The 114,586-nt window shown below is 72.0% G+C and carries 104 protein-coding genes and 2 riboswitches (2 of these 106 running past the window's edge); of the genes, 47 read left to right on the top strand and 57 right to left on the bottom strand.

Features of this window, described 5'->3' with window-relative positions:
- The 7 genes from murD to rsmH form a co-directional block, all read right to left on the bottom strand.
- Nucleotides 1-529, bottom strand: the start of a protein-coding gene (gene murD, locus N7925_RS27835; protein WP_265602152.1) for a UDP-N-acetylmuramoyl-L-alanine--D-glutamate ligase. It extends 917 nt beyond the left edge of the window; only the first 529 of its 1,446 coding nucleotides appear in the window; the start codon lies at nt 527-529; its stop codon lies off the left edge, out of view.
- Nucleotides 511-1,581 carry a phospho-N-acetylmuramoyl-pentapeptide-transferase gene (gene mraY, locus N7925_RS27830; protein WP_265602151.1) on the bottom strand — a complete coding sequence of 357 codons (1,071 nt, stop codon included), beginning with the start codon at nt 1,579-1,581 and terminating at the stop codon, nt 511-513. The genes murD and mraY overlap by 19 nt, the downstream gene beginning before the upstream one ends.
- The gene (locus tag N7925_RS27825) at nt 1,578-2,999 is read right to left on the bottom strand and encodes a UDP-N-acetylmuramoyl-tripeptide--D-alanyl-D-alanine ligase (RefSeq protein ID WP_265602150.1); all 1,422 of its coding nucleotides are present in this window, start codon (nt 2,997-2,999) and stop codon (nt 1,578-1,580) included. Before N7925_RS27825 ends, mraY begins: the two co-directional genes overlap by 4 nt.
- A 4-nt stretch (nt 3,000-3,003) precedes the next feature.
- A complete protein-coding gene (locus N7925_RS27820; protein WP_443032249.1) occupies nt 3,004-4,722 on the bottom strand; it encodes a UDP-N-acetylmuramoyl-L-alanyl-D-glutamate--2,6-diaminopimelate ligase in 1,719 nt (572 codons plus the stop codon).
- A 40-nt stretch (nt 4,723-4,762) separates the two neighbouring features.
- Nucleotides 4,763-6,751 (bottom strand): peptidoglycan D,D-transpeptidase FtsI family protein, encoded by a 1,989-nt coding sequence (locus N7925_RS27815; RefSeq protein WP_274345510.1) that lies wholly within the window; start codon nt 6,749-6,751, stop codon nt 4,763-4,765.
- 4 nt (nt 6,752-6,755) lie between these two features.
- Entirely contained in the window at nt 6,756-7,319 is a 564-nt protein-coding gene (locus tag N7925_RS27810) for an FtsB family cell division protein (RefSeq protein ID WP_274345509.1), read from the bottom strand.
- A 61-nt stretch (nt 7,320-7,380) separates the two neighbouring features.
- Entirely contained in the window at nt 7,381-8,346 is a 966-nt protein-coding gene (rsmH, locus tag N7925_RS27805; RefSeq protein WP_274345508.1) for a 16S rRNA (cytosine(1402)-N(4))-methyltransferase RsmH, read from the bottom strand.
- Between the two features lie 428 nt (nt 8,347-8,774).
- On the opposite strand from rsmH, the gene N7925_RS27800 reads away from it, so the two are divergent.
- The 4 genes from N7925_RS27800 (at nt 8,775) to N7925_RS27785 (ending at nt 14,425) form a co-directional block, all read left to right on the top strand.
- Nucleotides 8,775-9,338 carry a beta-class carbonic anhydrase gene (locus N7925_RS27800; RefSeq protein ID WP_265602145.1) on the top strand — a complete coding sequence of 188 codons (564 nt, stop codon included), beginning with the start codon at nt 8,775-8,777 and terminating at the stop codon, nt 9,336-9,338.
- Nucleotides 9,339-9,588: 250 nt separating this feature from the next.
- Nucleotides 9,589-10,641: an AAA family ATPase gene (locus N7925_RS27795; protein WP_265602144.1), complete on the top strand. Its 1,053-nt coding sequence runs from the start codon at nt 9,589-9,591 to the stop codon at nt 10,639-10,641.
- Nucleotides 10,641-12,008, top strand: a complete 1,368-nt coding sequence (locus N7925_RS27790) for a DUF58 domain-containing protein (protein ID WP_265602143.1) — start codon at nt 10,641-10,643, stop codon at nt 12,006-12,008. The genes N7925_RS27795 and N7925_RS27790 overlap by 1 nt, the downstream gene beginning before the upstream one ends.
- Nucleotides 12,005-14,425: a transglutaminase TgpA family protein gene (locus tag N7925_RS27785; RefSeq protein ID WP_274345507.1), complete on the top strand. Its 2,421-nt coding sequence runs from the start codon at nt 12,005-12,007 to the stop codon at nt 14,423-14,425. The genes N7925_RS27790 and N7925_RS27785 overlap by 4 nt, the downstream gene beginning before the upstream one ends.
- 281 nt (nt 14,426-14,706) lie before the next feature.
- On the opposite strand, the gene N7925_RS27780 is transcribed toward N7925_RS27785, so the two are convergent.
- From N7925_RS27780 to N7925_RS27770, 3 genes are all read right to left on the bottom strand, one after another.
- Nucleotides 14,707-15,111, bottom strand: coding sequence for a DUF3040 domain-containing protein (locus N7925_RS27780; RefSeq protein ID WP_265602141.1), 405 nt, complete (start codon nt 15,109-15,111; stop codon nt 14,707-14,709).
- Between the two features lie 247 nt (nt 15,112-15,358).
- On the bottom strand, nt 15,359-16,117 hold the full coding sequence (locus N7925_RS27775; RefSeq protein WP_265602140.1) for a methyltransferase: 759 nt from the start codon (nt 16,115-16,117) through the stop codon (nt 15,359-15,361).
- A gap of 165 nt (nt 16,118-16,282) precedes the next feature.
- Nucleotides 16,283-16,810, bottom strand: coding sequence for an SAV_6107 family HEPN domain-containing protein (locus tag N7925_RS27770; RefSeq protein WP_274345506.1), 528 nt, complete (start codon nt 16,808-16,810; stop codon nt 16,283-16,285).
- A 167-nt stretch (nt 16,811-16,977) separates the two neighbouring features.
- Here N7925_RS27770 and N7925_RS27765 point away from each other — a divergent pair, with 167 nt between their 5' ends.
- From N7925_RS27765 to N7925_RS27745, 5 genes are all read left to right on the top strand, one after another.
- Nucleotides 16,978-17,715 carry an ATP-binding cassette domain-containing protein gene (locus N7925_RS27765; RefSeq protein WP_265602138.1) on the top strand — a complete coding sequence of 246 codons (738 nt, stop codon included), beginning with the start codon at nt 16,978-16,980 and terminating at the stop codon, nt 17,713-17,715.
- Complete coding sequence (locus N7925_RS27760) at nt 17,708-19,795, top strand: YhgE/Pip domain-containing protein (RefSeq protein WP_274345505.1); 2,088 nt, start codon at nt 17,708-17,710, stop codon at nt 19,793-19,795. The genes N7925_RS27765 and N7925_RS27760 overlap by 8 nt, the downstream gene beginning before the upstream one ends.
- A 53-nt stretch (nt 19,796-19,848) precedes the next feature.
- Nucleotides 19,849-20,460, top strand: a complete 612-nt coding sequence (locus N7925_RS27755) for a TetR/AcrR family transcriptional regulator (RefSeq protein ID WP_018957465.1) — start codon at nt 19,849-19,851, stop codon at nt 20,458-20,460.
- A 440-nt stretch (nt 20,461-20,900) separates the two neighbouring features.
- Nucleotides 20,901-21,497: a DUF4126 domain-containing protein gene (locus tag N7925_RS27750; protein WP_274345504.1), complete on the top strand. Its 597-nt coding sequence runs from the start codon at nt 20,901-20,903 to the stop codon at nt 21,495-21,497.
- Nucleotides 21,498-21,715: 218 nt separating this feature from the next.
- Nucleotides 21,716-23,227, top strand: coding sequence for a phytoene desaturase family protein (locus N7925_RS27745; protein WP_274345503.1), 1,512 nt, complete (start codon nt 21,716-21,718; stop codon nt 23,225-23,227).
- Between the two features lie 86 nt (nt 23,228-23,313).
- On the opposite strand, the gene N7925_RS27740 is transcribed toward N7925_RS27745, so the two are convergent.
- From N7925_RS27740 to N7925_RS27715, 6 genes are all read right to left on the bottom strand, one after another.
- The gene (locus tag N7925_RS27740; protein WP_274345502.1) at nt 23,314-24,210 is read right to left on the bottom strand and encodes a hypothetical protein; all 897 of its coding nucleotides are present in this window, start codon (nt 24,208-24,210) and stop codon (nt 23,314-23,316) included.
- Nucleotides 24,211-24,259: 49 nt separating this feature from the next.
- Entirely contained in the window at nt 24,260-25,177 is a 918-nt protein-coding gene (gene metF / locus N7925_RS27735; RefSeq protein WP_265602133.1) for a methylenetetrahydrofolate reductase [NAD(P)H], read from the bottom strand.
- Between the two features lie 196 nt (nt 25,178-25,373).
- Nucleotides 25,374-26,024, bottom strand: a complete 651-nt coding sequence (gene thiE / locus N7925_RS27730) for a thiamine phosphate synthase (protein WP_274345501.1) — start codon at nt 26,022-26,024, stop codon at nt 25,374-25,376.
- A gap of 83 nt (nt 26,025-26,107) precedes the next feature.
- Nucleotides 26,108-26,473 carry an Rv2175c family DNA-binding protein gene (locus N7925_RS27725; protein ID WP_265602131.1) on the bottom strand — a complete coding sequence of 122 codons (366 nt, stop codon included), beginning with the start codon at nt 26,471-26,473 and terminating at the stop codon, nt 26,108-26,110.
- An 80-nt stretch (nt 26,474-26,553) separates the two neighbouring features.
- A complete protein-coding gene (locus tag N7925_RS27720) occupies nt 26,554-27,795 on the bottom strand; it encodes an NAD(P)/FAD-dependent oxidoreductase (RefSeq protein ID WP_274345500.1) in 1,242 nt (413 codons plus the stop codon).
- A 64-nt stretch (nt 27,796-27,859) separates the two neighbouring features.
- A complete protein-coding gene (locus N7925_RS27715; protein WP_274345499.1) occupies nt 27,860-28,201 on the bottom strand; it encodes a hypothetical protein in 342 nt (113 codons plus the stop codon).
- Nucleotides 28,202-28,252: 51 nt separating this feature from the next.
- Nucleotides 28,253-28,365: riboswitch (TPP riboswitch) on the top strand.
- Between N7925_RS27715 and thiO the strand changes: the two genes are divergently transcribed.
- From thiO to N7925_RS27690, 5 genes are all read left to right on the top strand, one after another.
- Nucleotides 28,363-29,583: a glycine oxidase ThiO gene (gene thiO / locus N7925_RS27710; protein WP_265602128.1), complete on the top strand. Its 1,221-nt coding sequence runs from the start codon at nt 28,363-28,365 to the stop codon at nt 29,581-29,583. Its footprint overlaps the riboswitch before it by 3 nt.
- Nucleotides 29,580-29,819 (top strand): sulfur carrier protein ThiS, encoded by a 240-nt coding sequence (gene thiS / locus N7925_RS27705; RefSeq protein WP_274345498.1) that lies wholly within the window; start codon nt 29,580-29,582, stop codon nt 29,817-29,819. Before thiO ends, thiS begins: the two co-directional genes overlap by 4 nt.
- Before the next feature lie 2 nt (nt 29,820-29,821).
- The gene (locus N7925_RS27700; protein ID WP_265602126.1) at nt 29,822-30,616 is read left to right on the top strand and encodes a thiazole synthase; all 795 of its coding nucleotides are present in this window, start codon (nt 29,822-29,824) and stop codon (nt 30,614-30,616) included.
- 134 nt (nt 30,617-30,750) lie between these two features.
- Entirely contained in the window at nt 30,751-32,682 is a 1,932-nt protein-coding gene (pknB, locus tag N7925_RS27695) for a Stk1 family PASTA domain-containing Ser/Thr kinase (protein WP_274345497.1), read from the top strand.
- Nucleotides 32,683-32,688: 6 nt separating this feature from the next.
- Complete coding sequence (locus tag N7925_RS27690; protein WP_265602125.1) at nt 32,689-33,585, top strand: deoxyribonuclease IV; 897 nt, start codon at nt 32,689-32,691, stop codon at nt 33,583-33,585.
- Here the strand turns inward: N7925_RS27690 and N7925_RS27685 are convergent.
- Nucleotides 33,552-34,184 carry a sulfite oxidase-like oxidoreductase gene (locus tag N7925_RS27685; RefSeq protein WP_274345496.1) on the bottom strand — a complete coding sequence of 211 codons (633 nt, stop codon included), beginning with the start codon at nt 34,182-34,184 and terminating at the stop codon, nt 33,552-33,554. The genes N7925_RS27690 and N7925_RS27685 overlap by 34 nt on opposite strands.
- Before the next feature lie 158 nt (nt 34,185-34,342).
- On the opposite strand from N7925_RS27685, the gene bfr reads away from it, so the two are divergent.
- A complete protein-coding gene (bfr, locus tag N7925_RS27680; protein ID WP_215104479.1) occupies nt 34,343-34,822 on the top strand; it encodes a bacterioferritin in 480 nt (159 codons plus the stop codon).
- 47 nt (nt 34,823-34,869) lie between these two features.
- On the opposite strand, the gene N7925_RS27675 is transcribed toward bfr, so the two are convergent.
- On the bottom strand, nt 34,870-35,175 hold the full coding sequence (locus N7925_RS27675) for a (2Fe-2S)-binding protein (protein ID WP_274345495.1): 306 nt from the start codon (nt 35,173-35,175) through the stop codon (nt 34,870-34,872).
- Nucleotides 35,176-35,351: 176 nt separating this feature from the next.
- Nucleotides 35,352-36,698 carry a class II 3-deoxy-7-phosphoheptulonate synthase gene (locus N7925_RS27670; RefSeq protein ID WP_265602123.1) on the bottom strand — a complete coding sequence of 449 codons (1,347 nt, stop codon included), beginning with the start codon at nt 36,696-36,698 and terminating at the stop codon, nt 35,352-35,354.
- Between the two features lie 103 nt (nt 36,699-36,801).
- Here N7925_RS27670 and N7925_RS36240 point away from each other — a divergent pair, with 103 nt between their 5' ends.
- The gene (locus N7925_RS36240) at nt 36,802-36,870 is read left to right on the top strand and encodes a trp operon leader peptide (protein WP_443032357.1); all 69 of its coding nucleotides are present in this window, start codon (nt 36,802-36,804) and stop codon (nt 36,868-36,870) included.
- Between the two features lie 124 nt (nt 36,871-36,994).
- The gene (locus tag N7925_RS27665; protein WP_274345494.1) at nt 36,995-38,893 is read left to right on the top strand and encodes an anthranilate synthase family protein; all 1,899 of its coding nucleotides are present in this window, start codon (nt 36,995-36,997) and stop codon (nt 38,891-38,893) included.
- Between the two features lie 15 nt (nt 38,894-38,908).
- Here the strand turns inward: N7925_RS27665 and N7925_RS27660 are convergent, their stop codons facing one another.
- From N7925_RS27660 to N7925_RS27645, 4 genes are all read right to left on the bottom strand, one after another.
- Nucleotides 38,909-39,904: a 2-hydroxyacid dehydrogenase gene (locus N7925_RS27660; RefSeq protein ID WP_274345493.1), complete on the bottom strand. Its 996-nt coding sequence runs from the start codon at nt 39,902-39,904 to the stop codon at nt 38,909-38,911.
- Between the two features lie 106 nt (nt 39,905-40,010).
- On the bottom strand, nt 40,011-40,655 hold the full coding sequence (locus tag N7925_RS27655) for a response regulator (protein ID WP_265604029.1): 645 nt from the start codon (nt 40,653-40,655) through the stop codon (nt 40,011-40,013).
- Nucleotides 40,656-40,738: 83 nt separating this feature from the next.
- Nucleotides 40,739-41,986 (bottom strand): MacS family sensor histidine kinase, encoded by a 1,248-nt coding sequence (gene macS / locus N7925_RS27650; RefSeq protein WP_265602120.1) that lies wholly within the window; start codon nt 41,984-41,986, stop codon nt 40,739-40,741.
- 33 nt (nt 41,987-42,019) lie between these two features.
- Nucleotides 42,020-42,814 (bottom strand): lysophospholipid acyltransferase family protein, encoded by a 795-nt coding sequence (locus N7925_RS27645; protein ID WP_274345492.1) that lies wholly within the window; start codon nt 42,812-42,814, stop codon nt 42,020-42,022.
- A 221-nt stretch (nt 42,815-43,035) separates the two neighbouring features.
- Between N7925_RS27645 and N7925_RS27640 the strand changes: the two genes are divergently transcribed.
- Both N7925_RS27640 and N7925_RS27635 read left to right on the top strand, forming a co-directional pair.
- Nucleotides 43,036-43,815: an alpha/beta hydrolase gene (locus N7925_RS27640; protein WP_274345491.1), complete on the top strand. Its 780-nt coding sequence runs from the start codon at nt 43,036-43,038 to the stop codon at nt 43,813-43,815.
- Nucleotides 43,808-44,503: a hypothetical protein gene (locus N7925_RS27635; RefSeq protein ID WP_265602117.1), complete on the top strand. Its 696-nt coding sequence runs from the start codon at nt 43,808-43,810 to the stop codon at nt 44,501-44,503. Before N7925_RS27640 ends, N7925_RS27635 begins: the two co-directional genes overlap by 8 nt.
- Nucleotides 44,504-44,509: 6 nt before the next feature.
- Here the strand turns inward: N7925_RS27635 and N7925_RS27630 are convergent, their stop codons facing one another.
- The 6 genes from N7925_RS27630 to N7925_RS27605 form a co-directional block, all read right to left on the bottom strand.
- Nucleotides 44,510-45,262 (bottom strand): endonuclease/exonuclease/phosphatase family protein, encoded by a 753-nt coding sequence (locus N7925_RS27630; RefSeq protein WP_274345490.1) that lies wholly within the window; start codon nt 45,260-45,262, stop codon nt 44,510-44,512.
- A 79-nt stretch (nt 45,263-45,341) separates the two neighbouring features.
- Nucleotides 45,342-46,283, bottom strand: a complete 942-nt coding sequence (locus tag N7925_RS27625) for an ROK family glucokinase (protein ID WP_018957442.1) — start codon at nt 46,281-46,283, stop codon at nt 45,342-45,344.
- Nucleotides 46,284-46,424: 141 nt separating this feature from the next.
- The gene (locus tag N7925_RS27620) at nt 46,425-46,904 is read right to left on the bottom strand and encodes a DUF5304 domain-containing protein (protein WP_265602115.1); all 480 of its coding nucleotides are present in this window, start codon (nt 46,902-46,904) and stop codon (nt 46,425-46,427) included.
- A gap of 83 nt (nt 46,905-46,987) precedes the next feature.
- The gene (locus tag N7925_RS27615) at nt 46,988-48,175 is read right to left on the bottom strand and encodes an ArsA family ATPase (protein ID WP_265602114.1); all 1,188 of its coding nucleotides are present in this window, start codon (nt 48,173-48,175) and stop codon (nt 46,988-46,990) included.
- A 5-nt stretch (nt 48,176-48,180) separates the two neighbouring features.
- Entirely contained in the window at nt 48,181-48,630 is a 450-nt protein-coding gene (locus tag N7925_RS27610) for an SRPBCC family protein (protein ID WP_018957439.1), read from the bottom strand.
- A 109-nt stretch (nt 48,631-48,739) separates the two neighbouring features.
- Entirely contained in the window at nt 48,740-49,546 is an 807-nt protein-coding gene (locus N7925_RS27605) for a metallophosphoesterase family protein (protein ID WP_265602113.1), read from the bottom strand.
- Between the two features lie 277 nt (nt 49,547-49,823).
- Between N7925_RS27605 and N7925_RS27600 the strand changes: the two genes are divergently transcribed.
- Nucleotides 49,824-51,620, top strand: a complete 1,797-nt coding sequence (locus tag N7925_RS27600; RefSeq protein ID WP_265602112.1) for an AMP-dependent synthetase/ligase — start codon at nt 49,824-49,826, stop codon at nt 51,618-51,620.
- A gap of 87 nt (nt 51,621-51,707) precedes the next feature.
- Here the strand turns inward: N7925_RS27600 and N7925_RS27595 are convergent, their stop codons facing one another.
- Nucleotides 51,708-52,850 (bottom strand): glycosyltransferase family 4 protein, encoded by a 1,143-nt coding sequence (locus N7925_RS27595; protein WP_265602111.1) that lies wholly within the window; start codon nt 52,848-52,850, stop codon nt 51,708-51,710.
- Between the two features lie 124 nt (nt 52,851-52,974).
- Between N7925_RS27595 and N7925_RS27590 the strand changes: the two genes are divergently transcribed.
- Complete coding sequence (locus N7925_RS27590; protein ID WP_274346567.1) at nt 52,975-54,222, top strand: glycosyltransferase family 87 protein; 1,248 nt, start codon at nt 52,975-52,977, stop codon at nt 54,220-54,222.
- Here the strand turns inward: N7925_RS27590 and N7925_RS27585 are convergent.
- From N7925_RS27585 to N7925_RS27565, 5 genes are all read right to left on the bottom strand, one after another.
- Nucleotides 54,198-55,454, bottom strand: a complete 1,257-nt coding sequence (locus N7925_RS27585) for a hypothetical protein (RefSeq protein WP_274345489.1) — start codon at nt 55,452-55,454, stop codon at nt 54,198-54,200. The two genes, N7925_RS27590 and N7925_RS27585, sit on opposite strands and share 25 nt — an antisense overlap.
- 34 nt (nt 55,455-55,488) lie before the next feature.
- The gene (locus N7925_RS27580) at nt 55,489-56,517 is read right to left on the bottom strand and encodes a C40 family peptidase (RefSeq protein ID WP_265602109.1); all 1,029 of its coding nucleotides are present in this window, start codon (nt 56,515-56,517) and stop codon (nt 55,489-55,491) included.
- 254 nt (nt 56,518-56,771) lie between these two features.
- Complete coding sequence (locus N7925_RS27575) at nt 56,772-57,797, bottom strand: C40 family peptidase (protein ID WP_265602108.1); 1,026 nt, start codon at nt 57,795-57,797, stop codon at nt 56,772-56,774.
- A gap of 292 nt (nt 57,798-58,089) precedes the next feature.
- Nucleotides 58,090-59,451 carry an NYN domain-containing protein gene (locus tag N7925_RS27570; RefSeq protein ID WP_265602107.1) on the bottom strand — a complete coding sequence of 454 codons (1,362 nt, stop codon included), beginning with the start codon at nt 59,449-59,451 and terminating at the stop codon, nt 58,090-58,092.
- A gap of 39 nt (nt 59,452-59,490) precedes the next feature.
- On the bottom strand, nt 59,491-59,733 hold the full coding sequence (locus N7925_RS27565; protein WP_003969643.1) for a hypothetical protein: 243 nt from the start codon (nt 59,731-59,733) through the stop codon (nt 59,491-59,493).
- A gap of 193 nt (nt 59,734-59,926) precedes the next feature.
- Here N7925_RS27565 and N7925_RS27560 point away from each other — a divergent pair, with 193 nt between their 5' ends.
- Both N7925_RS27560 and N7925_RS27555 read left to right on the top strand, forming a co-directional pair.
- Nucleotides 59,927-60,676: a rhomboid family intramembrane serine protease gene (locus tag N7925_RS27560; RefSeq protein WP_265602106.1), complete on the top strand. Its 750-nt coding sequence runs from the start codon at nt 59,927-59,929 to the stop codon at nt 60,674-60,676.
- The gene (locus N7925_RS27555) at nt 60,673-60,954 is read left to right on the top strand and encodes an Lrp/AsnC family transcriptional regulator (RefSeq protein WP_003969641.1); all 282 of its coding nucleotides are present in this window, start codon (nt 60,673-60,675) and stop codon (nt 60,952-60,954) included. Before N7925_RS27560 ends, N7925_RS27555 begins: the two co-directional genes overlap by 4 nt.
- 62 nt (nt 60,955-61,016) lie before the next feature.
- On the opposite strand, the gene N7925_RS27550 is transcribed toward N7925_RS27555, so the two are convergent.
- The 6 genes from N7925_RS27550 to ctaE all read right to left on the bottom strand — a co-directional run bounded on the left by N7925_RS27550 (nt 61,017) and on the right by ctaE (nt 68,175).
- Nucleotides 61,017-62,405, bottom strand: a complete 1,389-nt coding sequence (locus N7925_RS27550) for an aminotransferase class V-fold PLP-dependent enzyme (protein WP_265602105.1) — start codon at nt 62,403-62,405, stop codon at nt 61,017-61,019.
- Between the two features lie 177 nt (nt 62,406-62,582).
- A riboswitch (SAM riboswitch) is annotated at nt 62,583-62,700 on the bottom strand.
- 106 nt (nt 62,701-62,806) lie between these two features.
- A complete protein-coding gene (trpD, locus tag N7925_RS27545; protein ID WP_265602104.1) occupies nt 62,807-63,871 on the bottom strand; it encodes an anthranilate phosphoribosyltransferase in 1,065 nt (354 codons plus the stop codon).
- A 123-nt stretch (nt 63,872-63,994) separates the two neighbouring features.
- Nucleotides 63,995-65,644 carry a cytochrome bc1 complex cytochrome b subunit gene (gene qcrB / locus N7925_RS27540; protein WP_265602103.1) on the bottom strand — a complete coding sequence of 550 codons (1,650 nt, stop codon included), beginning with the start codon at nt 65,642-65,644 and terminating at the stop codon, nt 63,995-63,997.
- On the bottom strand, nt 65,641-66,693 hold the full coding sequence (gene qcrA / locus N7925_RS27535) for a cytochrome bc1 complex Rieske iron-sulfur subunit (protein WP_274345488.1): 1,053 nt from the start codon (nt 66,691-66,693) through the stop codon (nt 65,641-65,643). The genes qcrB and qcrA overlap by 4 nt, the downstream gene beginning before the upstream one ends.
- Nucleotides 66,690-67,499, bottom strand: a complete 810-nt coding sequence (gene qcrC / locus N7925_RS27530) for a cytochrome bc1 complex diheme cytochrome c subunit (protein ID WP_265602102.1) — start codon at nt 67,497-67,499, stop codon at nt 66,690-66,692. The genes qcrA and qcrC overlap by 4 nt, the downstream gene beginning before the upstream one ends.
- 55 nt (nt 67,500-67,554) lie before the next feature.
- Complete coding sequence (gene ctaE, locus N7925_RS27525; RefSeq protein WP_265602101.1) at nt 67,555-68,175, bottom strand: aa3-type cytochrome oxidase subunit III; 621 nt, start codon at nt 68,173-68,175, stop codon at nt 67,555-67,557.
- 199 nt (nt 68,176-68,374) lie between these two features.
- Here ctaE and N7925_RS27520 point away from each other — a divergent pair, with 199 nt between their 5' ends.
- The gene (locus N7925_RS27520; RefSeq protein WP_265602100.1) at nt 68,375-68,776 is read left to right on the top strand and encodes a hypothetical protein; all 402 of its coding nucleotides are present in this window, start codon (nt 68,375-68,377) and stop codon (nt 68,774-68,776) included.
- 59 nt (nt 68,777-68,835) lie between these two features.
- Here N7925_RS27520 and N7925_RS27515 read toward each other — a convergent pair whose 3' ends face one another.
- The 4 genes from N7925_RS27515 to ctaC all read right to left on the bottom strand — a co-directional run bounded on the left by N7925_RS27515 (nt 68,836) and on the right by ctaC (nt 73,327).
- Nucleotides 68,836-70,089, bottom strand: a complete 1,254-nt coding sequence (locus N7925_RS27515) for a L,D-transpeptidase (protein ID WP_265602099.1) — start codon at nt 70,087-70,089, stop codon at nt 68,836-68,838.
- A 141-nt stretch (nt 70,090-70,230) separates the two neighbouring features.
- Nucleotides 70,231-70,629, bottom strand: a complete 399-nt coding sequence (locus tag N7925_RS27510; protein ID WP_265602098.1) for a cytochrome c oxidase subunit 4 — start codon at nt 70,627-70,629, stop codon at nt 70,231-70,233.
- Nucleotides 70,626-72,362 (bottom strand): aa3-type cytochrome oxidase subunit I, encoded by a 1,737-nt coding sequence (ctaD, locus tag N7925_RS27505; protein WP_265602097.1) that lies wholly within the window; start codon nt 72,360-72,362, stop codon nt 70,626-70,628. Before ctaD ends, N7925_RS27510 begins: the two co-directional genes overlap by 4 nt.
- Nucleotides 72,359-73,327 carry an aa3-type cytochrome oxidase subunit II gene (gene ctaC / locus N7925_RS27500; protein WP_265602096.1) on the bottom strand — a complete coding sequence of 323 codons (969 nt, stop codon included), beginning with the start codon at nt 73,325-73,327 and terminating at the stop codon, nt 72,359-72,361. The genes ctaD and ctaC overlap by 4 nt, the downstream gene beginning before the upstream one ends.
- Nucleotides 73,328-73,600: 273 nt before the next feature.
- Here ctaC and N7925_RS27495 point away from each other — a divergent pair, with 273 nt between their 5' ends.
- Entirely contained in the window at nt 73,601-74,983 is a 1,383-nt protein-coding gene (locus tag N7925_RS27495; protein ID WP_274345487.1) for a cysteine desulfurase/sulfurtransferase TusA family protein, read from the top strand.
- On the opposite strand, the gene N7925_RS27490 is transcribed toward N7925_RS27495, so the two are convergent.
- A complete protein-coding gene (locus N7925_RS27490) occupies nt 74,984-75,958 on the bottom strand; it encodes a carbohydrate kinase family protein (RefSeq protein ID WP_265602095.1) in 975 nt (324 codons plus the stop codon).
- Nucleotides 75,959-76,116: 158 nt separating this feature from the next.
- Here N7925_RS27490 and N7925_RS27485 point away from each other — a divergent pair, with 158 nt between their 5' ends.
- Nucleotides 76,117-76,314: a hypothetical protein gene (locus N7925_RS27485; protein ID WP_274345486.1), complete on the top strand. Its 198-nt coding sequence runs from the start codon at nt 76,117-76,119 to the stop codon at nt 76,312-76,314.
- Between the two features lie 166 nt (nt 76,315-76,480).
- Complete coding sequence (locus N7925_RS27480; protein WP_274345485.1) at nt 76,481-77,920, top strand: hypothetical protein; 1,440 nt, start codon at nt 76,481-76,483, stop codon at nt 77,918-77,920.
- Nucleotides 77,921-78,015: 95 nt separating this feature from the next.
- Here N7925_RS27480 and N7925_RS27475 read toward each other — a convergent pair whose 3' ends face one another.
- A complete protein-coding gene (locus N7925_RS27475; protein ID WP_007451212.1) occupies nt 78,016-78,372 on the bottom strand; it encodes a HesB/IscA family protein in 357 nt (118 codons plus the stop codon).
- Between the two features lie 265 nt (nt 78,373-78,637).
- Between N7925_RS27475 and nadA the strand changes: the two genes are divergently transcribed.
- Both nadA and N7925_RS27465 read left to right on the top strand, forming a co-directional pair.
- On the top strand, nt 78,638-79,825 hold the full coding sequence (gene nadA, locus N7925_RS27470; RefSeq protein ID WP_274345484.1) for a quinolinate synthase NadA: 1,188 nt from the start codon (nt 78,638-78,640) through the stop codon (nt 79,823-79,825).
- A gap of 300 nt (nt 79,826-80,125) precedes the next feature.
- On the top strand, nt 80,126-82,366 hold the full coding sequence (locus tag N7925_RS27465) for a tetratricopeptide repeat protein (protein ID WP_274346566.1): 2,241 nt from the start codon (nt 80,126-80,128) through the stop codon (nt 82,364-82,366).
- A 109-nt stretch (nt 82,367-82,475) separates the two neighbouring features.
- Here N7925_RS27465 and N7925_RS27460 read toward each other — a convergent pair whose 3' ends face one another.
- Nucleotides 82,476-82,817 carry a hypothetical protein gene (locus tag N7925_RS27460; RefSeq protein ID WP_416222939.1) on the bottom strand — a complete coding sequence of 114 codons (342 nt, stop codon included), beginning with the start codon at nt 82,815-82,817 and terminating at the stop codon, nt 82,476-82,478.
- 107 nt (nt 82,818-82,924) lie between these two features.
- On the opposite strand from N7925_RS27460, the gene N7925_RS27455 reads away from it, so the two are divergent.
- Together N7925_RS27455 and N7925_RS27450 are read left to right on the top strand one after the other, a co-directional pair.
- A complete protein-coding gene (locus N7925_RS27455; RefSeq protein WP_274345483.1) occupies nt 82,925-83,752 on the top strand; it encodes a helix-turn-helix domain-containing protein in 828 nt (275 codons plus the stop codon).
- Nucleotides 83,749-83,943: a DUF397 domain-containing protein gene (locus N7925_RS27450; RefSeq protein ID WP_274345482.1), complete on the top strand. Its 195-nt coding sequence runs from the start codon at nt 83,749-83,751 to the stop codon at nt 83,941-83,943. Before N7925_RS27455 ends, N7925_RS27450 begins: the two co-directional genes overlap by 4 nt.
- A 61-nt stretch (nt 83,944-84,004) precedes the next feature.
- Here N7925_RS27450 and N7925_RS27445 read toward each other — a convergent pair whose 3' ends face one another.
- The 5 genes from N7925_RS27445 to N7925_RS27425 form a co-directional block, all read right to left on the bottom strand.
- Complete coding sequence (locus N7925_RS27445) at nt 84,005-87,154, bottom strand: efflux RND transporter permease subunit (RefSeq protein ID WP_274345481.1); 3,150 nt, start codon at nt 87,152-87,154, stop codon at nt 84,005-84,007.
- Between the two features lie 186 nt (nt 87,155-87,340).
- Nucleotides 87,341-88,075: a response regulator gene (locus tag N7925_RS27440; RefSeq protein ID WP_274345480.1), complete on the bottom strand. Its 735-nt coding sequence runs from the start codon at nt 88,073-88,075 to the stop codon at nt 87,341-87,343.
- Nucleotides 88,072-89,355 (bottom strand): sensor histidine kinase, encoded by a 1,284-nt coding sequence (locus N7925_RS27435; RefSeq protein ID WP_274345479.1) that lies wholly within the window; start codon nt 89,353-89,355, stop codon nt 88,072-88,074. The genes N7925_RS27440 and N7925_RS27435 overlap by 4 nt, the downstream gene beginning before the upstream one ends.
- Before the next feature lie 166 nt (nt 89,356-89,521).
- A complete protein-coding gene (pspAA, locus tag N7925_RS27430) occupies nt 89,522-89,800 on the bottom strand; it encodes a PspA-associated protein PspAA (protein WP_265602086.1) in 279 nt (92 codons plus the stop codon).
- Nucleotides 89,801-89,809: 9 nt separating this feature from the next.
- Entirely contained in the window at nt 89,810-90,595 is a 786-nt protein-coding gene (locus N7925_RS27425) for a PspA/IM30 family protein (protein ID WP_265602085.1), read from the bottom strand.
- A 319-nt stretch (nt 90,596-90,914) separates the two neighbouring features.
- Here N7925_RS27425 and N7925_RS27420 point away from each other — a divergent pair, with 319 nt between their 5' ends.
- From N7925_RS27420 to N7925_RS27410, 3 genes are all read left to right on the top strand, one after another.
- Nucleotides 90,915-91,514: a DUF3043 domain-containing protein gene (locus N7925_RS27420; RefSeq protein WP_026290538.1), complete on the top strand. Its 600-nt coding sequence runs from the start codon at nt 90,915-90,917 to the stop codon at nt 91,512-91,514.
- Nucleotides 91,515-91,612: 98 nt separating this feature from the next.
- On the top strand, nt 91,613-92,305 hold the full coding sequence (locus N7925_RS27415) for a class I SAM-dependent methyltransferase (protein WP_331618210.1): 693 nt from the start codon (nt 91,613-91,615) through the stop codon (nt 92,303-92,305).
- A gap of 76 nt (nt 92,306-92,381) precedes the next feature.
- Nucleotides 92,382-93,470 carry a S1C family serine protease gene (locus N7925_RS27410; RefSeq protein WP_274345478.1) on the top strand — a complete coding sequence of 363 codons (1,089 nt, stop codon included), beginning with the start codon at nt 92,382-92,384 and terminating at the stop codon, nt 93,468-93,470.
- A 74-nt stretch (nt 93,471-93,544) separates the two neighbouring features.
- Here N7925_RS27410 and N7925_RS27405 read toward each other — a convergent pair whose 3' ends face one another.
- Nucleotides 93,545-93,754, bottom strand: coding sequence for a hypothetical protein (locus tag N7925_RS27405; protein ID WP_265602083.1), 210 nt, complete (start codon nt 93,752-93,754; stop codon nt 93,545-93,547).
- A gap of 78 nt (nt 93,755-93,832) precedes the next feature.
- Here N7925_RS27405 and N7925_RS27400 point away from each other — a divergent pair, with 78 nt between their 5' ends.
- Together N7925_RS27400 and cobT are read left to right on the top strand one after the other, a co-directional pair.
- Nucleotides 93,833-95,035: a bifunctional adenosylcobinamide kinase/adenosylcobinamide-phosphate guanylyltransferase gene (locus N7925_RS27400; protein WP_274345477.1), complete on the top strand. Its 1,203-nt coding sequence runs from the start codon at nt 93,833-93,835 to the stop codon at nt 95,033-95,035.
- Nucleotides 95,036-95,230: 195 nt separating this feature from the next.
- The gene (cobT, locus tag N7925_RS27395; protein ID WP_274345476.1) at nt 95,231-96,358 is read left to right on the top strand and encodes a nicotinate-nucleotide--dimethylbenzimidazole phosphoribosyltransferase; all 1,128 of its coding nucleotides are present in this window, start codon (nt 95,231-95,233) and stop codon (nt 96,356-96,358) included.
- A 21-nt stretch (nt 96,359-96,379) separates the two neighbouring features.
- Here cobT and N7925_RS27390 read toward each other — a convergent pair whose 3' ends face one another.
- The gene (locus tag N7925_RS27390) at nt 96,380-97,141 is read right to left on the bottom strand and encodes a hypothetical protein (protein ID WP_265602080.1); all 762 of its coding nucleotides are present in this window, start codon (nt 97,139-97,141) and stop codon (nt 96,380-96,382) included.
- A gap of 88 nt (nt 97,142-97,229) precedes the next feature.
- On the opposite strand from N7925_RS27390, the gene N7925_RS27385 reads away from it, so the two are divergent.
- From N7925_RS27385 to N7925_RS27350, 8 genes are all read left to right on the top strand, one after another.
- Entirely contained in the window at nt 97,230-98,012 is a 783-nt protein-coding gene (locus N7925_RS27385; RefSeq protein ID WP_265602079.1) for an adenosylcobinamide-GDP ribazoletransferase, read from the top strand.
- 212 nt (nt 98,013-98,224) lie between these two features.
- Entirely contained in the window at nt 98,225-99,772 is a 1,548-nt protein-coding gene (locus tag N7925_RS27380) for a leucyl aminopeptidase (protein ID WP_265602078.1), read from the top strand.
- Between the two features lie 369 nt (nt 99,773-100,141).
- Nucleotides 100,142-101,530 carry a dihydrolipoyl dehydrogenase gene (gene lpdA, locus N7925_RS27375; RefSeq protein WP_007451187.1) on the top strand — a complete coding sequence of 463 codons (1,389 nt, stop codon included), beginning with the start codon at nt 100,142-100,144 and terminating at the stop codon, nt 101,528-101,530.
- A 62-nt stretch (nt 101,531-101,592) separates the two neighbouring features.
- On the top strand, nt 101,593-103,452 hold the full coding sequence (gene sucB / locus N7925_RS27370) for a 2-oxoglutarate dehydrogenase, E2 component, dihydrolipoamide succinyltransferase (RefSeq protein ID WP_274345475.1): 1,860 nt from the start codon (nt 101,593-101,595) through the stop codon (nt 103,450-103,452).
- 308 nt (nt 103,453-103,760) lie between these two features.
- Nucleotides 103,761-104,384 carry a GntR family transcriptional regulator gene (locus tag N7925_RS27365; protein ID WP_265602075.1) on the top strand — a complete coding sequence of 208 codons (624 nt, stop codon included), beginning with the start codon at nt 103,761-103,763 and terminating at the stop codon, nt 104,382-104,384.
- 310 nt (nt 104,385-104,694) lie between these two features.
- Nucleotides 104,695-107,367: a pyruvate dehydrogenase (acetyl-transferring), homodimeric type gene (gene aceE / locus N7925_RS27360; protein ID WP_274345474.1), complete on the top strand. Its 2,673-nt coding sequence runs from the start codon at nt 104,695-104,697 to the stop codon at nt 107,365-107,367.
- A gap of 109 nt (nt 107,368-107,476) precedes the next feature.
- Entirely contained in the window at nt 107,477-108,460 is a 984-nt protein-coding gene (locus N7925_RS27355) for a helix-turn-helix transcriptional regulator (protein ID WP_274345473.1), read from the top strand.
- Between the two features lie 62 nt (nt 108,461-108,522).
- A complete protein-coding gene (locus tag N7925_RS27350) occupies nt 108,523-109,044 on the top strand; it encodes a DUF4240 domain-containing protein (RefSeq protein WP_265602072.1) in 522 nt (173 codons plus the stop codon).
- Between the two features lie 21 nt (nt 109,045-109,065).
- Here the strand turns inward: N7925_RS27350 and N7925_RS27345 are convergent, their stop codons facing one another.
- Nucleotides 109,066-109,593, bottom strand: coding sequence for a GNAT family N-acetyltransferase (locus N7925_RS27345; RefSeq protein ID WP_274345472.1), 528 nt, complete (start codon nt 109,591-109,593; stop codon nt 109,066-109,068).
- A gap of 62 nt (nt 109,594-109,655) precedes the next feature.
- On the opposite strand from N7925_RS27345, the gene N7925_RS27340 reads away from it, so the two are divergent.
- Together N7925_RS27340 and N7925_RS27335 are read left to right on the top strand one after the other, a co-directional pair.
- A complete protein-coding gene (locus N7925_RS27340; protein ID WP_274345471.1) occupies nt 109,656-110,555 on the top strand; it encodes a TIGR01777 family oxidoreductase in 900 nt (299 codons plus the stop codon).
- 352 nt (nt 110,556-110,907) lie between these two features.
- Nucleotides 110,908-112,302 carry an FAD-dependent oxidoreductase gene (locus N7925_RS27335; RefSeq protein WP_274345470.1) on the top strand — a complete coding sequence of 465 codons (1,395 nt, stop codon included), beginning with the start codon at nt 110,908-110,910 and terminating at the stop codon, nt 112,300-112,302.
- Nucleotides 112,303-112,350: 48 nt separating this feature from the next.
- On the opposite strand, the gene N7925_RS27330 is transcribed toward N7925_RS27335, so the two are convergent.
- On the bottom strand, nt 112,351-113,964 hold the full coding sequence (locus N7925_RS27330) for a regulator (protein WP_274345469.1): 1,614 nt from the start codon (nt 113,962-113,964) through the stop codon (nt 112,351-112,353).
- A gap of 335 nt (nt 113,965-114,299) precedes the next feature.
- Between N7925_RS27330 and lipB the strand changes: the two genes are divergently transcribed.
- On the top strand, nt 114,300-114,586 hold the start of the coding sequence (lipB, locus tag N7925_RS27325; RefSeq protein WP_274345468.1) for a lipoyl(octanoyl) transferase LipB. Its footprint extends 547 nt past the window's final position; only the first 287 of its 834 coding nucleotides appear in the window; the start codon lies at nt 114,300-114,302; its stop codon lies off the right edge, out of view.

Below are 114,586 nucleotides of genomic sequence, written 5' to 3'. Positions count from 1 at the left end.
CGACGGCGAGGACGTCGTACTCGGTCTCGCCGAGCACCGCGTCCAGCAGCGATACGCCGATGTTGCCGACGGCCGCGGTGCGCAGGCCCGCGGCCTGAAGGATCGAGGCCAGCATCCGTACGGTCGTGGTCTTGCCGTTGGTGCCGGTGACCGCGAGCCAGGGGGCGGCCTCGCGGCCGTTGGTCCCGCGCAGTCGCCAGGCCAGTTCGACGTCGCCCCAGACCGGGACGCCCGCCTCGGCGGCAGCCAGGAAGAGCGGCTTGTCCGGCTGCCAGCCGGGGGCGGTGACGACGAGTTCCGTGGACGGCGGCAGGGTCGCGCCGTCACCGAGGCGCACGGTGATGCCGAGCGCCTCCAGTTCCGCCGCCTGCGCGCGGGCGCGCTCGTCGTCGCCGTCGTTGACGACGGTGACGAGCGCGCCGCGCTCGTGCAGGGCTCGGGCCGCGGGGATCCCGCTGACGCCCAGCCCGGCGACGGTGACGTGCTTGCCCTGCCAGTCCACGGTGCTGCTCACTTCTTGGCTGCCCATCCCGCGTAGAAGAGGCCGAGGCCGACGATCACGCACATGCCCTGGATGATCCAGAAGCGGACCACGACAAGGACTTCGGACCACCCCTTGAGTTCGAAGTGGTGCTGGAGCGGTGCCATCCGGAAGACCCGCTTGCCGGTCATCTTGAACGAGCCGACCTGGATGACCACGGACATGGTGATCATCACGAAGAGGCCACCGAGGATGGCGAGGAGGAACTCGGTGCGGGACAGGATCGCGAGACCCGCGAGGGCGCCGCCGAGGGCGAGCGAGCCGGTGTCGCCCATGAAGATCTTGGCGGGCGAGGTGTTCCACCAGAGGAAGCCGAAACAGGCGCCCATCAGGGCTGCGGCGACGACGGCGAGGTCGAGCGGGTCGCGTACCTCGAAACAGGCGCTCGGGTTGGTCAGCTTGTCCGCGTTGGCGCAGGACTCCTGGAACTGCCAGAGGCCGATGAAGGTGTAGGCGCCGAAGACCATGACGGAGGCGCCGGTGGCCAGACCGTCGAGGCCGTCGGTGAGGTTCACGCCGTTGGACATGGCGAGGATCATGAACAGTGCCCAGACGCAGAAGAGCACCGGGCCGATCGACCAGCCGAAGTCCTCCACGAACGAGAGCCGGTCGGAGGCCGGGGTGTTGCCCGCGGAGTTGGGGAACTGGAGCGAGAGCACCGCGAAGGCGATGCCGACGATCAGCTGTCCCGCCATCTTCGCCTTGGCCCGCAGACCGAGCGAACGCTGCTTGACGATCTTGATGTAGTCGTCGAGGAACCCGACGAGGCCCATTCCCGCCATGAGGAACAGCACGAGGACGCCGGAGTAGCGGATGTCCTCACCCGTGATGACCTTCGCGAGGAGGTACGCGATGATCGTCGCCGTGATGAAGGCGATGCCGCCCATCGTGGGCGTGCCCTGCTTGCTGCCGTGCGTGCGCGGGCCGTCGTCCCGGATGAACTGCCCGTATCCCTTGCGGGCCAGCAGCTTGATCAGCAGCGGAGTACCGACCAGGGTCAGAAAGAGCCCGATGGCCCCCGCGAAGAGGATCTGCCTCATCGGCCGGCGACCTCGCCCTCGGTCGAGTTCTCCAGCAGTGCCAGGGCGACCTTCTCCAGGCCGACCGACCGGGACGCCTTCACCAGCACGACGTCTCCCGGGCGCAGTTCACTGCGCAACAGGTCGACGGCCGCCTGTGCGTCGGACACGTGCACCGACTCCTCACCCCACGAACCCTCGTTATATGCGCCCAGTTGCAGCCAGGAGGCTTCTCTCCCCCCGACAGCGACGAGCTTGCTGACGTTGAGCCGGACGGCGAGCCGTCCGACCGCGTCGTGCTCGGCGAGCGACGCGTCACCGAGCTCGGCCATCTGACCGAGCACCGCCCAGGTGCGTCCCCCGTCGGCCCCTCGGGCCTGGCCCATGCCAGCCAGCGCACGCAGTGCGGCTCTCATGGATTCGGGGTTCGCGTTGTAGGCGTCGTTGACGACCGTCACACCGTCCGGACGCTCGGTGACCTCCATGCGCCAGCGGGAGAGGGTGCCCGCCTCCGAGAGCGCCTCGGCGATCTCGGTCACGGACATGCCCAACTCATGGGCGACGGCGGCCGCGGCGAGCGCGTTCGACACGTGGTGCTCACCGTACAGGCGCATGGTCACGTCGCTGCACCCGGTGGGTGTGTGGAGCTCGAAGGCGGGCCGCCCGTCGGGGGTCATCCTGACCTTCTCGCCCCGTACGTCCGCTTCCGGGGCTTCTCCGAAGAGCAGGACGCGGGCCTGGGTGCGCGAGGCCATGGCGCGGACGAGCGGGTCGTCCGCGTTGAGCACGGCGCAGCCGTCCTCGGGCAGGACCTCGACCAGCTCGCCCTTGGCCTGGGCGATGGCCTCCCGGCTGCCGAACTCGCCGAGGTGTGCGGAGCCGACGTTCAGGACGAGGCCGATGCGGGGCGGGGTGAGGTTGGCCAGATAGTGGATGTGGCCGACGCCGCGGGCCCCCATCTCCAGGACCAGGTGCTCGGTCTCGGCGGTGGCGGTCAGCGCCGTGACCGGCAGGCCGATCTCGTTGTTGAGGGAGCCGGGCGTCCAGACGGTCGGGCCCTTGCGCTGGAGGAGCTGCGCGATCAGGTCCTTGGTGGACGTCTTGCCGGCGGATCCGGTGAGTCCGACGACGGTGGTGCCGAGGCGTTCGACCACGGCACGGGCGAGGGCTCCGAGCGCGCCGACGACGTCGTCCACGACGATCGCCGGAACGCCGACGGGGCGGGCCGCCAGTACGGCCGCGGCACCCGCCTCGACGGCGCGCCGGGCGTAGTCGTGGCCGTCGACCCGTTCGCCGGCGAACGCGGCGAACAGGCTGCCTGGCGCGACCTCGCGGGAGTCGATGACGACGGGTCCGGTCACGGTGACTGCCGGATCCGGTATGTCGTACGGCTGCCCGCCGACGATTTCGGCGATCTCGGCGAGGGAAAGGGTGATCACTTGGTCATCCCTGACTGTTGTTCTCGAGGTGAGGGGCACGGCCCGCGGCGCCGGGGCGCGTCAGGGACCGCTCGATGGCTGCGTGCAGGACCTTGCGGTCGTCGAAGGCGCGTACCACCCCGTGGATGTCCTGGCCCTGTTCGTGCCCCTTGCCCGCGACGAGGACGGTGTCGCCCGCCTCCGCGCGGGCGACGGCGGCGGCGATGGCCGAGGTGCGGTCGGCGTCGACCAGCACGTCGCCGCGCTCGTGGACGGGGACTTCGGCGGCGCCCGAGAGCATGGCGGCGAGGATCGCGAGGGGGTCCTCGGAGCGGGGGTTGTCGGAGGTCAGCACGGCGGTGTCGGCGAGCCGGGCGGCTGCCGCCCCCATCGGGCCGCGCTTGGTGGTGTCGCGGTCGCCGCCGCAGCCGAGGACGATGTGCACCTTGCCCTCGGTGACCTTGCGCAGGGAGCGCAGTACGGACTCGACGGCGTCGGTCTTGTGCGCGTAGTCGACGACGGCGAGGTAGGGCTGTCCGGCGTCCACCCGCTCCAGCCGGCCGGGGACCCCGGGGACGGCCGCGATGCCGTCGGCGGCGGTCTGCGGGTCGACGCCCGCGACGGCCAGCGTGACGATCGCGGCGAGGGTGTTGGCGACGTTGAACGGGCCGGGCAGCGGGGCGCGGGCGGTGATCCGCTCGCCGCCCGGGCCGACGGCGGTGAAGGTGCTGTCCTGCGGTCCGACCTCGACCTCCTCGGCGTGCCAGTCGGCGTCCGGGTGGCCCTCGGCGGAGAAGCTGGTGACCGGCACCCCGGACTCGGTCAGGAGCCTGCGGCCGTACTCGTCGTCGAAGTTGACGACGCCGCGGTGGCTGCGTTCGGGGGTGAACAGCCGGGCCTTGGCCTGGAAGTAGTCCTCCATGCCGGAGTGGAACTCCATGTGCTCCGGGCTGAGGTTGTTGAAGACGGCGACGTCGAAGACGCAGCCGTCGACCCGGCCGAGCACCAGGGCGTGGCTGGAGACCTCCATCGCGACGGCCTCGACGCCGCGTTCACGCATGACGGCGAACAAGGCCTGGAGGTCGGTGGCTTCGGGGGTGGTGCGCTCGGACTTGATGCGCTCGTCGCCGATCCGCATCTCGACGGTGCCGATCAGCCCGGTGGGGCGCCCGGCGGCGCGCAGTCCGCCCTCGACGAGGTACGCGGTGGTGGTCTTGCCGGAGGTGCCGGTGATGCCGAGCTGGAGCAGGCCGATGCCGGGCCGCCCGTAGATGTCGGCGGCCAGCTCGCCCATGACGGCGCGCGGGTCCTCGGTGACCAGCACCGGCAGGCCGGTGGCCGCGGCGCGTTCGGCGCCTGCGGGGTCGGTGAGGACGGCGACGGCGCCGAGGCCGGCGGCCTGGGCCGCGAAGTCGGCGCCGTGGAAGCGGGCGCCGGGCAGGGCCGCGTACACGTCTCCGGGTCGCACGGCCCGCGAGTCGTGGGTGATGCCGGTGACCTCACCGGTCCCGGCCGCTTCGACGCCGAGCCGGTCTGCCAGCTCGCCGAGAGGGGTGGGCCGGAGCCGGTCCGGTCGGGGCGCTCCCGGGTAGGTCACAGGCGCGTCCTTCTGAGAGGTTTGGGACTGATCAGCGTGGGGCACGGCGGTGAGCGTACCGGGCCGGTGCGGCGTCTCGCGAAGCGAGGGACCCTGGTTCCGGCGGTTCTCGTTCCGGTTCCCGGGGTCGGGGGTGATGGTTGTCACTGAGGGTTCCCTTGGAGGAGATGCTCGCGCATCCCCGTGTTCACTCGCCGGGCTGGAAGGACACCGGCAGCCGGGGCGGCTCGCTGCCGGACGGTGGGGTCTGGAGCGTCTTGAGCGCGAACTCCATGACCTGCTTGTAGATCGGGCCGCAGATCTGGCCGCCGAAGTAGCTGCCCTTGGTGGGGTTCTGGATCGCGCAGTAGACGGTGACCTGCGGGTTGTCGGCGGGGGCGAAACCCGCGAACGAGGCGGTGTAGCCCTTGTAGACGCCGCGGACGGGATCGACGCGGTTGGCGGTGCCGGTCTTGCCCGCGACCCGGTAGCCGGGGATGGCGGCCTTGGTGCCGGTCCCTTCCCGGTCGTCGACGACGGACTCCAGCATCGTCGCCAGGGTCTTGGCGGTCTTCTCGCTGACCACCCGGTTCTCCTCGGGGGCCTCGGCGGCGGTGAAGCGCCCGTCGGAGCCCTTGGCGCCGCGGACGAGGGTGGGGGCGATCCGTACGCCGCCGTTGGCGATGGTGGAGTAGACCGAGGCGGCCTGGACGGCGTTGAGCGAGAGGCCCTGGCCGAAGGGGATCGTGTACTGCTGCGAGGTCGACCAGTCCTTGGGGTGGGCCAGCAGTCCCGGCGACTCCCCGGGGTAGCCGAGCCCGGTCTTGGAGCCCAGGCCGAACTTGCGCAGGTAGGAGTAGAGGACCTGGTTGGACTCCGCCTGGGTCTTGCCGAGCTGACCGGTCGCCAGGATGGTGCCGATGTTGCTGGACTTGGCGAGGACCCCGTTGAGCGTGAGGTACCAGGTGGGGTGGTCCACGTCGTCCTTGAAGAGCCGGTCGCCGCGGTGCAGCCGGTTGGGGACGGTGACGTGGGTGCCGGGTGTGGCGGCCTTCTCCTCCAGTACGGCGGCCATGGACATGACCTTGCTGGTGGAGCCGGGCTCGTACACGTCCTGGAGGGCGGCGTTGCCGAGAGAGGCCGAGGTCGCCTGGGAGAGGTCGTTGGGGTCGTAGCCGGGGGCGTTGGCCATGGCCAGCAGTTCGCCGGTCCGCGTGTTCTGCACGATGACGTAACCGCGGTCGGCCTTGGACTTCTCGACCTGGTCGCTGATGGCCTTCTGGGCGGCCCACTGGATGTCGCGGTCGATGGTCAGCTCGATGTCGGAGCCGGGCACGGCCGGGGTCTCGCTGCCGCCCGCGGTGGGGACCCGACGGCCGCCTGCCTGGGCGTAGCTGATCTTGCCGTCCTCGCCCGCGAGTTCCTTGTCGAGCTGCGATTCGAGGCCGCCGCCGCCCTTGCCGTCGGCGCTGACGAATCCCAGTATTCCGGCGGCGAGATCCCCGTTGGGGTAGACGCGCTTGGTGGTGGGCACCTGGAGGACGCCGGCCAGGACGTTGGCTCCCGGACCGCCCTTCAGCTTGTCCTCGTACGCCTTCTCGGCGAAGACGGACTTGAGGTCCTTGATCTGCTTCCAGACCTGGGGGGTCTGCCGGTGGGCGAGGACGGTGTAGCGGGACTTCGGCGCCGAGAGCTTCTTGACGAGCTCGTCGACGTCCTTGCCGAGGATCGGGGCGAGCAGGGCCGCCGCCTGCTGGGGCGCGTCGGGGGCCTTGCTGTCCTCGGGCGTGAACATCTTCGGGTCGGCCGTGATGTTGTGCGCGTCCACGCTGGTGGCGAGCGCGACGCCCTTGCGGTCGGTGATCTCGCCGCGCTCGGCGGCGACCGTGTACTCCAGGTAGCGGTTCTTCTCGGCCTTGGCCGCGTACGCGCTGGCATCGACGGCCTGGACCTGGAGCAGGCGGGCCACGAAGGCCAGCATGACCAGCGTCAGCCCGAGGCTGACGAGCCGCAGCCGGGGGCGGGGGCTGCCGAGGCGCAGGGAGCGCTGTGCGCCGGGGCGCGCGGTGGTGCGCCCCTGGGCGGAACGGGGGCGGCGGGCCGGTGGGCGCGCGCCGGAGCGGCCGGATCCTGATCCCCCGTTACGGGGGCGGCCCGGGCCGGGTACGCGGCGGCGCGGCGGTTCCTTGGGCGGCACTGCGTCACCTGCCGGGGCTCGTCGGGGGCGGGGTGCTCTCCGCCGCGGGGGTGGTTGCGGGGTCGGGCTCGGTAGCGGGGACGGATCCGGAGGGCGACGTGGCGCCGGAGGGCACGGCCGGGGCCCCGGCGACGGAGGTCCCGGCGCCGGTCGAGGCGCTGGGCCCCGGCGTGGGGCTGGGGCTCGGCGACGGCGGGGCGGTGGCCTCGGTGGGGTTGCCGCGGACCGTGCCGTCGGGGTTCAGGAAGGCGGGGCTGCCGCCGGGGACCATGCCCAGCTCCCGGGCCCGGCGTTCCAGGGCGTCGGGCTGGGAACGGCTGTCGACGTCGCGCTGGAGGGCCTGCTGCTCGTCGGTGAGCTCGGTCGTGTCCCGCTTCAGCTCGCTGAGCCTGAACGACCCTTCGTTGAGCGCGGAGTTCAGCAGGAGCAGGGTGATGAGCCCGCCGCCCAGGAGCAGGACGACCAGCAGCACGAAGGGGGTGCGCGCCGCAGTGCTGGGCCCGGTGGACGGCATCAGCCGGGCGAGCCGCGCGGCCCGCCCCTTCAGCGGTGCGGCCGGTTTGCTCACCGCGCGGCTCCCCTGTCACCCGGCGCCGGGCGGCCGCTTCGCGTCGGGCGACGCGGGGTGCTCATCGCTCCTCCGCGCGGATGCGCTGGGCGCCGCGCAGCCGGGCGGGAGCGGCGCGCCGGTTCTCGGCGACCTCCTCCTCGGTGGGCAGTTCGGCGCCCCGGGTGAGCTGCTTCAGCCGGGGCTGGTAGCGCTCGGGGACGACGGGCAGCCCGGGGGGCGCGGTGCTGGCGGCGCCGGCCGCGAAGACCTGCTTCACCAGCCTGTCCTCCAGCGAGTGGTAGGACAGCACGGCGATGCGGCCACCGACGTCGAGGCACTGGACGGCGGCCGGAATGGCCCGCTCCAGGACGCTCAGCTCGCCGTTGACCTCGATGCGCAGGGCCTGGAAGGTCCGCTTCGCGGGGTTGCCACCGGTCCGCTTGGCGGCCTGCGGCAGCGCGTCGCGGATCAGCTCGACGAGCCGGGCGCTGTTGCTGAACGGCTCCTTCTCGCGTTCGCGTACGACGGCGGAGACGATCCGCTTGGCCTGCTTCTCCTCGCCGTACTGGCGCAGGATGCGGACCAGCTCGCCGGGCGGATAGGTGTTGAGCACCTCGGCGGCGCCCATGCCGGTGCTCTGGTCCATCCGCATGTCGAGCGGGGCGTCCTGGGCGTACGCGAATCCGCGGTCGGCCTCGTCCAGTTGCATGGAGGAGACGCCGAGGTCGAACAGCACGCCCTGGACCTTCGGGATCCCGAGCCGCGCGAGGACCTCGGGGAGCTCGTCGTAGACCGCGTGGACGAGGGTGGCGCGGTCGCCGTAGGGGGCGAGCCGTTCACCGGAGAGGCGGAGCGCCTCCTTGTCGCGGTCCAGGGCGATCAGCCGGGCGGTGGGGAAGGAGGCGAGCAGCGCCTCGCTGTGACCGCCGAGGCCGAGGGTGCAGTCGACGACCACGGGCTCCGGGTGGGCCGGGTCCTGGAGAGCCGGGGCCAACAGGTCCAGACACCTCTGGAGCATCACGGGGACGTGTCGGGTCTGGCTCAAGGCGCCCTCTCAGGCTCTGTCCCGCGCGGCCGGCACGTACGTCCTGGTCCCCGCCCGCTCCGAAGGGGAGGTCCGCCGGCGCCGGGGAAGAGGCGTCGGCCGACCGAGAGCGGGAGAGGGCCGGGTCGCACGTACGCCGCACATCACGGGGGAAATACGGAATATGCAGGAGGTGCAGGGGGTGCGGTGGGGCAGTGGGTACGGGGGTGGTTGGTGACTTCGCGTTACTTTAGTCCACCCTGCCATTCGATCGATGCGCGATCAACGAACCGGGCAGCGAGTCGCGCCACCCGTCCGGATGCGGCGAACCCACCCGAACGGGTGCATCTCCGCGAGTCTTGTGGGTTAGCTCACAACAAGCCGAGTTGGCGTTTTTTGTCCGCTCTCACAGCACGCCCGGGCCAGGTGGGAAGGCTAACGTCGTATCCATGTCGACTTCTGCTCACTCTCCCGCCGAGTCCGTGTCGTCCACCGCCCCGGCGGTCCGCGAGGGGGGCCAGGTCACCGACCGGCTCGTCGCACTGAACGCCGGGTACGCGAAGGAGTTCCGCGATCCGGGCATGGACGCGCGCCCCGTCCTCCAGGTGGCCGTGGTCGCCTGCATGGACGCCCGTCTCGACCTGCACGCGGCGCTCGGTCTGGAGCTCGGCGACTGCCACACCATCCGTAACGCGGGCGGCGTGGTCACCGACGACGTGATCCGCTCGCTGACCATCAGCCAGCGGGCGCTCGGCACCCGCAGCGTGGTCCTCATCCACCACACCAACTGCGGCCTGGAGTCCCTCACCGAGGACTTCCGGCAGGAGCTGGAGCGCGAGGTGGGCCAGCGTCCGGTCTGGGCGGTCGAGGCCTACACGGACGCCGACCAGGACGTGCGCCAGTCGATGCAGCGGGTGCGCACCTCGCCGTTCCTGCTCCACACCGACGACGTGCGCGGGTTCGTCTTCGACGTGACCACCGGTCTGCTGCGCGAGATCCACTCCGTTTCCTGAACGCACTCACCTCGTTTCCCGGCCCTCCGCCGCACCTCACGCACGCATCACCGCGCCTGGCGGTGCCGAAATCGCGACAGACGCTGACATTTCACACCCACTTATCCACAGGCGAGTGACACGAAGCGGTAACGGCAACAAGAATGCGGATGTGACGTCCCCGGGTCTTCCGGCGGAGTGTCCGATTTTTCGGGGTGGGCCGCGCGGGTACGCGCGACGGCCCCTGCGCAAAAGGGCCGAGGAGGGCCGGGTGACGACCTATGACGATCGAGCGAGCCTCACGGATCTGACCACCACAGCAGAGCGGGTGCGCAGGTCGGTGGAGGGGGTGATCGAGGGCAAGCCCGAGGTCGTACGGCTATCGCTGACGGTGCTCCTCGCCGAGGGGCATCTCCTCATCGAGGACGTCCCCGGTGTCGGCAAGACCATGCTGGCCAAGGCGCTGGCGCGGTCCATCGACTGTTCGGTGCGACGGATCCAGTTCACACCGGATCTGCTGCCCTCGGACATCACCGGTGTGTCCATCTTCGACCAGCAGCGGCGGGACTTCGAGTTCAAGCCGGGCGCGATCTTCGCCCAGATCGTGATCGGCGACGAGATCAACCGCGCCTCGCCGAAGACGCAGTCGGCGCTGCTGGAGTCGATGGAGGAGCGCCAGGTCACCATCGACGGGCACTCCTACGAGCTGCCCGACCCGTTCATGGTGGTGGCCACCCAGAACCCGGTCGAGATGGAGGGCACCTACCCGCTGCCCGAGGCCCAGCGCGACCGCTTCATGGCCCGGGTCTCCATCGGCTACCCCAGCCCGGAGGCCGAGCTCCAGATGCTCGACGTCCACGGGGGCGTCTCTCCGCTGGACGACCTCCAGCCGGTGGCCCACGCCCACGACATCGTGAAGCTGATCGACGCCGTCCGTACGGTGCATGTCGCCGACGCCGTGCGGCGCTACGCCGTGGAGCTCGTCGGGGCCACCCGGAGCCACCCCGATCTCCGACTCGGCGCCTCCCCGCGCGCGACGCTGCACCTGCTGCGCGCCGCGAAGGCGTCCGCCGCGCTCAGCGGGCGCGACTACGCCCTGCCGGACGACGTGCAGGCGCTGGCCACTCCGGTGCTCGCGCACCGGCTGCTGCCCACCGCCCAGGCCCAGTTGAACCGCCGCACGGCGGAGCAGGTGGTCCTGGAGATCATCCAGCGCATCCCCGTGCCGACCTCGGCCGGTGGGACCGCGCCGCCCGCGCCGGTGGGGCAGGAGCCGGGCCGCCCGCTGTACCACCAGCAGCAGCCCGGGGCACGGCGGCTGTGATGGCGGCCGGCGAGCCCGGCGCCGTGGAGGACGGCGACAGGAAGGGCGGCCTCCGGGCGGCCCTGGGCGGACTGACCACCCGGGGACGCTCGTTCCTGGCCGCCGGTCTCGCCGCCGCCGTCTGCGCGTACGTCCTGGGCCAGGGCGATCTGCTGCGGGTCGGACTGCTGCTGGCCGTGCTGCCCCTGGTCTGCGTGACCGTGCTCTACCGCACCCGCTACCGGGTGACGGGCACCCGGCGGCTCTCACCGTCGCGCGTGCCCGCGGGCGCGGAGGCCCGGGTGCACCTGCGGATGGAGAACGTCTCCCGGCTGCCCACCGGACTGCTGATGCTCCAGGACCGTGTTCCGTACGTCCTCGGCCCGCGCCCCCGCTTCGTCCTGGACCGGGTGGAGGCGGGCGGCCGGCGTGAGGTGTCCTACCGGGTCCGCTCCGACCTGCGCGGACGCTATCCGCTGGGCCCGTTGCAGCTGCGGCTCAGCGACCCGTTCGGGATGTGCGAGCTGACCCGCTCCTTCAGCGCGTACGACACCCTCGTCGTCATCCCGCGCACGGTGCCGCTGCCCGTACTGCGGCTGGCGGGCGAGGCCTCCGGATACGGCGACGGTCGGCAGCGGTCCCTCGCGCTGGCCGGTGAGGACGACATCATTCCGCGCGGCTACCGGCACGGCGACGACCTGCGCCGGGTCCACTGGCGCTCCACCGCCCGCTACGGCGAGCTGATGGTGCGACGTGAGGAGCAACCGCAGCGGGCCAGGTGCACGGTCCTGCTGGACACCCGGGGGATCGGCTACCAGGGCGCCGGGCCCGACTCGGCCTTCGAATGGGCGGTCTCCGGGGCGGCCTCGGCGCTCGTGCACATGCTGGAGCGCGGCTTCGCCGTACGGCTGCTCACGGACGACGGGAACGCGGTGCCCGGCGAGGGGTCGGGCGGTTTCGCGGGCTCGACCCAGGAGTCCGCGGACTCGGCGGGCCTGATGCTCGACACGCTCGCGGTGGTCGGCCATTCCGACGGCGGGGGCCTCTCGCGCGCCCATGACGTGCTGCGCGGCGGCAACGAGGGACTGCTCATCGCCTTCTTCGGCGATCTGGACGAGGAACAGGCCGCGGTCGCGGCCCGGATGCGGCAGCGGGCCGGGGCGGGGGTCGCCTTCGTCCTCGACAGCGCCGCCTGGGCCGGCGACGAGGACGGCGCGGGGCGGGCCGAGGAGCGGCTGCGGCGGCTTCGCGAGTCGGGCTGGACGGCGGTGCCCGTGGAGCCGGGGGCCGAACTGCCCGCGCTGTGGCAGCTGGCGGGCGGGATGCGCACGGATTCGCCGTCGGCCACGAGCGGCGGCGCGACAGGTTTCACGGGGAGGTGGTCATGAGCGGGCGAGCCAGGCTGGCGCTGTGCGCCTACGCGGCGACGCTGCTGGCGGCGGGGGCGCTGATCCCGCTGGTGGAGGGGGTCGGCTGGCTGGTGCAGGCGGCGGTGCTGCTCGGCGTCCAGAGCGGGGTGGGCGCCCTCGCGCGCCGGGTGCCGCTGGCGAGGACACTGACCATCGGCGTCCAGACACTGGTCACCCTGCTGCTGCTGACGCTGGTGTTCGTCCGGGACCACGCCCTGTTCGGGGTGGTGCCGGGGCCGACGGCCCTCATGCGGCTCGGTGAGCTGCTGGTCGCGGGCGGGGAGGATGTCGGCACGTACGCCATCCCGGCCCCGATGACCGACGGCATCAAGCTGATGGTGGTCGGCGGGGTGGTCCTGATCGGTCTTGCCGTGGACGCCCTGGCGGTGACCTTCCGCAGCGCGGCCCCCGCCGGACTGCCCCTCCTCGCCCTGTATTCGGTCGCGGCCGGCCTCTCCGACGGCGGAGCGGGCTGGCTCTGGTTCCTGCTGGCCGCCTCCGGCTATCTGCTGCTCCTGCTGGCGGAGGGCCGGGACCGGCTCTCCCAATGGGGCCGCGTCTTCGGTGGCGCCACGCGGAATGCGGGCGGTCTGGCGGACGGGCTGGCCGGGGTGAGCGGCGGCTCCTCCCCCGTCCGGACCGGGCGGCGGATCGGCGTGTTCGCGCTCGGCATCGCCCTGGTGGCCCCCCTGGCCCTGCCCGCCCTGGACAGCGGCCTGCTGGGCGGCGACGGACCGGGGACCGGCAGGGGCAGCGGCGGCGGCACCATTTCCGCGGTGAATCCGCTGGTCTCGCTGCAGAACAACCTCAACCAGCCGGACAACCGGGAGGTGATGACGTACCGCAGCAACATCGAGGACCCGCAGAGTCTCTACCTCCGGATCCTGGCCCTGGACGAGTTCAACGGCAGCGAGTGGCGTTCCTCCACCCGCCGGCTGACGGACGTTCCCGACCGCCTCCCGCAGCCCACCGGTCTCGGCAGGGACGTCTCCGTCACCGAGGTCCGGACGAACATCTCCGCATCGCGCTCCTACCAGCAGACCTATCTGCCGCTCCCCTACCCGGCCAGCGAGGTCCGTGTCGGCGGCCGCTGGCGGTACGAGCCCGAGGGCCGCACCCTGGTCGGCGACGACGGGCAGACCACGCGCGGCTCGAGCTACGAGGTCGGCAGTCTGGTCGTCGAACCCACGGCGGACCAGCTCGCGGCCGCGGGTCCACCGCCACAGGAGCTGGTCCGCGAGTACACCCAGATCCCCGGCTCCCTGCCGAAGGTGGTCGCCGAGACCGCCGAGCAGGTCACCGAAGGCGCGTCCAACGCCTACGAGCGGGCCGTGAAGCTCCAGGACTGGTTCGCGTCCGACGGCGGCTTCACGTACGACACGACGGTCACCTCGGGGACGGGGTCGTCCGCCATCGCCCGGTTCCTCCGCGACAAGGAGGGCTTCTGCGTCCACTTCTCCTTCTCGATGGCCGCGATGGCGCGGACGCTGGGTATCCCGGCCCGGGTGGCGGTGGGCTTCACTCCGGGGACCGTGAAGGGGGACGGGGCGATGTCGGTCGGGCTGCGCGACGCGCACGCCTGGCCCGAGCTGTATTTCGAGGGGGTCGGCTGGACCCGGTTCGAGCCCACCCCGAGCCGGGGCAGCACGCCCTCGTGGACCCGTCCCGAGGTGCCCACGGACAGCGCGAGCGACGCCGCCGAGCCCTCCGCGGATACCTCCGACGAGCCGTCCGCGGCGCCCTCCGCCGAGGACAGCTGCCCGCCGCAGTTGCGTCAGGAAGGCGGGTGCGGTGCCTCGCAGGAGCCGGGCGCCGCGCTGCCGACCGACCGGGGCACTCCGCTCTGGAAGGTGCTGCTGGTGGTTCACGCGGCGGTCCTGCTCGTGGCGGCGCTGGCGTTGTCGCCGCTGCTGTGGCGGATCCGGACGCGGAACCGCCGGCTGGGCTCCGGGGGCCGCACGCCCGCGGACGCCGCCGCGCGCACGCTGGCTGCCTGGCGGGAGACCACCGACGCGGCCTGGGACCACGGCATCGCGCCGGACGGGTCGCTGACGCCACGGAAGGCGGCGGCCAGGATCGTGCGGCTGGGCCGCCTCGACACCACCGCGGCCGAGGCGGTGCACCGGATCGCGGGCTCGGTGGAGCAGGTGCTGTACGCCGCCGAACCGCGCCCCGCGTCGGGACTGACCGAGGACGTGCTGGCGGTACGGGCGGGTCTGCGGGCATCGGCCGACCGCTCCACCCGGCTGCGGGCAACGCTCCTGCCCCGATCGTCCGTCCGGGTGGTGTGGGCCCTCACCGAGCGCCGGGCTGCGCTCGGTGAGCGATGGGCGGGCCGCCCTGGTGCCGGTCGCTGGACGGCCCGGCTGCGCCGCCTCACACGTCAGCACGGCTGAGGCGGTCGGGGGCGAAGCACGACAGAGCCTCCGGTCCCGCCCCTGGGAGGGGTCGGGACCGGAGGCTCAGCGCTGTCGGGTCGGGGTCGGGCAACAGCGCCACTGCCGACGGCGCGGCCGGACTGCCGACGGCGCGGCCGGGCAAGGAGCACCGTGGGCGACGGCTCACATGGTGCCGTCGGGCGACGGCTGAGGGGCGGCCGCAGGAAATGCGGCCGCCCCTCACCCATCGGTGTCACGTGCCTTCGCCCGGTCCTGCGGAGAAGAGCAGGACCGGGCGTCTACTGGCCCTGTTCGTCGCGGCGGCGCTGCCACCGCTGCTCGATGCGGTTCATCATCGACCGGCGTTGTCTCGGTCGGCGGCCTGCGCCGCTGTCCTCGCTGCCTGCGGCAGCCGGCTGTTGTTCACCGGGCTTGGGCGCCTTGCGCCATCCGGTGACCGCGAGCACGGCGCAGCCGAGCATGACGAGGAACCCCACCACGCTGATCCAGATCTGTTGGGCGACCATTCCGGCCATGAGGAGCGCGATACCCACCAGGAAGCCAGCGACCGCCTGATAGACCCTTTTCCGGGTGTACGTACGCAGTCCGCTTCCCTCGAGCGCTGTCGCGAACTTGGGATCTTCGGCGTACAGCGCTCGCTCCATCTGCTCGAGCATGCGCTGCTCGTGCTCCGAGAGCGGCACGGGATCCTCCTCGTCGTCGGCCGCGGGGGCGACCGGTATGCGGCCCTTCCAGGATAGGCAGGGATTCGCCCCCGTGAAACCCGCCCTCTAGCGCTCAGCCAGTCCGGACCGCTATGTCGGCTCGGCTGTTGAGGCGTAGATTCCCCGACGACCGATCCGCCATGCCGGATGGTGTCACCCGATCATACGGGGCGTACGCCCGGTACGGGGGTCCTGAGTCCCACTCCGTCCGCGCTTGCGTTGCTGATCAGCGGCGCTTCTCCCCCAGAACGTGGAGCTGGGTGGCGACGGAATGGAACGCGGGCTGCTCGGCGACGGCCGCTTCGAGCTTGAGGAGCGCCTCCACGGCGCCGGGCTCGGTGTCCACCAGGACGCCCGGCACGAGGTCGGCGAAGACCCGGATCCCGTGCACCGCGGCGATCTCCAGACCTGCGGAGGAGACCAGGTCGGAGAGCTGCTCGGCGGTGAACCTGCGGGGCACCGGGTCTCCCTCGCCCCAACGGCCCGCCGGGTCGGTGAGCGCCTGCCGGGCCTCCGTGAAGTGTCCGGCGAGCGCGCGGGCCAGGACGGCTCCGCCCAGGCCGGCGGCCAGCAGGCTGAGCGCGCCGGAGGGCCGCAGCGCCTCGACCGCGTTGCGCACGCCCTCGGCGGGCTCGTCGACGTACTCCAGGACGCCGTGGCAGAGCACCGCGTCGAAGCCGTCGCGCTCCACGACGTCGAACAACCCGAGGATGTCGCCCTGGACTCCCCGGACCCGGTCGGCGACCCCGGCCTCGGCCGCGCGGCGCTCCAGCGCGAAGAGCGCGTTGGGGCTGGGGTCGACGACGGTGACCCGGTGGCCCAGCCGGGCCGCGGGCACGGCGAAGTTGCCGGTGCCGCCCCCGGTGTCCAGAACATCCAGGGCGTCCCGGCCGGCCGCCTCGGCCTGACGGTCCAGAGCGTCCTTGAGGACCTCCCAGACCACGGCGGTACGGAGGGAGGCGCGGGGGCGCGGCTGGTCCGACACGGCAGATGACTCCTCGGCAAACGTGCCGCCGGGGACGGCGGAGCGTGAACAGTGCTGGTGGTGAGGTGAGCGGTCACCACCTTATTGCCTCGCCCCGCCGTCCCGGGGCCCGGCGTCGGCCCGGCGCCGTCGTCCGGTGGGCGTCAATCCGGCGCGGGCCCCGGGTCACCCGCCGCCCGGATGCTCCGGGCGTGGTTGCGGAAGCACCGGCTGGAGGACCAGGAGCCGTTCCACCAGGCGCAGGAACATGGCCGCGTCGCGCAGCAGGTCGTCGGCGTCGCGCCGGCCGGCGGCTCCCGGCACGCCGGCCTCCGCACGGGCCCGGCGCAGGGCGCCCGAGGCGAAGAGGGCGCTCCATTCGGTCAGTTCCGGTGCTATCTCCGGGAGGACCTCCCAGGCACTGCGGATGCGTTCACGGCGGCGCTTGTTCGTCTCGGGGCGGCCTCGGGCGGCCAGCACGGCCGCCGCGGTGCGCAGAGCGGCGAGGTGCGCGGTGGCGTACCGCTCGTTCGGTTCGTGGAGCACGGCGGCCTCGTCGAGGCCGGAGCGGGCCTTGGCGAGCAGTTCGAGAGCGGCGGGCGGCGCCGTGCTGCGGCGCGGCACGGGGTGGACGTCGCCTGCCGGACCGGTCAGTGAGGGGGCAGGGCTGCCTGCGCGGCGCCGCGGGGCGGCGGCTGCGGACGAGCTGGCCATGACGAACCTCCTGTCGTCGTGTGACGGCTCCGTGGCCGTCTGTGTCCATGGTGGCGGGCCCCACTGACAATCGACCTCGCCGCACCCCTGACCTGCTGTTTTGCTCCGAGCGCGCGTTCGGACTACCTTTTTGCACTGACTGGTCAGTGCAAAAAAGGGGAGGGTCTATGGAGAGCCCGCACGGCGCGGCTGTCGCCGCCGAGGACTTCGGACTGGAAGGGCCGCGCGGCCGGGTCTTCCGGAACGTGACGTTCAGTGCCGAGCCAGGAACGCTGGTGGCCATCGAGGGACCGTCCGGATCGGGCCGCACCTGCCTGCTGCTCGCCCTGACCGGCCGGATGCGTCCCACCGGGGGCCGCGCCGAGACCGGCGGACTGCGACTGCCCGAGCAGGCCGCCGCCGTCCGCCGGATCGCCGCCCTCGGGCCGGTCCCGGGCGTCAGCGAGCTGGACCCCGCCTTCACCGTCGCCGAGCACCTGGCCGAACGCGCCCTCCTCCAGGGCCGCTACGGCGCCTCCCTGCGCGCCCTGCTGCGCCCGCGCGCCGAACGCCGGGCAGCGGCCCGGGCCCGGGTCGACGGGGCTCTTGAGGCCGCGGGCCTCGACCTCGCCACGCTGCCCAAGGCGGGGCGTACCTCCGTACGGGACTTGGAGCGCCTCGAGGCGCTGCGGCTGTCCGTCGCGCTGGCGCTGATCGGCGAGCCGCGGCTGCTCGCCGTCGACGACACCGACCTCAAGCTCCCGGACGCCGAACGCGACCGGGCCTGGGAGCTGCTGCGCGCCGTGGCCGACGCCGGGACGACCGTGCTCGCCGTGTGCAGCGAGGCCCCCGCGAACACCCAGGTCGTGCGCACCGCGCCCGTGACCGAGGAACCCACCACCGATGAGGAGACGGCCGATGCGTAGCCCGAAGCTGGCCGCGCTCGAGTTGAAGCGGTTCGGGAGGGGGAGGCTGCCGGCCGCCGCGCTGGTGGCCCTGCTGCTCCTGCCCCTGCTCTACGGCGCCCTGTACCTGTACTCCTTCTGGGACCCGTACGGAAAGCTCGACAAGCTGCCCGTCGCCCTGGTCAACGACGACAAGGGGGCCACCAGTGACGGGAAGCGCATCGCGGCCGGGGACGAGATCAGCGGGAAGCTGCTCGACTCCAAGGTGTTCGACTGGCACGAGGTGAGCCCCGCCGAGGCCGAGAAGGGCGTCGAGGAGGGTACGTACTACCTCTCGCTGACGATGCCGTCGGACTTCAGCAAGAAGATCGCCTCCAGCGGCGGGGAGTCCCCCGAGACCGGCGCGCTCCAGGTGCGGACGAACGACGCGAACAACTACATCGTCGGGCAGATCTCCAGGACGGTCTTCGGAGAGGTGCGCAACGCCGCGTCCACGAACGCCTCCCGAGGCTTCCTCGACCGCATCTTCATCAACTTCTCCGATCTGCACGACAAGACCGCCGAGGCGGCCAAGGGTGCCGACGACCTCAAGGGCGGCATCTCGAAGGCGAAGCAGGGTTCCAAGGACCTCGCGGACGGTCTCAAGGACTCCAAGGCGGGCAGCAAGAAGCTCTCCGACGGGATCGTCAAGCTGAACCAGGGCTCGCGGGATCTCGCCACGGGCTCCGCCCAGGTGGCCGGAGGCACCCAGGTCCTGGCCGACAAGGTCAACGGGATCGCCGATGACGTACGCCCTTTCTTCCAGGACAACGGGAAGTCCATCCGCGACACGGCCCGGCTGGTCGCCGACGCCTCCGGGGCCGTACGGCACAACCTCGACCTGCTGGTGAAGAACGCGCCCACCGCTGCCGCCGGCGCCGAGGAGGCGGCCGACGAGCTGACCGAGATCCACCGCACCCGGTGCGAGGAGGCCGAGGAGCCCGACACCGCGGTCTGCCCCCCGCTGGAGCGCGCGAAGGTCGCCGCCGTCGACGTCGCGAGGATCGCCGCCGATGTGAACGCCCTGGTCACCAACCAGAACGGCGACCTGAAGAAGCTGAGCACCCGGCTGACCGCCTTCCAGAAGCAGGCCGACGACCTCGCGAAGCGCGCGCCGACGCTGGACGACGACCTGGCGTCGGCCGTGGCCAAGGTCAATGAGCTGAACACCGGCGCCCAGAAGGTCGCCAAGGGGGCGCAGGCGCTGCACACCGGACTCGGCGGCGCGCAGACCGGCTCCAGCGATCTGGACACCGGCGTCGGCAAGCTGAAGACCGGCGCGGAGAACCTGGACGGCGGGCTCTTCCGGCTCGGCGACGGCTCGACCGAGCTGGCCCGGGGCCTCAACGACGGCGTCGGCAAGATCCCGGACTACGACAAGAAGGACCGCGACGCGCGGACCGACGTCATGGCGGACCCCGTCCAGCTGGCCTCCAAGTCGCTGCATGAGGCACCCAATTACGGCACCGGCTTCGCCCCGTACTTCATCCCGCTGTCCCTGTGGGTCGGCGCGATGGTGGCGTACATGCTGATCCAGCCGCTCAACAAGCGGGCGCTCGCCGCCGGGGCCTCCTCGTGGCGGATCGCGCTCGCCGGCTGGCTCCCGGTCGCCGCCATCGGCACGCTCCAGGTCGGCGCGCTGATGGCCGTCCTGCACTGGGGTCTCGGCCTCCAGATGACCCACGCCGCCGGAACGATCGGTTTCCTGGCCCTGGTGACCTGCTGCTTCGCCGCGATCGTGCAGTGGCTGAACGCCTGCTTCGGGGCGGCCGGGCGGATCCTGGTGCTGGTGGTGCTGATGCTCCAGCTGACCTCGGCCGGGGGCACCTACCCCGTCCAGACCAGCCCCGGCTTCTTCGGCGCGATCCACCCGTACCTCCCCATGACGTACGTCGTCGAGGGGCTGCGCAGGCTGATCACGGGCGGCCCGCTCGGCCCGGTGTGGCTGGGCTGCGCGGTGCTGGGGGCCTTCACCGTCGGCGCGCTGGCCCTCACCGCGTTCACCGCCCGCCGCAAGCAGGTGTGGAGCCTGAGCCGGCTGCACCCGGAGCTGAGCCTGTGAGCGCGCCGGGCTCCGCGCCTGCGGGCGCGGCGGGGCCTGAAAGAATCGCCCTCATGGAAAGCAGTGGCACCACGCGCCGCCAGGCCACCCGGCAGAGGCTCTACGAGGCGGCGGTGACGCTCATCGCCGAGAAGGGGTTCTCGGCGACCACCGTCGACGAGATCGCCGAGCGGGCCGGGGTCGCCAAGGGCACGGTCTATTACAACTTCAAGAGCAAGACCGAGCTGTTCGAGGAGCTGCTCCGGCACGGCGTGGGGCTGCTGACGGCCTCACTGCGGGCCGCCGCCGAGGAGTCCGAGGAGCGCGGGGGCACCCGGGTCGAGGCGCTGGACGCGATGATCCGGGCCGGGCTCGCCTTCATCGACCGCTACCCGGCCTTCACCCAGCTGTACGTGGCCGAGCTCTGGCGCACCAACCGCGCCTGGCAGTCCACGCTGCTGGTGGTACGTCAGGAGGCCGTCGCGGTCGTCGAGGACGTGCTGCGGGAGGCCGTGGACAGCGGTGAGCTGAGCGAGGAGATCGACATCCCGCTGACGGCCGCCGCGCTGGTCGGAATGGTGCTGGTGGCGGCGCTGGACTGGCAGGCGTTCCAGCCGGAGCGCTCGATCGACGAGGTCCACTCGGCGCTGTCCCTGCTGCTGCACGGACGGGTCAGCGGGCACTGAGCCCCGCCGGGCGCTGCGGCTCCGGGTCCGGGTCCGGGTCCGGGTCCGGGTCCGGGTCCGGGTCCGGGTCCGGGTCCGGGTCCGGGTCCGGAAAACGCACCGGGAAAGCCGAAGACGCCGGCCGCTGTGGTTCGCATCCCCCGCGAACCTCACCGGACCGGCGTCTTCCGTGCTTCCGGAAACCCGTTCCCCGTGACCCCGTATCCCCCGTGGTCCCCGGGCCTCCGTCGTGCACCCCCGTTGCGTCGGGGGAACCGCGCCGTTCCGCCGCCCCGTGCCGGCGGTCCTGGCGCAGCGCCCCTTCCGTGGTCATCACTCTGCCGTCCTCGCAGGTGGGGGCCTATCCGCGTAGCTACTCATCTCCGTCCCTGAGTACGCATACTCAGGGCCCTGCGCCGAACCCCGCCCGGGTCCCGCGCGGGGTCGTTACGATCGCCTGCGTGTCGGTCATACCTCTGGTGTTCACAAGCGGCTGGGCGAGCGGAATCAACGCGTACGCGGTGGTCCTGCTGCTCGGCCTGTTCGGCGCGACCGGCGTGTCCGACGAGGTGCCCGCCGCCCTGCAGCGCACCGACGTCCTGATCGTGGCCGGTGTGCTATTCCTCTGCGAGGCGGTGGCGGACAAGATCCCCTACGTGGACTCGGTCTGGGACACCGCGCACACCGTGATCCGGCCGGTGGCCGGGGCGGTCATCGCCGCGCTGCTGGCCGGAGAGAGCGGTTCACTCCCGGAGCTGGCCGCCGGTGCGATCGGCGGGTCCACGGCGCTGATGAGTCATCTGGTGAAGGCCGGCACGCGGATGGCCGTCAACACCTCCCCGGAGCCCTTCAGCAACATCGGGATGAGCATCGCCGAGGACCTCGGGGTCGCCGGAGTCATCACGTTCGCCCTGTTCAACCCGGTGGCGGCCGCCGTGATCGCGGCCGTGCTGCTGGTGCTCGGCATCGTCACCGTGCTCTTCCTCGCCTCGCGGATCCGCCGCTTCCTGCGCCGCCGGGCTCAGGGCCTGTCTGACAGCTCCCGTCGTAGTCCGTAGGACGGCCGCGCGGCGTCAGGGGCGTGCTCTCGGCGTGCCGGCCCCAGACCCTCGTACTGGACGTACTTGGGTCTGGGGCCGGCGCGGCGAGAGTGCGTGCATGGCGTCGTGAGGCAGGCGGGAGTTGTCAGACAGGCCCTGGCGCCGCGAGGAGAGACGGCCGGCCGGGCCCCGGCCTCCCGGCTGAGCTGTCGGCGCCGGTCGATAAAGTCACCGGCATGGCACGAATTGCGGTGATCGGCGCCGGGACGGGCGCGATGGCGGCGGCCGCCCGGCTGGCCGTGGCGGGCGAGACGGTGACGGTCTACGAGCGGTCCGCGAGCTACGGCGGCTCGGTCGGCCGCCATGAGCACGAGGGCTTCGTCTTCGACACCGGCCCGGGGCTGCTGCATCTCCCCGCCGTCCAGCGGGACCTCTTCGTGAAGACCGGCAAGGAGTCGCTGGAGCAGTCCGTGACCCTGACGCAGGTCGATCCGGCGAGCCGCCACCTCTTCGTGGACGGCACCGCCGTGTCCCTGCCCAACGCCTCCCGGGCCGGGGTGGCCACCGCCCTCGACGACGCCCTCGGTGCGGGTGCCGGGGCACGGTGGAGCGACTTCATGGACCGGGCCCGGGACGCCTGGGACCGGTCGCGGCGGCCGCTCCTGGAGGAGCCCCTGCGGGCGGATCACCAGGTGCTGGGGCGCGATCCCTATCCGGCGGTGCTCCAGCGCCGCTTGCTGCGCGGCTCCCGGCGGGCGGCCACGGTCGCGGAGATCGGCGCGTGGGAGCTGGCGGACGCCCGGCTCGCCGCCCTGCTCGACGGGTACGCGCTGTCCCACGGCCTCGACCCGCGCACCGCCCCCGCGAGCGCCGCGCTGCTGCCGTACATGGAGCAGACCTTCGGCAGCTGGTACGTGATGGGCGGGATGCGCGAGCTGGCGCGGGCGGTGTACGAGCGGTGCGTGGCCCGCAGGGTGCGGTTCGTCTTCGGCGCCGAGGTGGTCCGGGTCGTCGAGAAGGACGGCCGGGCGGCGGGTGTGGAGCTGGCGGACGGTGAGGTGGCCGAGGCGGACCGGGTGGTGCTCGGGGTCCGGCCGCGCCCGGGTCTGGTGCCCGGTCAGCGGAGCTGGGGCGCGGGCGATGTGACGGTCCGGCAGGGCTCCGGCGCGGGGGCGGCGGGCCGGTTCACCGTGCTGCTGTCGCTGCGCGGGGCCCGGGAGGCGGACGCGGTGCACCGGACGGTGGTGCATGGCGACGGGGCGGCGGAGCAGGAGGCGGTGTTCGGGGGCCGGGTCGCCGTCCACCCCACGGTGACGGTGCTGCGCCCCGACGATCCGGCGACCCGTCCGGACGCGGAGCACGAGGCGGTGACGCTCACCGCGACGGTGGCTCCGCAGGGGCCGGTCGACTGGCGGGACGCCGGGGTGCGGCAGCGGTTCGCCGATGTCCTGGTGGAGCGGGCGGCGGCGGCCGTCGACGGACTGCGGGAGCGGATCCTGCACACCGAGGTCCGCACGCCTGCGGAGACCGAGGACGGGACGGGGGCCGAGGGCGGTGCGGTGCCGCCGCCCGCGCTGGCCGGGGCCGGCGGAGCGTATCTGCACCCGGGCAACCTCACGCGGCTGCCGGGGCTGTATCTCGCCGGCGGCTGGTCGCACCCGGGCGGCGGGCTGGCGCACGCCGGGATGTCGGGGGCGCTGGTGGCCGGGCTCGTCGTGGAGGGCGACGGCTTCCGCGGCTCACGCTGAGGGCTTCCGCGGCTCACGCTGAGGGGGATGGGCTTGAACGTGTGCCGCTGCCGGGACAGGCCCTTCCCCCGGCAGCGGCGCGGCCCTCAGTAGCGGTACTGCTCGTTCTGGCCGGTGTCGTAGCCGTTGCCGTACGGAGCGGGTGTCGCGGGCTGCTCCGGCGGCATCGGGGGGTGCTGCTCGGTGTCGCGCTGCTGCGGGACCCAGACGCCGCCGGGCGGGGTGTCCGCGACGTGGCCCTGGGCGTAGGGGTCGGGGTAGCTCTGCTGCCCGCCCTGGCTGTCGTAGCCGTCGCCGCCATGGCCGTAGTCGTCGTGACCGCCGTAGGAGGGGGCTCCGTTGGTGGTGCCGATGTACGGGTCGGAGTAGGCGGCGTAGCTCTGGGGGTCGGTGCCGTAGTCGTAGGTCCCGGCGTAGGGGTCCTGGGCCGGGGGCTGTTCGTAGCCGGTGTACGGGTCGTACGCGGCGTACTGCGGCTGGGCCGAGGGGTCGGCCTCGTGGCCGTGGTCCTGGCGGGCGCGGGCGCTGCCGTTCGCGTCGTAGCCCGTGTTCCCGTACACGCCGTACTGGCCGGTGTCGTCGGGCAGGGGCTGCGGTTCGTAGACGGACTGGGCGGGCGGGGGCTGGTCGTACCCGGGTCCTGTGACCTCCAGGTCCGAGACCTCCAGCGTGGGTTCCTTCACGGCGGCTCCCTCGCCGCCGGCCCTGCGCCGACGGCTCTCCCCCGGACTGCCGCCTATGGCCCAGCCGGTGGAGAAGCCGCGCCGGAAGGACAGCGTCACAAAGGTCTGGCCGGTGGCGAAGGCGAGCGTCCCGACGACGATGACCGGGACGGACGCCAGCAGCACCCCGACCACCACGCCGAGGAAGCCGCCGAAGGCGAGGAGCCGCCAGCGCAGTCGTGCCTTGTACTGCAACAGCACCTCGCCGAGCAGCCACAGGGCCACCAGACCGAAAGCGATGTAGAGGACCGTCCAGCCCACGCCCGCCCCCTCCTTCGGCCGTAGCCGCGTCGGCGGCGGGTACGACCGGTCACGACTGCTTGTGCAGTCCGAGTTTTTCGTAGATTTCGAGCGTAGCCGTCGAGTTGTTGAGCGTGATGAAGTGCAGCCCGGGCACACCCTCGGACAGCAGCTTCGCGCAGAACTCCGTTGCGAACTCGATGCCAATGGAGCGTACAGCGGCTGGATCGTCCTTGGCCGCGAGGATGCGCTCTTTCAACGACGCGGGCACGGTCGCGTTGCTGAGCTGGGAGAACTTTTCCAGTTGCTTCACGCTGGTGAGGGGCATGACCTCGGGAATCACCGGCGTTTCGCAACCCGCGGCGACCACACGGTCACGCATCCGGAGATAGTCCTCCGGGCGGAAGAACATCTGGGTGATCGCATAATCCGCGCCCGCCCGGCACTTGTCCACGAAATGGCCGACGTCCGTCTCCCAGTCGGACGACCGGGGGTGCATTTCGGGGAATGCCGCCACGCCGACGCAGAAGTCGCCCGATTCCTTGATGAGACGGACCAGGTCGGCGGCGTACTTCACCCCCTGCGGGTGCTCGACCCACTCGCCCATCGGGTCGCCCGGCGGGTCGCCGCGGACCGCGAGGATGTTCCTGATGCCCGCGTCGGCGTACTGCCCGACCATGTTGCGCAGCTCGGCGACGGAGTGGTTCACCGCAGTGAGGTGGGCGACCGGGGTGAGGGTGGAGTCGGCGGCGATCTGCTGGGTGGCCCGGACCGTCCCGGCGCGGGTGGAACCGCCGGCTCCGTACGTCACGGAGACGAAGCTGGGACGGACCGCCTCGACGCGCCGGAGAGCGTTCCAGAGGTTCCGCTCACCCTTCTCCGTCTTGGGCGCCCAGAACTCGAAGGAGTACGACGTCTTGCCGGTCGCCAGCAGGTCACGCACGGTGAGTGCGTGATCCGTCCTGGTGGATGGTGTGCCAAGGGCCATAAGGGGAGGTTAACCAGGGGGTGGGCGCTCCCCCAACCGGACCAACCGACTTTGTCTCGTTTTGCCGGACTGTTGTCCATCCCTCGGACACGCGCCCGAGATGTTCCGCATCGGCGTGCAAGCCGACAGGTGAGTCGGTACGCGGGCCGACGTGCGGGCCTGCGCGACGGCCGCCCGCCGGTCGGCGCGCGGAGAGTCAGAGCGCCCGGGACCTGACGCGTCGGGCCAGGTCGGCGGTGGCGGCGGGGGGATCGTCGGCCTCGGTGATGGCCCGGACGACGACGACACGGCGGGCTCCGGCGTCCAGCACCTGGTCCAGATTGCCCGCGTCGATCCCGCCGATCGCGAACCAGGGCCGCGACCCGCCGAGGGAGGCGGTGTAGCGCACGAGGTCGAGGCCGGGGGCGTGGCGGCCGGGCTTGGTGGGGGTGGGCCAGCAGGGGCCGGTGCAGAAGTAGTCCACACCGTCCTGGGCGAGCGCCGCGTCGACCTCGGCCTCGGCGTGCGTGGAGCGGCCGATCAGCCGGTCGGCGCCGATGATCGCCCGGGCGGCGGGGACCGGGAGGTCTCCCTGGCCGAGGTGGAGGACGTCGGCGCCGATGGCGTGGGCGACGTCGGCGCGGTCGTTCACCGCGAGGAGCTTGCCGTGCCGGCGGCAGGCGTCGGCGAACACGGCGAGGTGCTCCAGCTCCTCCGCGGCCTCCATGCCCTTGTCCCGGAGCTGGACGATGTCGACGCCGGCGGCGAGCACTGCGTCCAGGAAGGCGGGGAGGTCACCCTGGAGCTTGCGGGCGTCCGTGCACAGGTAGAGCCGGGCATCGGACAGCTGCTCGCGAGGCGTGGACATGGGTGGACTCCCCCGTGGTCGTGACGGTGCACGGGCCGCGCCGGGCGGCCCGTGCACCGTTTTCCGTTTTCCGTCGTATCGGTTCAGACGGCGAGCGCCTGGGCGCGGCGCTTCACCTCCGTACCGCGATTCTCGCTCAGCGCCTGCGCGGGGGTGCCGGGCAGGGTCGGGTCGGGAGTGAAGAGCCACTCCAGCATCTCTTCGTCGGAATAGCCGTCGTCCCTCAGGAGGGTCAGGGTGCCGGAGAGCCCCTTGACCACCTTGTCGCCGTCGATGAAGGCGGCGGGCACCTGGAGCGCCCGGTTCTCACCACGGCGTACGGCGATGAGCTGGCCATCCCTGACCAGCTGCCGTACGCGCGTCACCTGGACATCGAACATTTCCGCGATGTCGGGAAGGTGGAGCCAGGCAGGGACGAGGGCATCGGTCTTTGCGTCAATCTCGGTCACAGGGACAAGCGTGCCATCCCGGACCGACAGCCGGTAGCCGAGCCGACCGTACGGGGGCGGCCCGGCGGGTCAGCGGTCCGTCACACGGCGGCGGACTTCAGCGGTACGGCGGGGTCGGCCACCTTCTCCGGGTCGAGGGCGGCCCCCGACTCGATGAGCCTGCGGCCCTGGGCGAGGTCGCGCGGGCGGCCCACGGCGAGCACGGCCACCAGCGCGCCCTCGCGCAGCCAGCACACCGACCAGGCGGCATCCGCCCCGTCGCCGCGCCACACCAGGGTGTCGGCGTCCGCGTGGTGTCCGGCGTACTGCACGAAGCGGCCGAACTGCTCGGACCAGAAGTACGGGACGGGGTCGTAGACGGGGAGCGGCTCCCCGTCCTGGGCCGCCATGATCGCGGCGGCCGCGGTGCGCGGGCCCTGGAGGGCGTTGTCCCAGTGGTGGACCAGCAGGCGTGTCCCGTAGCGGGTGGAGGGGAAGGAGGCGCAGTCCCCGACCGCGTACACATCGGGCAGCGAGGTGCGCAGCGCGCTGTCGGCGGTGACCGAGCCGTCCGGGCCGAGCGCGACCCCGGAGCCGGCGAGCCAGCGGGTGGCGGGGCGTGCGCCGATGCCGACGACCACGGCCCCGGCGGGCAGGACCCGGCCGTCGTCGAGGACGACGGCCCCCTCCTCGACGCGGTCGACCCGGGTTCCGGTGAGGAGTTCGGCGCCGCTGTCGGCGTACCAGGCGGTCATCGGGGCGGCCACCTCGGCGGGCAGGGTGCCCGCGAGCGGGCGGGCGGCGGCCTCGACGACGGTGACGGCGCAGCCGGCGGCGCGGGCGGCCGTGGCGAACTCCGCGCCGATCCAGCCCGCCCCGACGACGACCACCTCGTGCTGCCGGTCCAGGACGGGCCGCAGCCGGGCGGCGTCGTCGAGGGTGCGCAGCAGGTGGACACCGGGCACGCCCTCGGCGCCGGGCAGGGTCATGGGCTCCGCGCCGGTCGCGAGGACCAGGGCGTCGTAGCGCACCGGCCCGCCGGCGGTGTCCAGCACATGGTCGGCGGCGCGCAGGGCGGTGACGTCCAGGCCGAGGCGCAGGGTGATGTCCAACGCCTCGAAGTCGACGTCGAAGGCGGAGTCCTCGGCCTTGCCCAGCAGGACGGCCTTGGACAACGGCGGCCGGTCGTAGGGCTGGTGGGGTTCGGCGCCGATCAGGGTGAGGGGCCCGGTGAAGCCCGCCTCGCGCAGGGCCACGGCGCTCTGCACGCCCGCCATGCCCGCCCCGACGACCACGACGTGCCGTGCCTGCCGCGCCGCCCGCTGTTCCGTCTGCTCGCTCACTCGTCCACCTTAATCATCTGACGGCCCGTCAGGTAGGGGGGCGGGAAGGAACCCGGGAAGGAGCTCAGGAAGGAAGCTGTTCCACCACGCTGGTGCCGCTGCCCTCCTGCGACTCCCAGGCCCACCGCTCCTCCAGCCGCACCCGGCCGTCGGCGAGCTCGACGACCGTGGAGAGGCAGTGCCCGGACGAGGTCGTTCCGTCCTGCTTGAGCTGCACGTAGCGGAAGTCCAGCGCGTCCCCGTCGCGGGTGCCGACGAGATGGCCGCGCTCCACGTCGCCGCCCGCGTACTCGGCCCAGATCCGGCCGTCCAGTTCGTGGTACGTGAAGCGGGTGCGGGTGCCGACCTGGCCCGGGGCCTGGTCGGCGACGGGTGACAGGACGAGTCCGTCGAGCGAACGGGCCATGGCGGGCGCTCCTCTACTGGCCGGGGGCGGCGGGGTTTAGGGTGGCCAAGGTAGAACACTCGCGGGAGCCCGGACGCACCGGGCTGAGAGGGAGGCTGGCCGGCCTCCGACCGTACGAACCTGCTCCGGGTCATGCCGGCGAAGGGAGGGGCTGGACACCCATGCGCGTCTCGGAGAGAAGCTCCGGATCCGATGTCCTCGTCAAGAGGGGCTCGGGATCCGACGTCCTCGTCATCGGGGGCGGAATCATCGGCCTGGTCACGGCGTGGCGGGCCGCCCAGCGGGGGCTGGGCGTCACGGTCGCGGACCCGGAACCGGGCGGCGGCGCCGCCCAGGTCGCGGCGGGCATGCTGGCCGCCGTCACCGAACTGCACTACGGCGAGCAGATGCTGCTCGGGCTCAACCTCGCCTCCGCCGCCCGCTATCCGTCGTTCGTCGCCGAGCTGGAGGAGGCGAGCGGCCGGGACACCGGCTTCCGGACCTGCGGCACGCTCGCCGTCGCCCTGGACTCCGACGACCGGGCGCATCTGCGTGAACTGCACGCCCTCCAGGAGCGTTCGGGCCTGGAGTCGGTCTGGCTGAACGGCCGTGAGTGCCGCCGCCTGGAGCCGATGCTGGCCCCGGGCGTCCGCGGCGGCCTCCGGGTCGACGGCGACCACCAGGTGGATCCCCGTCGCCTCGCCGCGGCGCTGCTGACCGCGTGCGAACGGGCCGGGGTCGCGTTCCGCCGGACGACCGCCGAGCGGCTCACCCTGGCCGGGGGCCGGGCCGCCGGGGCGCTGCTCGGCGACGGTACGGAGTTCGCGGCCGATCAGGTCGTGCTCGCCGCGGGCAGTCTCAGCGGCCGGCTCGCCGGGCTCCCGCCGGAGCTCCTGCCGCCGGTCCGCCCGGTCAAGGGCCAGGTCCTCCGGCTCACCGTGCCCCGGGCGTACGCCCCCTTCCTCAGCCGCACCGTGCGCGCGGTGGTCCGGGGCGGGCACCTCTACCTCGTGCCGCGCGAGAACGGCGAGCTGGTCGTCGGCGCCACCAGCGAGGAGATGGGCTGGGACACCACGGTCACCGCCGGCGGGGTGTACGAGCTGCTGCGCGACGCCCACGAGCTGGTACCGGGCATCACCGAGCTGCCGCTCACCGAGACCCGGGCCGGTCTGCGTCCCGCCTCGCCCGACAACGCCCCGCTGCTCGGCCCGACCGCCCTGCCCGGTCTGCTGCTCGCCACCGGCCACCACCGCAACGGCGTCCTGCTGACACCCGTCACCGGGGACGCGATGGCCGACGTCCTGACCACCGGCGAACTGCCCGAGGCGGCCCGCCCCTTCACCCCCGGCCGTTTCGAACCCGCCGCCCTCGCCGCCCCCGCGATACAGGAGCAGCCCGTATGACCCAGCAGCACGCCGTACCGGAATCCGCCGCCACCGTCTCCGTCTCGGTGAACGGGGAAGCCCGCGCCGTTCCCGCCGGGACGGACCTGGACGGCCTCGTCGGCACGCTGACCCCGGCCCGCTCCGGGGTCGCCGCCGCCGTCAACGAGAGCGTCGTCCCACGCGGCCAGTGGGCCGCGACGACCCTCGGCGAGGGCGACCGCGTCGAGGTCCTGACCGCCGTACAGGGAGGCTGACCATGTCGGACGACGTCTTCACGCTGGGGGCCACCGTCTATCGCTCCCGGCTGATCATGGGCACCGGCGGGGCCCCGAGCCTGGAGGTGCTGGAGCGCTCGCTGATCGCCTCCGGCACCGAGCTGACCACGGTCGCGATGCGCCGGCTGGACCCGACCGTGCGGGGCTCGGTGCTCTCGGTGCTGGAGCGGCTCTCCATCCAGGTCCTGCCGAACACCGCCGGCTGCTTCACCGCGGGCGAGGCGGTGCTGACCGCCCGGCTGGCCAGGGAGGCGCTCGGCACCGACTGGGTGAAGCTGGAGGTGGTGGCCGACGAGCGGACCCTCCTGCCCGATCCGATCGAGCTGCTGGACGCGGCGGAGATCCTGGTCGACGACGGGTTCACCGTGCTGCCGTACACCAACGACGATCCGGTCCTGGCCCGGAAGCTGGAGGACGTGGGGTGCGCGGCGATCATGCCGCTCGGCTCCCCCATCGGCTCCGGGCTCGGCATCCGCAACCCGCACAACTTCGAGCTGATCGTCGAGCGGGCCGGGGTGCCGGTGATCCTCGACGCGGGGGCCGGGACCGCCTCGGACGCGGCGCAGGCGATGGAGCTGGGGTGCGCCGCTGTGATGCTCGCCTCGGCGGTGACCCGGGCCCAGGAGCCGGAGCTGATGGCGGGTGCGATGCGTCACGCCGTGGAAGGCGGGCGGCTGGCGTACCGGGCGGGCCGGATTCCGCGCCGCCACTTCGCCGAGGCGTCCTCGCCGGTGGACGGGCGGGCGGCACTCGACCCGGAGCGGCCCGCGTTCTGAGAGCCGGTACGGGTTCGGGGGCGCCGCCCCCAAACCCCCGGCTCCTCAATCGCCGGAGGGGCTTGAATGGCGGAACGGCCCCGGGAACGCCCTCGCCCGTCCGGGGTGTCGGCGGCGGCTCGTAGACTCTCGGGGTGGACACGACCCTCCAGGACCCTCTCGTCGGGCAGCTGCTCGACGGCCGGTATCGCATTGAGGCGCGCATCGCCGTCGGCGGGATGGCCACGGTCTACCGGGCCGTGGACACCCGCCTGGACCGGGTGCTCGCCCTCAAGGTGATGCACCCGGCGCTCGCCACCGACGTCTCGTTCGTCGAGCGCTTCATCCGTGAGGCCAAGTCGGTGGCCCGCCTGGCGCACCCCAATGTCGTCGCGGTCTTCGACCAGGGCGCCGAGGGCGCGTATGTCTATCTCGCGATGGAGTACGTGGCGGGCTGCACCCTGCGCGACGTGCTGCGCGAGCGCGGCGCCCTGCAACCCCGAGCGGCGCTGGACATCCTGGAGCCGGTCCTCGCCGCGCTCGGCGCCGCGCACCGTGCGGGGTTCGTGCACCGCGACATGAAGCCGGAGAACGTCCTGATAGGGGACGACGGCCGGGTGAAGGTCGCCGACTTCGGCCTGGTCAGGGCGGTCGGCACGGCCACCGACACGACCGGCTCCCTGCTGGGCACCGTGTCGTATCTGGCCCCCGAGCAGATCGAGCACGGCAGCGCCGACACCCGCAGCGACGTGTACGCCTGCGGGGTCGTGCTCTACGAGATGCTGACCGGCGTCAAGCCCCACACCGGGGAGAACGCCGCCCAGGTCATCTACCGGCACCTCAACTCCGACGTCCCGGCCCCGTCCGCCGTCGTGCCGGGGCTCCCGGTCGCGCTGGACAGCCTGGTGGCGAGCGCGACCGCCCGCAATCCCGAGGTGCGCCCGCACGACGCGGTGCTGCTGCTGGCCGAGGCGCGTGAGGCCCGTGCCACGCTGACCGACGCCGAGCTGGACGCCGTACCGCCGGGGGCCCTGTCGGATGCCCATGACGGCGCGGACGACCGTACGAGCGTGATCCCGCGGGCCCTCCCGGCGGACGGCGACGGGGCCGGAGTGCACCGCACCAGCCGACTGGTGATGCCACCCGCGGACCCTGCCGCTCCCCGGCGCGCGACCGGCCGTCGCGGCCCGTTCGGCGGGCCGCACCGCAAGCTCATCATGGTGCTCACCGCCGTACTGCTGACGCTGGGCATCGGGACGGGCGTCTGGTACATCAACTCCGGGCAGTTCACCCAGGTCCCCTCGCTGCTGGGCCAGACCCAGCAGACCGCCGAGAAGCGGCTCTCGGACGAGGGGCTCGGGCTGAAGGGCGTGGAGCGGGTCTTCAGCGACACCGTCGAGCGGGGCTCGGTCGTGAGCAGCGACCCCGCCTCGGGCGACCGGATCCGGGGCAACGGCTCGGTGGAGCTCGTCGTCTCGCGGGGTCCGGAGATCGTACGGGTGCCCGATGCCGTGGGCCGCTCCCTCGCGGACGCCCGGCGCTCCCTGAAGAAGGTGGGCCTGGTCCCCGGGATGGTGACCAGGGAGTTCAGCGAGGAGGTGGCCCGCGGCGAGGTGATCCGCACGGATCCCCGCGCGGGCACGGACCGCAACCCGGACACGGCCGTGGCCATCGTCGTCAGCAAGGGCGCCCCGATCGACGTCCCGGACGTCACCGGGCTCTCCGCCGAGGAGGCCACCGCCGAGCTGGCGGCCGAGGGGCTGAAGGCCGAGGTGCTGCCCGGCCGGATCCACTCCGCCGAGGCCGAGGGCGACGTGGCCGAGCAGTCCCCCGGCGGGGGGACCGAGGCCGCGGAGGGCGACACGATCGAGCTGACCGTCTCCAAGGGCCCCCGGATGCTGGACGTCCCGGACGTCACCGGCCGGGACGTCGACGAGGCGCGGAGCACCCTGGAGGAGGCGGGCTTCGACGTGAAGGTCGACCGGCCGTTCCTCTCCTTCAGCGACACGATCGCGAGCCAGTCCGTGGACGGCGGCGAGCAGGCCCCCGAGGGGTCCACGATCACGATCAAGACCAAGGGGTTCTAGAACCAGATGCACACGCTGCGCAATCCGGTGGGCGGACACGTTCCGGTCGCCGGCGGTCTGGCCAAGGTCGGCCTGGAGTACGCCCGGGAGCTGGCGGCGGAGACCGTGCAGGTCTTCGTGGCCAATCCGCGCGGCTGGGCCACGCCCGCCGGGAACCCGGCGCAGGACGAGCTGTTCCGGGCCGGGTGCCGGGCTGCCTCGATCCCGGCGTACGTCCACGCCCCGTATCTGATCAACTTCGGCTCGCACACCGAGGCGACGGTCGAGAGGTCCGTGGAGTCCCTGCGCCACTCACTGCGGCGGGCCCGGGAGATCGGCGCGCTGGGCGTGGTGGTGCACACCGGTTCGGCGACCGGCGGACGGCCGCGCGTCGAGGCGCTGGCCCAGGTGCGCGAGCACCTGCGCCCGCTGCTGGACGAGCTCACCCACGACGACTCCCCGGATCTACTGCTGGAGTCGACGGCCGGCCAGGGCTTCTCGCTCTGCTCGCGGACCTGGGACTTCGGTCCGTACTTCGAGGCGCTCGATTCCCACCCGAAGCTGGGCATCTGCCTGGACACGTGCCACATCTACGCCGCCGGGCACGATCTGGCCGGTCCCTCGGGGATGCGGCAGACGCTGGACCTGCTGGTGGACACGGTCGGCGAGGGGCGGCTCAAGCTGATCCACGCCAACGACTCCAAGGACGTCGTGGGCGCCCACAAGGACCGGCACGAGAACATCGGCGCCGGTCACATCGGAGTGGAGCCCTTCCGGGAGCTGCTCGCCCATCCGGCGACCGAAGGCGTGCCGCTGATCATCGAGACGCCCGGCGGCAAGGAGGGGCACGCGGCGGACGTGGCCCGGTTGAAGTCTCTGCGCGAGCCGGGTCAGAGCTCGGGGCCGTCCCCGGGCTCCTCCTGATAGGAGTAGCGCTGCTCGCCCCAGGGGTCGCCGATGTTGTGGTAGCCCCGCTCCTCCCAGAATCCGCGCCGGTCCGCCGTCATGTACTCGATGCCCCGGACCCATTTGGGGCCTTTCCAGGCATAGAGGTGCGGGACGACGAGGCGGAGCGGGAAGCCGTGCTCGGCGGTGAGGAGTTCGCCGTCCTTGTGGGTGGCGAACAGGGTGTGCTCGGAGGCGAAGTCGTCGAGGCGCAGGTTCGATGAGAAGCCGTACTCCGCCCAGACCATCACATGGGTGGCGTCGGGGGCGGGCGGTGCCAGTTCGAGGACCGTACGGGCGGGGATTCCGCCCCATTCGGCGCCGATCATGCTGAACTTCGTCACGCAGTGCAGATCGGCGACGACCGAGGAGAACGGCAGCGCCGAGAACTTCTGATGGTTCCAGCAGCGCTTGTCACCGTCGGCGGTGGCCCCGAAGACCCGGAACTCCCAGCGGTCGGGCTTGAACTTGGGAACGGGCCCGTAGTGGGTGACCGGCCATCCGCGTTGCAGTCGCTGTCCCGGCGGAAGCTCGGACTGCGCTGCCTCGCGGTTTTCCCGGCTTTCCGGCTGACCCATGCCTCCATGGTGACAGACAGGCAGGGGTGGTCATGACCAGGGGAGTACCCCATCCGGGCAACTCGTACTAAGCGTGCACTTACTGGACGGCCGGTGGGCGCGGTGCGAGGATCTGGCCAACTCGCCAGATCGATCACCGGTTGGAAGGAGCCTTTGCCATGCAGGGCGACCCCGAGGTCCTTGAGTTTCTCAATGAGCAGCTGACCGCCGAATTGACTGCCATCAATCAGTACTTCCTGCACGCCAAGATGCAGGACAACTTCGGGTGGACGAAGCTCGCCAAATACACCCGGGCCGAGTCCTTCGACGAGATGAAGCACGCCGAGATCCTCACCGACCGGATCCTGTTCCTCGAAGGGCTGCCGAACTACCAGCGGCTCTTCCATGTGCGGGTGGGCCAGACGGTCACCGAGATGTTCCAGGCGGACCGCCAGGTCGAGGTGGAGGCGATCGACCGCCTCAAGCGCGGTATCGAGGTGATGCGCGGCAAGGGCGACATCACGTCGGCGAACATCTTCGAGTCGATCCTGGCGGACGAGGAGCACCACATCGACTATCTCGACACCCAGCTGGAGCTGGTCGAGAAGCTCGGTGAGCCGCTCTACATCGCCCAGCTGATCGAGCAGCCGGAGAGCTGACCGGGGCCGTACCCGGGGCGAGGGGCTGTTCGCGGAGAGCAGGCCGGTCAGGCGGCGTCGGAGAGCGTCACGTCGCGGATCGCGCCGATGGCGGCTGCCGCGGCGGCCGATGCCGCGACGGTGGCGGCGACCGGGTGCGCGAGGGAGGCGGTCGCGGGTCCCTGTCGCTGGTCGAGCAGCTCACGGCGGGGACAGTCGCCCCGGCCCAGCAGCGCCTGGATGCGGCGTACACATCCGCCGCAGTCCGTCCCGGCCTTGCAGGCCGAGGCGATCTGCCGGGGTGTGCAGGCCCCGGCGTCCGCATGCTTCTTGAGCTGTGCCTCCGTGATGCCGAAGCAGGAACAGACGTACATGCGGTTCACCTCCCTGCGGGTCGGTCACGGGCGCCGCTCCGATTTCCACGGTGAGGCTAACCTAACCTTACCCGCCGCTCAACCGGCGTAAAAGCCCGGATACGCCTGTGGGGCACGGATCACATGGATCCGTGCCCCACAGGTGCGACTGCCGGGAGCCCTCCGGGCCCGCCGGACTACTGGTCGCGGTACATCTCGGCGACGAGGAAGGCCAGGTCCAGGGACTGGCTGCGGTTGAGCCGGGGGTCACAGGCCGTCTCGTAGCGCTGGTGCAGGTCGTCCACGAAGATCTCGTGGCCGCCGCCCACACACTCGGTGACGTCGTCGCCGGTCAGCTCCACGTGGATGCCGCCCGGGTGGGTGCCGAGGCCCTTGTGGACCTCGAAGAAGCCCTTGACCTCGTCCAGGACGTCGTCGAAACGGCGCGTCTTGTGGCCGGAGGCGGCCTCGAAGGTGTTGCCGTGCATCGGGTCGGTCACCCAGGCGACGGTCGCGCCGGAGGCGGTGACCTTCTCGACCAGCTCGGGGAGCTTGTCGCGGACCTTGTCGGCGCCCATCCGGACGACGAAGGTCAGCCGTCCCGGCTCGCGCTCGGGGTCGAGGCGGTCGATGTAGCCGAGCGCCTCGTCGACGGTGGTCGTCGGGCCGAGCTTGATGCCGATCGGGTTGCGGATCCGGGCGGCGAACTCGATGTGCGCGCCGTCCATCTGGCGGGTGCGCTCACCGATCCACACCATGTGGGCGGAGGTGTCGTACAGCTCGCCGGTGCGCGAGTCCGTACGGGTCAGCGCCGACTCGTAGTCCAGCAGCAGGGCCTCGTGCGAGGCGTAGAACTCGACCGCTTTGAACTCGGCCGGGTCGGTGCCGCACGCCTTCATGAAGTTCAGCGCGTTGTCGATCTCGCGGGCCAGCGCCTCGTAGCGCTGACCGGAGGGGGACGACTTCACGAAGTCCTGGTTCCAGGCGTGCACCTGGCGCAGGTCGGCGTAACCGCCGGTGGTGAAGGCGCGCACCAGGTTCAGCGTGGAGGAGGACGCGTGGTACATCTGCTTCAGCCGCGCGGGGTCCGGGATCCGGGCCTCCTCGGTGAAGGCGAAGCCGTTCACCGAGTCGCCGCGGTAGGTCGGCAGGGTCACGCCGTCGCGGGTCTCGGTCGACTTGGAGCGCGGCTTGGAGTACTGACCGGCGATGCGGCCGACCTTCACCACGGGCACCGAGGCCGCGTAGGTCAGGACGGCGCTCATCTGGAGCAGCGTCTTCAGCTTGGCCCGGATGTGCTCGGCGGACACGGCGTCGAAGGCCTCGGCGCAGTCGCCGCCCTGCAGCAGGAACGCCTCGCCCTTGGCGACGGCTCCCAGGCGGGCGCGCAGCTGGTCGCACTCGCCGGCGAAGACGAGCGGCGGATACGACGCGAGGTCCGCGAGTACATCGCGCAGGGCCTCGGAGTCGGGGTACTCGGGCTGCTGCGCCGCGGGAAGGTCTCGCCAGGTGTTGCCACCGGCGACGGAGGTATTGGCGTTCACGGTCACGAGCACAACATTACGGGGTCGGAAGGGGCGTCCAGCCGTGCGCTCAACAGATGAGACACGCGCTCCGATGCCGGGGCCGGTCCGCTAGGGTCGGGGCATGTCGACGCGACTGATCGAGATGTCGATCCAGAACTGGTGGTGGACCGCTCATCCGGCGGCCCGCTGATTCATCGCGCTGACACTTCGCGAAGGCCGCCCGAGGGGCGGCCTTTCTGCGTTGCGGAGCCGTTCCTCCCCCTGTGAGTCCCGTACGCAATCCCGTACGGGCCGTCCGGAAGGAACCTGCTCCCATGTCGCAGACCGCATCCCGCTCCGCCTCCGGTCTCATCCGCCGGCTGCTGGCGGAGGACGCCCCGCCGTTCGCCCTGCTGCGCCGACGCACGCCCGGCCGTGACCACGATCACGTCGAACTGCTGATCGGCGGGGTGCGGGAGGCGGACCGGCTGGCCGACCTGCCGGTGGGCGCGGCGCCCGCACTGGCCCTGGTGCCGTTCCGGCAGATCGCCGAGCGCGGCTTCGACGTGCGCGACGACGGCACCCCGCTGAGCGTGCTCGTCGCCGACGAGACGCACGAGCTGGAGCTCGCGGAGCTGCTGGCGGCGCTGCCCGCCCATGACGTGCGGGTGGAGGACCGGGGCTTCGACGTGGAGGACGCGGAGTACGCGGACATCGTGCGGCGGGTCATCCGGGACGAGATCGGGCAGGGCGAGGGCGCGAACTTCGTGATCCGGCGGACGTTCCGGGGCGAGATCCCCGGGTTCGGCCGGGCGGACGCGCTGGCGCTGTTCCGGCGGTTGCTGGCGGGCGAGCGGGGCGCGTACTGGACGTTCGTGGTGCACACCGGGGACCGGACCTTGGTGGGGGCGAGCCCCGAGGTGCACGTGCGGATGTCCGGGGGGACGGTCGTGATGAACCCGATCAGCGGGACGTACCGCTACCCGGCCGAGGGGCCCACCACGACAGGCCTGCTGGCGTTCCTGGGCGACCGCAAGGAGAGCGAGGAGCTGTCCATGGTGGTCGACGAGGAGCTGAAGATGATGTGCACGGTGGGCGACATGGGCGGGGTGGTGGTCGGGCCCCGGCTCAAGGAGATGGCGCACCTCGCGCACACCGAGTACGAGCTGCGCGGGAAGTCCTCGCTGGATGTGCGGGACGTGCTGCGCGAGACGATGTTCGCGGCGACCGTCACCGGCTCCCCGGTGCAGAACGCGTGCCGGGTCATCGAGCGGTACGAGTCCGGGGGCCGCGGCTACTACGCGGGCGCGCTGGCCCTGCTGGGCCGGGACGCGAGCGGGGCGCAGACCCTGGACTCGCCGATCCTGATCCGTACGGCCGACATCGCGGCGGACGGCTCGCTGAAGGTGCCGGTCGGGGCCACCCTCGTACGCCACTCGGACCCGGAGGGCGAGGTCGCCGAGACGCACGCCAAGGCGGCCGGAGTGCTGGCCGCGCTGGGGGTGCGGCCGGGCCGGCCCGGGGCGGAGGCGGACCGCCCGCGGCTGGCGTCGGACCCCCGGGTGCAGGCGGCGCTGGACGACCGGCGCGGCGGACTCGCGCCGTTCTGGCTGCGGATGCAGGAGCGCACCCGGGACCTTTCGGGGCACGCGCTGGTGGTGGACGGCGAGGACACGTTCACCGCGATGCTGGCTCATCTGCTGCGCGCGTCCGGCCTTGACGTCTCGGTGCGCCGCTACGACGAGCCGGGGCTGCGCGAGGTGGTCCGGGCGCACGAAGGGCCGGTGGTGCTGGGTCCGGGGCCGGGCGATCCGGGCGATCTCACCGATCCGAAGATGCGGCTGCTGCGGGAGATCACCGCCGAGCTGGTGCGGGACCACCGGCACGGACTGCTGGGGGTCTGCCTCGGGCACGAGCTGATCGCGGCGGAGCTGGGTCTGGAGATCGTGCGCAAGGCCGTGCCGTACCAGGGGGCGCAGACCCGGATCGAGCTGTTCGGCCGACCGGAGACGGTGGGCTTCTACAACAGCTTCACCGGGCGGTGCGACGGCCCGGCCGCCGTCGAGCTGGCCGCGCACGGGATCGAGGTGAGCCGCGACGAGGCGAGCTGCGAGCTGCACGCGCTGCGCGGTCCCGGTTTCGCCTCGGTGCAGTTCCACCCGGAGTCGGTGCTGACGGTACGGGGCTCGGTGATCGTGACGGAGCTGCTGGCGGGGCTGCCGGTGCCGGGGTGATCCCGGCGGAGAGCCTCAGCTCCTCGGCACGAGGACGTTCTCGCTGTGGCGGCGGGCCAGGTAGTCGGCGACGTTCTTGACGGTCGCGTCGATGATCTGGCCCACCGCGTCCTCGGTGTAGTACGCCTGGTGGGAGGTGACGACGACGTTGGGGAAGGTCACCAGACGGGCGAGGGTGTCGTCGTCGATGCCCTCCAGGGACTTGTCGAGGAAGAACAGCCCGGCCTCCGCCTCGTACACGTCGAGCCCGACGCCGAGGAAGCGGCCCGCGCGCAACTCGGTGACCAGGGCGGCGGTGTCGATGAGGCCGCCGCGGCTGGAGTTGACGAGGATGGCGTCGTCCTTCATCGCCTTGAGGGCGGCCGCGTCCAGGATGTGGTGGGTGCTGGGCAGCAGCGGCACGTGCAGGCTGATCAGGTCGGCCTCGGCGAACAGCCGCTCCTTGTCGACGTACTCCATGCCCAGCTCGACACAGGCCGGGTTCTGGGCCACGTCCCAGCCGAGCAGCTTCATGCCGAAGCCGTGGGCGATCCGGGTGAACGCCTCGCCGATCTTCCCGGTGCCGAGCACCCCGACGGTCCGGCCGCGCATGTCCCGGCCGAGCAGCCCGTCCAGGCGGAAGTCGAAGTCCCGGGTGCGGCTCGCGGCGCGGATGATGCGCCGGTTGACGGCCATGGCGAGGGTCCAGGCGAATTCGGCGACCGAGTACGGCGAGTAGTACGAGACCCGGGCGACGCGCAGGGCGAGGCGCTCGGCGACCTCCAGGTCGATGTTGTTGAAGCCGGTGGAGCGCTGGGCGATCATCTGCGTGCCGCCCGCTGCGAGCGTCTGGAGCACCTGGGAGCCGAGGTCGGCGTTGACGCTGGTGGAGACAATCTCATGGCCGGCGGCGATGGGGGCGGTGTCCCGGTTCAGGAAGACGTCCAGGCACCGGACCTCGTGCAGCCCCTCGAAGGCCTTCTCGATCAGGGGCTTCTCGTCGGACTGCACACCGAAGGCCAGGATTTCCACCGGTACTCCCTCTGTTTCCGCGGGCGGGCCGCACATCACGCATATCCGAACATCGCGAAGGGGGCCGGACATCGCGAATATACGGCTCCGCCCCCGGCCCCGCCGGTCAGACGTCGTCGAGGCCGCGCTCGATGGCGTACCGCACGAGCTCCACCCGGTTGTGCAGCTGGAGCTTGCCGAGGGTGTTCTGCACATGGTTCTGCACGGTGCGGTGCGAGATGACCAGGCGTTCGGCGATCTGCTTGTACGAGAGCCCCTTGGCGACCAGCCGCAGCACCTCGGTCTCCCGGTCGGTGAGCTGCGGGGCCTTGGGCTCGTTCGACGCCACGGGTACGGGGTCGGAGGCGAGCCGGCGGTACTCCCCGAGGACCAGGCCCGCGAGGCCCGGGGTGAAGACCGGGTCGCCGGCCGCGGTGGAGCGGACCGCTTCGGTCAGCTCCTGGGTGGAGGCGGACTTCAGCAGATAGCCGGTGGCCCCGGACTTCACCGCCTCCAGGACGTCGGCGTGCTCGCCGCTCGCGGAGAGGACCAGGACCCGCAGGCCCGGGTGGGAGCCGACGAGCTCCTTGCAGACCTGGACGCCGGGCATGCCGGGGAGGTTCAGGTCGAGGACCAGGACGTCCGGGCTCACGGCCTTGGCCCGGCGGACCGCCTGCGGGCCGTCCCCGGCGGTCGCGACGACGTCGAAGCCGGACTCGGCCAGGTCGCGGGCGACCGCGTCGCGCCACATGGGGTGGTCGTCGACGACCATGACCCTGATGGGCCGGTCCGCGGCCCCCTGCCCGTCCCGTGCCGCGCTTGCCGTGTTTGCTGCGTTTGCCGCGTTCCATGTACTCATCGGGCCGATCCTGCCTTCCCCCGGGAAACCTTCGGTGCTTTGGGAACCTTCAACTCGACCTCGCAGCCCTGTCCGGGCACCGAGATCACCTCTGCCGTGCCGCCCAGGTCGCGCAGCCGGCCCCGGATGGACAGCGCGACGCCGAGCCGTCCCTCCCCCTCCGCCTGGGCGAGCCGCCCCTCCGGGATGCCGGGGCCGTCGTCCCGGACGGTGACGATCACCTCGTCCGGCTCGTCCTCGACCAGGATCCACGCCTGGGCGTCCGGACCGGCGTGCACGGTCACGTTGTCCAGGGCGGCGCTGACGGCGGCGGCCAGCTCCCGGGCCGACTCGGCGGGGAGCAGGACCGGGGCGCCCGGCTCCGCGAAGCTCGTGCGGGATCCCGCGTGCGGGGCGAGCAGGGCGCGCAGATCGCAGGCGGCCCCGGAGCCTTCGTCGTCGTCCACGTCGACCGTGCGGACCACGGCCCCCTCGGCGGCGTCCTCGGAGACCCGGGTCGGTGGGACCAGGCCGCTGGAGACCAGGGTGCGCAGGGCGACCTCCTGCTCCCCGGCCATCCGGCCCAGCTCGGCCGCCTCGCCGCCGATGGCGGTGCCCCGGCGCTGGACCATGGCGAGGACCTGGAGCACGCTGTCGTGGATGTCGCGGGCGAGCCGTTCGCGTTCGCGGGTGGTGGCCTCGATCTCCAGGGCGCGGGCCAGGGTGCGTTCACTGGCGCGGGCGACCTCGACGACGTACCCGATGGCGATGGAGGCGACCCAGACCAGCAGGACGTTGTGGTAGGTGTCCCGGCTGGGCTCGCCGCGCTGGATGATGTTGGCGGCGGCGACGAACGTGGAGGCGAAGGCGGCCCACCGCCAGCCGCCCTTGATCGCGAAGGCGAGGACCGCGCCGGCCGTCCAGATCGACGGCAGCGTCGGGCCGTCGAACGACTGGGAGTCGAAGTCGGCGAGCGGGGTGAGCAGGATGCCGGTCAGCGCGACGACCAGGTCAGCGACGAGGAAGCGTTTGGTGCAGCTCGCCGCCGAGCGGACCTTCGGCAGCGTGGCGAGCGTCCAGACGAAGAGGAACGCCAGATACGCGACGGCCACCCAGGGCCGCTCGAACCTCTGCTGGCCGAAATTGTCCTTCCCGAAGATCGCGAGCAGCACCGCGTAGATCAGCGTCAGGACGCGGTAGCCCGTCAGCGCGCGCCAGAGCGGCAGCTCGACCGACATCCGTACGACCCGCTCACGCTTGGCCATGGCCCCACACCCCCCGGACGGTGAACGACGCGGTTACGCGCCGGACCGTTCCGTTCCGTTCTCGTTGCTCGCGGCGGCCTGCTGCTGCTGGGCGCGCTTGGCCTCTTCGGCCCGGGCCTTCGCCTCCTGGGCCCGGGCCTTCGCCTCGTCGGCGATCTGGCGCTTGGCGGCGGTGGCGTAGACGTCCACGTACTCCTGGCCGGAGAGCTTCATGATCTCGTACATGACCTCGTCGGTCACCGAGCGCAGGATGAAGCGGTCGCCGTCCATGCCCTGGTAGCGGCTGAAGTCCAGCGGCTTGCCGATCTTGATGCCGGGGCGCATCAGCTTGGGCATCACCTGGCCGGGCGGCTGGATCTTCTCGGTGTCGATCATGGCGACCGGGATCACGGGCGCTCCGGTGGCCAGAGCCACCCGGGCCAGACCGCCGGGCTTGCCCCGGTAGAGGCGGCCGTCGGGTGAGCGGGTGCCCTCGGGGTAGATGCCGAAGAGGCCGCCGCTCTCGACGACCTGGATGCCCGCCTTGATCGCCGCCTCGCCCGCGCCGCGGGCTCCGGAGCGGTCGACGGGGAGCTGGCCGACGCCCTTGAAGAAGGCGGCGGTGAGCTTGCCCTTGACGCCGGGGGCGGTGAAGTACTCGGCCTTGGCGATGAAGGTGACCTTGCGGTCCAGCACGGCCGGGAGGAAGAACGAGTCGGAGAACGACAGGTGGTTGCTCGCGAGGATCGCCGGACCGCGCTCGGGGATGTTCTCCAGGCCCTCCACCCACGGCCGGAAGGCGAGCTTCAGGGACCCGCCGATGGAGAACTTCATTGCGCCGTAGATCAACTCTTGTGCCTCCTGTGTGCTGTCGTGGAGACCTTAGCCTGTGAGGTCGTCGCGGCCTGTGCCCGGCATGGGAGGACCGGCGGCCCGCGCGGGCCGTGCGGGGCGGCCCCCGGGGGGGCGTGACGGCCCTGGTCGGTGTCGGTCCGGTCGCGTACGGTGAAGTCATCCGTCAAGCACTCCCCCAGGTGCCGCCCGCCCCGTCCCACGAACAGGAGACCCTGGTGCCGGTCCTCCCTGGAGCCGAGCCGTTCCGCCACGAGGGCGGAGAGGTCGGCGTCCTCCTCTGTCATGGCTTCACCGGATCGCCGCAGTCGCTGCGCCCGTGGGCGGACTATCTCGCCGAGCGCGGGCTGACGGTCTCGCTGCCGCTGCTGCCGGGCCACGGCACCCGCTGGGAGGACATGGCGGTCACCGGCTGGCAGGACTGGTACGCGGAGGTCGACCGGGAGCTGCGGGTCCTCAAGGAGAAGTGCGAGCGGGTCTTCGTCTTCGGTCTGTCCATGGGCGGCGCGCTGGGTCTGCGGCTGGCGGCCAAGCACGGGGACGCGATCAGCGGTCTGGTGCTGGTCAACCCGGCCAACAAGGTGCACGGCCTCTCGGCGTACGCCCTGCCGGTGGCCCGTCATCTGGTGCGGACGACCAAGGGCCTGGCCGACGACATCGCGCTCCCGGGCTCGCACGAGGTGGGCTACGACAAGGTGCCGCTGCACGCCGCGCACTCGGCGCGGAACTTCTTCCGGCTGGTCGACGGGGAGCTGCCGCAGGTGACCCAGCCGTTGGTGCTGCTGCACAGCCCGCAGGACCATGTCGTGCCGCCCGCGGACAGCGCGCGGATCCTGAGCCGGATCTCCTCGACGGACGTCTCGGAGATCCTGTTGGAACAGAGCTACCACGTGGCGACGTTGGACCATGATGCGGAGCGGATCTTCGATGAGAGCTACCGGTTCATCGGCCGTCTCGCACCGAGCGTCGGGATGAAGGGGAGCACGTCCGGTGGCTGAGCACGACGCGGAACGCACAGGCAGCGACGAGGAGCGCGAACCGCGCCCCACGGAGCCCGCGGCCGTCCCCGAGGGGACGAAGCCGGCGGGGGCGGAGGGAGCGGAGCAGGAGCGGGCGATCGACGAGGACGCGGCGTGGGCCGCGATCGTCGAGGGGTACGGGGAGGAGCCGCCGGACCCGCCGGGCGCCAAGCCGTTCAAGTCCATCGAGGACCTGGCCCTGCTGGAGGACGATCAGCGCAACGTGGTGGGGCCGAAGGACGGCTCCGCCGGTGATCCGGCGGACAAGGGGTCGGACAAGACGCCCCCGAAGCCGCCGGAGAAGAAGCCGCTCGGCAGCTCCGTGGTCTTTGCCCCCGGTGTCGCCGGCCCCCGCGACTACGAGCTGCCCGAGTCCAAGGACGACGGCGTCGGCGAGCCGGACGACGGGGACGAGGGCCATTTCGTGCCCCCGGAGCCGCCGCCGCTGCCGGAGGCCGACGTCACGGCGAAGTTCGCCTGGCTCGCGGTGATCGGCGGGCCGGTCCTGATGCTCGTCGCGGTGCTGTTCCAGTGGGAGATGACGTGGTGGCTCACCACGCTCTGCGTCGGCGGCTTCCTCGGCGGCTTCGCCACCCTGGTGGCCCGGATGCCGCACGACGACGATGACGACACCTACGGCGACCCGGGGCGCGGCGCGGTGGTGTAGAGGGTGTCACCCCGCGGGGATTCTGAGGGCGGCCAGGACCGGCAGATGGTCCGTGGCCGCCCTCAGGTCGTCCTCGCTCACCCCGTCCAGCCCGGTCGGGACGCCGCAGCCGAGCACCTCGATGCCCGGGGTCGCGAAGACGGCGTCGATGCGCTTACGGGGTTCGTCGGGCGGGAACGTCAGCTCGCCGCCCCACGGAGCGACGGCCCGGCAGTCCTGGAGGGGCCCGGCCAGGTGCCGGAACGCCTTGCCGGTCGGTACGTCGTTGAGGTCGCCGCCCGCCACGGCGTGGTGCATGCCCATCGCCGCCAGCCGTTCCAGCAACAGGCCGGCCTGGGCGAGGCGTTCGTCGCGCTGGAGGCTCAGATGGCAGCTCAGCACCCCGAGCCTGGCCCCGGCGATCCGCACCACGGCGGTGGCGAAGCCCCTGCGGTGCAGGCCGGGGGTGAGCGGCAGCAGGACGTCCTCGGTGCGCTCGACGGCCACCCGGAGCGAGCACATCAGCAGCGGTCCGGCGGCGGTGGCCCCGCCGCTCAGCACCACCAGGCCGCTGCTCTTGGCGAGCCTGGCCGCCGCCTTGCGCCAGCGGAAGAAGCGCGGGGCCTCCTGGACGAGGACCAGATCGGGCGCGCAGGCGCGGATGACGCGGGCCAGCGCCGCGGTGTCGTCGTGCATCGACCGGACGTTGTAGCTCAGCACTCTGATGACGGCTGAACCGTCCGACTCGGTACGGGAGACGGGCAGGGGCGTCAGGACCATGCGGGCCACGATACGACGGACGCCCGCCGTGGCCCGGGAGGGCGACGACGGGCGTCCGGTGGGTCGGGTGCAGCCGTTCTCAGCCCTGGCGGGCCAGGTCGGCCGCGCCCACGAGCCCTGCCTTGCCGCCGAGTTGGGCGGCCAGCACCTGGGCGTGCGGGCGCCATTCGCCGCCGATCAGCCAGCGCCGGAACGACTTGCGGATCGGGTCGAGGACGAGTTCGCCCTCGTCCGACACACCGCCGCCGACGATGAACGCGGACGGGTCGAACAGCGAGGCGAGGTCCGCCAGTCCGGCGCCGGCCCAACGGGCCAGCTCACGGAACGAGTCGACGGCCACCGGGTCGCCCTGGCGGGCGGCCTCGCTGATGTGCTTGCCCTCGATGCCGTCCACCGAGCCGTCGCCGAGGCCGAGCAGCACGGCGGCGTTCTCGGGGGTGGCGTTGGCGCGCTGCTTGGCGTACCGGACGAGCGCGCGGCCGGAGGCGTACTGCTCCCAGCAGCCCTGGCTGCCGCAGCCGCAGAGCAGTCCGTCCGGGACGACCCGGATGTGGCCGAACTCGGCGGCCACGCCGAAGCGTCCGCGGCGCAGCTTGTTGCCGATGATGATGCCGCCGCCGAGGCCGGTGCCGAGCGTGATGCAGATGACGTCGTCGTGACCCTGGCCGGCCCCGAAGCGATACTCGCCCCAGGCCGCGGCGTTGGCGTCGTTCTCCACGACGACGGGCAGGCCGACGCGCTGCTCGACCTTGTCCTTGAGCGGCTCGTGACGCCAGTTGATGTTCGGTGCGAAGAGCACGGTGGCGCGCTTGTCGTCGACGTAACCGGCGGCGCCGATGCCGACGGCCTCCACCTCGTGTCCCTCGCTCGCGCCGGCCACCGCCGCGCAGATCGCGTCGACGATGCCTTCGGCCGTCGGCGGGGTCGCCACCTTGAACGTCGAGAGGATCCGGCCCTCTTCGTCGACCACTCCCGCCGCGATCTTCGTGCCGCCGATATCGACGCCGATGGTGAGTCCCATGAATCCCTCAGTTTCGGTCGAGCCCCGCTAGGGGCAACCGTACCCGAGGCATGGCCCGGCCCGGCCGGGGCCGGTCGGTACCGGCCGATGTGTCCGGTCGGTAACGGCAGGTCGTCCGGTCGGTGACGGCGATGTGTCCGGTCAGTCCAGGTCGATGCGTTCGGTGCCGGAGGGGCCTTCGTCCCGGGGGTCGGACGGGTCGTCGGCGGCCTTCTTCGAGGGGTCGGCGGGGCGCCCGGCGCCCGACGCTCCCTCGGTGGTGCGGGTCCAGCGGCTCTCCTGGCCCTCGACCGCGGAGCGGTAGGCGGCCAGCAGCTCGCTGCCCGCGGCGGCGAGGTGGTCGAAGAGCTGCGGGTTGCGTTCGATGACCGGTTCGACGGCGGACTTCGCCTGCCGGATGGCCTGCTGAACAGCGCCCTGGGCGGCAACGCCCAGCAGCGGGCTCTGGAGCGAGGAGACCTTGTCGGCGACCGCGTCGACCAGCTTGCGCAGTTCCTCGGCGGCGGATCCGGGCTGGGGGCCGTACTGCGCCCGGCGGCGGGCCTTCTCGGCCGCGAGGTCCTCGGCGCAGGCGTCGGCCCACGCGTCGCCGTCGACGGGACGATCGGTGGCTTCACTCATGGCGGACTCCTGCTACGCGGGGCGGCCGACGGTCGGCCTGCGGTACACGTACTACCGACGTTACCCGAATGGCCGCGGGCCGTTCAGGAGGTGCGCGGCCACAGGGCCGGATCCGGCGTGAACCGTACCCGCAGCACCCCGTCGGCCAGGGCCGCGCCGGAGACGGTGCAGCGGCGCAGCGCGGAGGCGATCCGCACGATGCGGTGGAAGGGGCCGACGGTCAGGAGCAGTTCGTCGCCCCGGCGGACCAGGCGCAGGTTCTCCTTGGCGGCCCCGGGCAGGGGCAGGCACCAGGTGAGGGTGCGGGTCCCGTCCTCGGCGTCCGGGTCCTCCTCGGTCCACCAGGGGTCCCCGGCCCGGCCGGGCGTCCGGTCGTCGGGGGCGGGTATCTCCAGCGCGGCCAGGTCGTCCGGGCCCTGCGGGTCGCGACCCAGGTGGAGCGCCTCGTGCACGGGGAGGTCCGGGGCCACGTCCTGGTGCCAGTGGTCCAGGCACTTCTCCTGCTGGGCGGCGAGCGCGGCGAACCAGGGGTCGGGCGAGTGCCGGGGCAGCACGCGGGAGGCGACCAGCAGGTCGGCGCGGAGCCCGTGCAGGGCGAGGCCGGTCCGGGCGGCGCGCAGGGCGTCCTCGCCGGCGGGGCCCGGCTCCGCGACCAGGCGGAGCGTGGTGGCCCCGTCCTCGATCAGGGCCTGGACGGCGGCCAGCTCGGCGTCCTTGCGGGCGGCGGCCTCGTACAGCCACTGCGCGGGCATCGGGACCCCGGCGAGCTGGGCGAGGACCGGGCGCAGGGCGCGGGCGGCCTGGCGTTCGGCGGGGAGCAGCCGGCGCAGGTAGCGGCGCAGCTGTTCCGGCAGGGCGAGCAGGGCCAGGGCTTCGGCGAGCGGCGGGAGGTCGACGACGAGGGTGTCGTAGCCGGACCAGTCGCCCTCGGCGGCCCGGCGCAGGGTGTGCAGCAGGGCGAGCTGCGGGGAGCCGGGGAGTTCGGTGAGCTCCTCGCCGTCGAGCCGTCCGGCGCCGAGCAGCTCCAGGACGCCGGAGGCGCGGTTCTGGAGCTCGGTGAGTTCGGCGCGGAAGTGCTCGCCGGAGTCGATGCGGGCGTGGTCGAGGCGGTCGGCGGCCCTGGTCGGTTCCGGGGCGGCCGGGAAGCCGGGTACGGCCTCGGCGGAGACCAGCAGGGTGCGGCTGCCGCTCGCGGCCGCGGCGAGCGCGGTGGCCGCGGCGACGGTGGTGCGGCCCGCACCGCCGGGGCCGGTGACCAGGACCGTGCGCACGGCCCTCAGTTCCCCGGTGCGGACTCGACGCGCTTCTTCAGACCGGCGAGGGCGCGGTCGATGATGACCTTCTCGGCCTTGCGCTTGATCATGCCGAGCAGCGGGATCTTGACGTCGACGGCGAGCTTGTAGGTGACCTCGGTGCGCTCGCCGCCGCCGAGCGGGGCCAGCGCGTAGGTGCCGTCCAGGGAGCGCAGCATCTGGGACTTGACGAGGCTCCAGCTGACCTCGTTCGCGCCGGTCCAGGTGTAGGAGAGGACGTGGTCGTCCTTGATCGCTCCGGCGTCCAGGACGAGGCGGACCTGCTCGGCGCGGCCCTGGTCGTCGGTGGAGAGGACTTCGGCCTCCTTGACCTCGCCGGTCCACTCCGGGTAGCGGGCGAAGTCCGCGATCACGCCCATGACGTCGGCCGGTGCCGCCTCGATCGTGATGCTCGAGCTGGTGTGTTCAGCCATCGCCGTGGCCCTCCAGTGCGGTGTTACCGGTCGCGTTCGGCAGGAGCCTGCCGCTGTGCAGGCTATCGCGTGCCCGGGGCGCCCCGGTCCACGCCCCGGCCGCCCGCGGTCACCAGCTCAGCGCCCAGGGTGTTCCGGTGGAGGCGAAGTGGCCGACGTTGACGCACTCGGTGGTCCCGATGCGCATCCGGCGTACCAACGGCTGGTGAACATGGCCGAAAAGCGCGTACCGGGGGCGGGTGGTACGGATCGCCTCCAGCAGGGCGCGGCTGCCGCGTTCGAAGCGGCGGGCGACGGTGTCGTACGTCAGCTCGGGGACCTCGGGCGGGATGTGCGAGCAGAGGACGTCGACCGGGCCGAGCGCCTCGACCTTGGCGGCGTACTCCTCGTCGCTGATCTCGTACGGGGTGTTCATCGGGGTCTTCAGGCCGCCGCCGACGAAGCCGAAGACCCGGCCGCCGATCTCGACGCGTTCGCCGTCGAGCACGGTGGTGCCGGGGCGGGCGTACTCGGGCCAGAGGCCGGGGACGTCGACGTTGCCGTAGGTGGCGTACGTCGGGGTGGGGAAGGCGGCGAAGAGTTCGGCGTACTGCTTGCGCACCGCGCCGAGGATCTCGGTGTTGCGGTCGCGGCCCGCCCACAGCTCGCGGCCGAAGGCGCGGGCCTCGTCGTAGCGGCGGGCGGTGCGCAGGGCGACGATGCGGTCGGCGTTCTCCTTGCCGAACAGGTCGGGGAAGATTCCGCGCGAGTGGTCGGCGTAGTCGAGGAAGAGCACCAGGTCACCGAGGCAGATCAGGGCGTCCGCGCCGTCCCCGGCGCGTGCCAGCGCCTCGGTGTTCCCGTGCACGTCGCTGACCACGTGAATCCGGGTCGAACCCCCGGCCCGTTCCCGGCTGTCCGGTTCGCTGCCTCGCATGGGATCAGCCTAGGGTGCCGCTCCCGTCGCTGGTAGACCGTCCGGACCTGCGGTTACTTCCACGTCGGGACGGCGGTGGACTACTGTGCGCGAAAGGGCCATTTATATGTGTGATGCATAAGACATCTGGCCGGAACCCCCTATCCGGAACCGAGTACCGGTGGGTAACGTCCGGGCAGTCCAGTCGTGCTCACCCCACTGAGCACCGCCAGTTCTGGACCGCAGCCGGTGCGTCACACAGAGCCGTGGCACCGGAGCCCGATGAGGAGCAGCAGTCTTGCGCGAGTTCAGCCTTCCGGCCCTGTACGAGGTCCCGACGGACGGCAACCTGACGGATCTCATCCGCCGCAATGCCGCTCAGCATCCCGAAGTCGCGGTGATGAGCCGCAAGGTGGCCGGCGTCTGGACGGACGTCAGTGCCACGCGGTTCCTGGCCGAGGTGAGAGCCGCCGCCAAAGGTCTGATCGCCTCGGGCGTGCAGCCCGGCGACCGGGTCGCCCTGATGTCGCGCACCCGTTACGAGTGGGTGCTGCTGGACTTCGCGATCTGGAGCGCGGGCGCGGTGACCGTGCCGGTGTACGAGACCAGCTCCGCCGAACAGGTGCAGTGGATCCTCGGTGACTCCGGGGCGGTGGCGGTGCTCGTGGAGAGCGACGCGCACGCCGCCTCCGTGGCCTCCGTCCGGGACGCGCTGCCGGAGCTGGAGCACGTCTGGCAGATCGACGCGGGCGCGGTGGACGCGCTGGGCAGGGCCGGGGCCGAGGTCTCGGAGGAGACCATGGACCTGCGCACGCGCAGCGCCAAGGCCGACGACCCGGCGACGATCGTCTACACCTCGGGCACCACGGGCCGCCCCAAGGGCTGTGTGCTCACCCACCGCAGCTTCTTCGCGGAGTGCGGCAACGTGGTGGAGCGGCTGAAGCCCCTCTTCCGTACGGGCGAGTGCTCGGTGCTGTTGTTCCTGCCCGCCGCGCACGTCTTCGGCCGGCTGGTCGAGGTGGCCTCGGTGATGGCCCCGATCAAGCTCGGCTGTGTGCCGGACATCAAGAACCTCACGGACGAGCTGGCCTCGTTCCGGCCGACGCTGATCCTGGGCGTGCCCCGGGTCTTCGAGAAGGTCTACAACGCGGCGCGCGCCAAGGCTCAGGCCGACGGCAAGGGCAAGATCTTCGACCGGGCGGCCGACACGGCGATCGCCTACAGCCGGGCGCTGAGCACCCCGCAGGGTCCCGCGCTGGGGCTGAGGCTCAAGCACAAGCTCTTCGACAAGCTGGTCTTCGGCAAGCTCCGCGCCGTCCTCGGCGGCCGGGGCGAGTACGCGATCTCGGGCGGCGCTCCGCTGGGCGAGCGGCTCGGCCACTTCTACCGGGGCATCGGCTTCACGGTCCTGGAGGGCTACGGCCTGACGGAGACCTGCGCGGCGACCGCGTTCAACCCGTGGGACCGGCCGAAGATCGGCACGGTCGGCCAGCCGCTGCCCGGTTCGGTCGTGCGGATCGCGGACGACGGCGAGGTGCTGCTGCACGGCGAGCACCTGTTCACCGGTTACTGGAACAACGAGTCGGCCTCGGCCGAGGCGCTGGCCGACGGCTGGTTCCACACCGGGGACATCGGCACGCTCGACGAGGACGGCTACCTCGCGATCACCGGCCGCAAGAAGGAGATCATCGTGACGGCGGGCGGCAAGAACGTCGCCCCCGCGGTGATCGAGGACCGCATCCGCGCGCACGCCCTGGTCGCGGAGTGCATGGTGGTCGGCGACGGCCGTCCGTTCGTCGGCGCGCTGGTCACGCTGGACGAGGAGTTCCTGAGCCGCTGGGCCGAGGAGAACGGCAAGCCGGCCGGCTCGACGGCCCTGTCGCTGCGCGAGGACGCGGAGCTGCTGGCCGAGGTGCAGCGGGCGGTGGACGACGGGAACGCGGCGGTCTCCAAGGCCGAATCCGTGCGCAGGTTCCGTATCCTGCCGGCCCAGTTCACCGAGGAGGCGGGCCACATCACGCCGTCGCTGAAGCTGAAGCGGAACGTGGTGGCGAAGGACTTCGCGGACGAGGTGGAGTCGATCTACCGCTCCTGAGGGGTGTACCGCCCTTGAGTGGTGTCACGCGTACGGAGGGGCTCGCGCCTGGTGACCAGGCGCGGGCCCCTCCGTCGTACGGCGTGGTCACAGCAGGGTCTTGAGCTTCTCCGCCAGCAGGTCCCAGCGCCACTTCTCCTCGACCCAGGCCCGGCCCCGCTCCCCCATCCGCTGCCGCAGCTCCGGGTCGCCGAGCAGCGTCACGATCCGGTCCGCCGACTCCTCGGCGCTGCCGCCGCGCACCACCCACCCGGTCTCGCCGTCGAGCACCGCGTCCGGGGCGCCGCCCGAGTCGCCTGCCACCACGGGCAGCCCGGTCGCGGACGCCTCCAGGTAGACGATCCCGAGGCCCTCCACGTCGAGCCCCCGCCGCCGGGTGCGGCAGGGCATCGCGAAGACGTCCCCGGCCCCGTAGTGCGCGGGCAGCTCGGCCCAGGGCACCGGTCCGGTGAAGCGCACCGAGTCCTGGACCCCGGTCTGGGCCGCGAGCCGCTCCAGGTCCTTGGCGTACGGTCCGCCGCCGACGATCAGCAGCACCGCGTCCGGGATCCGCGCGAGGATCGCGGGCATGGCGAGGATCAGCGTGTCCTGGCCCTTGCGGGGCACCAGGCGGGAGACGCAGACGACCACGGGGCGGTCCGAGAGCCCGAGACGGGCCCGGACCCGGTCGCCGCCGGACGCCGGGTGGAAGGTGTTCTCGTCGACGCCGGGCGGCAGTTGGACCATGCGCCCGGCGGCCTCGGGGGTGAGGGCCCCGGCGATCCGGGAGCGGGTGTACTCACCGAGGTAGGTGATCGTGTCCGTGGCATCGCCGATCCGGCGCAGCAGCTGTCGGGAGGCGGGCAGTTGCGCCCAGCCGGCCTCGTGGCCGTGGGTGGTGGCGACGAGGCGCCGGGCGCCCGCGCGGCGCAGCGCGGGGGCCATCAGGCCGAGCGGGGCGGCGGCGCCGAACCAGACGGAGGTGCAGCCGTGTTCGCGCAGCAGACCGGTGGCTTGGTTGGTGACGCGCGGAGTCGGCAGCAGCATCGTCGTCCGGTCGCGGACCACGGGGAACGGCTGCTCGGCGTCGAAGGCGGCGGTGGCCGCCGCGCCCTCCTCACCGCGCTTCCAGGTGGAGGCGTAGACGACGACCCGGTCGGGATCCAGGCGCAGCGCCATGTTGTGCAGGAACGCCTGGATGCCACCGGGGCGGGGCGGGAAGTCGTTGGTCACGATCAAGGTCTTGTCCATCGTCGCCGACAGTACCGAACGGCCGCGCTTCACCGCTGACGCGCTCTGCCGGCGGCATCATGAGCCGCCGGGAACCCGGCCGGACACGAGCGACGAAGAGGCGGCGATGACGGCGAGGACGGCGATGACGGGACGGGAACCCATCGGCGCCGGGCCGTGGCCGTACGTGCTGTGGGCGCTGACCCGGGCCTGGCTGCTGGCCTGCGTGTTCAAGGTGGTCACCGTGCCCGGCCCGGACGTCACGGTGGACGTGTCGGTGATCTACCGGAGCTGGTACGAGACGCTGCTGACCGGCACGTATCCGCTGGACGACGTCACCTGGCAGTACCCGCCCGGGGCCGCCCTGGCGATCCTCTCCCCCGCCCTGCTGCCGTTCCTGGAGTACGCGACCGCGTTCTTCGTGCTGGTGCTGCTCTGCGACGCCCTGGTGCTGGGGCTGCTGCTGTATGCGGGGCGGTGGCCGGGCATAAGGGCGGCGGGAGCCTGGGTGTGGATCGCGGGAGTGCCGCTGCTGGGTCCGACGGTCTACGCCCGCTACGACCTGATGGTGACGGCGGTCGCGGTGGCGGCGCTGCTGGCGGGGGTGCGCCGGCCCCGTGCGCTCGGGGTGCTGGCGGCGTTCGGGGCGCTGCTGAAGGGGTGGCCCGCGCTGCTGCTCGTCGGGGTGCGCAAAGGGCGTCCGACGCGGGCCGCGTGGACGTCGGCGGTGCTGACGGCGGCGGGGCTCGCGGCGGCGTTCGCGCTGTGGATGCCGGGGGCGTTCGCGTTCCTGGCCTTCCAGCGGGACCGGGGCACCGAGGTCGAGTCGCTGGGGGCGCTGGTCTTCCACGTGGCGCGGCACTTCGGCTGGGAGGGACGGGTGGAGCTGCGCTACGGCTCGCTGGAGTTCCTCGGCCCGCATGTGGGCCTGGTGTCGACGCTGGCGCTGGGGCTCGGGGTCCTGGCGCTGGGCTGGCTGCTGCTGTGGCGGCTGCGGGCCCGGACGTTCGCCGCGCACACCCCGGCCGAGGCGGCGTTCACCGCGGTGCTGCTGTGCACGGTCACCAGCCGGGTGATCAGCCCGCAGTACGTGGTGTGGCTGGTCGGGCTGGCGGCGGTGTGCCTGGTGTTCCGGGGGGCGGCGATGACGCTTCCGGCCGTGCTGGTGCTGGTGGCGGCGGGGGTGACGCTGCTGGAGTTCCCGGTCGGCTTCGGCCATGTGGTGGCGAGCGACGCGTGGGGCGTGGCGCTCCTTCTCGTACGGAACGGGCTGCTGGTGGCGGCCTCGCTGGTCGCGGCGCGGCGGCTGTGGCGGTCGACGGTGCCGGGGAGACCGCGTGTCCGGGGTGCTCTTCCCGCGGGCGGGGGTCAGCCGAGCCGGGTGGCGAGGTAGTCGCGCCAGTCGGCGGTGAACTGCTCGGGGGTGGTGTCGAGCACCGCGTTCAGCGCCTGCTCCACCGCCCCCTCGCGCCCGTCGTGCGCGCCGACGGCCTCGTAGAAGGCGATCAGCTTCTCCTTGCCCCACCGCTCCGCGATCAGCTCGCAGGCCAGCCAGCCGCCCTCGTAGGCCCCCGCGAGCTTCGCCGGGTCGCCGTCGAAGCCGAAGTCCGGGTCGGCGGGGAGTCCGGCGGGGGTCCGGCCGCTGCGGACTGCGTCGGCCAGCTCGGGGGCGATGGTGTCGGCGGCGCGGTCCTCGCCCCGGTAGGCGGTCCAGTCGGCGAAGCCCTCGGAGAGCCAGACCGGGGTGGCCGTGGAGGTGCTGGTCCGGGTGGCGACGTGGGTCGTCTCATGGGTCAGGACGATCCGCTGCCCGAAACTGCCCAGGGTGGCGTACGCCTGCGGGTTGACGATCACCCGGTCGGCGATGGCCGGGCGCTCGCCGGTCCCGCCGACCTCGCCGGTGGTGACGGCGGCGATGCCCCGGTAGCTGGACTCCGGCGAGCCCAGGAGCCCCGCCATGTCCTCGACGGAGTCCGGGACGAGGACGACCACCCGGCGGGTCCAGGGGCGCGGCCAGGCGTCCGAGACGGCCGGTACGGCGAGGTCCACGGTGTCGGCGACCTGGCGCAGCTCGTTCTCGGACTGGCCGACGCCCAGGACGATGCTGTGGGCGCCCTCGACGACCTCGACGTCCCCCTGCTGCCACAGCTGCCCGGAGGCGCCCTTGGCGGGCCGGTCGGCGGTGATGTACCAGCGCTCGCCGTCGCGCATCAGCTCCAGGACGCGGCGGGTGGCGACCGGGGCGGTGTCGTACCCGTCGATGCGGTAGCGCAGCTCCACGTCGGCGGTGGCCCACTGCCCGTCCTGCTCGGTGATGTCCTTGACGTCGTAGGCCCAGGACTTCAGGGGCACGTCGGCGAGCCGGTCCAGCTCGGTGCGCTGGGCGGCCCGCAGCTTCGCGGCGTCCGGCGCGAGGCCCTCGACGTACCCCGCCGGGTCGCGGGCGAGGACGGCCGCCGCGCGGCGTTCCAGGGTGGCGTCGAGGGCGCCGGTGGTGAGGGAGGAGTCCGGCTCGGCGGTGGCCGTGCAGGCGGACGCGGTCAGGAGCACGGCGAGCAGCGGGCCCGCCACCCGCCGTCGTCCCCGGGGGCGTCCCCCTCGCGCGTCACGTCCTCGTACGGCCACCCTGCCGATCGTACGGTCAGATCCGGTCCTACGGTCAGATCCGGGTCACCGAGGAGACGGGCATCATGCCGACCGGGTCGTAGCGGACCGGGGCGCCCGGGTAGGGGGCGTGGATGACCTGGCCGTTGCCGACGTACATGCCGATGTGGCTGGCGTCCGCGCGGTAGGCGACCAGGTCACCGGGGAGCGCCTGGGAGAGGGGCACCATGCGGCCCGCGTAGCGCTGGGCCTGGGAGGTGCGGGGCAGGCTCACCCCCGCCTGGGCGTAGGCCCACTGCATCAGGCCGGAACAGTCGAATCCGGAGGGCCCGTTGGCGCCCCAGACGTAGGGTCTGCCGAGCGCCTGGTGGGCGGCGGCCACGGCGGACATCGCGCGGCCCGAACCGGGGGCGACGCCGGAGAGGTCGGGCAGCCCCTCGCGGCCGGAGCGCGAGGCCCGTTCGAAGTCGGCGCGTTCCTCCGGCGGCAGCGAGTCCAGCAGCCGGCGGGCCTCGCGGAGCTTGGACTCGACGGCGCGCTTGTGGCGGGTGACGGCGGCCCGGTTGCGCTCCAGCTCGGTCAGGGCGCGGGTGGTCTCCGCACGGGTCTGGGCGAGCTTCCGCTGCGCGTGCCGCAGCTTGTCCAGGGTCATCGCCTGGCGGGCGCCGGCCCGGTCGAGGGCGGCGGCCCGCTCCAGGTAGGTGTCCGGGTCGGCGGAGAGCAGCAGGGCGAGCGCCGGGTCGATGGAGCCGGCGCGGTACTGCGCGCCCGCCATCGCGCCGAGCGCGTCGCGCATCCGGTTGACCCGCTCCTGGCTCCGGGCCGTGGCGTCCTGGGCGCGGTCCGCCTCGCCGCGCAACCGGTCCACGCGCTCCCCGGCCTCGTTGTAGCGCTCGGTGGCCTGCTCGGCCTCACCGTAGAGGCGGTCGACGGCGGCCTTGGCACTCTCCCGGGTGTCCTGCGGGTCGGCGCTCGCCGGGGCCCCGGTCAGCGTCGCGGCCGCGGTGGCGGCGGCCGCCGAGATGACCGTGGTCCGGACGCCTCTGGTGAAGCCGGACTGTGTGGAACGGCGATGGGACACCACAGGTAGCCGCACTCCCTTCCGCTGACGCGGTAGTGCGCAGCCCCTGCCGCCCGGGACGGGCGGACGGAGACCGGGAGCTGCGCGGCAGCCAGACAGTAATCGGGCGACTACGCACCGGCAAAAGACCGCGCCGATGGCGACAGAGGGGGCAGACGCCCCCGCCCCGCCGGTGACCTTGGTCTCCGGCGGGGCGGGGCGTCAGTGTGGTGCCCGGCAATTCCCTCGTTCGGGCGTGCCGCGGGCATGCCGTGACGTCAGATGCGGACGCCGAACTGGAAGGTGCCCATGTAGTCCATCGACTCGTAGCGGACGTTGGTGCCCGGCTTCGGGGCGTGCAGGATCTGGTTGTTGCCGGCGTAGAAGCCGACGTGCGCCAGGTTGTTGAAGAAGACCAGGTCGCCCGGCTTGAGCTGGCTGCGGCCGATCTTCGTGCCGTCGTTGTGCTGGGTGAACGTGGTCCGGGTGATGGAGACGCCGGCCTGGGCGAAGGCCCACTGGGTCAGCCCGGAGCAGTCGTACGAGTTGGGGCCCGAGCCGCCGGAGACGTACGGCTTGCCGATCTGCGTGGCGGCGGCGGCCAGGGCGGCGGCTCCACGGCCGGACGCGGGGGACTCGTTGCCGAGTTCGACCCGGTCTCCGGCGGCGCGGCTGGCGCGCTGCTCGTCCTTCTTGATCTTGGCGCGTTCGGCCTGGGTCAGCGTGTTGAGCAGCTGCTGGGCGTCGGCCAGTTTGCCCTGGTACTTCTTCTTGTTCTCGCCGAGCGCCTTGCGGACGTCGGCGAGGTCGCCGAGCTTGTCCTGGGCTTCCTTGCGCTGCTGGGCGAGGGTGCGCTGCTTGGACTGGATCTTCTGCAGCGACTCCGTCTGCTTGACCGTCAGCTGGTCGAGCGCGGAGGCCTGGTCGAGGAAGCTGTCCGGGTCCGAGGCGAGGAAGAGGGCCACGGAGGGGTCGATGCCACCGGAGCGGTACTGCGCGGTGGCGATCGAACCGAGTTCGGTGCGCAGCGTGTTGAGCTCGGCCTGGCCGCGGGCGACCTTGTCCTGGAGCGCGTCGACTTCCTTCTTCAGGTTGTCCTGCTGCTCCTTGGCCCCGTTGTACTTCTCGGTGGCCGCCTCGGCCTCGTGGTAGAGATCGTCGACCTTCGCCTTGACTTCGCTCTTGCTCGGCTTGGGGTCGGCGTGGGCGGCCTGGGAGGTCAGGGCCACGGCCGCGGCGGCGGTCGCGGTGAGCACGGTCACGCGGGTGCGGCTCGGCTGCTTGGGACGACGGTGGGACGCCACGAAGGCGAGCTCCTTCTTCCTCAGAGCCGCCTACCGGGCTGTGGGGGAAAGATTCCCCGGCTCCGTGCACATGACGGACTCGGCGGTTCCTTCGCCGTCACCCCCGATGGGTGATCAACCGTGCGAAGGTTCGAGGCCTGACCCTAGTGACCATCTTGTGATCAGTTCAAATCCTCACAGGATTTTTCTCGTCACACCGGGCACTTCTTTACTCTCACTCCACCGCGTGTAGCGGCGACTTGACGGTACGTTCCCAGAAATACGGCATGCCACACATGTCGCGCATATCCCGCTAGACGCGCGAAAGGCGCTTGAGGAGCAAGACGGACGCGACCGGTCGCGCACCGGCCTTGGCCACGCCGTCCGCCACCTCCCGGTCGGTGGAGACGACCACCACGGGCCGCCCCGGCGGTTCCGCGCGGGCCAGTTGGCGGATCAGCTCGTCCGCCGTGACCCCGGCCTTGCTGAACAGCACCCGTACGCCCCGGGGCGGGGCCAGCAGCACCGGGGCGGCCAGTTCGGCCCCGTCGAAGACGCAGGTCATCTCGGCGCCGGTCTGCGCCGCGAGCACCGAGAGCCCGCCCAGCAGCCGCAACCGCTGCTTCTCCAGCGGCATCTGGGGATAGCCGGTCTTGGTGACGTTGTAGCCGTCCACGATGAGGTGGGCCTGTGGCAGCGCCAGCAGCTGGTCCAGCAGCGCCGGATCGGTCTCCGAAAGGGCCCTGGCCGCAATGTCCTTGGGTGACATCCGGCCGGGCTCCACCGCGTCCACGGTGTCGGCGGGACGTGTCGTCGCCGGGGGAAGCGCCAGCTCCCGCCGCAGCCCCGAGGCCGCGTCCAGCACGGTGTCCAGGAGCAGCCGCAGCCGCATGTCCTCCACCGAGCGGCCCTCACGCGCGGCCCGGCGGCTGGCCTCCAGGGCCGCCTCGGCCTCCCCCAGCCGCCCCTTGAGCCGGCGCGACTCGCTCTCCGCGGCGGAGAGCTGGGCGGCCGAATCGGCACGTGCGGTGTCGGCCTCGGCGGCGCCGCGGCGCAGGGCGGCCTCGCCGCGCTTCACCTCGCTCAGCGCGCTGCGCAGCTTGCGGTGCAGCGACTCGGCCTCCTTGCGGGCCGCCTCCAGCTCGGTGCGCAGCCGCTCGGTCTCGGCGCGGGTGTGGGCGCGGGCCCGCTCCAGCTCCTCGCGCAGGTGCTCCAGTTCGCGCCGGGTCTCCTCGTCGGCCCGTTCCGCGTCGGCGCGCTGGACCTCCTCGCCGGCCGATTCGACCAGCTTGACCCAGCCGACCGGGCGCAGCACGTAGGCGGCCGCGGCCACATCGAGGGGATCGGCGGCGGCGGGCGGCGAACCCGCCTCCAGCGCGCCGGTCAGCTCGGGCTGGGACTGGCCGAGCCGCTCTCCGATGCGCTGCCGGAAGAGGGCGTCGCTCTCGAGGGCGGCGGCCATCGCGTTCCCCGCGAACTTCGCCCGCCGGGTCGGGGTGAACCGGGCGTACTGTCGTAGCTGGGCGGGCAGTTCGGAGACGGTCAGGCCACCGAAGGCGTCCGAGACCAGCGCGATCACCCGCCGTCGCACACCCTCGGGCAGCGGACGGCCGAGCACCTCCGCACCGCCGTCGGCCTCATCGGCCGGTCCGGCGCCGCTGGTCGGCTGATCCACCGTCCGTCACCCCATAGATATGTCGAAGGGTGCGCTCCCTCAGGAAGCGGCACCCGGCCTGTCCACCAGTTCGATCTGGTCCACCGCGTTGCACCAACGACAGCGGACCGACTCGATGGTCTCACTGACGACCTCCCGCTCCTCGACACTCGACTCACCGGCCAGGTCGAGGTGCACGTACTCCACGACCTTGGAGGAGCGGGTCACGTCGAAGCGCGTGAGATTGCCGCACAGCGTGCAGCGCCAGCGGGTCGAGTCGGTCGGCAGGGGAACCGTCGTCATCGTTGGGTCCTCTTTCGTCGTCGCCAGAAGCCCGCGCCGGGCGCGCCGCCGCGTCTCCACCTGTCTACGTCAAGGAACTCGCGGTGCGCCGTCGAACTGCGGAAGTCCTGGCGTAACCCTACGGCCTTGCGTATAGGCATCGGCACGGCGAGGCGCTCCGTCCGGTTCTCCACCGGTACGTCATGCTCTGTACATGATCGATGGGCGGCAGGCCGACCGGCGGACCACGGCGGGGAGGATCCGGGACGCGGCGGCGTCGAGCGGCGCTCCGGTCACGTACGGACTGATCGCCGTCTGCGGGGTGATCTTCCTGATCAGCCCGCTCTCCGGGTTCGGCGGCGCCGCCTACGGGAGCGAGGATGCGCTGCTCGCCGCGCAGGCCGGGTACTTCGAGCGGTGGGGAGTGATCCCCGCCGAGCTGTGGCAGGGGTCCGCGCATGCGCTGATCACACCGTTCACCGCGCTGTTCGTGCACGGCAGCTGGCTGCACCTGCTGGGGAACCTGCTGTTCCTGTACGTGTTCGGCGCGATGGCCGAGGAGCGCATGGGCCGGGTGCGGTTCGCCCTGTTCTACGTGGGCTGCGGCTATGTCGCGCTGGTCTGCTACGCGGCGGCGCACGCGGACTCCGGGCAGACGCTGGTGGGGGCGTCGGGGGCGATCTCCGCGGTGCTCGGCGCGTTCCTCCACCTGTTCCCCAGGACCCGGGTGACCAGCCTGTTCCCGTTCCTCTTCTTCCTGCCGCTGCGCTTCCCCGCCTGGATGGTGCTGGTCTTCTGGTTCGGGCTCCAGTGGGCGGCCGCGCAGGGCGCGGGCAGCGGTCCCGGGGTGGCGTACCTGGCGCATGTGGCGGGCTTCGCGGCCGGATTCCTGTGCGCCTGGGTGAGTTATGGGCGGAGAGCTAGAGTGAAGGTTCCAGCCACCGAGGGAGACAGCCAGCCGTGATCACCGCGATCGTGCTCATCAAGACCAGCGTGGACCGGATTCCGGAGATCGCCGAGGCCATCGCCGCGCTGGACAGTGTCAGCGAGGTCTTCTCCGTCACCGGCACCTACGACCTGATCGCCATGGTCCGGGTCGCCAGGCACGACGACCTCGCCGATGTCATCCCCGGCCGGATCAGCAAGATCCCGGGCGTCGAGGGCACCGACACCCACGTGGCGTTCCGTACGTACTCCCAGCACGACCTGGAAGCGGCCTTCGCCATCGGCCTCGACGCGTAGGGCCTCTCGTTCGGCTCGGGCCGGGGACGGGCGGTGCTCCTGTCCCCGGCCGAGGTGTTTCATCAGGACGTGTAGACCTGGGCGGCTTCGCCGCGGTCCGGGACGCAGCGGCCGTCCTCGGTGCGGTAGTTCCACCGGGCGCCCTCACGGACCAGCTCGGAGACCGCGCGAAGGAACCGCTCGATGTGCTCGTCGGGCGTACCGGCGCCGAAGCTGACGCGGATCGCGTTGAGGGATCGCTCGCCCGGCTCGGCCTCCGGCGCGCCGCACTCGCCCGGGTCCTGCGGGTCGCTGCCGAGCAGGGTGCGCACCAGCGGGTGGGCGCAGAAGAGGCCGTCGCGCACGCCGATGCCGTACTCGGCGGAGAGGGCGGCGGCGAAGTGCGAGCTGTTCCAGCCGCGCACCACGAAGGAGATGACGCCGACCCGGGGGGCGTCGTCGCCGAACAGCGAGAGCACCCGCACCTCGGGCACCTCGGCGAGCCCCTCGCGGACCCGGCCCACCAGCTCCTGCTCCCGGGCGACCAGGCCCTCGAAGCCGGCCTCGGTCAGGGCCTTGCAGGCGGAGGCGATGGAGTAGACGCCGATGACGTTCGGCGAACCGGCCTCGTGGCGGGCGGCCGTGGTGTGCCAGTCGACGTCCACGCCGCCGTCGGCGCGCCGGGCGACCTTGCGGGACGCGCCGCCGCCGGCGAGGTACGGCTCGGCGGCCTGGAGCCAGTCGGCGCGGCCGGCCAGGACACCGGAGCCGAAGGGCGCGTACAGCTTGTGGCCGGAGAACGCGACCCAGTCGACGTCCAGTTCGGCGATGTCCACGGGGTGGTGCGGGGCGAGCTGCGCGGCGTCCAGGACGATCCGGGCGCCGTGCGCGTGGGCGGCGGCGGCCAGTTCCCGCACCGGCCACAGCTCGCCGGTCACGTTGGACGCGCCGGTGACGCAGACGAGGGCGGGGCCGTAGGGGTCGCGGTCGGCGAGCGCGCGCTCCAGGGTCTCGACGGCCTGGGCCGGGGTGCGGGGTGCGTCGAGGTAGGTGACCTGGGCGTCGCGCCAGGGCAGCAGGGACGCGTGGTGCTCGGTCTCGTAGACGAAGACCTGGCAGCCGGCGGGGATCGCGGCGGCCAGCAGGTTGAGGGAGTCGGTCGTGGAGCGGGTGAAGACCACCTGGTCCTCCGCGCGGCAGCCGAGGAACTCCGCGACCGTGCGGCGGCTGTTCTCGAAGAGGTCGGTGGAGAGCTGCGAGAGGTAGCCGGCGCCGCGGTGGACGCTGCCGTAGTACGGGGCGTACGCGGCGACGTCGTCCCAGACCCGCTGGAGGGCCGGGGCGCTGGCGGCGTAGTCGAGCGCGGCGTAGGTGACCTCACCGCCGGTGACGAGCGGGACCGTGACGTTCTGCCCCAGAACGGGCAGTGGGGCACAAACCGACGAGTCGAGGGCAGCGGTGGGGACAGACATGGCGAACTCCCGTAACAGGCAGGCGAAATCCATGCGCCGGCAGTACGCGGCAGCGCAGGGAGGGGAAGAGAAAAGGGTGCGCGGAAGGAGGGCGGTCAGCCCTAGCGCATTCGCTTGCTCACAGAAGACTCCCTAGGGACCAGGACCCCGGGGGCTGGCATCCGCTGGATGCCGAGGGGCCCGCGCTTGCCGCAGACCTCGCTGCCTGCGGCCTGGTCTTCACCCGGGGCACCCCGCCACGGACGGAGGGTTGCCGGACAGCGGGCCGGGGCCGTAGTCGCTGTCACTCATGACCTGCGCAGCATCTTGCCATACGTGTGCACACGCGCAAGGGCGCAGTCCGGCATCCGGACTGCGCCCTGTGTCACACCGTGCGGGCCGCGGGCGGCTCCGTCGCGCGTTCAGGCGTTGCTGGCCGCCACCCAGCGCTCCAGGGCCCGCTTGGCGGCCCCGGAGTCGATGGCCTCGGCCGCGACGAGGATCTTCGCCGCGAGCTGCTCGGTCAGCGTGCCGGGGCCCGGGTCCAGGGCGACCAGGGCCGCCGCCGAGTTGAGCAGCACCGCCTCGCGTACCGCGCCGGCCTCGCCGTCCAGCAGCCGGCGGGCCACATCGGCGTTGTACGAGGCGTCGGCGCCGCGCAGCGCCTCGACGGGGACGATGGGCAGCCCGACGTCGCGCGGGTCGAAGGGCTCCTCGCGGACCGCGCCGTCGCGCACCACCCAGACCCGGGAGGTGGCGGTGGTGGTCAGCTCGTCGAGGCCGTCGTCACCGCGGAAGACCAGCGCCGAGTTGCCCCGGTCGGCCAGCACGCCCGCGACGATGGGCGCCATCCGGGCGTCGGCGACGCCGACCGCCTGGGCACGGACCTGGGCCGGGTTGGTGAGGGGGCCCAGGATGTTGAACGTGGTCTGCGCGCCGAGTTCCTTGCGGGCCTTGGCGGCGTACCGCAGGGCGGGGTGGAACTTCACGGCGAAGCAGAAGGTGATGCCCGCCGCTTCGGCGACCTCGACGACCCGCCGCGGGGTCAGCTCCAGGTTGACGCCGAGCTTCTCCAGTACGTCGGAGGAGCCGCTGGCGGAGGAGGCGGCCCGGTTGCCGTGCTTGACGACCTTGGCGCCGGTGCCGGCGATGACGATCGCGGACATGGTCGAGATGTTGACCGTCCTGGCGAGGTCGCCGCCGGTGCCGACGATGTCGACGGTACGGCCCGGCACGTGGATGGTGTTGGCGTGGGCGTACATCGCGCGGACCAGTCCGGTGACCTCGTCGACGGTCTCGCCCTTGGCCCGCAGCGCGACGGCGAACCCGGCGATCTGCGCGTCGGTGGCCTCGCCGCTCATGATGCGGTCCATGGCCCAGGCGGTCTCCTCGGAGCTGAGGTTCTCGCCGCGCAGGAGGGGGTTCAGGAGGCCGGGCCAGGAACGGTCCGCCACGCTGTCGCCGCCGTTCGGGGTCACAACGTTCATGGTCCGCTCCAGGGTCCACAGCCGGTCAGGAAAGATGGCTCCACCCTATCCAGCCGGGTGGACCGCGAAGAGCCCCGTCCATCGAATGGACGGGGCTCTCGCGGTGGCGATCAGTTCAGGTGATCAGTGGTGGCCGTGGCCCTCGCTGATCTCCTTGTACTCCTCGGGGGTCGCCTTGGGGATCTGGTTCCCGTCGGCGAAGTAACCCTTGCTGAGCTTGGCGCGCAGCTTCTGCACCGGGGAGATCTTGCGCTTGACGCCGTTCTCGTCGACCGCGGGGCCGAGGTCGAGCGGCTGGTACTGCTCGTGCGCCGTGAGCGTGTGCAGCTGCCCGGGGCTGAGCGGCTCGTGGATCTCGACGAACTCACCGTGCGGCAGGCGCTTGATGATGCCGGTCTCGCGACCGTGCAGCACCTTCTCCCGGTCGCGGCGCTGGAGGCCGAGGCAGATCCGCTTGGTGACGATGAACGCGATGACCGGTCCGACGAAGAAGAAGATCCGGACGAACCAGGTGATGGCGTTGATCGACAGGTGGAAGTGCGTGGCCCACAGGTCGTTTCCACCGCCGACGAGGCCGATGAAGTACGCCGTGATCCAGGCGACGCCGAAGCCCGTACGGGTCGGGGCGTTGCGCGGACGGTCCAGGATGTGGTGCTCGCGCTTGTCGCCGGTGACCCAGGACTCGATGAACGGGTACACCGCGATCGCGGTGAGGACCACGCCGAAGCCGACCAGCGGGATGAACACGCCCAGGGCGAGCGTGTGACCCCACAGGTTGATCTCCCAGCCCGGCATCACACGGACCAGTCCCTCGGCGAAGCCCATGTACCAGTCGGGCTGGGCGCCGGTGGAGACCTGGTCGACCCGGTACGGACCGAGGGCCCAGATCGGGTTGATCGTGGCGATGGCGGAGATGGCCGCGATGACGCCGAAGACGAGGAAGAAGAACCCTCCGGCCTTCGCCATGTACACGGGCAGCAGCGGCATGCCGACGACGTTCTTGTTGGTCCGGCCGGGACCCGCGAACTGCGTGTGCTTGTGGTAGAAGACCAGGATCAGGTGCGCCACCAGCAGGCCGAGCATGATGCCCGGCAGCAGGAGGATGTGGATCGAGTAGAACCGGGCCACGAAGTCGTGGCCGGGGAACTCGCCGCCGAACAGGAACATCGAGATGTACGTGCCGACGATCGGCACGGACAGGATCGCGCCCTGGGTGAAGCGGACACCCGTACCGGAGAGCAGGTCGTCCGGGAGGGAGTAGCCGGTGAACCCGGTGAACATGCCGAGCACGAACAGCAGGAAGCCGAAGAGCCAGTTGATCTCGCGCGGCTTGCGGAACGCGCCCGTGAAGAAGACGCGCATCATGTGCACGAACATCGCGGCCAGGAAGATCAGCGCGGCCCAGTGGTGGATCTGCCGGACGAGCAGACCGCCGCGGACCTCGAAGCTGATCTTCAGGGTCGAGGCGTAGGCCTCGGACATCCGGATGCCCTGCATGGGCTCGTACGGACCGTGGTAGACGATCTCGCCCATGCTCGGCTGGAAGAACAGCGTCAGATACACACCCGTGAGGATGATGATGATGAAGCTGTAGAGCGCGACCTCACCGAGCATGAAGGACCAGTGGTCCGGGAAGATCTTGCGCATGTTGGCCTTGGCGAGGCCGTAGATGCCCAGCCGGCCGTCCGCCCAGTCGGCCACCCGCTCGCCGGCCGGAGCCTTGCGCCCGCTCGCCGGTCCGGCGGCGGAGGGGTTCTTGGTCGGAGTACTCATCCGCGCTCCCAGAAGGCAGCACCGACGGGCTCGTCGAAGTCGCCGAGCGCCTCGAGGTTGCCCTCGCTGTTGACACCGATCCGCAGCTGCGGAAGGGGGTGGCCGGCCGGACCGAAGATGACGCGAGCGCCGTCGGAGAGGTCGAAGGTGGACTGGTGGCACGGGCAGAGCACGTGATGCGTCTGCTGCTCGTACAGGCTGATCGGGCAGCCGACGTGGGTGCAGATCTTGGAGAACGCGACGATGCCCTCGTGGGCCCAGTCACGCTGGCGCTTGTCCTTGATGTCGTCCGGCTCGATGCGGACGATCATCAGGGCCGCCTTGCCCATCTGCGTCTGGAAGTCGTGCGACTCCGGGTCGAGCCCCTCGGGCATGGCGAAGGCCAGCGACCCGACGGTGATGTGCTCGGGGCGCAGCGGCTTCATCGTGTTCATGTTGATGAGCTGCTTGCCCTCGGCCCACAGAGTGGTGCGGAGCTTCTTCTCCGGCAGCGGACCGAGGTCGCGCAGCAGGACCACACCGGAGAGCGGCACCAGGGCCAGCGCACCGAACATGGTGTTGCGGATCAGCTTGCGACGGCCGATCGCGGACTCCTCGGCGCCGGCCCTGAAGTCGGCCAGGACCTGCGCCTTGACCTCGGGCGGTGCCTCGATCGGGTGGCGGTCGGCGGCCACCTCGACGTCGGACATCAGGGTGCGCGCCCAGTGGACGGCTCCCGCGCCGATGAAGAAGAGCGCCGCACCCAGGGTGAGCCCCAGGGAGAAGTTGAGCGCGCTCACATGGCCGAAGGGCCAGATGTAGACGATCTTGTCCACCGGGAAGATGACGTAGGAGGCGATGAAGCCCACCGTCGCCAGCATCGAGAGGGTGAACATGAACGCGACGGCGCGTTCCGAGCGGTTGGCGGCGCGTTCGTCGAGGTCCTGGATGCGCGGCTGGTGGGCCGGCAGTCCCGGGTCGGCGAACGGGTCGTCGTGACGCTCCACCGCGCCGTGCGCGGTCTCCTGCACCACGGGCAGGTTGTCTTCTGGAATCTGTTGGCTACTCATGACTTCTTGGCCTTAGCGGTGTGGGCCGCGACCCAAACGGCGACTGCGACGAGCGCGCCGAGTCCGAAGATCCACGCGAACAGACCTTCGCTGACCGGACCGAGACCGCCGAGGGCCAGGCCGCCGGGGCTCTCTGTCTCGTCACCGTTCACGGTCTCGATGTACGCGATGATGTCCTTCTTCTCCTGCTCCGGCATCGTCGTGTCGGGGAAGGAGGGCATGCTCTGCGGGCCGGTCTGCATGGCCTCGTAGATGTGCTTCGGGCTCACGCCTTCGAGGTCGGGGGCGTACTTGCCCTCCGTCAGGGCTCCGCCCTTACCGGTGAAGTTGTGGCACTGGGCGCAGTTGGTGCGGAACAGTTCGCCACCGTTGGCGATGTCCGCGCCCGCGGGGTCGACCTGCTTGTCGGTCGGCGTGATCGGACCGGCGCCGAGCGACGCGACGTACGCCGCGAGCTGGTCGATCTCCGCCTGGGTGTAGATGACCTTCTTCTTCGGTACCTGGGCGCCCGGCTGCTGCGCGGGCATACGGCCGGTACCGACCTGGAAGTCGACGGCGGCGGAGCCCACGCCCACGAGGGACGGCCCGTCGGTGGTGCCCTGACCGCCGGTTCCGTGGCAGCTGGCGCAGCCTACGGAGTAGAGCTTCTTGCCCTCTTCGATGGCGAGGGACTGGGCGGTTTCATCGGCCTGCGCCTTGCCCGCAGGCGCGAACGCGGCGTACAGCCCCCCGGTAGCCGCCAGCGCGAGGAGTAGTACGACGACCGCCGCCAGCGGATGGCGTCGTCGTGCGGAGAGCTTTTTCACGGATTACCCCGGTGTCAGGATCTTCTGCGTCGATGGTGGGCGGGTGCGAGCCCGGTTACTTGATCATGTAGATCGTTGCGAACAGGCCGATCCATACGACATCGACGAAGTGCCAGTAATAGGACACGACGATGGCCGCGGTGGCCTGGTCGTGGGTGAACCTCTTGGCCGCGTACGTTCTGCCGAGAACCAGCAGGAAGGCGATGAGGCCGCCCGCCACGTGCAGGCCGTGGAAGCCGGTGGTCAGGTAGAACACCGATCCGTACGGGTCTGACGAGAGGGAGAGCCCCGCGTGCTTGACCAGTTCCACGTACTCCAGGACCTGGCCGCCGATGAAGACCGCGCCCATCACGAACGTCACGATGAACCAGGTGCGGAGCTTCTTCACATCGCCCCGCTCGGCTGCGAAAACGCCGAGCTGGCAGGTGAGTGAGGAGAGCACCAGGATCGTGGTGTTCGTCGCCGAGAACGGGAAGTTCAGATGATCGGACATCTCCTTCCAGTAATCGGGTCCCATCACCGATCGCAGGGTGAAGTACATCGCGAAGAGGGCCGCGAAGAACATCAGCTCGGAACTCAACCAGATGATGGTTCCGACGCTGGTGAGGTTCGGCCGATTGACCGACGGGTGCGCGTGCCCGGTTTCTACTGTCGTTGCTGTCGCCACGACCGACATTATGTCGGTCGCTTATCCCGCCCTCACCCCGGGGGGTGCCGTTCGGTGTGTCCGTACCGTCTGCAGGGGTCGCACCCTGCGCCGAACGGCCCATCGGAAGGTCGTCATTACCGGTGCTGACGGCCGGTCGGGCGGAGTACGATCCGCGCATCGGTTCATGCCCCGAGAGCCCCGACGACGTCGATGTCACGGAGGAACAATGCAGGCGACCGCCACGGTCCTGGTCTACAGCGACGACGCCAACATCCGCGAGCAGGTGAGGCTGGCAGCCGGTCGCAGGCCTGCCGCGGACGTCCCACCGGTGGAGTTCCTGGAGTGCGCGACACTCCCGGCCGTCCTCAAGGCGCTGGACGACGGCGGCGTCGACGTCTGCGTGCTCGACGGGGAGACGGCCCCCATCGGCGGGATGGGCGTCTGCCGCCAGATCAAGGACGAGATCTTCCGCTGTCCTCCGGTGCTCCTGCTGATCGGCCGCCCGCAGGACGCGTGGCTGGCCACCTGGAGCCGGGCCGAGGCCGCCGTGACGCTCCCGGTGGACCCGGTGGAGTTCGCCGACGCGCTGGCGGCGCTGCTGCGCCGCCGGCTCGCCGTGGAGGCCTGAGGGGCCCCTGTGGCCCGCTGAGAGGCGTTCCGCGCCGCGAGGCACTCCTGGCGCCGGGGTCAGACGTGGGGACGCAGCCGGGCGGCCTGGAGCGTTCCCGGGCTGTCCGGCGCCCCCTCGTGGAGGGCACTGCCCTTCTGCCACTTCTCCCAGGAGAGGTTCCAGTCGCCGAACCCGTTGCCGAACGGGTCCATGTCCTCGCCCTCGCTGCCGACGACCTTGACGATGTCGCCCTCGCGCACGGTCTCGAAGAACCATTCGGCGTTGCCGGTGCTCATGCCGGTGCAGCCGTGGCTGACGTTGGCGTTGCCCTGGGAGCCGGTGGACCAGGGGGCGGCGTGGACGTACTCGCCGCTCCAGGTCACCCGGGTGGCCCAGTAGACCGGCAGGTCGTACGACTCCGAGGAGCCGGCGGCGATGCCGATGCTCTCGCCGCGCATACGGACGAACTGCTCCTTGGCGAGCACCACCTTGACCCCGTTGCGGGTGGAGAAGCCGGGCTTGCCGGTGGTGACCGGAATGGTATTGATCACTTCTCCGTTGCGGAGCACCGTCAGGGTGTGGTCCGCGGCGTCGGTGATGGCCTCGATCCGGTCGCCGGTGGTGAGCTTCAGGGGCTTGGCCTCGGCTCCGTAGAGCGCGTTGGTCACCTTGATGCCCGCCAGGTTGGAGCGGACCTCGATGGTGGCGTTCGCGGGCCAGTATTCCTTCGGGCGGTAGTGGAGCTTCTTGTCGTCGACCCAGTACCAGGAGCCGGTGACCGCCGGGGTGGAGCGGACCTTCAGGGCGCGCTCGACGGTGGCCCTGGCCGCCTTGTCGGTGATCGGAGCGCTCAGTTCCGCCGTGATGGGCTGTCCGACGCCGTAGGTGCCCGCCTCCGGGCCGAAGGCGACCTTCAGCAACTTCTTGGGCGAGGAGGTGTCGAAGGAGAGCGTACGGACGCCTGGGGCGCCGTCGCCGTTCTCCGTGGCGACCCTGACGGTGTATCCGGTGCCGGCCGCGAGCGGAGCGGTGGAGCGCCAGCGCCTCCCGTCGGCGGAGAGCTCTCCCGCGAGGTGGCGGCCGCCGGTGTCCACGGCGCTGACGTCGGTGATGCGCCCGTCGTCGCCCTTGACGGTGACTTCCAGGGGCTTGTCGGGGTCGGCCTTCTCCTTGTCGGAGGGGCCGTTGAAGGAGACCTGGTCGCCCGCGTCGTAAGGCTTCGTGGAGAGCGGGTGGCCGTCGGGCGAGCCACAGGCGGTCGCACCCGCGGCGAGGGTCACGACCAGCAGGGTGCAGCTCACTACGGTGCGGATGCGCGGCGTGTGGTTCATGCCGTCCACGCTAAGAAGATTCATCCGTTCCAGCGCGTTCAGTGACTGCAAACGAGCGAAGGGCCCGCGTCGCTGTCGGCGATGCGGGCCCTTCATGGTGTAGCGCGTGTCACCCGGGGTGGGGTGTCACGGGGTGCGGTGTCACTGGGTGCGGTTCTCGCCCCGGTAGTACTCGAAGACCCAGCCGAAGAGGCCGATCAGGAGCAGGGGGGCGGAGAAGTACAGCAGCCACCAGCCGAAGACGACGCCCATGAAGGCGAAGGCCCCGCCGACCGCCAGGGAGAGCGGCTGCCAGCTGTGCGGGGAGAAGAACCCCAGCTCGCCCGCCTCGTCGGCGACGTCCGCTTCCTTGTTGTCCTGGGCCATGGCGTCGACCCGCTTGGCCGTGAAGGCCAGGTAGAAGCCGATCATGATGGACAGCCCGAAGGCCAGGAAGAGCGCCGTGGTGCCGACCGGCTCCTTGGACCACACGCCGTACGCGATGGCCACGGAGAGGATGAAGACGCTCAGCCAGATGAACATCTGTCCCTGGATCTTCACTTGCCTGCCTCCTTGGAGCCGGCGAGGGCCTTGTCCGACTCGGAGAGGTGGTCGAGCTGTTCGAGCGCCGTGATCTCCGGGTGGTGCAGGTCGAACGCCGGGGATTCGGAACGGATCCGCGGCAGCGTGAGGAAGTTGTGCCGCGGCGGCGGGCAGGAGGTCGCCCACTCCAGCGAACGGCCGTAACCCCACGGGTCGTCGACCTCGACCTTCTTGCCGTACTTCGCGGTCTTCCAGACGTTGTAGAAGAACGGCAGCATCGACAGGCCGAGGAGGAACGAGGAGATCGTCGAGATCGTGTTCAGCGCGGTGAAGCCGTCGGCGTCGAGATAGTCCGCGTAACGACGCGGCATGCCCTCGGCACCGAGCCAGTGCTGCACCAGGAACGTGCCGTGGAAGCCCACGAACAGCGTCCAGAACGTGATCTTGCCGAGCCGCTCGTCCAGCATCTTGCCGGTGAACTTCGGCCACCAGAAGTGGAATCCGGAGAACATCGCGAAGACCACGGTGCCGAACACCACGTAGTGGAAGTGCGCGACGACGAAGTACGAGTCCGAGACGTGGAAGTCCATCGGGGGCGAGGCGAGGATGACGCCGGTCAGACCACCGAAGGTGAAGGTGATCAGGAAGCCGACGGCCCAGAGCATCGGTGTCTCGAAGGACAACGACCCCTTCCACATCGTGCCGATCCAGTTGAAGAACTTCACGCCTGTCGGCACGGCGATGAGGAACGTCATGAACGAGAAGAACGGCAGGAGCACACCGCCCGTGACGTACATGTGGTGCGCCCACACCGTCACGGAAAGACCCGCGATGGAGATCGTCGCCGCGATCAGACCGATGTAGCCGAACATCGGCTTGCGGCTGAATACCGGGATGACCTCGGAAACGATTCCGAAGAACGGTAGAGCAATGATGTACACCTCTGGATGGCCGAAGAACCAGAAGAGGTGTTGCCAGAGCAATGCGCCGCCATTGGCCGCGTCGAAGATATGCGCACCGAATTTTCGGTCCGCTTCCAATGCGAAGAGCGCGGCGGCGAGGACCGGGAAGGCCAGCAGGACCAGAACACCGGTCAGCAGGACGTTCCAGGTGAAGATCGGCATGCGGAACATCGTCATGCCGGGTGCGCGCATGCAGATGATCGTGGTGATGAAGTTGACCGAACCGAGGATCGTGCCGAAGCCGGAGAAGGCCAGACCCATGATCCACATGTCGGCGCCGATGCCCGGCGACCGGACCGCGTCCGAGAGCGGGGAGTAGGCGAACCAGCCGAAGTCGGCCGCGCCCTGCGGGGTGAGGAAGCCGGCCACCGCGAGGAGCGAGCCGAAGAGGTACAGCCAGTACGCGAACATGTTCAGCCGCGGGAACGCCACGTCGGGCGCGCCGATCTGCAGCGGCATGATCCAGTTCGCGAATCCGGCGAACAGCGGCGTCGCGAACATCAGCAGCATGATCGTGCCGTGCATCGTGAACGCCTGGTTGAACTGCTCGTTCGACATGATCTGCGTGCCCGGACGGGCCAGCTCGGCGCGCATGAAGAGCGCCATGAGTCCGCCGATGCAGAAGAACAGGAACGACGTGACCAGGTAGAGCGTACCGATCGTCTTGTGGTCAGTGGTGGTCATCCACTTCACGACGATGTTTCCCGGCTGCTTGCGCCGCACGGGCAGCTCGTCCTCGTACGAGTCGTCTGCCGGAGCGGCACCCTGAGGTTCGTTGAGGATGCTCACAGTTGGTTCTTCTCCGCATTCCTGGCCGGGTCCGTCTGCGCGATGCCTGCCGGCACGTAGCCCGTCTGACCCTTCTCAGCCAGCTCCTTGAGGTGCTGCTGGTAACGCTCCGGGGAGACGACCTTGACGTTGAAGAGCATCCGGGAGTGGTCGGCGCCACAGAGCTCGGCGCACTTGCCCATGAAGGTGCCCTCCCGGTTGGGAGTGACCTCGAACGAGTTGGTGTGGCCCGGGATGACGTCCTGCTTCATGAGGAACGGCACCACCCAGAAGGAGTGGATGACGTCACGCGAAGTGAGGATGAAGCGGACCTTCTCGCCCTTCGGCAGCCACAGGGTCGGACCCGGGTTGCCGTTCTGCGGGTTACGGGTTCCGGGGATGCCCACGTCGTAGACGCCGCCGGCGCCTTCGGGGAAGTCATCGCGGAACCGGTCGGGGATGGCGTCGAGCTCCTTGGGGACCTCGGGGCCCGCCGTGGGCTGGCCATCCACCTTCTCGATGTAGTTGAAGCCCCAGCTCCACTGGAAGCCGACCACGTTGACGGTGTGGGCGGGCTTGTCGGAGAGCTCGAGGAGCTTCGACTCATCACGTGCGGTGAAGTAGAAGAGCACCGAGACGATGATGAGGGGAACCACTGTGTACAACGCCTCGATGGGCATGTTGTACCTGGTCTGCGGAGGTACCTCCACCTTGGTCCTGCTACGCCGGTGGAAGAAGACGCTCCAGAGGATCAGCCCCCAGACAAGAACACCCGTGACGAGCGCTGCCGCCCACGAGCCTTGCCAGAGGGAGAGGATCCGAGGGGCCTCTTCCGTAACCGGAGTGGGCATTCCGAGGCGGGGGAAATCCTCCCAGTTGTATGAACAACCGGAGGCCGTCGCCAGGACCAGGCCCGCAGTCAGCACCTGCGGCAGCTTCCGCCGCATCGGGCGCCGCGACGAGCGGTCGGAGCCGTTGGGACTCACGTAGCGCCTTCCCGAGAGTCTCGCCCGCACGGTCGGCGCGCCCGTATGTCTCTGGTCGGTCGCCGGCCCTGACGCGGGCAGGGGTTTGGATGTTTATGCGGACCAAACCCTACTGGACGCTATTTGGCGTCGCGCGGGGAGGGTGCCCAACGCGCCGCCCGACACGCCCATGGGGTGGAATCCGGGCCTCCGGCCCCCATCTGACGCCCACTCGCCCGTCCGGGAGGAACGGCCCCCGGCGAGGTGGGGCCCGGTGCGGGCTAGCGTGGCCAGGTGCCCTACTTCGATTCCGCCTCCGCCGCCCCCCTGCACCCCGTCGCACGCCAGGCGCTGCTTGCCGCGCTCGACGAGGGCTGGGCCGATCCCGCCCGCCTGTACCGGGAGGGGCGGCGGGCCAGGCTGCTCCTGGACGCGGCCCGGGAGGCCGCCGCGGAGGCCGTCGGATGCCGCCCCGACGAACTGGTCTTCACCTCGTCCGGGACGACTGCGGTGCACGCGGGAATTGCCGGGGCTCTTTCGGGGCGTCGGCGTGTCGGCCGCCATCTGGCCCTCTCGGCGGTCGAACACTCGTCGGTGCTCCATTCGGCGGCAGCCCACGAAGCGGCGGGCGGCTCGTTCACCGAGGTCCCGGTGGACCGCACGGGGGCGGTGGATCCGGCGGTGTACGGCGGGGTGCTGCGGGCGGACACCGCGCTGGCCTGCCTCCAGTCGGCCAACCACGAGGTGGGCACCGAGCAGCCGGTCGCCGAGGTCGCCGCGCTCTGCGCGGACGCCGGGGTGCCGCTGCTGGTGGACGCGGCCCAGTCGCTCGGCTGGGGCCCGGTCCCGGCGGGCTGGTCGCTGCTGACGGCGAGCGCGCACAAGTGGGGCGGTCCGGCCGGGGTCGGGCTGCTCGCGGTCCGCAAGGGGGTGCGGTTCGCACCCCAGGGACCGGCCGGGGAGCGGGAGTCGGGGCGGGCGGCGGGGTTCGAGAACCTGCCGGCGATCGTGGCGGCGGCGGCCTCGTTGCGCGCGGTACGGAGCGAGGCGGCGGCGGAGGCGGTGCGGCTGCGGGCCCTCGTGGACCGGATCCGGACCGTCGTGGCCGAGCGGGTGCCGGATGTGGAGGTGGTGGGCGATCCGGAGCGGCGGCTGCCGCACCTGGTCACCTTCTCCTGTCTCTATGTCGACGGGGAGACCCTGCTGCACGAGCTGGACCGGAGGGAGTTCTCCGTGTCGTCCGGCTCGTCCTGCACGAGCAGCACCCTGATCCCGAGCCATGTGCTGGGGGCGATGGGGGTGCTCTCGGAGGGGAACGTCCGGGTGTCGCTGCCGCCGGGCACGGCCGGGGCGGACGTGGACCGCTTTCTGGAGGTCCTTCCCGGGGTGGTCGCCGAGGTACGGGAGCGGCTCGGCGCCCCCGTCTCCGCACCCCGCCCCCCCGGCCCCGCCGCGTCGCTGGTGGTCGACGCGCTGGGCCGTCGCTGTCCGATCCCGGTGATCGAGCTCGCAAAGGTGATCGGGGAGGTAGCGGTGGGCGCCACGGTGACGGTGCTCGCCGACGACGAGGCGGCACGCCTGGACATCCCGGCCTGGTGCGAGATGCGGGGCCAGGAGTACGTGGGCGAGGAGCCGGCGGACCGTGGCTCGGCCTATGTGGTCCGCCGGCTCAGCTGATCACGCCAGGTGCTGTCGGACCTCGGTGGCGGCCTCGTGGCCGTACGCCTTGGTGAAACGGTCCATGAAGGGGGTGCGGCGCAGGGTGTACTCCTGGGTGCCGACCGTCTCGATGACCAGGGTGGCGAGCATGCAGCCGACCTGGGCGGCGCGCTCCAGGCCGACGCCCCAGGCGAGGCCGGAGAGGAAGCCGGCCCGGAAGGCGTCCCCGACGCCGGTGGGGTCGGCCTTGGTGTCCTCCTCGGGGCAGCCGACCTCGATGACCGGTTCGCCGACCCGCTCGATCCGGACACCGCGGGCGCCGAGCGTGGTGACACGGTGGCCGACCTTGGCGAGGATCTCCTCGTCGCTCCAGCCGGTCTTGGACTCGATGAGCCCCTTCTCGTACTCGTTGGAGAAGAGGTAGGTGGCGCCGTCGAGGAGGATGCGGATCTCCTCGCCGTCCATCCGTGCGATCTGCTGCGAGAAGTCCGCGGCGAACGGGATGTTCCGGGAGCGGCACTCCTCGGTGTGGCGGAGCATCGCCTCGGGGTCGTCGGCTCCGATGGAGACGAGGTCGAGGCCGCCGACGCGGTCGGCGACGCTCTTCAGCTCGATGAGGCGGGCCTCGCTCATCGCGCCCGTGTAGAAGGAGCCGATCTGGTTGTGGTCGGCGTCGGTGGTGCAGACGAAGCGGGCGGTGTGCAGTACGTCGGAGATACGGACCGATCCGGTCTCCACCCCGTGCCGGTCGAGCCAGGCGCGGTACTCGTCGAAGTCCGAGCCCGCGGCGCCGACCAGGATCGGGCTGGTGCCGAGCAGGCCCATCCCGAAGCAGATGTTGGCGGCGACACCGCCCCGGCGGACATCGAGGTTGTCGACCAGGAAGGAGAGGGAGACCGTGTGCAGCTGATCCGCGACCAGCTGGTCGGCGAAGCGGCCGGGGAAGGTCATGAGGTGGTCAGTGGCGATCGAGCCGGTGACTGCAATACGCACGGGGAGGCTACTCCTGCGGAAGGCGAAGGGCCGTGAGTGTGCGCCCTCCGGGACGACGTGACAGTTCACGCTACCGGGTGAGGCGACCGCCAGGAAAAGGGGAAACTACCCGATAGTAGGTCTTTCTACCTGAGCTCAACCGTGGTTACGGTGCGGATATGTCGAACCACACCGCATTGCCCGAGTCGGAATTGAGCCTGGCCGCACTGCGCGGTGACTGCGCGCGGATGGCGCCCCACTGGACGGCGGCCGTGAAGAGCGCCCCGGTCCCGGTGAAGCCGTCCCTGATCAACGGGGTGACGGTCCCTCCCTCGTCGGCGCGGCTGATCGACGCGATGTCCGAGTACGGCGACTGAGGCCAGCGGGCGGGCCGGGCCGGACGACATCACCTTTCGGCCTTTCCGTGCCAAGGGCTGTCCCGGCCGCGGGAACCGCGCGCTCCTCCGCTCCGTCCCACCGGTGTCCCCGTCCGGGGACACGCGGTAGGCGCCGCGACGGCAACGCAGTCGAAGGAGCGATCCGGTGAGCACCGAGCGACCCGACAACGACGTGACCGGCCCCCGGCGGCGGCGTCCGCCGCTCGCGGTGGCCTCGGTGGCCGCGGCCGTGCTGCTGGCCGGAGGCGGTGGTGCCTACTGGGCCTCCACCGCCGCGGGCGACGGCGGCGCGGCGGACAGCGGTTCGCCGGCGCGGGGCGAAGCCCTGCCGCTGGCCCTGGACGCTCCCGCCGGCGACGGCCCGGGTTCCAGGTCCTCGGCCTCGGACACCCCTCCCCCGGGCATCGCGCCCGGCGAGCCGGACCCGGGCGGTCCGCCCGTGGTCTACCGGGCCGCGGGCGAACTCCCGGACGGCCCGGACGAGGCGGCGGTCCACCACGCGAAGGGCGCGGTCGCGTCGGCCGAGGTCGCCCGCCTGGCGAAGGCGCTGGGCATCCCGGGCTCACCGCGCACCGAGGGCACGTCCTGGGTGGTCGGCGACGACGACGGCCCCGGGGCGCTCCTGAAGGTGGGGAAGCAGGCCCCGGGCACCTGGACGTTCGCCCGCACCACCCCGGCCAAGCCCTGTGAGCCGGGGACGATGTGTGCGAACGGGGCCTCGGAGCCGGGCGGCGACCCGGTGAGCGAGAAGGCGGCGAAGGCGGCCGCGGTCCCGGTGCTCAAGGCGGCCGGGCAGGACGACGCGGCGCTGAACGCGGGCCAACTGATGGGCGACGTCCGCGTGGTGAACGCCGATCCGAAGATCGACGGGCTCCCGACGTACGGCTGGTCGACCGGTGTCCAGGTGGGTCCGGACGGCAAGGTGACCGGCGGCAGCGGACATCTGAAGGCGCTGGAGAAGGGCGCCACCTACCCGGCGGTCGGTGCGGACGAGGCGCTGAAGCAGCTGAACGCGGCGAGCCGGGGCAAGGGCGACGCCGACCGGGACGTCGGCGGCTGCGCCACTCCCGTACCGCACCAGGGCGAGCCGAAGCCCTCGGACCCCCAGTGCGTGCCGTCGAACGGCAAGCGGGCACCGGTGGAGCAGACGGTCGAGGCCGCGGTGTTCGGCCTAGCGCTGAACTACGTGGACGGCCGGCAGACGCTGGTGCCGTCCTGGCTGTTCACGGTCCGCCAGGCCCCCGGCGGCCCGGAGAGCACGGTCACGCAGGTCGCCGTGGATCCGGAGTTCATCGAGAAGCCGGAGACGCCCGCGCCCTCCGGGGACCGGAAGGTGACGTCGTACGGCGCGGACGGGCGGACCCTCGAGGTGACGTTCTGGGGTGGCGTGTGCAGTACGTACACGGCGAGCGCGAAGGAGAGCGCGGGCCAGGTGGCGATCTCGGTGACGGAGAAGCCGCAGGAGGGCAAGAAGGCCTGCATCATGATCGCCAAGGAGCTGACCCGGACGGTGACGCTGGAGAAGCCGCTGGGTGACCGCACGGTGATCGACGCGGCGTCGGGCGGTACGGTGCCGCGCGGCTGAGCGGACGCGCATGCGGAGCGGACGTACATACGGAGGCGGCCCCGGGATGATTTCCGGGGCCGCCTCCGTATGCCGTGTGTTCCCGCTCTCAGCGTTTAGCTGAAGGAGTCGCCGCAGGCGCAGGAGCCGCTGGCGTTCGGGTTGTCGATGGTGAAGCCCTGCTTCTCGATGGTGTCGACGAAGTCGATGGAGGCGCCGCCCAGATACGGGGCGCTCATCCGGTCGGTGACGACCTTGACGCCGTCGAAGTCCTTCACGACGTCACCGTCGAGCGAACGCTCGTCGAAGAAGAGCTGGTAACGCAGGCCCGAGCAACCGCCGGGCTGAACGGCGACGCGCAGCGCCAGGTCCTCGCGGCCTTCCTGCTCCAGCAGGCCCTTGACCTTGGCGGCGGCGGCGTCGGACAGGAGGATGCCGTCGCTCACGGTGGTGGTCTCGTCCGATACGGACATCTGCTTCTCTCCCGGGTTGTACGGACTGCTTGCCGACGGTTCAACCGCCAGACCCGCGGATTCATTCCGGGCCAAGCGCTTGTCTGTTCCTTTTCATGCTCGCACACCGGGCCACCCGGGGGATGCGTCACATCGACGCTATCGGCATCGTCAAAGTGACACGAAGCGGCTATGATAGATAGCGTCAAATAGACGAAAAGGCGACTTCGCCGAAGCTCTTCGCGGAGGGTTCGCGGAGTGATCTTGAGTTCGCAGACTAGAAAGGGTGCGTGACGTGACCACGGCCCAGCCCCTGGACGTACAGCCGACACCGCTCGCGCTGCTGCTGCTCGGCCGCGAGGCCGACCCGAGGAGCGAGCGCGGCGTCGAATGCCCCGGCGACCTGCCCTCCCCGTCCGACCCGGACCTGGTGGAGCGCGCCCGCGCCGCGAAGGAGAAGCTCGGGGACAAGGTGTTCGTCCTCGGCCACCACTACCAGCGCGACGAGGTCATCCAGTTCGCGGACGTCACCGGCGACTCGTTCAAGCTGGCCCGCGACGCGGCCGCGCGTCCCGAGGCCGAGTACATCGTCTTCTGCGGCGTCCACTTCATGGCGGAGTCCGCGGACATCCTGACCACGGACGCCCAGGCGGTCGTCCTGCCCGACCTGGCGGCCGGCTGCTCGATGGCCGACATGGCCACCGCCGAGCAGGTCGCCGAGTGCTGGGACGTGCTGACGGAGGCCGGCGTCGCCGATCAGGTGGTGCCCGTCTCGTACATGAACTCCTCCGCCGACATCAAGGCCTTCACCGGCAAGCACGGCGGCACGATCTGTACGTCGTCGAACGCGAAGCGGGCCCTGGAGTGGGCCTTCGAGCAGGGCGAGAAGATCCTCTTCCTCCCCGACCAGCACCTGGGCCGCAACACGGCCGTGCGGGACATGGGCCTGACCCTGGAGGACTGCGTCCTCTACAACCCGCACAAGCCGAACGGCGGCCTCACCGCCGAGCAGTTGCGCGACGCGAAGATGATCCTGTGGCGCGGGCACTGCTCGGTCCACGGCCGCTTCTCGGTCGAGTCGGTCGAGGACGTCCGGGCCCGGATTCCCGGGGTCAACGTGCTGGTGCACCCGGAGTGCAAGCACGAGGTCGTCGCCGCCGCAGACTACGTGGGCTCGACGGAGTACATCATCAAAGCCCTGGAGGCGGCCCCGGCCGGCTCGAAATGGGCCATCGGTACGGAGCTGAACCTGGTCCGCCGACTGGCGAACCGTTTCGCCGCGGAGGACAAGGAGATCGTCTTCCTCGACAAGACGGTCTGCTTCTGCTCGACGATGAACCGCATCGACCTGCCGCACCTGGTCTGGACCCTGGAGTCGCTGGCCGAGGGCAAGCTGGTCAACCGGATCGAGGTCGACCCGGAGACGGAGAAGTACGCCAAGCTCGCGCTGGAGCGGATGCTCGCGCTGCCGTAGAGCCGCGCGGGTCCCCGAGAACCGAGAAGCCCCGGTATGCCGCAGGTCGGCGTTGCCGGGGCTTTCCCGTACGCCCGGGACGCACCGGCCGAGACGCTCCGGTCGGGACGCTCCGGTCGGGACGCTCCGGTCGGGAGGGGCGGGCAGGAACGTTCCGGTCGGGTCGGTTCTCCCATACGGCGACCGATGACACCACCGTGTAACTACGCTGCTACTCACCGCAGCGCCTTTTCGCGCGGGCGGGACCGGTGAGGCCCGATGAGGCCGACCGGAACGAACGGCGAGAACGGTGGGGCGGGTATGGGTTACGAGGACCGTGGGACGGGCGTCGGCGACGAGGCGATGGAAGCGGGCGCGGGCGCGGGGCACGAGGTCCGGCAGAACGACGCCGCCTCCGAGGTGTCGGCGCGTGCGGAGCTGGCGCGTGCGGAGCTGGCACGTGCGCGCGAAGAGGTGCGCGGCCTGCGGGCCGCCGCCGAGGAGGACCCCGCCGGCGGCCCGCCCGCGCTGGCCGGGGCCCTGCACCGGCTGTCGGACCTGCTCTCCGCCGCAGGGGACCCCACCGGTGCGCTGCCCCCGGCGAAGGAGGCCGCGCGGATCTACGCCGAACTCGGCATGAAGCGCCCCGGCGACTTCCAGGCGGAACTGGCCCTGGCCATGGGAGCCCTGGGCGACCGCGTCGCTGACACCGGGGACCGGGCGTCCGCCGTGCCGTTCGCGAAGCAGTCCGTGCGGCTCCAGCGCGAGCTGGTCGAGGAGGAGCAGCCGGGCGCGTCCGTCCCGGCGCTCGCCGCGTACCTCCTGAACTACGCCGCACGGCTGGCGGGCGCCGGGGAGGCCGTGGAGGCTGTGCCCCACGCCGAGGAGGCGGTCGGCCTTCTCCGGGGCCTGGCCGAGGAGGATCCGGAGGCCTTCCTCCCCCGGCTCGCCGCGGCTCTCCACGCCCTCGGCAACCACCGCGCGGCCGTGAGCGACGCCTCCGGGGCGGTCGAAGCGGCCCAGGAGGCGTGCGGCCGCTTCCGCGCGCTCGCCGGGCAGCGACCGGACGCCTTCCGCCCGGAGCTGGCCACGGCGCTCGACGGTCTGGCCGGTCACCTCAACAAGGCCGGTGACGCGGGGGCGGGCCTCCGGGTGGCGGAGGAAGCCGTCGCGCTCTGCCGCGAGTCGGCCGCCCGTCACCCCGCGGCCTACCGCCCCGGCCTCGCCGCCGCGCTGCGCACCCTCGCCCGGAGCCTGGCCGGCACCGGCGACCCGCAGGCGGCCCTGCCCCCGGCGCGGGAGGCCGTCGACCTCCTGCGCGAACAGGGGGACGCCGTCCTGGCCGATCTGGCCGACTCCCTCCAGGTGCTCGGCACGTACGTGGAGCTGAACGGGGACGCGGAGGGAGCGGTGGAGGCGTTCTGGGAGGCGGTGGCCCTCCACCGGTCGCTCGCACTGGAGGCTCCCGGCGCCCCCGACGCCGCCCTGGTCTCCGCCCTCGACGGCCTGGCCCGGGCGCTCGCCCGTACCGGCGAGCACGCGGCGGCGATCGAGGAGTTCGACGAGACCGTCAAGGAGTTCGCCGGGGCCGGACCGGCGACCGCCCGGCGTCTGGCCGTGGAGCGGAGCGCCTTCCTGCTGCGCTGCCCGGACCCGTGGCCCGCGACCGGGGTGACCGAGCTGGTGAACTGGCTCGACGAGGACGCGGAGAGGACCGTCGGCGCGGACACCGTGACCGTACGGGCCCGGCAGGCGCTGCGCTCGTACGGTGACATCGCGGCGGTGCACACGGCCTGGGAGGACGAGACCTTCACGCCCGTGCCGGACTGGCTCGCCCTGTCGCCGGGGACGCTGGACCTCGTCGGTGCGTGGATGTTCGCACCCAACTGGCCCCGGTCACGCGACTTCTGGTCCGAGCACGCCGAGGTCCTCGGTGGCGAGGAGGCGGCGACGGCCCTGGACGAGCTGGCCGTCCTGGACCCGCACGGTGCGCAGCGGCACGCCCTGCTCCGTGACTCCGTCCTCGCCCACGGGGTGACCGCCGCCTACGATCCGCTGATCCTCCAGGAGCAGTTGGCCCAGTGGCTGGAGTGCGCGGACTGGACGGAGTCGCGGGCCTACCTGGAGGAGCACCCGCGCCTGCTGACCGTCCAGCCGCCCGACGACACCCCGTTGGCCCACGTCGCGATGCTCGACATCGGCCGCTCCGAGGGCCTGGACGCCGCGTACCGCCTGGTCGAGGACCGCGAGGCCCTTCAGGCGTACGTGGACCGGGCGTTGGAGGCCGGGGACGGCGTCGCGCTGATGCACGGCGGGGGCATCGAGGGCCAGGTCTTCGGCGACCGGCTCTCCTCGCTCACCCACGCACAGGTGGCCCTGGTCCTCGCGGGGGCCACCGAGGGCTTCGAACCGGACGACCTGGCCGCGCTCCTGCACAAGGCCTCCGAGGAGACCCGGGCCCGGCTGGTGCGGGAGACGGTCGCCCTCAGCGTCCGCCGCCCCGACCCGCACGGGAAGACGTGGCACCGGATCGTTCAGGCGCTGGGCGGGGAGGAGGTCTGAGGTTCAGCGGCCCGCCGCCGCCGCCGGCGGCGGGCCGGCCTGCCGGACCCGATGAGGCTGGAGCGGCCGACCCGTATCTCCATGGCTGCGATCTCGTGGTCGGGGCCTCTCAGTCGGTGTTCTCCAGCCGTCCGCCCCGGCTCGCGGCGATCCGCAAGGTGTCTCCCAGCGACTCGGCGAGCCGAGTGCCCGCGAACCGCAGCTCGCGTTCCCCCACCACGGGCTCCGCCAGCAACTCCCGCGCCTCGGCCAGCACTTCCTCGGCCGAGGCGATCATGGACGCCTCCAGCTCGTCCGCCATCCTGGAGACGCGACTGTCGGAGTCCGTGGTGCTCAGCCAGCACGGCCCCCCGAAGTCGTTGGTCCACGGGAGCAGTCGCAGGGCCCGGCCCTTGCCGTCGAACATCATCTCGGTCGCTACCTCCGGAGAAGGCCCTCTGGTGCACTGCACGAAAGGACGGTTACGGTGTGTGCCGCAATCGTCGCCCTGAGGAACGTGACCTCAACAGAGCGCAGCTGTCCCGGCCTTGGGAACGGGACACACGAAAGGCACGCACCGTGACGTTCAAGCCCCAGCCCCTCACGCCTTATGTGTCCGCCCGCCATTACTTCGGCTCCGAGCAGCGCCGCCACCGCGAGCGGGCGGGCCTGTCCCTCGTCCAGCTCGCGGGCATCGTGAACTCCAGCAAGAGCACGCTGGGCCGCATCGAGACGGCGGAGCTGATGCCGCCGCCGGACATCCCGAGCCGCCTGGACATCGCCTTCGGGACGGACAAGCACTTCCACGGGCTCTACGAGCTGGCCCGGCGGGAGATCCACCCGGACCAGTACCAGCGGTACATGGACTTCGAGTTCCGGGCGGAGGTGATAGAGCAGTACGGGGCGCAGGCGTTGCCGGGGTTGTTGCAGACGGAGGAGTACGCGCGCACGTTTCTCCGCTGCCAGGAAGACCTGAGCGCGGAGCAGGTGGAGGAACGTGTCACAGCGCGCATGTCACGGCAGGAGCGGCAACGTTCGGAGAACCCGCCGTTCCGGTGGGCGATCATCGACGAGGCCGTACTGCGACGTCAGATGGGCGGCGCCGCCTGCATGCGCGAGCAACTGGCCTCGCTCTTGAAGCAGGTGGATACTCCGGACAGTAAAGTTCAGGTGATGCCGTTCAGTGCGGGGCTCCACTCGCTCCTGGGTGGCGCGCTGACTCTCCTGACCCTGCCCGACGGCACATGTGTGGCGTACGAGGAGGGCATCCAGGCCGGCCACCTCTATGAGGACCCGGTCGCGGTGAAGAAGTGGCGGCGGCAGTACGACGTACTGCGAGCCAACTCCCTCACGCTGGACGAGTCAGCGGAACGGATTCGCACCGCGATGGAGGGCTACCGACCATGACCCACTCCCCCGAGCTGAGCACCGCCACCTGGCGCAGCAGCAGTTACAGCAACTCCAACGGGGGCGAATGCGTCGAGATCAGCGACGACTTCCCCGGCACCGTCCCCGTACGCGACAGCAAGAACCCCACCGGACCCGCACTCGTCCTCCAGGCCACCGCCTGGGACGCGTTCATCTCCTCGGTCAAGTAGACGGGAAACGCGGAAGGGGCCTGTCCCACGCGGGTGCGTGGGACAGGCCCCTTCCGTCGTGTCAGGCCTTCGCCGGCTCGGCCTCGCGGGCCTCCTCCGGCTCCGCCCGGTCCGGGACGCCCGTCTTCGCGGCGCGCTTGGCCGCCTTCTTCTTGGCGCGGCGCTCCTTGCGGAGCTCGACCATCGCGTACAGCGTCGGCACCAGCAGCAGGGTCAGCAGCGTGGAGCTGATCAGACCGCCGATCACCACGACGCCCAGCGGCTGCGAGATGAAGCCGCCCTCGCCGGTGACGCCGAGCGCCATCGGGAGCAGGGCGAAGATGGTCGCGAGCGCCGTCATGATGATCGGGCGGAAGCGGTGGCGGCCGCCCTCGATGACGGCTTCCACGATGCCGAGGCCCTGGGCGCGGTACTGGTTGATCAGGTCGATCAGCACGATCGCGTTGGTGACCACGATGCCGATGAGCATCAGCATGCCGATCATCGCGGGGACGCCCAGCGGGGTGCCCGTGATGAGCAGGAGGGCCAGCGCGCCGGTCGCCGCGAACGGGACGGAGACCAGCAGGATCAGCGGCTGGACGAGCGACCGGAACGTGGCCACCAGCAGCATGAAGACGATCGCGATGGCCGCCAGCATGGCGAGGCCGAGCTGCGCGAAGGCTTCGTTCTGATCCTCGCTGACGCCGCCGATGGTGGCGGTGGCGCCCTCCGGGAGGTCCAGGGCGTCGATCTTCTTGGTGAGGTCGGTGCTGACCGCGCCGGTGTTGTCGCCGACGGGCTTGGCGGTGATCGTCGCCGATCGCTGTCCGTCGATCCGGGTCATCGAGACCGGGCCGGGGACGACCTTCACGTCGGCGATGTCACCGAGCTTGACCGGGCCCAGCGGCAGGGCCTTCAGCTCGGCCATGGTGGCGGCCGGGGTGGACGAGCGGATGACGACGTCGCGCTCGGTGTCGTCGAGCGTCGCCGTGCCGGCCGGCGTGCCGCGTACGGCTCCGGCGACGATGCCGCCCAGCGTGGCGGAGTCGAATCCGGCGGCGGCCGCCTTGTCGTTGGCGGTGACCGAGATGCGCGGGACGCTCTGCGCCAGGTCGCTCTGGACGTCGGTGACGTCCTTGATGGTGTCGACCTCGGTGCGGACCGCCTCGGCGGCCTTCTTCAGGACGTCGGCGTCGGCGGCCTTGACCACGACGCTCAGATCCTGGGAGCCGAAGCCGTCGCCCGCGGCGATGGTGGTGTCGCCGATGCCGTCGAGCTTGCCGAGGGCCTCGTCGATGCGGTCCTGGGCGTCCTCGTAGTCCGCGGCGTCCTTGAGGGTGACCTGGTAGGAGGCCTGGTTGGCACCCGTGCCGCCGCCGAAGGCGGCCAGGAAGCCGGAGGAGCCGACGGTGACCTGGTAGTCCTTGACGCCCTTGTCCTGCCCGATGACCTTCTCGACCTTGCGGGCCGCCTCATCGGCGGCTTCCAGGCTGGTGCCGGGGGTCAGCTCCTGCTTGACGGTCAGGACCTCCTGCTCGCCGGCGTCGAGGAAGTTCGTCTTCAGCAGCGGGACCATGCCGAAGGTGCCGAGGAGCACGGCGACGGCGATGACGAGGCTGGTGACCCGGCGGCGGGTCGCGAAGCGCAGGACCGGGACGTAGATCCGCTGGAGCTTGCTGGCCGCTTCCTTCTCCTCGGCGAGGCGGCGGGCCTCCGCCGCGTCCTCGGGGGTGTCCTTGGGCGCGCGCAGGAACCAGTACGACAGCACCGGAACGACGGTCAGCGAGACCAGCAGGGAGGCCAGCAGCGCTGCGGTGATGGTCAGCGAGAACGAGCCGAAGAGCTGGCCGACCACGCCGCCGACCAGCCCGATGGGCAGGAAGACCGCGACGGTGGTGAGCGTGGCGGAGGTGACCGCTCCGGCGACCTCCTTGACCGCGGTGATGATCGCCGCGTGGCGCTCCTCGCCGTAGCCGAGGTGGCGCTTGATGTTCTCCAGGACCACGATCGAGTCGTCGACGACCCGGCCGATGGCGATGGTGAGCGCGCCGAGCGTGAGCACGTTCAGCGACAGGTCGCGGGTCCAGAGGACGATCAGCGCGAGGACGATCGAGAGCGGGATGGAGACCGCGGTGACCAGCGTCGAGCGGATCGAGGCGAGGAAGACCAGGATCACGACGACCGCGAAGACCAGGCCGAGCGCGCCCTCCGTGGTCAGGCCCGAGATCGACTTGGAGACGGCGGGGCCCTGGTCGGAGACGACCGTCACCTCCGCGCCCTCACCGAGGTCCTTACGGAGGTCGGGGAGCTTGTCCTTGACGGCGTCCGAGATGGTGACGGCGCTGCCGTCCTTGTCCATCGTCACCACCACGGCGAGGCTCGGCTTGCCGTTGGTGCGGGTGATGGAGACCGCGTCGGACGGCTCCTGCTTCACCTCGGCGACGTCGCCGAGGCGCACCGGCTTTCCGGGCGCACCGCCCGCCGGGTCCTTGGCGACGACCTGGAGGTCCTCGATCTGCTTCAGCGAGGTGTAGGCGCCGCCGACCTGGATGGTGCGGCTCTTGCCGGACTCGGAGAAGGAGCCGGCCGGCACGGTGGCGCCGCCCGCCTGGAGGGCCTGGGCGAGCGTGCCCGCGTTCAGACCGGCCTCGGCGAGCTTCTTGTCGTCGGGGACGACGGAGACCCGGAGGTCCCGCACGCCGTCCACCGCGACCTGGCCGACGCCGTCGATGCCCTCCAGGGCCGGGACGACCGTGCGGTCGAGCTGGTCGGCCAGGACCTGCTGGTCCTTGTCGGAGGTGACGGCGAGGACCACGGTCGGGATGTCGTCCGTGGAACCGGCGACGACCTGCGGGTCGACGCCGTCGGGCAGCTGGGCGCGGGCCCGGTTCACCGCCTGCTGGATGTCCGCGACGAGCTGCTTCGTGCCCTCGTCGCCGAAGTCGAAGGTCGCCATGATGAGGGCGTTGCCCTCACTGGCGGTGGAGGTGATGCCCTCGACGCCGTCGACGGCCTTGAGGGAGTTCTCCAGCGGCTCGACGACCTGCTTCTCGACCACATCGGGAGACGCACCCTGGTAGGGCGCCAGCACCGAGACCAGCGGCAGTTCGATGGTGGGCAGCAGCTGCTGCTTGAGCTGCGGGATCGCTATCGCGCCGAAGACCAGCGCGACAATCGAGATCAGCCCGATCAGGGCCCTTTGCGCGAGGCTGAATCTGGACAGCCAGGACATGGGTGGGTCTCTCTTCTGTGGCGTACGCGGCAGAGGGCGGGGAGGGGGAAAGCGTCAGGGACCTACACCTCCAGCCCAGTCCTACGATCTCCGCTCCGCGCCGCCCAAACGTCGCCCCCCGGGCTGCTTTCTTATGCCGCGCATACCGCAGGTGGAGTACGCCGCAGTACGCCGAAACTCCCCCGGTCACTCCGCTCGGGGACGCACCAGGCCCGATTCGTAGGCGATTACCACCAATTGGGCCCGGTCCCGGGCTCCCAGCTTCGCCATCGCCCGGTTCACATGGGTCTTGACGGTGAGCGGGCTGACCGCGAGCCGCTCGGCGATCTGGTCGTTGGAGTGGCCGCCCGCGACCTGCACCAGCACCTCGCGTTCGCGGCCGGTGAGCGCCGCCAGCCGCTCCGCGTACTCCGCGCTGTCCGGTCCCTCCCCCGAGCTGCCGCCCTGGGCCAGGAACGTGGCGATGAGCCCCTTGGTCGCGGCGGGCGAGAGCAGCGCCTCGCCGGCCGCGGCGATCCGGATGGCGTTGAGGAGCTCCTCCGGCTCCGCGCCCTTCCCGAGGAAGCCGGAGGCTCCGGCGCGCAGCGACTGGACCACGTACTCGTCGACCTCGAAGGTGGTGAGCATGACCACCCGCACCGCGGACAGCTCCGGGTCGGCGCTGATCATGCGGGTGGCGGCGAGTCCGTCGGTGCCCGGCATCCGGATGTCCATGAGCACCACGTCGGCGCCCGTGGCGCGGGCCAGCTCGACGGCCTCGGCCCCGTCGGCGGCCTCGCCGACCACTTCCATGTCCGGCTCGGAGTCCACCAGCACCCGGAACGCGCTGCGCAGCAGCGCCTGGTCGTCGGCGAGGAGCACCTTGATGGGAGCCTGCTGCGGCACCGTCGTCGGTTCCGGTGCCGGGGTCGGCTGGGTCATCGGCAGAGCCTCGTTCCGCCCGCTGTGCCCGGCCGCTCCGGTTCACCCTTGCGGGCCTCGACCGGAAGGATCGCATGGACCCGGAATCCGCCGCCGTACCGAGGACCCGCGGTGAGGGCGCCGCCGAGGGCGGTGACGCGTTCGCGCATGCCGACCAGGCCGTGACCGCCGCTGTCCAGGTCGTCGTCGGCTCCGGCTCCGGGCCGTCGGGCGGCGCACCCCCGGCCGTTGTCGAGCACGGTGACCTCGGCGGTGGCGCCCACCCGGACGACGCTCACCTCGGCCCTGGCCCCGGCGCCCGCGTGCTTGCGGACGTTGGTCAGGGCCTCCTGGATGACCCGGTAGGCGGCCAGGTCGACGGCGGCGGGCAGCCGGTTCCCGTGGTCGGAGCCGGCCACCTCGACGGGGAGCCCGGCGTTGCGGAAGGTGTCGACCAGTGCGCCGAGGACGGCGAGCCCGGGGGCCGGTTCGGTGGGCGCCTCGGGGTCGCCCTGCTGGCGCAGGAGGCCGACGGTGACCCGGAGTTCGTTGAGCGCGGAGCGGCTGGCGTCGCGGACGTGGGCGAGCGCTTCCTTGGCCTGGTCCGGGCGCTTGTCCATGACGTGGGCGGCGACCCCGGCCTGGACGTTGACCAGGGCGATGTGGTGGGCGACGACGTCGTGGAGGTCCCGCGCGATCCGCAGCCGCTCCTCGGCGACCCGGCGGCGGGCCTCCTCCTCGCGGGTGCGCTCGGCCCGCTCGGCGCGTTCCCGGATGGCGTCGACGAACGCGCGTCTGCTGCGTACGGCGTCCCCGGCGGCCCCGGCCATCCCGGTCCAGGCGAACACGCCGAGGTTCTCCTGGCTGTACCAGGGCGTTGAGCCGAAGACCGTGGAGGCCGCCGTGAGCGCCCCCATGGTCAGCAGCCCGACCCGCCAGGTGGTGGGGCGGTCGGTGCGCGAGGCGACGGTGTAGAGGGCGATGACCGTGCTCATGACGACCGGGGCGGGCGGGTCCATCAAGATGTACTCGGTGGCCGAGAGGGCCCCGGTGGCGGCGAGCACGGCCATCGGACGCCGTCGCCGCAGGACCAGGGCCACGGCGGCGAGGACCATCAGGAGCACGCTGAACAGCTCGGGGGTGCGGGTGCCGAAGGTCGGCCCGTGTCCGGTGCCCGGGTCCGCGAACGAGCCGCAGATCATCGCGACGAGGGAGCCGAGGGCGAGGGCAGCGTCGAACGCGAGGGGATGGTCCCGGAGCCAGCGGCGGGCGCGCGCGAAGCCGGACGAGAGGGTGGTCACGTCCAGCTACGGTACGCGGCCCCCGCTCGGGGACGGGAGCCTTCCACGGGGAGGGGCGGCCCCGGAGCACCGCTGCCCCGCGTCCGGCGGACCGGGCGCGGGGCAGGGTGCGGGGTGCTGGTGCTGGTGCGGCGATCCACGGGCCCGCCGGGGCCGGCCCGTGGATTCAGTTGGGGATGAGCCCGCCGTCGCTGAGCATGGCGGTGACGTCTTCGAGGGTGGCGTCGGGCGCCGGCAGGATCAGCTCGGACGGCTCCAGGGAGTCGTCCGGCAGCGGAGTGCCGAGCTCGCGCACCTTGTCCAGGAGCGCGTGGAGGGTCGTGCGAAAGCCGGGGCCGTCGCCGCTCTCCATCTCCTTGAGCAGGACATCGTCGAGCTCGTTCAGTTCGACGAAGTGACTGTCGGCCAGCTTGACCTGGCCCTCCCCCATGATCCGTACGATCATGACGCTGCCTTACTGCTTGTCGAACTTGTGCGGGGACGACTGCTGCGACTGCGGCGCACTGTCCTGCGCGCCGCCCTCGATGGCCTGCTGCGAGGACGAGGAGCCGCCGGCCAGCTCGGCCTTCATGCGCTGCAGCTCCAGCTCCACATCGGTGCCGCCGGAGATCCGGTCCAGCTCGGCGGCGATGTCGTCCTTCGCCGTGCCGGTCGGGTCGTCCAGGGCGCCGGAGGCGAGCAGTTCGTCGATGGCGCCGGCCCGCGCCTGGAGCTGCTGCGTCTTGTCCTCGGCCCGCTGGATCGCGAGACCCACATCGCCCATCTCCTCGGAGATGCCGGAGAAGGCCTCACCGATCCGGGTCTGGGCCTGGGCCGCCGTGTAGGTGGCCTTGATGGTCTCCTTCTTCGTGCGGAAGGCGTCGACCTTGGCCTGGAGGCGCTGGGCCGCGAGGGTGAGCTTCTCCTCCTCGCCCTGCAGCGTCGTGTGCTGCGTCTCCAGGTCGGTGACCTGCTGCTGGAGGGCCGCGCGCCGGGACAGCGCTTCGCGCGCCAGGTCCTCGCGGCCCAGCGCCAGCGCCTTGCGGCCCTGGTCCTCCAGCTTGGACGACTGGCCCTGCAGCTGGTTCAGCTGCAGCTCCAGGCGCTTGCGGGACGTCGCCACGTCGGCGACGCCGCGGCGCACCTTCTGAAGCAGCTCCAGCTGCTTCTGGTACGAGTAGTCGAGGGTCTCGCGCGGATCCTCGGCCCGGTCAAGGGCCTTGTTTGCCTTCGCGCGGAAGAGCATCCCCATACGCTTCATGACACCGCTCATGGGCTTCGCGCGCCCCCTTCTGACGGACTGGACTCCAGCACTCCCGATAGAACCCACAGTACGGGCCCTGTCTCTATTACCGCACTGTTCGGGCGTCGATGTGCTCCTCCCCAAGGACGAGTACGCCCCGTGAACACTCCCGCCCAGGGTGTAGGTGAGGCATCGGGACATTCTGGTGACGGGCGCGGGAACGGGCGGTTGACACCCGTATCGCCCCGTCGGGACACCGGTGGGGACGCCGTCCGTTGCCGGATCGTTCCCGCCCGGGTCTCCGGGCCCGCGCGCCGACCCCGTACCCTTGGGTTTTGTGTTCCGTAGCCGTGCCAAGACAGAGAAGGCCCCCACCGACAAGGTGACGGCGGACCTCTCCCAGCAGCCCCGCGACCCGCAGGCTCCCAAGGGTCGCCCCACCCCCAAGCGCAGCGAGGCCCAGACGCAGCGCCGTCGCGCCGCGTCCAGTGCGCCGACCGATCGCAAGGCGGCCATGAAGCGCCAGCGCGAAGCGCGGCGCACCGACCTGGCCCGGCAGCGCGAGGCGCTCGCCTCGGGCGACGAGCGCTACCTCCCGGTCCGCGACAAGGGGCCGGTCAGGCGCTTCGTCCGCGATTACGTGGACTCGCGCTTCTGCATCGCCGAGTGGTTCCTGCCGCTCGCCGTGATCATCCTGATCCTCAGCGTGATCCAGGTGCAGAACATCCAGAGCATCTCGTTGCTGCTCTGGCTCGGCGTGATCATCCTGATCGTGATCGACTCGATCGGTATCTCGATGCGTCTGAAGAAGCAGCTGCGCGAGCGCTTCCCGGACACGCCGAAGCGCGGAGCCGTGGCGTACGGCCTGATGCGCACGCTCCAGATGCGCCGACTGCGGCTTCCGAAGCCGCAGGTCAAGCGCGGAGAGCGGCCCTGAGCACGGAGGCCTCCGGCTTCACCGGGGTCTCCTCGGCGTGGCTGGCAGGTCTCGGCGGCGTACGCAACCGGGTCCGCCAGGAGCTCGTCGCGCGGCAGCTGGACGAGCAGATAGCCGGGCGGTTCCCGGTGGGGCAGCGGCTGCGCGTCCTCGACGTCGGCATGGGCCAGGGCACCCAGGCCCTGCGCCTGGCGCGGGCCGGTCACTCGGTGACCGGCCTGGAGTCGGACGCCGCGATGCTGACGGCGGCCCGTGAGTCCCTGGCGACCGAGCCCGAGGGCATCCGGGAGCGGGTCAGGCTCATCGAGGGCGACGGCCGGGACACCGGCGTGCACTTCCTGCCCGGCAGCTTCGACGTGGTGCTGTGCCACGGCGTCCTGATGTACGTCGAGGAGCCGGACCCGATGCTGGCCGGGCTCGCCCGGATGCTGGCCCCCGGCGGGCTGCTCTCCCTGCTCGTGCGGAACGCGGACGCGCTCGCGATGCGCCCGGGGCTCGCCGGCGACTTCGGCGCGGCCCTGACCGCCTTCGACACCGCCACGTACACCAACCGCCTCGGCCTCACCGTGCGGGCCGACCGGCTCGACGCGCTGCGGGCCACGCTCGCGGGGATCGCCGCGCCGCTGCACGCCTGGTACGGCGTGCGGGTCTTCACGGACAACGTGGCGGACGGGACGGAGCTGCCGGCCGAGGAGCTGGAGCGGGCCCTGTCCCTGGAGGACCGGGCCGGGCGGACCGACCCCTACCGGGGTGTGGCGGCGCTGCTGCATCTGTGCGGCGTGCGCGGCTGACGCGGACATCACGCGGGTGGGCCCGTTCGGCTCATCAGTTCGGGCACCCGGGCGGGGCGGGCCCCAGACTCCGGATATGGACGTATCCCCCTCCCGCAGCCGGGCGCGCAGGCTGCTGCTTCCCCTGTCCGCGGCCGTCTGCGCCATCGCCCTGGCAGGCGGCTGCTCCGGTACGAGTCCGGCGGCTCCCGCCCCCGAAGCCAGTGCGTCCGGTACGGCGCAGGGGGCGGTGGAACGCGCCCCCGACGACCTGGAGAACGCCTACCAGGACGTCATCAACGACGTACTGCCGTCGGTGGTGCAGATCGACGCCTCGGAAGGCCTCGGTTCCGGGGTCGTCTACGACGACAGGGGGCACATCGTCACCAACGCCCATGTGGTCGGCGACGAGAAGACGTTCAAGGTCAGCGTCGCCACCGGGGAGGCGGTGCTGAGCGCCTCGCTGGTCTCCTCCTACCCGGAGCAGGACCTGGCCGTGATCAAGCTCGACGAGGTGCCGGACGGGCTGAAGCCCGCGAAGTTCGGCGACGCGGAAAAGGTCGAGGTGGGGCAGATCGTGCTGGCGATGGGCTCGCCGCTCGGCCTGTCCAGCAGCGTCACCCAGGGCATCGTCTCGGCACTCGGCCGGACCGTGAGCGAGAGCCGGGCGGGCGGCGGCACGGGCGCGACGATCGCCAACATGGTGCAGACGTCCGCGGCGATCAACCCCGGCAACAGCGGCGGGGCGCTCGTCAACCTCGACAGCCAGGTGATCGGCATTCCGACCCTCGCGGCGACCGACCCGCAGATGGGCGACAGCGCGGCTCCGGGCATCGGCTTCGCGATCCCCGTCTCGATGGTGAGGACGGTCGCCGACCAGATCATCAAGGACGGCAAGGTCACCGATTCGGGCCGGGCCGCGCTGAACATCACGGGCCGCACGGTCGTCGACGACAGCTACCGGCCCGCCGGGGTGGCGCTGGTCAGCGTGGAGCGGGGCGGCGCGGCGGACGACGCGGGGCTGAGGCCCGGGGACACCATCACGAAGATCGAGGACAGCGAGGTCACCACGATCACCTCGCTCTCCGAGGCGCTGGCGGGCGACAAGCCGGGCCAGAAGGTGAGCGTGACGTACACGCGCGACGGCGACAGCCGGACGGCGGAGGTCACGCTCGGGGAGATCTGAGCCTCCTCCGGCAGCGGGAAGGGCGGTACGGGAGACCCGTACCGCCCTTCCCGCTGTCGACTGTCGGCCGAACCTCAGGAGCTGTCGGCCTCCAGGCTCATCGGGCCGTAGATCTTGGTGGCGTCCTCGAAGAGCGTCACCTGTGCGGCGCCGCCCTCCAGGAGCTCCTTCCAGAACTCACCGATCCAGGACTCCGCGTCGCCCTGGGTGGTGAACTCCTCCGGCTGCAGCGCCGGCTCCGTCTCCGTACCGTCGGACTTCTCGAACCGCCACGTCCACGCCATGCCAGCCTCCTGGGTCACGTTGCTTCCCGAAGCGTAGCCGGACGCGCACCTCGCGCGGGGACACGGGAGGATCAAGGTGTGGAACTGACTCTGCTCGGCACCGGAGCCCCCGACGGGCTGCCTCGCCCCTCCTGTCCCTGCGCCGCCTGCGCCTCGGCCCGCGGCCCGTGGGCGCGGGCCGCGACGGCCCTGCTGGTCGACGACGCGCTGCTGCTGGACCTCATCCCCGGAGCGGTGTTCGCCGCCGCCCGTGCGGGGCGCTCGCTGAGCGCGGTCCGGCAGGTGCTGCTGACGCACCCGCACGACGGGCCCGCCGTCGAACTGCCCGCCCTCCTGCCGCCGGCCGGCCGGGTTCCGGACGGCCAAGTCCTGACGCTGATCAGCGGGCACCGGGTGCGGGCGATGGCGATGGACGCCCCGGGGACCGGGTACGAGGTGACCGCCCCGGAGGGCGAGCGGCTGCTGTACCTTCCGCCGGGGGCCGCCCCCTCCGGCCTGCCCGAGCGGCTGGACCGGCCCCTGGACATGGTCGTCCTCGATGTGATCGGGCGGCCCGACGCGGTGGCCCGGCTGCGGGCGGCCGGAGCGGTCGGGCCGGCCACCGAGGTGATCGCGGTCCACCTGGACCACGACGCCCCGCCGGGCCCGGCGCTGGAACGCCGGCTGGCGGCGGCCGGTGCGCGGGCGGTGCCGGACGGGACGACGCTGGTGGTGGGCGAGTACCACGCGGTGCCGGACGTGCCGCGCCGGGTGCTGGTGACGGGGGGCGCGCGGTCGGGGAAGTCCCTGGAGGCGGAGCAGCGCATGGAGACGCTCCCGGAGGTGGTGTACGTGGCGACCGGCGGCCGCCGCGACGGGGACCCGGAGTGGGCGGCCCGGATCGGACTGCACCGGGAGCGCAGGCCCGGCGCCTGGCGGACCGAGGAGACCTGCGAGGTCGCGGAGCTGCTGCGGGCGGACGGGCCGCCGCTGCTGATCGACTGCCTGTCGCTGTGGCTGACGGACGCGATGGACCGGGTGGAGGCATGGGAGGACGGGCGGTGGCACGGTGGCGGCGAGGCGGCGTTGCGGGAGCGGGTCGCGGAGCTGGTCGCCGCGGTGCGCGGGACCCGGCGGCCGGTCGTGCTGGTGACCAACGAGGTGGGGTCCGGGGTGGTGCCGGCGACGTCGGCGGGGCGGCGGTTCCGGGACGAGCTGGGGCGGCTGAACGCGGCGGTCGCGGCCGAGTGCGAGCAGGTGCTGCTGGTGGTGGCGGGGCAGGTGCTGGTGCTGCGGGGGTGAGCGGCTCGCTGTGGGGGCGGGGTCCGGCGCCTTCCCCTCCCCTGTGCCCCTGCTCGGGGCACGGTCCTCGGGGTGGGCCGACCGGTACTGTTCCGGCTGGGGCCTGTCCGGTCCTGATCCGCCGGACACGCCCCGGGGGCCCGCCGCCGGGTTCCCGGACCGGATCCGACGTGACGACCCGCGAGGCAGACCTCCGTGAACCTGGACGACTTCTCCGACCTGATCCAACGCCCCGACGGGGGTGTGCGGCGCGATGCCGAGGAGCGGCGCGAGCGGCTGACCGTACCCCCGGGGGCGCTCGGACGGCTCGACGAGCTGGGCGAGTGGCTCAGCGCCGCGCAGCAGTCCGTGCCGGTCAGGGCCGTCGAGCAGCCGCGTCTGGTGCTCTTCGCCGGTGACCACGGGGTGGCGGAACTGGGCGTCTCGGGCCGGCCCGCGGGAAGCGCGTACGAGCTGGTGCGCTCCGCCCTCGACGGCGCGAGCCCGGTCTCGGTGCTGGCGCGGCGCTTCTCGGTGCCGATGCGGATCGTGGACGTCTCCCTGGACTGCGATCCGGAGCTGCTGCCCGAGTCCGTGGTGCGGCACCGGGTGCGGCGGGGTTCGGGGCGGATCGACGTCGAGGACGCGATCAGCGCGGAGGAGGCCGAGCAGGCGGTCCGTCTGGGCATGGCGATCGCCGACGAGGAGGCGGACTCCGGCACCGATCTGGTGGTGCTCGGCGACCTCAGCGTGGGCGGGACCACGGCCGCGGCCACCCTCGTCGCGGCGCTCTGCGGAACGGACGCCTCCGTGGTGACCGGTCGCGGTGGCGCGGGCATCGACGACCTGGCGTGGATGCGCAAGTGCGCGGCGATCAGGGACGCGCTGCGCCGGGCCCGGCCGGTGCTCGGTGACCAGCTGGAGCTGCTGGCGACGTCGGGCGGGGCGGATCTGGCGGCGATGACGGGCTTCCTGTTGCAGAGCGCGGTGCGCCGGATGCCGGTGATCCTGGACGGGGTCGTCTCGGCGGCCTGCGCGCTGGTGGCGCAGCGCGCGGCGTTCCGGGCGCCGGACTGGTGGCTGGCCGGTCAGGTCAGCGGGGAGCCCGCGCAGACGAAGGCGCTGGACCGGATGGCGCTGACCCCGCTGCTGGACCACGGCGTGACGGTGGGCGAGGGCAGCGGTGCGCTGCTGGCGCTGCCGCTGGTGCAGGCGGCCGCGGCGCTGGCCGCCGAACTGCCGGAGCGGGAACCGGAGAAGACCGTGGACGAGCAGGACGCGGAGGGCGCGGAAGCCCCGGAGTCGGGGCCCGAGTCGGAGGCGGCGGCCCTCGACGGGGTCTGAGACCGAGGTGTGCCCGGGCCCTCAGGACCTGGGCGCGGGCGGCGGGACGCGGTCCGGGGCGCCGCCGATGAGGTCCTGGAACTTCCGGCGCGGCCCGGCCCAGCGCACGTCGTGGTGGTAGGCCCGCAGCAGAGCCCGGGAGCGGGCCCGGTGGCGGTGGCGGTAGAAGCGCCTGGCCCAGGGCGAGGTGGGGCGGGCCAGCCGGATCGCGCCGACCAGCGCGACGAGGGGGACGAGGGTGCCGAGCACCGCCATCCGCAGCTTGCCCTTGAACAGGGCGATCAGGACGAAGCAGAAGTTGATCGCGTAGGTCGTGATGAGGCCGAGCCTCCCCTGCTCCTCCTCGTCGGTGACGTCGTCGACGCCGAGCGGCGAGAAGCCCGCCAGGACCAGCGCCACCAGCGAGAAGGTCAGCACGACCACCTCCACGCTGCGGCGGCCCTCCTCGGTCCAGTACACGTCGTCCAGATGCAGGATCAGGGCGAACTCGTCCAGCACCAGACCGGCCCCCACCCCGAAGACCACCGCGCAGATCCCGGCGGCCAAGCCGTGCCGCCCGGCGGCCACCGCGCCGAAGCCGCCGATCACCGACAGCACGACCCCGGGCACCACGTGGTGGATGTGCACCCCGCCCGGCGTGATGTCGCGGAACGGGCCCTTCCCGGCGCGGATCATGCGGGTGATGGTGCGGGTGATCGCGAAGGTCAGGACGAAGGCGGCCAGCGCGAGGAGCAGCGGCATCTTGCCCGGCTCCGCGATGTTGTCGTGCCACCAGTGACCCATGCCACCCACTCCCGTTACGTCAGGTTTCGCGGCGATTGGCGCGTTTCGCCCAATCTATCGGTGGGGCCCAGCGGCTAGCCTGCCCGCGGTGACCTCCCTGAACAGCCACGGCATACGTTTCGCCTTCGGCACCCTGACCGTTCTGCCCGTCCGCGTGACCCGCTGGGACCGTGCGACCGCCCGCTCCGGAATGCTCTGCGCCCCGCTCGCCGGGCTCGTCGCGGGGCTGCTCGCCGGGGCCCTCGGCTCGCTGTCGCTGCTGGCCGGCTCGGGGCCGCTGCTCGCGGCGGTCGCCTCCGTCGCGGTGCCCGCCGCCCTCACCCGGGGGCTGCACCTGGACGGCCTGGCGGACACGGCGGACGGCCTCGGCAGCGGAAAGCCGGCCGAGGACGCACTGCGGATCATGAAGCAGTCCGACATTGGGCCGTTCGGTGTCATCACGCTGCTGCTGGTCCTGCTGACCCAGGTCGCCGTCCTTTTCGAGCTGTACGGGCAGGGCTGGGAGCACGGGGCCCTCGGGGCCGTCGTCGCGGGCGTCGCCGCCCGCCTCGCCCTGACCCTGGCGTCCCGTCAGGGCGTCCCGGCGGCCCGGCCGGAGGGGCTCGGCGCGGTGGTGGCGTCCACCGTCCCGGCCGGATGGGCGCTGCTCGCGGCGGTGGTGACGGTGGCGCTGTGCGCGGCGGCGGGCGCGCCGCTGGGCCCGTACGGGGCGCTGCACCACGCGCTCGCGGTGCTCGTCGCGCTCGCCGCGGGCGAACTGCTGCTGCGGCACTGCGTGCGGCGGCTCGGCGGGGTCACCGGGGACGTCTTCGGGGGCGTCGGGGAGACGGCGGCGACGGCGGCCCTGGTGGCGCTGGCGCTCGGGACCTGACGGAGGGGCACATCGGCGGCCGTGCTTCCCGGGCCGTTCCGGACCGCCGTAACGGTCGGAAAAGGTCCCGGAAGCCCCGCCGCCGTCACGGAGCAGGAACCTCGCGCGTAGGCTCATTCCCGGCACATCGTCGGGGCGTCTACGATGCGCCGGGCACGGTCGGCCCACCCCTCGACCGAACTCGAACTCAACGGAAGCGAGATTTCACCACCGTGACTGCTCTCACTCTCAGCACTGCCGGTGCGGCGACGCTGCGCGCCGACGCACTCGTCGTCGGCGTAGCCAAGGGCGTCAAGGGCCCGGTCCTCGCGCCCGGCGCCGAGGACGTGGACAAGGCGTTCGACGGAAAGCTCGCCGCCGTCCTCGCGACCCTGGGTGCCACCGGTGCCGAGGGCGAACTGACCAAGCTGCCCGCCGCGTCCGGCCTCAAGGCCCCGGTCGTCGTCGCGGTCGGTCTCGGTCCGGTCCCGGACAAGGAGGACGCCTACGACGCCGAGGCGCTGCGCCGCGCGGCGGGCACCGCGGCCCGTGCGCTGACCGGCTCCAAGAAGGCCGGCTTCGCGCTGCCCGCCGCCTCCGTCGAGGACGCCGCCGCCGTCGCCGAGGGCGCGCTCCTGGGCGCGTACGCCTTCACCGCCTACCAGGGCGGCGAGAACAAGCTCGCCCCCAAGGACGCGAAGTCCAAGGACAGTGGCCCGAAACTGCCGCTCGCCGAGGTGGCCCTGCTCGGCGCCAAGCCGCGCGACAAGGCCTACAAGGCGGCCGTCGAGCGCTCGCTGGCCCTGGTCGAGGAGATCAACCGCGCCCGCGACCTGATCAACACCCCGCCGAACGACCTGTACCCGGAGTCCTTCGCCGCCGTGGCCACCGCCGCGGGCAAGGAGCACGGCGTCAAGGTCCAGGTCCTCGACGAGAAGGCCCTCGTCAAGGGTGGCTTCGGCGGCATCCTCGGCGTCGGCCAGGGCGCCGAGCGCGGCCCGCGCCTGGTGAAGCTCGCCTACACGCACCCGAAGGCGGAGAAGACCCTGGCCCTGGTGGGCAAGGGCATCACCTACGACTCGGGCGGCATCTCGCTCAAGCCGGCCGGCCACAACGAGACGATGAAGTGCGACATGGCCGGCGCCGCCGCCGTGTTCGCCGCCGTCGTCACGGCCGCCCGCCTGGGCCTGAAGGTCAACGTCACCGGCTGGCTGGCGCTGGCCGAGAACATGCCCTCCGGCAACGCCACCCGCCCCGGTGACGTGCTCCGCATGTACAGCGGCAAGACCGTCGAGGTGCTCAACACCGACGCCGAGGGCCGGCTCGTCCTGGCCGACGCGCTGACCCGCGCCTCGGAGGAGAAGCCGGACGCGATCGTCGACGTGGCGACCCTGACCGGCGCGATGGTGCTGGCGCTCGGCAACCGCACCTTCGGTGTGATGGCCAACGACGACGCCTTCCGCACCTCGATCCACGAGATCGCCGAGGAGGTCGGCGAGCCTTCCTGGCCGATGCCGCTCCCCGCCGACCTGCGCAAGGGCATGGACTCCCCCACCGCCGACATCGCCAACATGGGCGAGCGGATGGGCGGCGGCCTGGTGGCGGGCCTGTTCCTGAAGGAGTTCGTGGGCGAGGGCATCGCCTGGGCGCACCTGGACATCGCGGGCCCCGCCTTCCACGAGGGCGCGCCGTACGGCTACACCCCCAAGGGCGGCACCGGCTCCGCGGTCCGCACCCTGGTGCGGCTCGCCGAGCGCACCGCCGACGGCGACCTCGGCTGAGTTCCCGCCTTCCGTCGCGTACGGCCCCGGGCATAGGTCCGGGGCCGTACGTGTTCTCGGAGCGTAAGCGGCAAGGATGAGCGGAACAGGCCGGATGGGGGACGGAGGGCGAGCGGGTTTCGCTCTCGACGAACACCGGCCGAAACCGTAGGTATCTACGCAGCAGTAACCCTCCGGGACGGACGATCATCCGTCCCGGACCCGGGCCCCGCGTCCCGCCCACCGTCGACAAGTGCGAAGATGGGTTCTCGGCAGGACAGGGCCCCCACCACAGGGCCGAAGACAGAAGCGGCCGCACACCAGCCGACCGGCCGGTCACACCCCAGCCATGGGGCCCGGCGTACGGCGCACATGCATGGAGGACGTGACGTGGCGAACGACGCCAGCACCGTTTTCGACCTAGTGATCCTCGGCGGTGGCAGTGGCGGTTACGCCGCGGCCCTGCGCGGAGCGCAGCTGGGCCTGGACGTCGCCCTGATCGAGAAGGGCAAGGTCGGCGGCACCTGCCTGCACAACGGCTGCATCCCCACGAAGGCACTGCTGCACGCGGGCGAGATCGCGGACCAGGCCCGCGAGTCGGCCCAGTTCGGCGTGAAGGCGACCTTCGAGGGCATCGACATGGAGGCCGTCAACAAGTACAAGGACGAGGTGATCTCGGGCCTGTACAAGGGTCTCCAGGGACTCATCGCCTCGCGCAAGGTCCACTACATCGAGGGTGAGGGCAAGCTCTCCTCCCCCACCTCGGTGGACGTGAACGGCCAGCGTGTCCAGGGCCGCCACGTGCTGCTGGCGACCGGCTCCGTGCCGAAGTCGCTGCCCGGCCTGGAGATCGACGGCAACCGGATCATCTCCTCGGACCACGCGCTGAAGATGGACCGCGTCCCGAAGTCCGCGATCGTGCTGGGCGGCGGCGTCATCGGCGTCGAGTTCGCCTCGGCGTGGAAGTCCTTCGGCACCGAGATCACCATCGTCGAGGGCCTCAAGCACCTCGTCCCGGTCGAGGACGAGAACAGCTCCAAGCTTCTTGAGCGCGCGTTCCGCAAGCGCGGCATCAAGTTCAACCTCGGCACCTTCTTCGACAAGGCCGAGTACACCGAGGACGGCGTCCGCGTGACGCTCGCCGACGGCAAGACCTTCGAGGCGGAGCTGCTGCTCGTCGCCATCGGCCGCGGCCCGGTCTCCCAGGGCCTGGGCTACGAGGAGCAGGGCGTCGCGATGGACCGCGGCTATGTCCTGGTCGACGAGTACATGCAGACCAACGTCCCGACGATCTCGGCCGTGGGCGACCTCGTCCCGACCCTCCAGCTCGCCCACGTCGGCTTCGCCGAGGGCATCCTGGTGGCGGAGCGTCTCGCCGGCCTGAAGACCGTCCCGATCGACTACGACGGCGTGCCCAAGGTGACGTACTGCCACCCCGAGGTCGCCTCCGTCGGCATCACCGAGGCCAAGGCCAAGGAGATCTACGGCGCGGACAAGGTCGTCGCCCTCAAGTACAACCTCGCGGGCAACGGCAAGAGCAAGATCCTGAAGACCGCGGGCGAGATCAAGCTCGTCCAGGTCAAGGATGGTGCCGTGGTCGGCGTCCACATGGTGGGCGACCGCATGGGCGAGCAGGTCGGCGAAGCCCAGCTGATCTACAACTGGGAGGCGCTGCCCTCCGAGGTCGCCCAGCTCATCCACGCACACCCGACGCAGAACGAGGCGATGGGCGAGGCTCACCTGGCGCTGGCCGGCAAGCCTCTCCACGCCCACGACTGATCCCCCGGTCCCGGGCGCGACGACCGACCACTTCCGCAATTTCGTAAGGAGCAACTGAAACCATGTCGGTTTCCGTAACCCTTCCGGCGCTCGGCGAGAGCGTCACCGAGGGCACTGTCACCCGTTGGCTGAAGGCCGAGGGCGAGCGCGTCGAGGCCGACGAGCCGTTGCTCGAGGTCTCGACCGACAAGGTCGACACCGAGATCCCGGCCCCCGCGTCCGGTGTTCTGGCCTCCATCAAGGTCGCCGAGGACGAGACCGTCGAGGTCGGCGCCGAGCTGGCCGTCATCGACGACGGCTCGGGCGCTCCGGCCGAGGCCGAGGCCCCGCAGGCCGAGGCTCCCGCAGCCGAGGCGCCCGCCGCCGAGCCCGCCTCCACCCCGGCCCCGCAGGCCGAGGAGGCGCCCACCGCCCCGTCGACCGAGACCGAGGCTCCGGCCCAGGCCCCGACCGCCGAGGCGACCACCGGCGGTTCGTCCGCCGAGGGCACCGACGTCACCCTCCCGGCGCTCGGCGAGAGCGTCACCGAGGGCACCGTCACCCGCTGGCTCAAGGAGGTCGGCGAGGAGGTGGCCGAGGACGAGCCGCTGCTGGAGGTCTCGACGGACAAGGTCGACACCGAGATCCCCGCCCCGGTCGCCGGTGTGCTGCTGGAGATCGTGGTCGGCGAGGACGAGACCGCCGAGGTCGGCGCGAAGCTCGCCGTCATCGGCGCTCCGGGCGCGGCCCCGGCCGCCGCTCCGGCGCAGCCCGCCGCCCCGGCCCAGGAGGCCCCGAAGCAGGAGGCCCCGAAGGCCGAGGCGCCGAAGCAGGAGGCCCCCGCGGCTCCCGCCCCGGCCCCCGCCGCTCCGGCCGCCCCCGCGGCTCCGGCTCCGGCCGCTCCGGCTCCCGCCGCTCCCGCTCCGGCCCCGGCGGCTCCCGCCACCCCGGCTCCGGCGCAGCCCGCCCCCGCCGCCCCGGCGCCGGCCGCTCCGGCCGCGCCCTCCGGTGACGACGGCGCGTACGTCACGCCGCTGGTCCGCAAGCTCGCGTCCGAGAACAACGTGGACCTGAGCGCGGTCAAGGGCACCGGCGTCGGTGGCCGTATCCGCAAGCAGGACGTCGTCGCCGCCGCGGAGGCCGCCAAGGCCGCCGCAGCCGCTCCGGCCCCGGCCGCTGCTCCGGCGGCAGCCAAGGCGCCGAAGCTGGAGGCGTCGCCGCTGCGCGGTCAGACGGTCAAGATGACCCGCATGCGCAAGGTCATCGGCGAGAACATGATGAAGGCGCTGCACTCGCAGGCCCAGCTGACCTCGGTCGTCGAGGTCGACATCACCAAGCTGATGAAGCTGCGCAACCAGGCGAAGGCCGCCTTCCTCGCCCGTGAGGGCGTCAAGCTGTCCCCGATGCCGTTCTTCGTGAAGGCGGCGGCCCAGGCGCTGAAGGCCCACCCGGTCGTCAACGCCCGGATCAACGAGGACGAGGGCACCATCACGTACTTCGACTCGGAGAACATCGGCATCGCCGTGGACGCCGAGAAGGGTCTGATGACCCCGGTCATCAAGAGTGCGGGCGACCTGAACATCGCCGGCATCTCCAAGAAGACCGCGGAGCTCGCGGGCAAGGCGCGTGGTGGCGGCCTGACGCCGGACGACATGTCCGGCGCCACCTTCACCATCACCAACACCGGTTCGCGCGGTGCGCTGTTCGACACCGTCATCGTGCCCCCGAACCAGGCGGCCATCCTGGGCATCGGCGCCACGGTCCGCCGTCCGGTGGTCATCGACCACCCGGACCTCGGCGAGACGATCGCGGTGCGCGACATGACGTACGTCGTGCTCTCCTACGACCACCGTCTGGTGGACGGCGCGGACGCCGCCCGCTACCTGACGTCGGTCAAGGCGATCCTGGAGGCGGGTGAGTTCGAGGTCGAGCTCGGCCTCTGAACTCCCCTGCTGTAACCAGCCTCACCAGCGGCGCCCCCGTCCGGAACTCATCCGGGCGGGGGCGCCGCCGTATTGTCTAGGACGGAGTGGCACGTGGAGGGTGGAAAAAGGAGCGAGGCTGGGTGCGTGCAGCTGCAAGGCGGAGGATTGAGGCATGGCGGAGCCATGGTGATTGACGACAACGCCGCAGATGCGCGTGCCCAGCCCCGCGACGCCGCCCTCCACGTGCCGCTCCGTCCGACACCACAGAAGGCCTACCGCCGCCGTGATGATGTAGGCAGCACCGGTCTGCCCTGAAGGAGCCCTCCATGACCCCGCCCGTCGTCCACTCGCTGCGCGAACAGATCCGCGAGCACATCGTGGAGGGGATCGTCAGCGGGCGCTGGAAGCCGGGTGAGCGGATCGTGGAGCGCCGCATCGCCACCGAGCTGGAGGTCAGCCAGACGCCCGTGCGCGAGGCGCTGCGCGAGCTGGAGACGCTCCGGCTCATCGAGTCGGCCCCCAACAAGGGCGTCCGCGTCCGCAATCTCACCGCGGCCGATCTGGAGGAGAGCTACCCGGTCCGGGCCGGCCTGGAGCAGATCGCGGCGGAGCTGGCGGCCCCGCGGCTCGGCCGGGACTGCTCGGCGCTGGCCCCGCACGTGGCCGCGCTGTACGAGGCGGACCGGCTGGCCGACGGCGAGGCGCAGGTGCGGCACACGGTCGGCTTCCACCGGGAGTTGGTGCGGGCGGCCGGGAACGCGGTGCTGCTGCACACCTGGGAGGGGCTGGGCATCGAGGTGTTCACCGCCCTGTCGATCCGCTGGCTGGGCACGGTGCAGAAGTCGTACGCGGAGGAGCACCAGACGCTCATCGACGCCTTCCTCGCCGAGGACCCGGGGATCGGGGCCCTGGTGAAGGCGCACGTGCTCGGCTGCGCACCCCGCGCCTGAGCCTTCCCGGCGCCTGCGAGCTTCCCGGCGCCCCTCGCCCGGCCACCCCTGCGAAGCGCCGATCATCTGGCGCCCAGCCTGCTCTTCCGTGCAGGTCAGCGCCCTATTTGCACGCTATTTCGCGTCACTCCGTGCCCCCATTCGAGGCACCCCATGCCACTTTTCTTCGTATCGAGAAGTTTTACCTTCAATCCTTTGATCGATCATCGATCAGCGCCTTACAGTTCATCTCGCGGGCCCACCGGCCCCATCGCCCTGTCCTGCCAGCCAGGGCCTTCTCCACCCCCCTCCTCTCCGGAAGGCGGCGATCATGACCGACCCCGTAGGAAAGCTTCCGAGCGAGCTCGACCAGCTCCCGGACCGTGACCCCGAGGAGACCGCCGAATGGGCGGCCTCCCTGGACGCCGTCACCCAGGCTGCCGGCCCGCACCGTGCCGCGTACCTGATGCGCCGCTCGCTGCAGCACGCCGAGGGCGCCGGTCTCGCGCTGCCCAAGCTGCTGGAGACCGATTACGTCAACTCCATCCCGACCGCCGCCGAGCCCGCGTTCGACGGCGACCTGGAGATGGAGTCGAGGATCACCGCGTGGAACCGCTGGAACGCGGCCGCGATGGTGACCCGGGGAGCCAGGTACGGGGTCGGCGGCCACATCGCCACCTTCGCCTCGGCCGCCTGGCTCTACGAGACCGGCTTCAACCACTTCTTCCGCGGCAAGGAGGGGGACGGCTCCGGCGACCAGCTCTACATCCAGGGCCACGCCTCCCCCGGCATCTACGCCCGCGCCTTCCTCGACGGCCGGCTCAGCGAGCGGCAGCTGGACAACTTCCGCCAGGAGACGGGCGGCGACGGTCTGCCGTCCTACCCGCACCCGCGGCGGCTGCCCTGGCTGTGGGAGTTCCCCACCGTGTCGATGGGCCTCGGCCCGCTCTCGGCGATCTACCAGGCGCGCTTCAACCGCTATCTGGCCAACCGCAACATCAAGGACACGGCCAACTCGCACGTCTGGGCTTTCCTGGGCGACGGCGAGATGGACGAGCCCGAGTCGACGGCCGCCCTCGCGCTGGCCTCCCGTGAGCAGCTCGACAACCTGACCTTCGTCATCAACTGCAACCTGCAGCGCCTCGACGGCCCGGTCCGCGCCAACTTCCGCGTGGTCCAGGAGCTGGAGGCGCAGTTCCGCGGGGCCGGCTGGAACGTCGTCAAGACGCTCTGGGGCAACGCCTGGGACGAGCTGTTCCAGCTGGACACCACGGGCGCGCTGCTGCGCCGCCTGCGGGAGGTCCCGGACGCGCAGTTCCAGACGTACGCCACCCGCGACGTCGCCTACATTCGCGAGCACTTCTTCGGCGCCGAGCCCGCGCTCGCCGAGCTGGCGAAGCTCCTCACGGACGCGAAGATCGGCGAGTGTTTCTACACCTCGCGCGGCGGCCACGAGGCCCGCAAGGTGTACGCGGCCTACCGCGCGGCCGTCGAGCACAAGGGCGCGCCGACGGTGATCCTGGCCCAGACGGTCAAGGGCTACACGCTCGGCAAGGGCTTCGAGTCCAAGAACGCCAACCACCAGATGAAGAAGCTGTCGATCGACGAGTTCAAGGGCATGCGCGAGCTGCTCGGCCTCCCGATCCCCGACAGCGCCTTCGAGGACGGTCTCGTCCCCTACGGCCACCCCGGCGCCGACTCCCCCGAGGTCCGCTACCTCCAGGAGCGCCGTGCCGCCCTCGGCGGCCCCGCCCCGGCCCGCCGGATGCACGCTTCCGCTCCGCTTCCGCAGCCCGAGGAGCGCGCGTTCAAGGCCCTCTACAAGGGGTCCGGCAAGCAGGAGATGGCCACCACCATGGCGTTCGTCCGCCTGGTGAAGGACCTCATGCGGGACAAGGAGACCGGCAAGCGCTGGGTGCCGATCGTCCCGGACGAGGCCCGTACCTTCGGTATGGAGTCCCTCTTCCCGTCCGCCGGCATCTACTCGCCGCTGGGCCAGACGTACGACCCGGTCGACCGCGACCAGCTGATGTACTACAAGGAGGCCAAGGACGGCCAGATCCTCAACGAGGGGATCACCGAGGCCGGGTCCATGGCCGACTTCATCGCCGCCGCCACGTCGTACGCGACGCACGGCGAGACGATGATCCCGTTCTACATCTTCTACTCGATGTTCGGCTGGCAGCGGACCGGCGACCAGATGTGGCAGCTCGCCGACCAGCTCGGCAAGGGCTTCATCGTCGGCGCGACGGCGGGCCGTACGACCCTGACGGGTGAGGGCCTCCAGCACGCGGACGGCCACTCGCACCTGATCGCGGCCACCAACCCGGCCTCGCTCAACTACGACCCGGCGTTCGCGTACGAGGTCGCGGTGATCGTCAAGGACGGCCTGCGCCGGATGTACGGCCCCGAGGCCGAGGACGTCTTCTACTACCTGACGGTCTACAACGAGCCGAAGCCCCAGCCCGCGATGCCCGAGGGCGTCGAGGAGGGCATCGTCAAGGGCCTGTACCGCTTCAAGGAGGGCACGCCCGCGAAGGCGGACGCGCCGCGCATCCAGCTGCTCTCCTCCGGTACGGCGATCCACTGGGCCCTGGAGGCCCAGGAGTTGCTGGCCGCCGACTGGGGTGTCACGGCCGACGTCTGGTCCGCCACCTCGTGGGGCGAGCTGCGCCGCGACGCGCTGGAGGCCGACGAGGCGCTGCTCCGCGGTGAGCAGCGGGTCCCGTACGTGACGCAGGCGCTCTCCGGCGCGCCGGGCCCGGTGCTCGCGGTCAGCGACTGGATGCGCCAGGTCCCGGACCAGATCAGCCAGTGGGTGGAGCAGGACTGGTCCTCGCTCGGCACGGACGGCTTCGGCCTCTCCGACACCCGCGCCGCAGCCCGCCGCCACTTCGGCGTCGACGCCCAGTCGATCGTGGTGGCCTCGCTGGCCCAGCTCGCCAGGCGCGGCGAGGTCCCGGCCTCCGCGATCAAGGAGGCCCGGGAGCGCTACGGGCTCTGAGCCGTCAGCCCGACCCCGACCCCCGGTCGCCGGGGCGGAAGTGCCCGACAGCGCTTCCGCCCCGGCGGAAGCGCTGTCGGGGGGGCTCCGCTGCCGCCACAATGGGCCCATGCGCGCTGCCCGGCTGATCAAGATGGTGCTGCTCCTGCAGGCCCGCCCCGCGATGACCGCCGCCGAGCTGGCGGCCGAGCTGGAGGTGTCGGAGCGTACGGTCACCCGGGACGCGCAGGCGCTCTCCGACGCGGGCGTCCCGGTGTACGCGGAGCGCGGCCGGACCGGCGGCTACCGGCTCGTCGGCGGCTACCGCACCCGGCTGACCGGCCTCGCCCGGGACGAGGCGGAGGCGCTGTTCCTCTCCGGGCTGCCCGCCGCGCTGCGCGAGATGGGGCTGGAGGACGCGGCGTCGGCCGCCCGCCTCAAGGTGTCGGCGGCGCTGCTGCCCTCCCTGCGCGACGCCTCCTCCTCCGCCGCCCGGCGCTTCCACCTGGACGCCCCCTCCTGGTACCACGAGCCGGAGACCCCCGAACTGCTGCCCGTCATCGCCGACGCGGTCTGGGACGACCGGCTGCTGCGGGCCCGCTACCGCGCGGGCGGGGGCCCCGAGCGGGAGGGGACCGAGGTGGCGCGGGAGCTGGCTCCGTACGGTCTCGTCCTCAAGGCCGGCGTCTGGTACCTCTGCGCCCGGGCGGGCGAGGACTTCCGGGTCTACCGGATCGACCGCTTCACCGCCGTGGAGCCCGCAGAGGAGCGCTTCGACCGGGACGAGACCTTCGACCTGCCCGGATTCTGGGAGGAGCGGGCCGCCGGGTTCGCCCGGTCCCTGCTGCGTACCGAGGTGACCGTACGGGTGTCCGAGCTCGGGGCGCGGATGCTGGCGCACACCGGTGACCGGGCGGCGGCCGCCACCGCGCTCGCGGAAGGCTCCGAGCCGGGCCCGGACGGCCTGCGCACCCTCACGCTGCCGGTGGAATCACTGGACGTGGCCTACGGCCAGCTGCTGGCACTGGGACCCGAGTTGGAGGTCCTGGCGCCCGAGTCGCTGCGGATCCGGTTGGCGGACGCCGCCGAACGCCTGCGCGAGATGTATCGCTGAAAGGCTTCAATTCGGTGTCTGCGCGTGCGGGAGCCCCCGGCAGGCTGGATGCTGGACCCGTGATGGACGAAACGGAATTCTGGGAGATCATCGACAGCACCCGCGAGGCCGCCGAGGGCGACCCCGAGGACCACGCCGACCTGCTGGTGGAACGGCTGGTGCAGCTCGATCCCGATTCCGTGCTGGACTTCGCCCGGCACTTCGAGGCCCGCTACAACCGCGCCTACCACTGGGATCTGTGGGGCGCGGCGGCCGTGCTGCTGGGCGGGGCGAGCGACGACGCGTTCGACTACTTCCGCTGCTGGCTGATCGGCCAGGGGCGGGAGGTCTTCGAGGGGGCGCTGCACGATCCGGACGGCCTGGCCGAGCTGCTGGAGGACTTCGACGAGCAGATCGACGGGGACGGCGAGGAGCTGGGCTACGCGGCCGACGAGGCGTACGAGCAGCTCACCGGTGTGGTCGCGCCGGACCTGGGGCTGCCGCCGCAGGCCGCCGAGCCGCTGGGCTCGCCGGTCGACTTCGAGGACGAGGAGGCGCTGGCCGCCCGCTTCCCCGAGCTGTGGGACCGCTTCGGGCCCCGGTAGCTCCCGTCCGCCCCCGGCGGCTCAGGCGGGGCCGAGCGAGCGCCCCATGCAGACGTCGTCGACGTAACGTCCGTTCAGGAAGAACTCCCCGGGCAGCACCCCTTCGACGGCGAAGCCCTCGGCGGCGTACAGGGCGCGGGCGGGGTCGTTGTGCGCGAGCACCCGCAGCGTGATCCGGTTGGCGCCCTGGCGGCGGGCCTCGGCGAACGCGGCCCGCACCAGGGTCCGCCCCACGCCGGTCCCGCGCGCCCAGGTCGCCACGGCGAGGCCCCGGATCTGGCGGACGTGGGCGTTGGCGGCGAGCGGGGTGGGCGGGACGAGACGTATGTACCCGGCGATGCGGGGTGAGCCGCCCTCCGTCTCCGCGTCCACCTCCACCACGAGGAAGTCCTCCGGCGGATACCGCTCCCCGAAGAACGGCTCGTACGGGGGCGTCGGCCGCGGCAGGACCGCGTGCAGCGTCGACCAGGTGGACCGGTCGAGCTCGGCGAGCTGGTCGTCGTCGGCGGGCACGGCGGTGCGGACGGGGCAGAGGGTGAGTGCGGCCATGGGGTCACTTTGCCACGCGGTGCCCCCGGTGTTCGAGGCGTTTCATGGGGCAGGATGGGCCCATGCCGAGCTCCCGTATCGCCGTCAGCGGATCGTCCGGACTCATCGGAGCGGCGCTGGTGCGCTCGCTGCGCGCCGACGGGCACGAGGTGGCCCGCCTGGTGCGCCGCCCCGCCAGAACCGGCGACGAGGTCGAGTGGGACCCCGAGCGGAGTTACGTGGACGTGGCCGGCCTCGTCGGCTGCGACGCCGTCGTGCACCTCGCCGGGGCCGGGGTGGGCGACCACCGCTGGACCGACGCCTACAAGCGGGAGATCCGGGACAGCCGGGTCCTGGGGACCTCCGCCGTCGCCGAGGCCGTCGCCTCGCTCGACACCCCGCCCCGCGTGCTGCTCGCCGGGTCCGCCATCGGCTTCTACGGCGACACCGGGGACCGCCCGGTGGACGAGGGCGCGCCGCCCGGGGACGGGTTCCTGCCCTCGGTCTGCGAGGGGTGGGAGGCGGCCACCGCCGCCGCCGAGGAAGCGGGCGTCCGCACGGTGCACGCGCGGACCGGGCTGGTCGTCGGGCGCGAGGGCGGGGCCTGGGGGCGGCTGTTCCCGCTGTTCAAGGCGGGGCTGGGCGGGAAGCTGGGCAACGGCCGCCAGTACTGGAGCTTCATCGCGCTGCACGACCATGTCGCCGCGCTGCGCCACATCCTGGACACCGAGGCGCTGACCGGCCCGGTGAACCTGACCGGGCCGAAGCCCGTCACCAACGCCGAGGTGACCGCCGCGATGGGGCGGGTGCTGCGCCGCCCGACGCTGTTTTCCGTGCCGGCGCCCGCGTTGCGGCTCGCGCTCGGTGAGTTCGCGGAGGACGTGCTGGGCAGCCAGCGGGTGATCCCGGCGAAGCTGCTGGACTCCGGCTTCTCGTTCGCCTTCCCGGGCATCGACGGGGCGATCCGCGCCGCGCTGCGCTGATCCGGCCGCGCGTCCACCGGTCCCTCACGGCCATGCGCCGTATCTCGCGCGGCCGACCGGTCGCGGTAGCGGTTTCTCGCGGGGGCCACCGGCCGCGCTCGCGGTTTCTCACGGGGGCCACCGGCCCCGCTCGCGATTTCTCACGGGGCCGACCGGGCGCGCTCACGGTTTTCTCGCGAGGCCGACCGGTCGCGCCGGGGGCGCGTGTGCGACCCCGTGCCCCGGTGCTCCCCGGCACGCGCGTCTGACCCAGTATCAGCCATCCTCCTAGCCTCGTTGCGAACTCCGGCATTCCGGGGGCCTGTTGGGGGCAAGAGCCTCCCACCAGTCGCACCGACTCGGGGAGGGGCACGTGCGCAGCACGGCACACCACGCAGACGTGATCATCATCGGGGCCGGAATCGCCGGCCTGTCGGCGGCCCACCTGCTCGTCCGGGCAGGGCTCGGCGTCCGTGTCCTGGAGGCCGAGCCCCGGGTGGGCGGCCGGCTCACCACCGACGAGGTGGACGGGTTCCGGCTCGACCGGCTCGGCCCGCTCCTCTGCACGTCCTGGCCCGAGCTGACCGGCACCCCGGGGCTCGGCGCTCCGGAGCTGCGGGAGTTCGCGCCGGGCTTCCTGGTCCACAGCGAGGGCCGCCGCCAGCTCACCGGCGACATACGGAGCGCGAGGGGCGCACTCAAGGCAGTGCGCACCCGTTCGAGCGCCCCCCGAGCCACCCGGGCTTCCCGTACGCCCTGGGCGCCGCAGAGCGCGTACGGGCACGAGCGCGGCGCCCCGGCGCGCGGGGGCGGCCGGGGCGCCGTGGTGACCGGCGCGATCGACCGGGCCCGGCTGGGCGCGGCGCTGTCCCGGTTGGCGGCCACCCCTCAGGCCCGGCTCCTGGCCCGCCCGGAGCGGACCGTCGTCGGCGCCCTGCCCGGCGTGGGCCTGCCCGCCCGTACGGTGGACGGCGTCCTGCGCCCCCTGCTCACGGCCCTGCTCAGCGACCCCGTCCTCACCACGTCGAGCCGGCGCGCCGATCTCGCCCTGCGGGACTACGCACGCGGCGGCCTGTGCGTACCGGCGGGCGGGTCGTACGCGCTGCCGGAGCTGCTGGCGGCCGCGCTGCCACCGGACACGGTCCGGACCGGGGTGCACGTCACGGCCGCCGACATCACCTCCGTACGCACCAAGGAGCACGGTGAACTGGGATGCCGCTCCCTGTTGCTGGCGACCGGCGCGGGGGCCGCGGCCGAGCTGCTGCCCGGTCTGCGGGTGCCGTCCTTCCACCCGGTGACGGTCCTTCACCACACCGCGCCCGCCCCGCCGCCCACGGGCAGGTCGCTGGTGCTGGACGGCGACCGCTCGGGCCCGGTGGCGTACACCGCGGTGATGAGCGAGGTCGACCCCTCGCGGGCGCCGGAGGGCCGGACGCTGATCACCTCGACGGTGCTCGGGACCCCGCCGCCGGACCTGGGCCGCTCGGTGCGGGCGCACCTGGCGGCGCTGTACGGGGTGCCGACGGACGGCTGGGAGCTGCTGGCGGCCCATCACGACCCGGAGGCGGTGCCCGCGATGGAGGCCCCGCACGATCCGCGCCGCCCGGTGCGGGTGCTGGCCGGGCTGTACGTGTGCGGCGACCACCGCGACACGAGCACCGTCCAGGGCGCGCTGCACTCGGGGCGGCGGGCGGCCGAGGCGATCCTGACCGACCTGGCGGTCCCGGGCACGCACGAGGGAAGCCCGCGCCTGCCGGAGGCCGCGTGACACAACCGGCCGCGCCCCTTGCCGTGCCCCAACCGCGCCCCGGCCGGGTCAGCCGAGGGCGGCGACCCGGTCGCGGTAGCCGCGTACGGCGACCGCGTCCCGGTAGGGCTCCAGGCTGCGCTCGAAGGCGCGTACGTACTCCGTGGCGCGCACCGAGCGCATCTCGGCCGCCTGCTGGGCCGCCTCCGCGCCCAGCAGGCAGGCCTGGTCCAGCTCGCCCAGACCCAGCCGGGCCGAGGCGAGGACCACCCGGCAGAACAGCCTGCTCCGGGCGTACGCCGGTGCGCGCAGTTGGAGCGACCGCTCGGCGTGCTGGGCGGCGGCCCGCCACTGCTGGAGGTCGCGATGGCAGTGGCCCAGCTCGTCGGCGAGCTGCGCCTCGTCGAAGGTGCGGGCCCAGTGCGGCACCTCGTCGCCGGGGCGCGCGGTCGCCAGGGCGTGTTCGGCCCGGGTCAGGGCGGCGGTGCAGGAGCGCGCCTCACCGAGCACGCCGTGCCCGCGCGCCTCGACCGCGTGCAGCAGCGCCTGGACGAGGAGCGGGGCGGCCGAGCCGACGCCCTGCTGGGCCACGCGGGCGAGCTGCACGGCCTCCCTGCCGTGCCCGAGGTAGACCGCCTGGCGGCTCATCGTGATCAGGACGTAGGCGCCGTACGCACGGTCGCCGGCGGCCTGGGCGAGTCGCAGCGCCTGGACGAAGTACCGCTGGGCCAGGCCGTGGGCGGCGATGTCGTACGAGGTCCAGCCGGCCAGCCGGGTCAGGTCGGCCACCGCGGCGAACAGCCGCCGTCCGGTGGACTCGCCGTAGGTGCCCCGGAGCATCGGCTCGGCCTCGTGCTCCAGATACCGCACGAGGGCCTGCCGGGCATGGCCGCCGCCGTAGGCGTGGTCGAGGGTGCGGAACAGCTCGCCGACCGAGCGCAGCGCGGCGACGTCCCCGCCGCCGACCCGCTGGCCGGGGCCGCGGTCCGTCTGGCGCTGGCGCGGGACCATGGGCAGCGCCCCGGTCCCGGGCGACGCCCCGGCGGGCGGATGCGTGGCGGGTGGATGCGTAACCGAAGGGTGGGTGGCGGACGGGCCCGGGGGCGTGGGCCGCCCCGGCCCGATGGCCGGGCGCGGGAGCCCGCGGGCCTCGGTGCGCGGCGCCCCGTCCGGGCGGCCGGGCGAGGGGGCCGCGGCCTCTCCCCCGGCCCGGCGGGCGGCGGCTCCGTCCCGGGCCACCCATTCGTCGGCCCGGCCGATCAGCCAGTCACGGCTGGGGACGACGAGCCCGGCCGGGGTGAAGGCGATCTTGCGCAGCTCGACGTGGGTGCCGGAGTCCTTGCGCCAGAGGCCGCTGACGATGTCGACCGCCTCGGTCGGGGTGGCCGCGAACTCCAGCCCCGCGTAGACGGGCGCGCAGGCGTCGAGCCCGAGGTCCTGCGCGGAGAGCCGCCGCCCGAGCCGCCGGGTGAACACCTCGGCGATCAGCGCGGGCGTGGTGCCGCGCGGCTGCTGCCCCCGCAGCCAGCGAGTGACCGAGGTTTTGTCGTACCGCAGGTCGAGGCCGTGTTCGAGGCCGAGCTGATCGACCCGGCGGGCCAGGCCGGCGTGCGAGAAGCCGGCTTCCGCGATGAGTGAGGCGAGTCTGCGGTTGGGCGTGCGCTGCGGGGGTCGTTCCGACATCAGCTGTACGGTCTCCTGCCTTCGGGGCCGGACGGGCAGCCCTCATGGGAACGGCGCGAATTTAGCGGCCACCGGAGCGGTGACAGCCACCCTTTGCTCCACGTTCATCCGATCGTGTGAGGATTCCGGGCGGAGCTGACGGAAACGTCCGGCCCGTGGGCGGCCCGGGCCGGGGCCGCGGCCGTCCCGGGACCGGCCCCCCGCACCTGCCCCCGCACCTGCCGGGGGGCCGTTCGGGCGGCGGTCGTACAGTGGATGCGGGCGCGATCAGTGCAGGGTTCCGACACCCCGGGGACACCCCTCCGGGCACCCGGGACCCACGTAGGGAGGCATCGGTGAGCGAACTGCGGTTCGTCCGTCTGGGCTTCGGCGAACAGGCCGTCGCATACACGGAGGCTTGGCAGAAGCAGCGCGAGGTGCACGCCGACCGGTTCGAGGACCGGGTGCCGGACACCTGTCTGCTCCTGGAGCACCCGCCCGTCTACACCGCGGGGCGTCGCACGGCGGAGAGCGAGCGTCCGCTGGACGGCACCCCGGTCATCGACGTGGACCGCGGCGGGAAGATCACCTGGCACGGCCCCGGGCAGCTCGTCGGCTACCCGATCCAGAAGCTGCCGCGCCC

It is taken from the genome of Streptomyces sp. CA-278952 (genome assembly GCF_028747205.1).
Lineage (GTDB): Bacteria > Actinomycetota > Actinomycetes > Streptomycetales > Streptomycetaceae > Streptomyces.
Note: the sequence above shows the minus strand (reverse complement) of the source record. Positions and strands in the feature narration are given on the sequence as shown.

Coding starts and splice junctions, on each gene's coding strand:
- N7925_RS27685 (WP_274345496.1), bottom strand. CDS start 34,184: ATGGGTCAGCCGGAAAGCCGGGAAAACCGCGAGGCAGCGCAGTCCGAG.
- aceE (WP_274345474.1), top strand. CDS start 104,695: ATGACCGACCCCGTAGGAAAGCTTCCGAGCGAGCTCGACCAGCTCCCG.
- N7925_RS27390 (WP_265602080.1), bottom strand. CDS start 97,141: ATGGGTCACTGGTGGCACGACAACATCGCGGAGCCGGGCAAGATGCCG.
- N7925_RS27550 (WP_265602105.1), bottom strand. CDS start 62,405: ATGTCTGTCCCCACCGCTGCCCTCGACTCGTCGGTTTGTGCCCCACTG.
- macS (WP_265602120.1), bottom strand. CDS start 41,986: ATGGCCAAGCGTGAGCGGGTCGTACGGATGTCGGTCGAGCTGCCGCTC.
- N7925_RS27610 (WP_018957439.1), bottom strand. CDS start 48,630: ATGGCTGAACACACCAGCTCGAGCATCACGATCGAGGCGGCACCGGCC.
- N7925_RS27770 (WP_274345506.1), bottom strand. CDS start 16,810: ATGGCCAGCTCGTCCGCAGCCGCCGCCCCGCGGCGCCGCGCAGGCAGC.
- thiE (WP_274345501.1), bottom strand. CDS start 26,024: ATGTCCACGCCTCGCGAGCAGCTGTCCGATGCCCGGCTCTACCTGTGC.
- N7925_RS27340 (WP_274345471.1), top strand. CDS start 109,656: ATGCCGAGCTCCCGTATCGCCGTCAGCGGATCGTCCGGACTCATCGGA.
- metF (WP_265602133.1), bottom strand. CDS start 25,177: ATGGCCCTTGGCACACCATCCACCAGGACGGATCACGCACTCACCGTG.
- N7925_RS27475 (WP_007451212.1), bottom strand. CDS start 78,372: ATGTCCGTATCGGACGAGACCACCACCGTGAGCGACGGCATCCTCCTG.
- N7925_RS27365 (WP_265602075.1), top strand. CDS start 103,761: ATGACCCCGCCCGTCGTCCACTCGCTGCGCGAACAGATCCGCGAGCAC.
- N7925_RS27465 (WP_274346566.1), top strand. CDS start 80,126: ATGGGTTACGAGGACCGTGGGACGGGCGTCGGCGACGAGGCGATGGAA.
- N7925_RS27715 (WP_274345499.1), bottom strand. CDS start 28,201: ATGGCCCGTTCGCTCGACGGACTCGTCCTGTCACCCGTCGCCGACCAG.
- N7925_RS27620 (WP_265602115.1), bottom strand. CDS start 46,904: ATGAGTGAAGCCACCGATCGTCCCGTCGACGGCGACGCGTGGGCCGAC.
- mraY (WP_265602151.1), bottom strand. CDS start 1,581: ATGAGGCAGATCCTCTTCGCGGGGGCCATCGGGCTCTTTCTGACCCTG.
- N7925_RS27560 (WP_265602106.1), top strand. CDS start 59,927: ATGATCGATGGGCGGCAGGCCGACCGGCGGACCACGGCGGGGAGGATC.
- N7925_RS27630 (WP_274345490.1), bottom strand. CDS start 45,262: ATGGTCCTGACGCCCCTGCCCGTCTCCCGTACCGAGTCGGACGGTTCA.
- N7925_RS27625 (WP_018957442.1), bottom strand. CDS start 46,283: ATGGGACTCACCATCGGCGTCGATATCGGCGGCACGAAGATCGCGGCG.
- N7925_RS27425 (WP_265602085.1), bottom strand. CDS start 90,595: ATGAAGCGTATGGGGATGCTCTTCCGCGCGAAGGCAAACAAGGCCCTT.
- N7925_RS27485 (WP_274345486.1), top strand. CDS start 76,117: ATGTCGAACCACACCGCATTGCCCGAGTCGGAATTGAGCCTGGCCGCA.
- N7925_RS27675 (WP_274345495.1), bottom strand. CDS start 35,175: ATGTACGTCTGTTCCTGCTTCGGCATCACGGAGGCACAGCTCAAGAAG.
- N7925_RS27605 (WP_265602113.1), bottom strand. CDS start 49,546: ATGCGAGGCAGCGAACCGGACAGCCGGGAACGGGCCGGGGGTTCGACC.
- N7925_RS27355 (WP_274345473.1), top strand. CDS start 107,477: ATGCGCGCTGCCCGGCTGATCAAGATGGTGCTGCTCCTGCAGGCCCGC.
- N7925_RS27700 (WP_265602126.1), top strand. CDS start 29,822: ATGTCGGACGACGTCTTCACGCTGGGGGCCACCGTCTATCGCTCCCGG.
- ctaE (WP_265602101.1), bottom strand. CDS start 68,175: ATGTCGGTCGTGGCGACAGCAACGACAGTAGAAACCGGGCACGCGCAC.
- N7925_RS27350 (WP_265602072.1), top strand. CDS start 108,523: ATGGACGAAACGGAATTCTGGGAGATCATCGACAGCACCCGCGAGGCC.
- N7925_RS27595 (WP_265602111.1), bottom strand. CDS start 52,850: ATGGACAAGACCTTGATCGTGACCAACGACTTCCCGCCCCGCCCCGGT.
- N7925_RS27440 (WP_274345480.1), bottom strand. CDS start 88,075: ATGACCCAGCCGACCCCGGCACCGGAACCGACGACGGTGCCGCAGCAG.
- thiO (WP_265602128.1), top strand. CDS start 28,363: ATGCGCGTCTCGGAGAGAAGCTCCGGATCCGATGTCCTCGTCAAGAGG.
- N7925_RS27655 (WP_265604029.1), bottom strand. CDS start 40,655: ATGGTCGTCGACGACCACCCCATGTGGCGCGACGCGGTCGCCCGCGAC.
- N7925_RS27590 (WP_274346567.1), top strand. CDS start 52,975: ATGACGGGACGGGAACCCATCGGCGCCGGGCCGTGGCCGTACGTGCTG.
- N7925_RS27405 (WP_265602083.1), bottom strand. CDS start 93,754: ATGGCGTGGACGTGGCGGTTCGAGAAGTCCGACGGTACGGAGACGGAG.
- N7925_RS27665 (WP_274345494.1), top strand. CDS start 36,995: ATGTCGCAGACCGCATCCCGCTCCGCCTCCGGTCTCATCCGCCGGCTG.
- N7925_RS27520 (WP_265602100.1), top strand. CDS start 68,375: ATGCAGGCGACCGCCACGGTCCTGGTCTACAGCGACGACGCCAACATC.
- N7925_RS27785 (WP_274345507.1), top strand. CDS start 12,005: ATGAGCGGGCGAGCCAGGCTGGCGCTGTGCGCCTACGCGGCGACGCTG.
- N7925_RS27760 (WP_274345505.1), top strand. CDS start 17,708: ATGCGTAGCCCGAAGCTGGCCGCGCTCGAGTTGAAGCGGTTCGGGAGG.
- trpD (WP_265602104.1), bottom strand. CDS start 63,871: ATGAACGTTGTGACCCCGAACGGCGGCGACAGCGTGGCGGACCGTTCC.
- thiS (WP_274345498.1), top strand. CDS start 29,580: ATGACCCAGCAGCACGCCGTACCGGAATCCGCCGCCACCGTCTCCGTC.
- N7925_RS27330 (WP_274345469.1), bottom strand. CDS start 113,964: ATGTCGGAACGACCCCCGCAGCGCACGCCCAACCGCAGACTCGCCTCA.
- N7925_RS27790 (WP_265602143.1), top strand. CDS start 10,641: ATGGCGGCCGGCGAGCCCGGCGCCGTGGAGGACGGCGACAGGAAGGGC.
- N7925_RS27515 (WP_265602099.1), bottom strand. CDS start 70,089: ATGAACCACACGCCGCGCATCCGCACCGTAGTGAGCTGCACCCTGCTG.
- pspAA (WP_265602086.1), bottom strand. CDS start 89,800: ATGATCGTACGGATCATGGGGGAGGGCCAGGTCAAGCTGGCCGACAGT.
- N7925_RS27800 (WP_265602145.1), top strand. CDS start 8,775: ATGTCGACTTCTGCTCACTCTCCCGCCGAGTCCGTGTCGTCCACCGCC.
- N7925_RS27450 (WP_274345482.1), top strand. CDS start 83,749: ATGACCCACTCCCCCGAGCTGAGCACCGCCACCTGGCGCAGCAGCAGT.
- qcrA (WP_274345488.1), bottom strand. CDS start 66,693: ATGAGTAGCCAACAGATTCCAGAAGACAACCTGCCCGTGGTGCAGGAG.
- N7925_RS27745 (WP_274345503.1), top strand. CDS start 21,716: ATGGCACGAATTGCGGTGATCGGCGCCGGGACGGGCGCGATGGCGGCG.
- N7925_RS27345 (WP_274345472.1), bottom strand. CDS start 109,593: ATGGCCGCACTCACCCTCTGCCCCGTCCGCACCGCCGTGCCCGCCGAC.
- N7925_RS27445 (WP_274345481.1), bottom strand. CDS start 87,154: ATGTCCTGGCTGTCCAGATTCAGCCTCGCGCAAAGGGCCCTGATCGGG.
- N7925_RS27765 (WP_265602138.1), top strand. CDS start 16,978: ATGGAGAGCCCGCACGGCGCGGCTGTCGCCGCCGAGGACTTCGGACTG.
- N7925_RS27755 (WP_018957465.1), top strand. CDS start 19,849: ATGGAAAGCAGTGGCACCACGCGCCGCCAGGCCACCCGGCAGAGGCTC.
- sucB (WP_274345475.1), top strand. CDS start 101,593: ATGTCGGTTTCCGTAACCCTTCCGGCGCTCGGCGAGAGCGTCACCGAG.
- N7925_RS27410 (WP_274345478.1), top strand. CDS start 92,382: ATGGACGTATCCCCCTCCCGCAGCCGGGCGCGCAGGCTGCTGCTTCCC.
- qcrB (WP_265602103.1), bottom strand. CDS start 65,644: ATGAGTACTCCGACCAAGAACCCCTCCGCCGCCGGACCGGCGAGCGGG.
- N7925_RS27565 (WP_003969643.1), bottom strand. CDS start 59,733: ATGACGACGGTTCCCCTGCCGACCGACTCGACCCGCTGGCGCTGCACG.
- bfr (WP_215104479.1), top strand. CDS start 34,343: ATGCAGGGCGACCCCGAGGTCCTTGAGTTTCTCAATGAGCAGCTGACC.
- N7925_RS27690 (WP_265602125.1), top strand. CDS start 32,689: ATGCACACGCTGCGCAATCCGGTGGGCGGACACGTTCCGGTCGCCGGC.